This is a genomic window from Pseudomonas atacamensis, from assembly GCF_017167965.1.
In the GTDB taxonomy this organism is placed as follows: domain Bacteria; phylum Pseudomonadota; class Gammaproteobacteria; order Pseudomonadales; family Pseudomonadaceae; genus Aquipseudomonas; species Aquipseudomonas atacamensis.
This window is the reverse complement of the sequence record NZ_CP070503.1, coordinates 1,217,844-1,332,205: the sequence shown is the minus strand read 5'-3', so window position 1 is coordinate 1,332,205 and position 114,362 is coordinate 1,217,844. Positions and strand designations below refer to the sequence as shown.

The window sequence follows — 114,362 nt, the reverse complement described above, 5'->3', positions numbered from 1 at the left end:
CCGCATCGCTGGCCAGAGCCGCCGCGGCTATCAGCGCGACGACGGAGCATTGCTTGATCATGTTGGTTACCCGTTGCGTCAATGAAAAGCAGACCTAGCGGCTGCTGACCGTCAGGTTCTTCTTCTCGCTGCCTTCGATCAGGAAGAAGCGGTACCCACGGCCCTTCTCCTTGTCGAAAGCGAACGTCTTGCCCGCCAGCACATGGTGTTTGGTGGTCACACCGCAGTCGGTTTCGTCGCTCAACGAGCAGTCTCTGAACTCGTCGACAATCACCACGGTGTTGCCGTCATTGCGCAGTTCGTAGCGGCTGTCGGTTTCATTGATCGTCGTGGCAAACCGTGCGTCCTTGGGCCGTACGAAGAACACCGTGCCGAAACCGGTCATCACGTTGACCCCGGCCGTCAGTGCCTTTTTGTAGTCTTCCCGTTCTTCCTGGCTGACAGCGAACTCGTCTTCCATTTCCGGCACCACCGGCACGAATCGCACGCGGAAGTAACGCTCGCGATCGCGTTCACCCATGTACAGCAAGCGGGTGCCCTGCATGCCCTCGGCCGGGACGATCAGCCGCGCCGGGCTGGCCATCAGGCCGTTGCGCGAAGCGCCGTCGGCAGCGTTCTCAACCGGGATTTCCTTCGGCGTGCCGTCGGCATCGTAGACAATCTCCAGAACGTTTACCTTGACGAACGCGGTGGCATCGCCGCTGTTGAACACCCGTTTCAGATAGGTACTCTTGTCGCCATCCATATAGTCGTACACCGTACCGACATTGATCTGCGGCCCGGCCTGCGCCGTCAGGCAAAACACGCTGAGCACGCCCAGCAAAAAACCACGGTTCATCACTTCAACTCCATGAAAAAAAGGAACAAGGCGCCGGCGCGCACGTTCATACGTCGGCTTCCCGGATAACGCTGATATTGCCGCTGCGCGTGTCGCCCGAATGTGGACCTGGTCATCGGTTCAGCCCGCCTTCTGCGCGGTGACACCGACGTCGGCCACGGTGTCTGGCGTGCAGCGCAGATCGCCTATCATCAGGACGTTGTTTTCACTGCGGTACTGGTTGGCATCGAGGCGGAACTGACACAGCAAGCGATTATCGCGACGGATTTCGAGGGTCGGCGAACCGGCGTTCATCTCCATTGAAAAGAACCCGTCGACCTCGGTGACGCCACGGCTGGCATGGTTGATCACATGATGGCCCTTGAGCGGCCGCCCTGCTTCATCGATCAGGCGACCGAGCACCGTCAGGGTTTTCATCACACGGATCTTGCGGTACTCCACCCCGCCCTTGTTCAGGTGATAGCGAGTGCGCGCCGGCTCGATGGTCGCTGCGGGCACGTTATTGCCCTCGAAGTCGAAGCTCACGGAGCTGTTCTGATAGGCCGTGATCGGGATGAAATTGCGCCCCGGCTTCAAGGCAGCGCTGCTCCCGCTATAGTCGTCGGCACGCAGGACGATGTCGTCGATGTCCGATTCGACATCGACGATCATCCCGGCGCCGCGCACTTCGCTGTGATTGGTCATGAGCATCTGCTCGCCACCGACCACCAGCGTGCTGTCGAGGTTGAGGCCGCCGGTGAAATTGCCGTTGTAGGACGAGCGTTGAATAAAGCCATCGCCGTTGACCGCATCGGTGCGGAAATTGGCCAGGCTCGACATGCCCAGGCCGTAGGTATCGGTGAGCGCCGTGACCGAGACGCTTTGCAGCACGTGATCCTTGAAATCCTTGCGCCAGCCGAGCGAGGCGTTGTTGTCGCGTTTGCCATCACGGGCGGTGCGTGAGCCGATGCTGCCGGTGAGCTGTTGACCGGGCGCGCCGAGCGCCAGATTGATGCTCAGATCGATCCCGCGGTTGCGCGCATCGCCGCTGCTGAAACTGCCCGGACGATCAAAGACCGACAGGCGCCAGCTGGCATCACTGCCCAGCAGCACAGTGCGCTGGGTCCAGCCCAGATCCAGGCCCATGCCTTCGACATTGCCTTCGCTGTGCGACACCCGGGCATTGACCGAACTCTTGCTGCTCACCCGATGATTGAGCGCCAGCGATGAATTACTGGTCTGGCCGACGAACACGTTACGCGGACGAACGCGTGTGCCGTCGGGCAGCGTTTCGTAGGTGTTGGTGGTGTCGAGCCAGCTGCGGTTGTGGCTGATCACCAGACTGCCCGCGCCGTAGTTGTAAAGGCTTTGCAGATCCAGACCGGTGCCGTAATCCTCGGTCTTGTAGACATTGGCATACAGGCTGAGGTGGTTGGCCAGCGTCCAGTCGATGGATGTGCCGTACTGCAGCTTTTCGCGAATCTGCCGCGCCGAGGCGCCGAGAATCACCCGCGGATGCAACAGATAGTTGAGCGATGCACCGGCGGTCGGGCTGCCACTGCTTTGCTTGTCCCAGTTACTCAACAGTTTGCTTTCTTCGCCGGCAAATACGTTGTAGCGCCAGCGCTCGTCGAGGTTGCGCCAGTTGCTCGGCTTGTAGACCAGTTCCTGCGTGGTCGAGGTGATCTGGCCGTCCTCGATCAGGCGAACCTCCACTTCGTAAATGCCACCCGGCAGCGGCCGCGTATCGAGCGACTGCAGGCCGGCGGGCACCGATTGCGTGTTGATCAGCAAACCGTTGCGCCAGATTTCCACCGCCCCCTGACGATTGGCGGTCACGTAGATCGGATACACGCTCGGCATCGGCGTGTTGATCGCCAGGCTGTCGGAGCTGCCATACATGAGGCCTACAGCGGTGTCGGGGCTGGTGCCGAACGTGCGCGGCTGACGCATCAGCCCTTCGGAATTGGGGGTGAAATAGCCCAGGCGAAAGAAACTGCCTTGAAGTTCGCGCTGGGTGTGCAGCTCATGCACGGCGTGATACAGCTTGGTATCAGGACCGCCGAGCCGGGCCATTTGCAGGTTGAGGGTCTGGCTCCAGTTGCCCAGACTGGAACTGGCTTCCAGGCCGAAGCGCCCACCCAGATCCTGATCCTGACCGCCATTGAGATTGAGTTGATTGCGCACCATCAGGCCACGACTGCCGCCATCGGGTTGCTCGTAATAACGCTTGGCCTGAACATCGCGCTCGGCATTTTCAGTGAGGATCGAAACCAGCGAACTTTGCAGGTTGTAGTGCACCGCCAGAAACTGATCGGGACATGAACCGCGGCACGCGCCCAGAGGCACACCGGGTTTGAGATAGCTCGCCCACTTTTCCCGCTCGGCCGGGCCAAAGCGGTTTTCGCTGGTATCGGTGAATTCGAGAAGCGTGATGCGGTCATCTCGCGACAGCACCACCATGGCTTCGCCCAGCGGCTGCTGATCGACTTCGACCCGCACCGCCAGCGGTACATCAAAGAAATGCTCCTCGAAATCCGCCGGCAAGCCTTTGGCCTGCGCCAGCAAACTGCGTGGCGTGGTACCGGTGGCGTCGGAAGCCATGACTGCGCTGGCACAGAACAACAGCGCAAGCGCAGCCGCGATGGGTGTCATCGGGAACATGAACTCGTACTCTGATTTTCAGACAATGAAAGTCCGTCGGGGCAAACACGGATGTTTGCCCCGTCGGTCAAACCCACGGCGAAGGTGGGCGTCTAGCAGGCGATCATGCGATCAGCGCGAACCGACCGGAGGTACCGCATCGAAAACCATTGCAATAGTTCCGGTGTAATCACCCGGCGCGTATGTGGAGCTGGCACGCGGAGCGATTTTCAGCAATGCGCGGTAGGTACTGTCGGATTCATCTTCACCCACAACCATTTGTGGCACTTGGGTAAGAACCTTGCCGTTGAATTCAACGTCCAGGGCAATCTGATCGACACCCGATTGCAGCATAGGGATGCCATTGAGGCTGGCGTGAACGGAGCCGTCAGTGTTACGTACGTCAAAGTAACCTTTGACCTCGGTCATTTTGCCGGTGGCAGGGTTGTAGCTCATGTCCTGGTCCTTGTTGACCAGATCAGGGTCGACCGGCACCACATAGAAGCTGGTGGTTGGCACTGTGGCGACAAGACTGATGGTATGCGACGCTTCATTCGCCGCGAAGGCCGTGGAGGACATTGCCAGAAGAGCCAGTGGAGCAGCGATTGCGATTTTCTTGAACATCGTTCAGTACCTGTTTGCTTTATATAAGGGGGTGTCATTGAAAGTTCATAAACCTTTTGCTCGTCGACCGCTGAAGCAACTTGAACTTTCAATGCCCGGCATCATCGACTGTTGCCTCTGGAATGTAAGCAGGCAACTTCCGACAAACTCGTAGTTAAACAACCCCACACCCCGCCAGAAAAAAGAACAAAAAACAGATACTTGCAACATTCGCTGTAAGTTGCGCCCTACACACAGTTACAGGCAAAAAACCATACAGCAACTTAGCCGCTTTAACGCGGCAACTTGCAAGAAATTAGAATATATACTCAAGCACAACTAGAGCGATAACTTTAACTTTAAGGTCACGCCTTTTTATTTTTTGATCGGGAAGAGTTTTGTGGCTTTTTTCACGCTGACCGCTCGTCCGTCGAGCGTCGCCAGAGGCTAAAAACGTCTTGCACAGCGCTTAAGATATATCTTAAGTTGTATCTAAATACGACGAGAGAGAAGCGAAATGAGAGACCATCATTCCCCCCACCGCGAGCATGGCGATGGCCGCGACGGCTTCGAGAAGCGCCCCGGTCGCGAACGCGGCGGCCGCGGCCCGCGAGTCTTCGCCCCCGGCGACTTGAAATTGCTGTTGCTGGCGCTGATCGCCGAGCAGCCCTGCCACGGTTACGACCTGATCCGCCAGATCGAAGGCATGTTCGACGGCGCCTACAGCCCCAGCCCCGGGGTGATCTACCCGACCCTGACCTTTCTGGAAGAGAGCGATCTGATCGCCGGTGATGCCGAGGCCGGCAAAAAGCGTTACAGCGTCACCGACGCCGGTCGTTTGTCTTTAAGTGAACAAGCGGTGGCGCTCGACGGCGTCCGCATGCGCATCGACGTCAGCAAGCGCTCGCTGCGCGGCCATGATCGCCCGCCGGAAATCCACGAAGCGGTGCACAACCTGCGTCATGCCCTGCAACTGCACCACGGGCGCTGGAGCGCCGAGGAAATCCTGCGCGTGCGCGACCTGCTCAACGACACCGCCAAAGCCATCGTCGACGGCCCTGCCGTTCAACCTGCCACGGAGAAAGCCGAATGACTGCAGTCGATACTCAAACCATTCACCGCGTGATGCACGAAATCAAACGGCGCAAGCTTGAAGTGCTGCGCGTCACCGACCTGACCCCGCGCATGCGCCGCATCACCCTCGGCGGGCCGGAACTGGCCGGGTTCATCAGCCTGGGCACGGACGATCACGTCAAACTGCTGTTCCCGCAGAACGCCGAACAAGCGGCGGCGCTGGAGACGATGCAACTGGGCGCCGGCAAGGACAACGGGCCGATGCCCGAGATGCGCGACTACACGCCGCGTCGTTACGACCTGGAAAAAATGGAGCTGGACATCGATTTCGTCCTCCACGGCGACGGCCCTGCCTCGACCTGGGCGGAGCAGGCGCAACCGGGGCAGTTCCTGCATATCGGCGGGCCGCGCGGTTCGATGATCGTGCCGGACATCTTTGACAGCTACCTGCTGATCGGCGACGAAACCGCCCTCCCCGCCATCGCCCGCCGCCTCGAAGGTCTGGCCGCAAATCGCCGGGCACTCGTGGTGATCGAAGTGGAAAACGGTGCCGAGCAGCAAGTGCTGCAAAGCGCGGCGCAGGTCAATGTGATCTGGGTGCTGCGTGAAGGTGGCAAGGACAACCTGCTGACGACGGTCAAACAACTGCAGGTGCCCAAGGGCAATCTTTACGCGTGGGTGGCCACCGAGACCAAGGTCTCGCGGCAGATCCGCCGGGTGCTGATCGATGAGCATGGGCTCGATGAACAGTTCATCAAGGCTGTCGGCTACTGGCGCGCGGAAGGCTCTGACGAGGAGTGATTTTCCTCTGACCACAATTCCCCTGTGGGAGCGAGCTTGCTCGCGAAAGCGGTGTGTCAGTCAACATCCATGCAAACTGATACACCGCATTCGCGAGCAAGCTCGCTCCCACACTGGATCTCAACTTCGTGCGGACAATCTGCGGTCGAGACCGATAATCAGCAGGCCCACCAACACAAACCCCACCAATATCCCCCCGGCATTCGCCAGCACCTGTGGATATCCCAACACCGCCACATCAATGAACGGATACGCATAGGCGCCGAGCAGATGCCCGCGCAGCAAGGCGTAGATGAAATACACCAGCGGATAGATCAGCCACAGCGGCAAGTGCCAGAGGCGCAACGTGCCTTTGGGGACGCAGCACCACCAATAGCCGAGAAACAGCAATGGCATGACGTCGTGGAGCAATTCGTCGGCAACAAACTGCCAGCCTTCGGGGTGCCACAAGTGCCGCAACAGGATGCTGTAGGCCAGACCGACCACGGCGATGCTCACCGCGATCCCGCTGCTGACCCACGGTTGCAGAAACCAGCGCCGCGCGGCGGATTCGCGCTCGGTGACCGCGCAGGTCAGCACCGCCGCCACCAGGGTGTTGGTCAATATGGTGAAGTAGCTGAAGAAACTCACCAGCCCGCCCAGCAGGCTGGCGCCGATGCTCAATCGTGCGAAGAGAATCAAGTACAGCTGAATTGCCAGCCCTGCCCAGCCCAGCACGGCCAGGCCGGTGATCAGGCGTCGGCGCCTCGCGCTGTCCATCTCAGAGCGGTCGCTTGGTGCGCATCAGCTTCACGTACAGGCGTTCGACCTTCTCCCGCGCCCACGGGGTTTTACGCAGGAAGGTCAGGCTCGACTTGATGCTCGGATCGCTCTTGAAACAACGGATGTCGATACGCTCGGCCAGACCCGACCACTCGTAGTGAGTCACCAGTGCGTTGAGGATCTGTTCGAGGGTCACGCCGTGCAGCGGATCGGGGGATTGTTCGTTCATGCCGGGCCTTTGGGCGAAGTGATATGCAGAAGCCGCGCACCTTAGCCGAGGGGCAGAGCGGGTGGAAGGCCTGTCTTCAAATGTAGGCCAACCCGGGAAGATCGCAGGCTGTGGCCCGACTCACAATGCGCCCGTTTGCCGCACTGTTACCGAATCCGAAACGCTGCATGTCTGCAAAAGCCCTTTCTCAATTTGTTACAGATCATTATCCTGCCGCCCTTCCGCTGAAACGCTTCACTGCCTGCGACAATCTGAAGCGCTCGGCCTGCACTCGAAAAAACATCAAAAAAAGACTTCTTCATGCCTGACTTTTCCTTCTCCCGAGACAGCGCTATCTCTGCCCTGCGCACCCTTGGCGGCTGCACCGCCCTTGGCTTGGCGACCTGTGCCCACGCGGCGCCGGCCTTCGACAGTGAATCACCGTACATGCTCGGTGACTGGAACGGCACGCGCACAGAACTTGCGGAAAAAGGCTACGACTTCAAACTCGATTACACCGGCGAAATGGGCAGCAATCTGCACGGCGGTTACGATCACGACCGCACTGCCCGCTACAGCGACCAGTTCGGCCTCGGCACCCATCTGGATCTGCAGAAGATCCTCGGTTGGAACGACGCCGAATTTCAGCTGACCATCACCAAACGCAGCGGCAACAACATCAGCAACGACCGCATCAACGACCCGCGCGTCGGCGGCTTCACTTCCGCCCAGGAAGTCTGGGGCCGTGGCCAGACCACGCGCCTGACGCAGATGTGGTACCAGCAGAAATTCTTCGATCAGAAACTCGACATCAAGGTCGGCCGCTTCGGCGAAGGCGAAGACTTCAACAGCTTCCCTTGTGACTTCCAGAACCTCGCGTTCTGCGGCTCGCAGGTCGGCAACTGGGTCGGCGGCATCTGGTACAACTGGCCGGTCAGCCAATGGGCGCTGCGGGTCAAATATCACCTGACGCCCGAGCTGTACGCGCAGGTCGGCGCCTACGAGCAGAACCCGTCAAACCTCGATCGCGGCAACGGTTTCAAACTCAGCGGCAGCGGCACCCAGGGCGCGATCCTGCCGGTCGAACTGGTGTGGACGCCGAAGCTCAACGGCCTGCCGGGCGAATACCGCGCCGGTTACTACTACAGCAATGCCAAGGCCTCCGACGTCTATAAAGACCAGAACGGCCAACCGGCAGCGCTGAGCGGCGAAGCCTACCGCAGCGCGTCGAGCAAGCACGGTGTATGGCTGGGCGTGCAGCAGCAGGTGACCAGCATCGCCAGCGACCACTCGCGCGGTTTGAGCCTGTTCGCCAACGCGACGATGCATGACAAGAAAACCAACGCCATCGACAACTACGTGCAGGCCGGCCTGACCTACAAAGGTCCGTTCGATGCCCGCGCCAAGGACGACATCGGTTTTGCCCTCGCTCGTGTGCACGTCAACCCGGCCTATCGCAAGAACGCCGAAATGACCAACCGCGCCAACGCCGTCTACGACTACGACAATCCGGCGTTCCTGCCACCGCAGGACACCGAATACAGCGCCGAGCTGTATTACGGCGTGCACGTGACCAACTGGCTGACCGTACGCCCGAACCTGCAATACATCCGCCACCCCGGTGGCGTGAACGACGTCGACGACGCCCTGATCGGCGGGATCAAGATCCAGTCGTCGTTCTAAAGATCACAGTTAGCCCCTGTGGGAGCGAGCCTGCTCGCGAAGGCGGCCTGTCAGTCGCTGCAGTGTTGCCTGATACACCGCTTTCGCGAGCAGGCCCTCTCCCACAGGAATGCATTTCGTTAGCCGAACAAGTTTTTATCTGAACCATGCCTGCGCCAAATCGTCATCTAAAGTGACTACAGCGCGGGACTACATAAACGTCACGGAGAATCACACTATGAGCACCGAAAGTGCTTCGAGTCGGGGCCGTCTGCTACCGGGCCTGCTCGGCATCCTGCTTCTACTGATGGGCCTGGCCATGCTGGCCGGGGGAGTCAAGCTGAGCATGCTCGGCGGCTCGCTTTACTATCTGCTGGCCGGTATCGGCATCGCCCTGAGCGGCATCCTGCTGCTGATGCGTCGCCGCGCGGCGCTGGGCCTGTACGCCATCGTGCTGTTTGCCAGCACGGTGTGGGCATTGTGGGAAGTCGGTCTGGACTGGTGGCAACTGGTGCCGCGTCTGGCGCTGTGGTTTGTCCTCGGTTTCGTAATGCTGCTGCCGTGGTTCCGTCGTCCGCTGCTGCTCAACGGCCCGGCGAAAATCGGCACTGGCGGCCTGACCGTCGCTGTGATCCTGGCCGGCGTTACCGCTCTGGCCAGCCTCTTCACCCACCCGGGCGAAACCTTCGGTGAACTGGGCCGCGACAGCGCGGACATGACCAGCACCGCACCGGCCATGCCGGATGGCGACTGGCAAGCGTACGGTCGCACCGAGTTCGGTGACCGCTACTCGCCGCTCAAGCAGATCACCCCGGAAAACGTCGGCAAGTTGCAGGAAGCCTGGCGCATCCAGACCGGCGACCTGCCAACTGCCGATGACCCGGTCGAGCTGACCAACGAAAACACCCCGCTCAAAGCCAACGGCATGGTCTACGCCTGCACCGCGCACAGCAAAGTGCTGGCGCTGGACCCGGACACCGGCAAGGAAATCTGGCGCTTCGATCCACAGATCAAGAGCCCGGTCGGCTTCAAGGGCTTCGCCCACATGACTTGCCGTGGCGTTTCGTATTACGACGAAGCCGCCTATGCCAAGTCTGAAAACGCCGGTTCCGCGGTCATCTCCGAAGCCGGCCAGGCCGTTGCTCAGGCCTGCCCGCGTCGTCTGTTCCTGCCAACCGCTGATGCGCGCCTGATTGCGTTGAACGCCGACACCGGCAAGATCTGCGAAGGCTTCGGCAACAACGGCGTGGTTGACCTGACCCAAGGCATCGGCCCGTTCACCGCTGGTGGCTACTACTCCACCTCGCCAGCGGCGATTACCCGTGATCTGGTGATCATGGGCGGTCACGTCACCGACAACGAATCGACCAACGAGCCATCGGGCGTGATCCGCGCCTTCGACGTGCGCGACGGTCACCTGGTGTGGAACTGGGACAGCGACAAGCCGGACGCCACCGAGCCTCTGGCCCCGGGCGAAACCTACAGCCGCAACTCGGCGAACATGTGGTCGCTGGCCAGCGTCGATGAAAAACTCGGCATGGTCTACCTGCCACTGGGCAACCAGACCCCGGACCAATGGGGCGGCAACCGCACCCCGGGCGCTGAGAAATTCAGCGCCGGCCTCGTTGCCCTGGACCTGGCCACCGGTAAAGTGCGCTGGAACTACCAGTTCACCCACCATGACCTGTGGGACATGGACGTGGGCAGCCAGCCAACCCTGCTCGACATGAAAACCGCCGACGGCGTGAAACCTGCGCTGATCGCTCCGACCAAACAGGGCAGCCTGTACGTCCTCGACCGTCGTGACGGCACGCCGATCATTCCGATCAAGGAAATCCCGGTACCGCAAGGCGCCGTGAAAGGCGACCACACCGCACCGACCCAGGCCCGTTCGGACCTCAACATGCTGGCCCCGGAACTGACCGAAAAAGCCATGTGGGGCGCCAGCCCGTTCGACCAGATGCTGTGCCGTATCCAATTCAAGGAACTGCGTTACGAAGGCCAGTACACCCCGCCATCGGAACAGGGCAGCCTGATCTACCCGGGTAACGTCGGCGTGTTCAACTGGGGCGGCGTCTCGGTCGACCCGGTTCGCCAGCTGCTGTTCACCAGCCCGAACTACATGGCCTTCGTCTCGAAAATGGTGCCACGCGAGCAAGTCGAAGCCGGCAGCAAGCGCGAGAGCGAAACCTCGGGCGTGCAGCCAAACACCGGCGCGCCATACGCGGTGATCATGCACCCGTTCATGTCGCCACTGGGCGTACCGTGCCAGGCCCCGGCCTGGGGCTACGTCGCCGGTATCGACCTGACCACCGGCAAAGTCGTGTGGAAACGCAAGAACGGCACCAGCCGCGACAGCTCGCCAATCCCGATCGGCTTCACCCTCGGCGTACCGAGCATGGGCGGTTCGATGGTTACTGCCGGCGGCGTCGGCTTCCTCAGCGGCACCCTCGACCAGTACCTGCGCGCCTATGACGTGAATACCGGTAAAGAACTGTGGAAATCGCGCCTGCCAGCAGGCGGCCAAGCGACTCCGATGACCTACACCGGCAAGGACGGCAAGCAATACGTGCTGCTCGTTGTTGGCGGTCACGGCTCGCTGGGCACCAAGATGGGTGACTACATCATTGCGTACAAGCTGCCGGAATAAGATTTAACGGCGGTAAAACAAAGGCGCCACCTTGTGAAGGGTGGCGCCTTTTTACATAGAGGAGCGCCCAAAATACTCCATCCACGGCAGAGCATATGGCACCAATGAAGGCTATCCTCTTTTGCTCGCGGCTATTTGAGCTTTGATTGACTGTTGTACATCCGCCAACGATGCAAACAGACCGCCAGGTTTCCCACCGGAGTAGACAATCTGGAAACGGTAGCCTGAGTTGGCAGGATCATGTTCCAAGATGGTCCAGCCTCGATAGGTTGTCGTAATAGGGTAACTCATAGTTTATCTCCTTGATTTTGCGCACTTCCCTAGTGTGAGAAATCGCCCTACCAATGTCGTACAACGTTATAAAAACCGTCAACTGTCAGAGTAGACAGGTATTCAATACGCATTCGAGATAAAGACTAATCCGAAGCGGAATATTAACGACTCAGGAAACAGTGCCCCTTCCGCATTAAAACCCAAAGAGCATAAACCCGATCAAAACCCAGCAAAAACGGGCTAAAAAACTGTCAACTATGACAGTAGCGACCCATTTCAAAAAAAGATGAGGATGCAGTCGCATTAATAGTACTTGTTGCCAGAAAAGTAACTGCGCACCTCCTGAGCCCTGGTTCCGGAAGCCGCATTAAATATTCAAGGAGATCAACCATGAACAATATAAGAAACAGGGGCGCTGCGCTCTTGGTAACCATTATGGCGCTGACTGCTTCAATTGTTAAAGCCGACGTACTTACAGACAAGGCAAACAATTGCAATAAAGCGCTGAGTGAGCTGAAGACTATCGGAGTGACGCCTGGCGAATATAGTTGCGAAGCAAATACGAAGAAGGACATGTACTGGCGAGCCTATGCACCAGGGGAGTTATTTAGAAAAATTCTTGATATTTGCGAAGCAAATGGACCGGTCACATCAGTTCCCTATGAATCATCTGAAGTTGTTGCGTGTAACTATTACTCTCCAGCGGGCTTTAGAAAATAACTGCACTACGACTTATTTGGACAAGCAATCCCATAGCTGGTGATGCCGGCCGGTTAGTGCCAAATAATTTGCTTAAAATGGCGAATCTCCTGTGGGAGCTAGCCTGCTAGCGATTGCGGCCTGACATTCAACATCTGTGTTTACTGAAAGTGCCCCATCGCTAGCAGGCTAGCTCCCACAGGTTGAAAAGTGTTTGCTCTTTGGGAAAGGTGCTTGTCCTACAGACATTGAAAGTGGCGCGGAGTTTTCCGACAAGTCGCGTCGGTTGTGCCTCGGAAATCGGCTGGATAGGCTCTGGGGTCGCTGCAAATTCAGCGAACGGGCGTCGCGGCCCGAGCGGTTCATTCGATTTGATGCATAATCGCCGGCCCAAGCGCTTGCCGCTTGGTTTGATGGTGGCTGTGCGCGGGATACCCTCGGGTATGCCGGGTTTTCCGAATGGCTCGGTCCGCGAACCTGCGTACAGCTGCCTCCTTGCATTGCGTCGCGGCGAGCAAGCAAGGCAGCTCCATTTCTCATTCGGCGCGCCACCATGTTCAAACCAACACCCAATCCCCCCGAAACCGAAAGCACTTCCCCCTACCAATCCCCCGACTCAAAAAAAACGCCACGACGCCGCCGACCGTGCGCAGGACCACTACCTGAAACCACCCGCCAACGCCGACAAGGCCCACAAACCCAGCACCATGTTCCAGGTCACTCCAGACCAAAACAACGAAAGCCTGCTTGCCCACGCCTGCGAATCCCTGGCCTCGGCCAATGTCATGACCAGCGACATCGCGGCATACGTCGACAGCCCACAGCGACATACCATCCTTGCGATCCAGCCACCATTTAATAGTTAAAGCTAACCAGCACTAGCGTTTTTCGCTATTTATGCAAAGACATTGTTAGATTCCAATAGGCTTCCCATGCCGAGCTGAAGAATCTCGCCACCGGCCCAGAGGCCACCAAGGTCAAAAACTATCCAGCCCCAAACACACAACCAGAAACACACCCGCCCCATTGAAACCACCCCACCCCTGCCCCATCTAACACCCCATACCCCATTGCGCAGGTGCCCCATGACCGACCAGCAAGATCGCCCGGACAACCACGACGATTACGAAACCGACCACATCGAACACACCTCCTCCGGCACCGGCCTGGCGCTGCCCGGGCAAAACCTGCCGGACAAGGTCTACATCATCCCGATCCACAACCGTCCGTTCTTCCCGGCCCAGGTCCTGCCGGTCATCGTCAATGAAGAGCCGTGGGCCGAAACCCTCGAACTGGTCAGCAAGTCCGAACACCACTCCCTGGCCCTGTTCTTCATGGACACGCCCCAGGAAGACCCGCGCCATTTCGACACCGGCGCCCTCCCCGAATACGGCACGCTGGTCAAGGTTCACCACGCCAGCCGCGAAAACGGCAAACTGCAATTCGTCGCCCAGGGCCTGAGCCGCGTGCGCATCAAGACCTGGCTCAAACACCATCGCCCGCCGTACCTGGTCGAAGTCGAATACCCGCACCAGCCCACCGAGCCGACCGACGAGGTCAAGGCTTACGGCATGGCACTGATCAATGCGATCAAGGAGCTGTTGCCGCTCAACCCGCTGTACAGCGAAGAACTGAAGAACTACCTCAACCGCTTCAGCCCCAACGACCCGTCGCCGCTGACCGACTTCGCCGCCGCCCTGACCTCCGCCGCCGGCCCTGAGCTGCAAGAAGTGCTCGACTGCGTGCCGATGCTCAAGCGCATGGAGAAAGTCCTGCCGATGCTGCGCAAGGAAGTCGAAGTCGCGCGCCTGCAAAAAGAGATTTCCGCTGAAGTTAACCGCAAGATCGGCGAGCATCAGCGTGAGTTTTTCCTCAAGGAACAGCTCAAGGTCATCCAGCAGGAACTCGGCCTGACCAAGGACGACCGAAGCGCCGACCTCGAACAGTTCCAGCAGCGCCTCGAAGGCAAAACCCTGCCGGCGCAGGTGCAGAAACGCCTCGAGGAAGAGACCCACAAACTGTCGATCCTCGAAACCGGCTCGCCGGAGTACGCGGTCACGCGCAATTATCTGGACTGGGCAACATCGGTACCGTGGGGCGTGTACGGCGAGGACAAACTCGACCTCAAGCACGCACGCAAAATCCTCGACAAGCATCACGCCGGTCTGGACGACATCAAGGATCGCATCCTCGAATTCCTCGCTGTTGGTGCGTACAAAGGCGAGATCAGCGGCTCGATCGTGTTGCTGGTCGGCCCGCCAGGCGTGGGTAAGACCAGCGTTGGCAAATCCATCGCCGAATCCCTCGGCCGGCCGTTCTACCGCTTCAGCGTCGGCGGCATGCGCGACGAAGCCGAGATCAAGGGCCACCGCCGCACCTACATCGGCGCGCAGCCGGGCAAACTGGTGCAGGCGTTGAAAGACGTCGAAGTGATGAACCCGGTGATCATGCTCGACGAGATCGACAAAATGGGCCAGAGCTACCAGGGCGACCCGGCCTCGGCGCTGCTGGAAACCCTCGATCCTGAGCAGAACGTTGAATTCCTCGACCACTACCTCGACCTGCGCATGGATCTGTCGAAGGTGCTGTTCGTCTGCACCGCCAACACCCTCGACTCGATCCCCGGCCCGTTGCTGGACCGGATGGAAGTGATTCGCCTGTCCGGCTACATCACCGAAGAAAAAGTCGCCATCGCCAAGCGTCACCTGTGGCCGAAACTGCTGGAAAAGGCCGGCGTATCAAAAGGCAGCCTGAGCATCAGCGACACCGCGCTCAAAGCCCTGATCGACGGCTATGCCCGTGAAGCCGGCGTGCGGCAGCTGGAAAAGCAGATGGGCAAACTGGTGCGCAAAGCGGTGATGAAGCTGATCGACGATCCGAAAGCGGTGATCAAACTCGGCCCGAAAGACCTCGAAGCCTCGCTGGGCCATCCTGTATTCCGCAATGAACAAGTGCTGTCCGGCACCGGCGTGATTACCGGCCTGGCCTGGACCAGCATGGGCGGCGCGACCTTGCCGATCGAAGCCACGCGGATTCATACACTCAACCGCGGCTTCAAGCTCACCGGGCAACTGGGCGATGTGATGAAGGAATCGGCAGAGATCGCCTACAGCTACGTCAGCTCGCACCTCAAGCAGTTTGGTGGAGACGCGAAGTTCTTCGACGAAGCCTTCGTCCACCTGCACGTACCGGAAGGCGCGACGCCAAAGGACGGCCCGAGCGCCGGCGTAACCATGGCCAGCGCCCTGCTATCCCTCGCGCGTAATCAGCCACCGAAAAAAGGCGTGGCGATGACCGGCGAACTGACCCTGACCGGCCATGTACTGCCGATCGGCGGCGTGCGCGAGAAAGTGATCGCAGCGCGCCGGCAGAAGATTTTCGAACTGATTCTGCCGGAGCCGAACCGGGGTAACTTTGAGGAACTGCCGGATTATCTGAAGGAAGGGATTACCGTGCACTTTGCGAAGAAGTTTGCGGATGTGGCGAAGGTGCTCTTCTGACAATCATGTAGTGCCTGCTATGTCGCTTTCGTGAGCAGGCTCGCTCCCACAGTGGTAAGCGGTGTCGACAGTTTTTGTATTCACCCCATCACCCTGTGGGAGCGAGCCTGCTCGCGAAGGCGGCAACTCTGGCGACGCCAATCCCCCGAACGTCACACTTCGTCTCATCTTCAGTTATGCTCGCCGTTCGTCGTAACCGCCGGAGCTGCTGACCTTATGTCCCCCACTCGCCTGTTTCTCCCCCTCGCCCTTTCCTTGCTGGCGGCCTGCGCCACGCAACCGAAACACAACGTGACCGTGGAAAAACAAAGCGAATGCCCCGTGCGGCTCAACGTCGGGCAAAACCTGATCATCAGCCTGCCAAGCAACCCGACCACCGGCTACCGCTGGGCGATTCAGGATTCGGCTGGCGGCGTGTTGCGCGCGCTCAGCCCGGAGGTTTACAGCAATCCGGAAGATGCCGGCGTGGTGGGCGCAGCGGGGGTTTCGACCTGGCGCTTCCAGGCCTTCGCGGCCGGCACCGGGCGCTTGCGCCTGACCTCGCAACAACCGTGGGCTCCGGAAGTGCTGCCAGTGGAAACCTTTGACTGCGCCATTTCCGTGGAATGATCGGGTTCGCGAATCCTTCTTCTCATTCGCGATAACCGCGCAGGACCCCATGATCTATTCGTATAAAAAACTGTCATTTCTGTCAGTTACCAGTCCTTCCCACTCACGTTTAGAGTGGACGCAGAGCAGCTCCCCATGAGCTGTCGCGTATTCAAGGAACGGCCATGAGCACTCAAGACAAGGATTCCAAACCCCAAGCCAACGCCTTCACCTGCCAGATTGAAGGCGCTGATGCGTTCAGCTTTCCTTTAGTCAATGCATTCCGCACCGAGCGAATTACCATCACGGGCGCCGACTATCTCCCATTTGATCAGGATATTTACAAGATTGAGTTCACTTTCGATAACGACATCGTGACTGCCGAATACAACCTCGGCCATGCCAAGGTAAAGGTCGACACCGAGACGGGGAAGGCCAACATACGATATACGCCGATCAGCATGACCCTGAAGCTGACCGTTGACCATTTCTCCAAGTCCGTCTCCGGCGTATATGCCATCGATACGGTCCAGGACTACGGCGGTGTGATAACCCCTGGAATCAAGCTGAACGGGAATTTCGCAGTCAATTATATCGACAGCTGAGACAGCCTTGGCCCGCCGAGCTGCGCAGAGCGTGACTCACAACTACAGATCGCCTCGTGCGCGGCGACTCAAAGTCGCCGAATCACCCGTCTTTAACCGCACCGAAGCGGCTTATCAGCAATTCAAGCATCCAGGCCCCACTTTGGCTAAAATGCCGGCCTTTTCCACCGACACCGCCGGACGCCGCCGTGAGCAAAGAACCCGATCGCCTATTCGCCCAGCCTTTGGCCCAGGTGCCTGACTTCGCCTTCAATGAAGACGTGGTGCGGGTGTTCCCGGACATGATCAAGCGCTCGGTGCCGGGTTACCCGACCATCGTCGAAAACCTCGGCGTGCTCGCGGCGCAGTTCGCCCAGCCGAACAGCGTGCTCTACGACCTCGGCTCGTCGCTCGGCGCAGTCACTCAAGCCCTGCGCCGTCATGTGCGCACCGACGGTTGCCGGGTTATTGCTGTGGATAACTCGGCGGCGATGGTCGAGCGTTGCCGGGAATACCTCAACGGTCAGGATTCGATGTTTCAGGAATTGCTGCCAGTCGAGGTGATCGAGGGCGATATCCTCGCGCTGGAGTTTCAACCGGCCTCGGTGGTGGCGCTGAACTTCACCCTGCAATTCATAGCCCCGGACCAGCGCACCGCGTTGCTCTCGCGCATTCGCCAATCGTTGCTGCCCGGCGGCGCGCTGATTCTCTCGGAGAAGCTGCGCTTCAACGATGCCGAAGAGCACGCGCTGCTCACCGATCTGCACGTGGCGTTCAAACGCGCCAACGGCTACAGCGAACTGGAAATCGCCCAGAAGCGCAGCGCCATCGAAAACGTCATGAAGCCCGACAGCCTCGAAGAACACCGCGAACGCCTGCTGGCCGCCGGGTTCTCGAAAGTCGTGCCGTGGTTCCAGTGTCTTAACTTTGCCTCGTTGATTGCCTTGCCATGATTGATCTGTCCCCCCTCGCCCGCCGTCTGGCCGGTACACCGCTGGCCGAATGGGCCAGCACGCTGCAAGCGCAACTCGACAAGAAAATGGAGAAGGGCCACGGCGATCTGGAGCGCTGGCAAAGTGCGCTGGACGCCTTGCCGAAAATCCAGCCAAGCGAAGTCGACCTGCTCAACGGCCTGAAACTCGACACCGATTGCGACGACGACACCCGCGCGCAGATGCGCACCGCGCTGATGGGGCTGTCGCCGTGGCGCAAAGGGCCGTTCGATCTGTTCGGTGTGCATGTCGACACCGAATGGCGCTCGGACTGGAAGTGGTCGCGCGTCTCCCCGCACCTCGACCTGAAGGGCAAACGCATCCTCGATGTCGGCTGCGGCAACGGCTACTACATGTGGCGCATGCTAGGCGCCGGTGCCGACAGCGTGATCGGGGTCGACCCGAACTGGCTGTTCTTCTGCCAGTTCCAGGCGGTGCAGCGTTACTTGTCCGAGCCGAATGCCTGGCACCTGCCGTTCCCGTTCGAAGACCTGCCGCCGAATCTGGAAGGCTTCGACACGGTGTTTTCCATGGGCGTGTTCTACCACCGTCGCTCGCCGATCGAGCATTTGCTGGCGCTGAAGGATTGCCTGGTCAAGGGTGGGGAACTGGTGCTGGAAACCCTGGTGGTCAAAGGCGACAAGCACCAAGTGCTGGTGCCGGAAGATCGCTACGCGCAGATGCGCAACGTGTGGTTTTTGCCGTCGGTGCCGGCGCTGGAATTGTGGCTGCGCAGAGCCGGATTCAGCGATATTCGTTGTGTGGATGTCAGTACCACGACGGTGGAAGAACAACGCGGGACGGAGTGGATGAAGTATCAGTCGCTGAGTGATTTTCTGGATCCTGAGGATCACAGCAAAACCATTGAAGGGCTGCCGGCACCGATGCGTGCGGTTATCGTCGCCAGGAAGTAAGCGTATTTTCCCATGACCGCAGTGGGCCTACCCCTCACCCCAGCCCTCTCCCCAGGGAGAAGGAGCTGATTGTTGAGCTTTTCAAAACTTGCGTCCGACTCGGTATTTCAGGTCGGCGGATTTGGTCCATCCAACTCGGTCGGTCCCCTCTCCCTCTGGGAGAGGGTTAGGGTGAGGGGCTTTTGGTGCGTCTGGCGCGGAAAAACTCGGTCAGCACCGCACCACATTCTTCAGCCAACACCCCGCCCTCATACAACACCCGGTGATTCAAAAAGCCCTGGGTAAAAAACTGTCCCTGACTCTGCACAATCCCGGCCTTGGGTTCCAGCGCGCCGTACACCACCCGCGCCACCCGCGAATGCACGATCAGCCCGGCGCACATGCTGCACGGTTCCAGCGTCACATACAGCGTGCTGCCCGGCAGGCGATAGTTATCCACTGCCTGCGCAGCGGCGCGGATCGCGACCATTTCGGCGTGGGCACTCGGGTCGCTGGTGCTGATCGGGCAATTGAAGCCGCGACCGATGGCCACGCCATCCTGCACCAGCACCGCGCCCACCGGCACCTCGCCGAGGGCGGCGCCCTGTGCGGCGAGGGCCAGGGCTTCGCGCATGAAGTCGCGGTCGCGGCTGCGGTCGATGATCGCCGCCGGGCGGATCTGGCGCATCACTTCACCTCAATCGCGGCCATCAGGCCGGTTTCCATGTGGTCGATGACATGGCAGTGGAACATCCACACCCCCGGGTTATCCGCCACCAGCGCCACTTGCGCACGCTCGTTCTTGCCCAGCAGATAGGTGTCGGTGAAATACGGAATGACTTTGTGCCGGTTCGACGCGATCACCTTGAAGCTCATGCCGTGCAGGTGGATCGGGTGCTGGTACTGGGTCATGTTCTTCAATTCGAAAATATAGCTCTGACCCAGTTTCAGGCTGGCAATCGGTCGGTCAGCACAGGTCTTGTCGGTGATGTCCCAAGCCTTGCCGTTGATCTGCCACAGGCTCGGCGGTTTGCCGTTTTCGGTGTTCACCGAGACCGAGCCGACCCATTCGAAATTGAAGTTGAGTTTCTCCGCATTGGCCAGATCCGGCTCGGCCACCGGGTTGGCCGGCAGGGCTTTCGGCCAGTCCGTCGGCGCGTCGGTGTTGGCGACTGAACGTAGCGTGCCCAGACGCACCGGGCCGTTACGCAGCGACAACTCTTCACCCGCCGCCGGGGCCTTGATCGCCAGGCAAATGCGCATGCCGGGGCCGAGCCAGTATTCCTTGCCCAATGGTCGTGGCTCGACAGGGTTGCCATCCAGCGCGTAGATCTTCGCTTCGACCCCAGGAATATTGATGCGATAGGTCAGGGTGTTATCGAGATTGAGCAAACGCACCCGGGTGATCTGCCCGGCCGGCAGATCAATCACCGGCAGCGGCACACCATTGATCGTCGACAGGCGCCCGGCGGTACCGCCACGGGCCGCTTCGCGGGGGATGCTGAACTCGACGAACTGGCCTTGCTCGTCGATGTGCCAGTTCTTCAGGCTCAGGGTTTTCTCATACTTGAACCCGGTCGGCTCGCGTTCTTCGATGATCAGCGGCCCGACCAGCCCGCGCCCCAGTTCCTCGCTGCTGCTGACATGCGGGTGATACCAGTAGCTGCCGGCGTCGGGCACGCGGAATTTGTAGTCGAAGTATTCGCCCGGCAATACCGGCAGTTGCGACACATAAGGCACGCCGTCCATTTCCAGCGGCAGGCGGATGCCGTGCCAGTGGATGGTGGTCGCCACCGGCAGGTGATTGATGAAACGCACCCGCAGCCATTCACCCTGGCGTACACGCAACTCGGTGCCCGGCGCCGACGGGCCGAACGCCCAGGCTTCGGTCTTGTGCCCCGGCACCAGCTCGACGTCGAGCGGCGCGGCGATCAGTTCATAGTCGTGGCCGGCCTCGGCGTCGGCCATCTTGCCCAGCCAGTAACGCGACGCGCCTCCCGCGCCCACGCCAACGACAACAAGACCGGCCAGGCCACCGAGGATTTGGCGACGGGTAAAGGACATGAACTCAACTACCTCACGTATCAGCGACGGACCCCGAGGGATCCGCAAAAAGGCGAATACGATACACCCGCAGTTGAGAAACAGTAAGGGCGACCTGCGGCCGCACGTCTTGTCGGCCTTATGCGCGCAGCCCGGTAATCAGGTGCAGCACGCCGCCCTCAAGGCACATGACGCCCGACACACCGGCCATACTCAACGCCTGACGGTCGACACAGGCCGCGTCGTGCAGCGTCACGCGCACCCGGGTCAGCGCCAGCGGTTGCTGCGACTTAAGGTTATCCACACCGCCCAGCGCGGCGACGATCTCGGCGTTCAAGCCGGCAACCGCATCGGCGGTAATGTTTGCCTCATCCGGTACCAGATCCGGCGTCAGAGCTTTCCAGAATGCCTGCTGCAATTTGTCGAACATGTTCAATTCTCCATAACCGGTGAGGCATCGACTTTCGCCCCTTGAAACTGCTGCAAGGCTGCGCGCACGTCCGCGGCGCTTTCCAGGTTCGAAACCTGTTCGGCGATGATTCGACAGTCGGCCAGATTCACCTCCCGCACCGCCGACTTGATCGCCGGAATCAACGGCACGCTCACCGACAATTCATCCACACCCAGCCCCAGCAGCAACGGAACCGCAAGGCGTTCAGACGCCATGGCGCCGCAGACGCCGACCCATTTGCCGTGGGCATGGGCCGCCTTAACCGTCATGGCAATCAGGCGCAGCACCGAAGGGTGAAAGCTGTCCGCCTGGCTGGCCAGACGCGGATGATCGCGATCCATGGCCAGCGTGTATTGGGTGAGATCGTTGGTGCCGATGGAAAAGAAATCCACGTGCGGCGCCAGCACATCGGCCATCAGCGCAGCGGCGGGCACTTCGATCATGATTCCCAGCTTTGGCAGATGCGCCAGGCCCAGCGCCCGCGCTTCTTGCTCAAGAATCTGCCGCGCCAGACGTAGTTCGGCCAAATTCGTGACCATCGGCAACATGATGTGCAAACGCGTCAGCTCACAGCAGGCGAGGATTGCGCGGAACTGCTCGCGCAACAGTTGCGGTCGTTCAAGACACAGGCGAATGCCGCGCAAGCCGAGGAAAGGATTGGTTTCGCTGTCCATCGGCACATAAGCCAGCGGTTTGTCGCCACCGACATCGAGGGTGCGCACCACCAGATTGTGTGCCGGCCCGATGGTGCGCGCGATGGCGCTGTAGGTGGCCACTTGTTCATCGTGGCTCGGCGCTTGCTGGCGACCCAGGTAGAGAAATTCCGAACGCAGCAGGCCAACGCCACTTGCGCCCAGCTCCATGGCCTGGGCGGTTTCGCCCTGCGAGGCAACGTTGGCGGTGACTTCGATGTGCTGACCGTCACGGGTACAAGCCGCCTCGCTGGCCTGCGCCAGTTCCTGCTGATGACGCTGGCGCTGGCGCTCATGCCGCGTGCGCAATTGATCGATGGACTCGGCGTCCGGGTGCAACTGCAATTCGCCTTTGTCGGCATCGAGCAGCACCCGCGTGCCGTTGCCGAGCCCGAGCATTTGCAATGGCATACCACAGATCGCCGGCAAACCGCAGGCTCGCGCGAGGATCGCGACATGGCTGGTGGCGCCACCGCCAACGGTGGCAAACCCGAGCACCTTGCGCGTATCGAGTCCGGCGGTCTGTGAAGGGGTCAGCTGATCGGCGATCAGAATGGTGTCGTCCGGCAACTCCAGCGTCTGCTCGTGAACACCGAGGATCAGCTTCAGTACGCGCTGGCCGACATCATCCAGATCCGCCGCGCGCTCAGCCAGCAAGGCATTGCCCAGCGAGCGAAACATCGCCGCCGTTGCATCGGTGCTGGTCTTCCAGGCAAACGCCGCGCTTTTGCCCGCGTCAATCAGCGCCCTGGCCTGATCCAGCAGACTCGGGTCGGCCAGCAGTTCCTGATGCGCCTTGAAGATCTCCGCTTGCGCCTGGCCGCTGGCGGTGTCGCGCAGATGTTGCAGGGCCATGTCGGCTTCGATCAGGGCCTGGCTCAACGCCTCCCGTTCGCTTGGCGGCTCGGCGCCGAACTCGTTGATCAGAAGCGACGCTTCGACGATCTGCATGACTTGCCCCAACGCCGAACCGGGCGAGGCGCAGACACCGCGCAGGATGTTCGGCATTTCTGCTGCATCGGCTTCGACCGGTGCGGGCGCTGTCACCGCTTCGCCGCAGCCTTCGCTCAGCAAGCGTGTCAGCGCTGCGACCGCTGCTTCGGCATCTTCACCTTCGGCGCTGACCTGCACGCTGTCGCCATGGGCCGTCTGCAACGCCATGATTGCCACCAGGGATTTGCCGTTGGCTTGCGCTTGCAGCTTGTGCAGATGGATGGTCGCTGAAAATGCTTTGGCCGCTTGGGCGAATACTGCCGCCGGCCGAGCGTGCAGACCATTGGAATTGGGCAGGTTGATCGGCTGCGAGAACACCGCATCGCCCGGCATCGGCGCTGGATGTTCGCCGACGGCTGCGCCGACCACGACGTCCAGCACTGGCTGGCCCACCTCGACCAACCCGGTTGAGCCAACGAGTGAAGCGAACGGCTCGCCGCTGACCACCAGCATCAAGGTCAACAAACTGCGCGCGTGCAGGGCAATGTAGTCAGCATCGAAGTCGATCAGCGCCTGCCCGGCTTCGACCCGCTGCCCCGTTTCAACGCGGCGGGTGAATCCTTCGCCGGCGAGATTCACCGTGTCCAGGCCGATATGCATCAACACCTGAACACCCGCGTCACTGGTGATGGTGAGCGCGTGCCCGCTGGCCTGCACATCGCTGACCACACCGGCCATCGGTGCGCAGAGCGTTGACGAAGTCGGGTCGATGCACAAACCGTCGCCGATGATCCGCCCGGCAAACACCGGATCGGGCACCTGGTCCAGCGCCATCAGCACGCCGGATAAAGGAGCCAGCAGCTGCAATTGTTGGGGTGTGGCCATGACATCACCTGAGCTTGTATTCATTGAATGAGCGGTCGCAGCCGCCTTGCTTATTTCCACCAGTATTCAACCTGCAAGCCGACATTGGCGCCGTGCCGCGCGTTGCCGAAGGCGCCCGTGTCGGAGAGTGCCGAGCCTTTGGCCAACAGGTTGGCAGCACGCTTGGCTGCCTGGTTCCAGCTGGCATAGGTGTAATACAGACGTACTTCGGGCCGCGCCCAGAATTCCGGGCCTTTCGGTGACCAGGTCGGCGCGAAGGTGAACTTGCTCAGCTTGCGCGTGCCGTCCGCCGCCTCGACCTGATCGTGCCCCAGTTCGGTCACCAGTTTGAACTGCTCGCTCAGTGCATAGGCCGGGCGCACACCGAGGGACAGCCAGTTCTGGTCGGCGCCGCCCTGACGAATATCTTTCTGGTACACCGCCTGGAATTGTCCGCCAAAACGTGGCGTCAGTTGCCAGTCGAAGAACTCGACGATGCGATAGCTCTTGTTGCGGTCATCGAGCCTGACGTTACCGGTATAGCCCAATCCGGTGCCCGGCCCTTCGCCGTATTGCAGCGCCAGTTTGTTCTTGCCACCGAAAAAGTCCTGCTGCACATGCTGGGTGGTGATCGCCCAGCCACGGTGGGCATCGCGGCTGTCGGGCTTGTCGATGTAACTCAGGCCGAACTCCAGTTCACCGCCCGGGTTACTGTTGAAACCGCCGACGTTGAAGTCGTGGCGGTTGATGTAATCCTTTTGGTAAAGGTTGTCCTTGCGCGAAAAGGCGTAGCTGTATTTCAGGCCGCCGAGCAACACGTCTTCAATGCCTGCACCGGTGGCGCTCTGGTTCCAGTAATAGAAATCGGAAATATGGATGTCGTTACGTTTGTAGTAACGCCGCCCTGCCCACAGCGAGCCGCCGTTGAGCGCGGGCATCGCCGACCATTGCGCATACGCCTGCGGCAAACGAATCGAGCCGTTGTCTTCCTTGAACGTCAGGCTGCGGTCATAGCGGTTATACAGCGAGGCCATGCCGTCGACGCTCAGCACCGAGCCGTCGTCGAGGGTGTACAGATCCTGGCGCAGCTCAAGCTCACCGTACTGCTCGCACTCGTTACCGAGGCGATATTTGGTCTGCGCACCGGGCAACTGGAAACACGACTGGCTGCCGCTGTTGACCGAAGTACCGACACCGCTGCGCAGATAGCCGCCGAACTCCAGCGCCTGTGAGGACGTGGGCATTGCCAGAAAAATCCCCGCGACTGCCAGACTGTAATTTATGGTTGCTCTCATATATGCCACCCGTTGTTTTTATTGTGTGGTTGCAGGAATTCAGCGCGCACAAATCCCCCGCGCAGCGTTCTGCGTGTTTTTTCAAAGGTTGTTATTCAGTTAAAAAATCAGGGGTCGGTCAGGTGCAGCACGAAGGATTCGTAAGGTCGCAACTGCAGCAAACGCTTGCGTTGCGGGCAGTCCGGGTAGTTGCTGATCAGCAGGCGCTGCTCCTGGGCTTCGTCGATCAGCGCCGGTAGCTCGACCTCACAGGCAGTGCCATAGAAGTTGTTCACCACTAACAAGCGTTCTCCCGACCCCTCGCGCAGGTACGCCCAGACCTGTGGATGCTCCGGCAGTAGTTGGCGATAGACGCCGTCGGAGATCAACGCTTCAGTGCGGCGCAAAGCGATCAGGCGCCGATAGTGATGCAGCACCGATTCCGGGTCGTGCAGTTGATGCGCGACGTTGATCTGTGCGGCATTGGCCGGCACACCGATCCATGGTTCGCTGCGAGTGAAGCCGGCGTTGTGCCCGGCGTGCCAGTGCATCGGCGTGCGCCCGTTATCGCGGGACTTCTGCATGATCGCCGCCATGTTGTCGAGGTCGCTGGTGCCGGATTCACGCTTGAGGCGAAAGATATTCAGGGTTTCGACGTCACGGTATTGCTCGATGCTCTCGAACCCCGGATTGGTCATTCCCAATTCTTCGCCCTGATAGACGAAGGGCGTGCCCTGCAGAAAGTGCAGCGCGGTAGCAAGCATCTTCGCCGACAGCTCGCGGTATTCGCCGTCATTGCCGAAGCGCGAGACCACGCGCGGCTGATCGTGATTACACCAGAACAGCGCATTCCAGCCACCGCCCGCCTGCATGCCGGTCTGCCAGTCGGAGAGAATCTGCTTGAGCTGGAGGAAGTCGAAATCGGCGCGGACCCACTTCTGCAGGTTCGGGTAATCGACTTTCAAGTGATGAAAGTTGAAGGTCATCGACAATTCTTTCGACTGCGGATTGGAGTAGCGGATGCAGTGTTCGAGGCGGGTCGAGGACATCTCGCCGACGTTGATCAGCTCATGCCCTTCGAAGACCTCACGGTGCATTTCCTGCAAGTACGTATGCACGTTCGGCCCATCGGTGTAGAAGCGCCGACCATCGCTGTCGTCCTCGGGGAAGTCCGCCGGTTTCGAGATCAAATTGATCACGTCCAGACGAAAGCCACCGACACCCTTGTCGCGCCAGAAACGCATCATCTTGAACACTTCGTCGCGGACCTTGGGGTTGTCCCAATTGAGGTCGGCCTGGGTGTGGTCGAACAGGTGCAGATAGTACTGGCCGGTCTGCGCTTCGTACTCCCAGGCCGAACCGCCGAACTTGGATTCCCAGTTGTTCGGCTGGTCGCGCCAGATGTAGAAGTCACGGTAAGGGTTGTCGAGGCTGCTGCGGGCCTGCTGGAACCAGACGTGCTCGATCGAGGTGTGGTTGACCACGATGTCGAGCATCAGCTTGATCCCTCGTTTGCCCGCTTCGGCGATCAGCAGTTCACAGTCGGCCATGCTGCCGTAGCTCGGATCGACCGCGTAGTAGTCGCTGATGTCGTAGCCGTTGTCGCGCTGCGGCGAGCGCAGGAATGGCGTGATCCACAGGTAATCGACTCCCAGCCATTGCAGATAATCGAGCTTGGCGACGATGCCGAGCAGATCGCCAGTGGCGTTGCCCGCATGGCTGTGAAAGCTCTTCGGGTAGATCTGGTAGATCACCGAACGTTGCCAGTCTTGCATGGCGGATTTCCTCTTGAATTTTGGAGCCGTGTAGTAGCTGCCGAAGGCGGCGATCTTTTGATTTTGAAAGGCAAGATCAAAAGATCGCAGCCTCCGGCAGCTCCTACAGTTGAGTTTCAGGCAACCCGGTAACCCGGACGGACGATCTTCATGCTCAGCACGCAGGTCAGGGCAAACGGCACGAGCATGGCGATCAGCATCCCGATGACGAACATCGGGATGAACTGCGGAACGATCGAGATGAAACCGGGCAAGCCACCGACGCCGATGGCCGAAGCCTGGATCTTGTTCAGCGAGAGGAACATGCAACCCAGCGCCGAACCGGCCAGCGCGGCGTAAAACGGGAATTTGTAGCGCAGGTTGACGCCGAACATCGCCGGCTCGGTGATGCCGAAATATGCAGAAATCGCCGAGGTCGAGGCCATGCTCTTGTCCCGCGCATTGCGCGTCATCCAGAACACCGCCAGGGCCGCACTGCCCTGCGCCAGATTGGACATGACAATCATCGGCCAGATGAAGGTGCCGCCCTGGCTCGAAATCAATTGCAGGTCCACGGCGAGGAACATGTGGTGCATGCCGGTGATCACCAGCGGCGCATACAACAGGCCGAAAATCAGACCGCCCACCAGCGGCGCCAGATCGAACAGCATCACCAGCCCTTCGGTGATGTAGATGCCGATATGCCGGGTCACCGGGCCGATGATCGCCAACGCCAGCACGCCAGTGACAACGATGGTGGTGATCGGTACCACCAGCAACTGCACCGCGTTGGGCACGCGTGCGCGCAGCCATTTTTCGATCACGCTCATTACGTACGCCGCCAGCAGGATCGGCAGGATCTGCCCTTGGTAACCGACCTTTTCCACCTGGAACAGGCCGAGGATGTCGAAGTACGGCAGTTGCTGCCCGTCCAGCCCGGCCACGGCCTTGCCGTAATTCCAGGCGTTGAGCAGATCCGGGTGCACCAGCATCAGTCCGAGGACGATGCCGAGGATTTCGCTGCCGCCGAAACGCTTGGCCGCCGACCAGCCGACCAGCGCCGGAAGGAACACGAACGAGGTGTTGGCCATCAGATTGATCAGGCTCCACAACCCGTCGAGGTTGGGATAGGCATCGAGCAGGGTCTGGCCCTCGATGAACATGCCCTTGGCGCCGAGCAGGTTGTTGATGCCCATCAACAGGCCGGCAATGATCAGCGCCGGCAGGATCGGCATGAACACATCGGAAAACACCCGCACCAGCCGCTGCATGGCGTTGATCTTCTCGGCGCTTTTCTGTTTAACGTCGGCGATGGTCGATGCCGCAAGGCCAGTCTGCTGGCGCAGTTCGGCATAAACCTTTTCAACATCACCCGGGCCGATGACCACTTGATACAACCCGCCGGTGAAGAACGAACCCTTGACCAGATCGATGCCATTGAGCGCGGCCACATTCACCAGCGCGGGGTTCTTCAGCGCCAGGCGCAAACGCGTGACGCAATGCGCCGCCTGCTCGATGTTGTCAGGGCCACCGAGGCTTTCCAGCAGCTCCTTGGCGATGTTCGGATAGTCATGGCTCATGCTTGTTCTTCCGTCGTGGATTGTTGTTATTGGCAGCACGCCGAACGAAAAATACTCGTCTGTACGAGTTAATGCAACAACTCGTCTGTACGAGTTTGCATCCGTGGATGAACGTCAGAAAAACGCGGATTCTTCCTACTCTGACCTAAGATGTTTTCCTTCGTCCGCATGGACAAACCCCTACCCTGCCCTTAAGGTTCGGGGTTTTGAGCACCGTCGGCACAGAGTCCAGCCATGAGCAAGTACAACCAGATCTACAGCGATTTGCTTGCCAGTATCACCACCCAGCGCCTGGAGCGCGGCGCCCGGCTGCCTTCCGAAACCGAACTGATGGACACCTATCAGGCCAGCCGTGGCACGGTGCGCAAGGCCATCGACCAGTTGCAGGAGCGCGGTTTCGCTCAGAAGATTCACGGCAAAGGCGCGTTCGTGCTGTCGACCAACCCGATCGAATTCCAGCTCGGCGGCATCGTCAGTTTTCAGGAGACCCACCCGCGACTGGGCAACGATGTCAGCACCGAAGTGGTCGAGATGTGTCAGGTGCCGCTTGAAGGTGCATTGCTTGAACATATCAATGCCGAACCCGGCAGCCCGATCACCCGGATCAAGCGGGTACGGCGCATCGACGGCAAACGCGTCATCCTCGACATCAACCACTTCGTCAGCGAGGTGATTCCCGACCTGTCCGCTGACATTGCCGAACATTCGATCTACGCCCATATCGAACAGACCCTGCAACTGCAGATCGCCTACGCCCAGCGCACCATCGAAGCCGTACCGTCCAGCAAGGACGACCAACAACACCTGGACCTCGACGGCCAGAGCCATGTCATCGTGGTCAGCAACCAGACCTTCCTGCAGGACGGCCGCCAGTTCGAATACACCGAATCGCGGCATACGCTGGACAAGTTCTATTTTTCGGATGTGGCGCGGCGCTGACGTTCGCCAACAGGCGAGCCCATTTCAAAATATGTGATTCGCTGACAAGCCGCGATGACCTCCGGTAGTATGCCGCCGTGGCTATGGAACACCTTCCTTCTATCCTCCATGAACTAGGGGTTCCGCTCTCCACACCGCGCCTGCTTATTGCAGGCGTTTTCGTATCGATTGCACAGGTGAGCTTCAGCTCACTGGAAACGGCGACCAAGGAAGAAATCATGATGAATCAGGAGCTGTTCCTGCGGCGCCGTACAAAACTGCACGTTCCTGCGGGCTCTGGCGGAGCCACACGCGCGCAGGTCGCATCAGCTGTCAAAGAAGTTACAGCGTTTCGATGCGTTCTCTCCGAGCCGCTGATCGAGCGAATCAGCATGCTCTCTGCGGTCGAACTCAAGAACTGGCTGCGTGAAGTCATTCGAGTCCTGCGGCGGCGCAGCGGTGCTCATGTACATCACCGACCGTTTTATCCTGACTTCCCCAATCAAGTCCTCGAAGCGACAGAGGCGGAGTTGTATCTCAACGCCGTCATTCACTACCACACACTTCGGCGCCTGCCACCCAGCGAACAGGTTCGGCCAGCCATGCTTGAAGGCAACTTCATCCATTGGGTCATCGAACCGGGAAGTGTCAGCGAGTTCGAGGCATTGCTCGAGCCGCTGGTCTCATCACGCACCTCGCTGTCCGAAGAGGAAGCTGCGGATGTCGGCTGGTTTATCCGAACGTACAAAAACGATGTGTTCCGTCTACTGCCCGAGACCATCCCGTTTCGCGAGATTCGCGCGCTGGTTGGCGGCGCACTGATCCTGCATATCGACGACGATGCGCAGGTTGAGGCCTTCCTTGAGCAAAATGTCGAAACGGCAACGGACGTGCTGCGCGTGGCGATCGCACTGCATGGTGGAGACGTGTCGCTGGCAACAGCGCAGACGCGCTTTGGCAAAATGAAACGCTCGATGCGGCGCAAGCTGTTGCGCCTGCTCGACCGCACGCCCAACGCTACGGAAGATGTGATGCGCCAGGCCGAACGCTGGAAACGCCTGGCCGAAGTCCTGCATCCAGGCGATTACGCTGAGAAGTATCCGCGAGCATTTGCGGCCATCACCGCAGCGCGACGCAATGATCCGCCGGCATCGTTCGGGTCGCGGGTGGAAACCATGCTTGCCCAACGCCAGATCGCCGCGCTTACGCCGGTGCTGCAGGATCGTCCCGGAGAATTCGCGCGCCGTCTGGACGTGATGTTACGGCGTGCCACAGAACCGGACGCGGTGCTCGACGCCTTTGCGGCTGTCGCGGCGCAAGTGTCCTCACCTGTGCTGCTGCAATTGCTGGCCCAGGTAAATGCCCCGCGCCCCCTGCCCTTGCGGGCGTTCACACCTAAAGGAGCACTGGCGAAAGTCTTCGGTACTGCTGATCGTCGAGAGTCGATCGCACCGCAGGTATTGGCACGTGCCGCACAGATTTGCGAGAACGCCCTGATCGCGCGTTTCACGTTGCTGCCACCACTGGGGCGTTGTTTCATCGATCCGGCGTTGCGCGAATACCGGGTGCCACTGGCACAGCGCGCCGCAGCGAAGTCGCTGCGAACACTGGTACGCGGCAGTCGGTTGCCAATGCCGGACACGCGATTCATTCGCCTGTTCCTGTGGTGGAAGAATGGTCGTGACCGCACGGACATCGACTTGTCCGCCGCCTTCTTCGACACCGACTTCGTCTTCAAGGAAGCGATCGCCTATTACAACCTCAAAGGTTATGGCGGTTACCACAGCGGCGACATCGTCGACGCGCCCAACGGCGCCTCCGAATTCATCGACCTCGACCTTGATGTTCTCGTCAAAAAGGGCGTCCGCTACGTCGTCACGTCCCTCAATTCGTTTACCTGGCAGCCATATTGCGACCTTCCTGAATGCTTCGCGGGCTGGATGGCCCGTGCCGACACTGCATCGGGGGAAGTGTTTGAGCCTCGCTCCGTCGTCGACCGCATTGATATCGCCTCCGACACGAGTATCTGCCTGCCATTCGTGATGGACCTGGAGGAGCGACGCATGATCTGGGCCGATCTGGGGCTGACTTCATCGCCCCGCTGGAACAACGTCGACAACAACCTCAGCGGAGTTTCGTTGATGCTGCGCGCCCTGGTGCATACACCAAGGCCGGATCTGCACACGCTTTTCGATTTACATGTGCGGGCACGAGGCGAACGAGTGGCCTCTGCAGAGCAGGCGCAGAGGGTGTTCGCACCTGAACAAGGTCTGACTCCGTTCGATACTGATCTGATTCGGTCTGAATATCTTTGATATCTGCGAAAGCATTGGCTCACTTTCAAAAGGACATCACGCAATAGCCGAGTAACACCCTCCCCTTGAGCACATGGGTCATCTTCAGCCTTTGTGTCTCAAGGATGAACACCTGCATGACCGCTCCCGAACGTCGTCTGCTGCCAAACGCAGCGGACAAAACCGCCCTCAAAGCCATCGCCACTACCATTGTGCAGAACTGCCCAAGTCTGCTCGATGCGGCCAGGCAACTTGCGATCGAACTGCTGACCGACAAAGGGCTGTCCGGCCTCGATCCCGACCAGGTTTATTTCCATCGATTCAAAACGGCGCAAAGCAGCACGCTGACCTTTACCGGTTGGGAACACTTGCTGGAAAAGCCTTATGAAACGCTCACCCTCACGCAGTTAGTGATCCATCGCTTTCGTGCGACCGATCAAGGCAACGCAGATTTGCTGGGTCTTTACTGCGGCTTCTACTCGGATGGCCCGGACGCGGAGAATTTCAATCAGGACAACGAAGTGCGACTGCTTGGCAGCGATGTGCTGAAGGCATTCTGGGCCGTTGATTTCCGCACGCGTTACAGCGATCAATTGGCCAAATTCTGGCAAACCTCGTCGGAAGATTTCCGCGCCATGGCCAAGTGCAGTTTCCTCAGTCAGGCGGTGCAGGCGCTGCAACAGGGGGACGTTGACGGCAATGATTTTCAACGCATCGTCACCTCGCTGATCGGCCCCGTGACCTGGCCGGTAACCCTGCAAATGCTCCGATCGACGTACCCGGTCGGCGCGCAAGTGCGCACGCTGGATCTGGACGGTCACGTCGCCACTAACGTGCTGCGTCTGGTCGAAGACAGTGGCCGGCAGACCCTTTACCTGCCGGGACAAGCCCAGGCCTTTCGGCTGATGGACACTGCGGCGGATCTGCACTGGTGGTTGCTCGAACAGATGAATTCAGAGCAGAAACGCCCTTTGTTTCTCAAGCACTTCTCGCTGGCTGACAGCAATCACATCACTGAGAACCTCACTGATCTGATGAACCGTTTGGTGAGCACCTGGGGTCACAGCGATCATCGGATGATCAACCGCAGCAACGTTGCGATCAGCGGTGATGCCTTCACGTGGTTAAGCGATTCGACTCGCGCGGGCATGGCTGCCGAGGCCCATCTGGTGCTCACGTCCAACAGTGATCTGCGCAAGAAACTCTGGACCGGCTATCTGAGCGCCGGGCTGAAAGTATTCGGTCCGATGGCGGCCGTGGGCTGGCCTGTGGCTTTGCCCTTGATCGGCGCCGGCGTCGCGAACATGGGGCTGAACATCGATCAGGCGATCAACGGCATTACGGCGACCGAACGTAGAGCCGGGGTGATCGGTGCGGTGCTCAGCGCGATCGAAACCGTATTCAATGTGCCGTTCCTGATCGGCACCGGCGCGCAACTGGAAGTTGGACCACAGGTCGAGTATGCCGAGGCTGAAGAGATGCGTGGTCTGGTCGAGCTTGCCTCGGCTGACACGCGATTATTGCCACCTGTGGATCCGCCACCCGTCACAGCGGCTGAAGAAGCGAGCAGCGAGTTGGCAAACGAGATACCCAGCGGGGCGACATTCGTCGACGTCACTGAGCCCTTGAATACGCCTGCTACACGGCAAGGTTCGACATTTCCACAAGTACCTGCCAGCTATCGATGCAACGAGTTACTTGCGCAACATTCCGTAGAGGCGACGCCGGGGAAATACGAAGGCATTTACCGCCTCGACAACGAGCCCGGTCATGCCATCGAAATGGATGGCGATGCCTATTACGTGCGCTACTTCGCCGACTCGCAGGACAGCGGCAACTGGGCAATCATCGATCCCGAGCGCCCCAACCAGTTCGCTTATTCGTTGCCGGTCCGCCTGGGAAGCGCTGGCAAGTGGGAGCGCATGCCTGCGCTGCGGCTGCGCGGAGGCGGCCAATGCGTGGGCAAGGCGTGTGCGCCGGAGACAGATTTTAGCCCTTCTGAGGCAACACCATCGGTGGATCTGCCACGCGTCGAACCGCTTCCAGGCGTTCCGTGCCCGCTGCGCCTGGTTACGGCGCTCAAAGATATTTCAGAGACGGAAAAACCCGGAATGAGGAGATGGGCAATGAACTTGCCCAACGCTTCTGCCGAATCAACAAGCGCTGGACGCCGTTATTTACTGGCTACCGACCGTTACCAGGCGCATTTCAGCGAACAACGAACAGCACTGCTGAACAACGCAGGAGAATTCTTTCGAGAGCTGAAATGGACAAATCTGCCGGGACGGCCGCTCATTCCGCAAATCGATCCCTTGATGCAAACCGAAGAGCTGATAGAGCTGATGTTTGCCAATACCGATGGACTGGCGATCGGTGAAACCCTCGATCGCATCGCCAGCATGCGCTTCATGATCGAGAACATGCCAACGTTCGCGCGGCATATCAGAACGCTCTACGTGCGTGGATTGCTGAGTGATTTCGCCCAGGAGGACCTCAACCATTTCTACCTCTCTGGAGACATGTCAGAGGACCTCACTACCTATTTGTCCAGCCTGGGTACCGACCCTGAGAACCGGTTCAACATGCTCGAATTGATCAGGTCTGCCCAAGCCAATGGCGTCCGCGTCCATGGACTGGACGCAGCACAAACCTGCACGCTGAAAGTCCCACTCACTTCGATCGAAGAGCAGATGATCAAGACCCGCCTGGCAACGCAGATCATGGAGCGTGACAAGCTCCTCAACAGACCCGGCAAATGGGTGGCTCTGGTCGATGCCACGAACACCAATACCTTCAGGGACCTGCCAGGCATAAGCGAACTCAGGGGCGGTATCGGTTTGCGCATCGAAGAAGTCTGGCCCGACGAGGCAGCCGACGTCAGGATTGACCCGGGAGTAGAAGTCGCTCGCGGTCCGTTTCACAACGGGGCGACAACAAGCAACGCCTTCGACCCTCTGTTCGCTGACCTGCGATTGCAGGTCAAGGCCCCCGTGCCGCCATGGAATGACGCTACGCTGGAAAAGCTTCTGCCTCGCAATGGCATGTTCGTGATACGGAAAACAGAACCCGGCACATACACACTCGTGCGGCGCAACAGCGCCAGCAACATCGTGCAAACAAGGGTGCATTGCACCGCAGATGGCCGGTTTTATATCTGGGACCAGTCGATGCGCCGCATCACCGGCATGATATTCCGCGACATCGCCGCAGTAGCCGAGCGCCTGATCGAGCTCGGCATGACCCTGCAAAGTCGTTTACCCACCTGACCTGTTTGGAGGGGCCTGAAACGAAAAAACCCTTGGCTTCACGCCAAGGGTTTTTCGTTATTCGAACCGCAGCAGGATCACTCCCACTCAATCGTCGCCGGCGGCTTGCTCGACACGTCGTAAGTAACGCGCGAGATGCCTTCGATTTCGTTGATGATGCGGCCGGATACGGTTTCCAGCAGTTCGTAAGGCAGGTGCGCCCAACGCGCGGTCATGAAGTCGATGGTTTCCACGGCACGCAGGGCCACGACCCAGGCGTAACGGCGGCCGTCACCGACCACGCCGACCGATTTGACTGGCTGGAATACTACGAACGCCTGGCTGACCTTGTGGTACCAGTCGGCCTTGCGCAGTTCTTCGATGAAGATGTGGTCGGCGCGACGCAGCAGGTCGGCGTATTCCTTTTTCACTTCACCGAGGATGCGCACGCCCAAGCCCGGGCCCGGGAACGGGTGACGGTAGACCATGTCGTACGGCAGGCCGAGTTCCAGGCCCAGACGACGGACTTCGTCCTTGAACAGTTCGCGCAGGGGCTCGACCAGTTTCAGGTTCATTTCTTCCGGCAGGCCGCCCACGTTGTGGTGCGACTTGATCACGTGGGCCTTGCCGCTTTTCGCGCCAGCCGACTCGATCACGTCCGGGTAGATGGTGCCCTGAGCGAGGTATTTGATGTTGTCCAGCTTGCAGGATTCGGCATCGAACACGTCGATGAAAGTGCGGCCGATGATCTTGCGCTTCTTCTCCGGGTCGGCTTCGCCGGCCAGGTTGTTGAGGAACTGCTCCTCAGCGTTGGCGCGGATTACCTTGACGCCCATGTTCTCGGCGAACATGGCCATCACTTGCTCGCCTTCGTGCAGACGCAGCAGGCCGTTGTCGACGAAAACGCAGGTCAGCTGATCGCCGATGGCCTTGTGCAGCAGCGCGGCAACCACCGAGGAGTCAACGCCACCGGACAGACCCAGCAGCACGTTGTCGGTGCCGACCTGGGCGCGGATGTTGGCGATGGCGTCTTCAGCGATCTTCGACGGCGTCCACAGGGCTTCACAGCCGCAGATGTCGAGCACGAAGCGCGACAGGATGCGACCGCCCTGTTTGGTGTGGGTCACTTCCGGGTGGAACTGCACGCCGTAGTAAGCGCGGTCGTCGTTGAACATACCGGCGATCGGGCAGCTCGGGGTGCTGGCGAGGATGTGGAAGTCTTCCGGCATCTTGGTGACTTTGTCACCGTGGCTCATCCACACGTCGAGGCCGAACAGGCCGTCGGCGTCGATGTGGTCTTCGATGCCGTCGAGCAGGCGGCTCTTGCCGACCACGTCAACGCGGGCGTAACCGAACTCACGCAGTTCGGAACCTTCCACCTTGCCGCCCAGTTGCTCGGCCATGGTCTGCATGCCGTAGCAGATGCCGAATACCGGAACGCCCAGGTCGAACACTGCCTGCGGGCAGCGCGGGCTGTTGGCTTCGTGCACGGACTCGGGGCCGCCGGCGAGGATGACGCCTTTAGGGGCGAATTCGCGGATCGCATCTTCGTCCATGTCGAACGGGTGCAGTTCGCAGTACACGCCGATCTCGCGCACGCGGCGGGCAATCAGCTGGGTGTATTGCGAACCGAAGTCGAGGATCAGGATGCGGTGAGCGTGAATGTCGAGGGCCATGAAAGAAACTCTGAAAAGCAGTTGCAAGCTTCAAGCTGCAAGCTGCAAGTAATCGGAAGCCGAGCGGCACTGCTCTGACGCAGCACCGCTTGCAGCTTGTAACTTGTGGCTTAGAGCTGTCGGCGTCAGCCGACCCGGTAGTTCGGCGCTTCCTTGGTGATCTGCACGTCGTGAACGTGGGACTCGGCCATGCCGGCACCGGTGATCCGCACGAACTCGGGCTTGGTACGCATTTCTTCGATGTTGGCGCTGCCGGTGTAACCCATCGAGGAACGCAGGCCGCCCATCAACTGGTGAATGATCGCGCTCAGGGTGCCTTTGTACGGCACACGGCCTTCGATGCCTTCCGGGACCAGTTTCTCGGCGCCTGCCGAGGAGTCCTGGAAGTAACGGTCGGACGAGCCTTGAGCCTGGGACATGGCGCCCAGCGAACCCATGCCGCGATAAGCCTTGTACGAACGACCCTGGAACAGTTCGATCTCGCCCGGGGCCTCTTCGGTACCGGCGAACATCGAGCCCATCATCACGCAGGACGCACCGGCCACGATGGCCTTGGACAGGTCACCGGAGAAACGGATACCACCGTCGGCGATCAACGGCACGCCAGTGCCTTCAAGGGCGGCGGCGACGTTGGCGATGGCGCTGATTTGCGGCACGCCGACACCGGCGACGATACGGGTGGTGCAGATCGAGCCAGGGCCGATACCGACCTTGACTGCGTCCGCGCCCGCTTCGGCCAGGGCCTTGGCGGCAGCGCCGGTGGCGATGTTGCCGCCGATCACCTGCACTTCAGGGAAGTTCTCTTTGACCCAGCGTACGCGGTCGATCACGCCTTTGGAGTGACCGTGTGCGGTGTCGACCACCACCACGTCCACGCCGGCGTTGACCAGTGCTGTCACGCGATCACCGGTGTCTTTACCGGTGCCGACCGCAGCGCCGACGCGCAGACGACCTTGATCGTCCTTGCTGGCCAGCGGATAGGCTTTTGCTTTTTCGATGTCGTTGACGGTCATCATGCCTTTGAGGGCGAATTTGTCGTCGACGATCAGCACGCGCTCGATGCGGTGCTTGTGCAGCAGTTCACGGACGTCGTTCTTGTCGGCGCCTTCCTTGACCGTGACCAGACGCTCTTTAGGCGTCATCACTTCGCGGACAGTGGCTTCCAGACGGTTTTCGAAACGTACGTCGCGGGAGGTGACGATGCCGACCAGGTCGCCATCGTGCAGTACCGGAACGCCGGAAATGTTGTGCAGACGGGTCAGTTCGAACAGATCACGCACCGTGGCATCGGCCTCGATGGTGATGGGATCCTTGACCACACCGGCTTCGAACTTCTTGACCTTGCGCACTTCGGCAGCTTGCTGCTCGATGGTCATGTTCTTGTGGATAATGCCGATGCCACCTTCCTGAGCCATGGCGATTGCCAGACGGGCTTCAGTAACGGTGTCCATGGCGGCAGAAACCAGAGGAATATTCAGTTCGATGCCACGGGTAAGACGGGTCTTGAGACTGACTTCGTTGGGAAGCACCTCGGAATAACCGGGCACTAGGAGAATGTCGTCGAATGTCAGAGCTTCTTGGCTGATACGCAGCATCGCGGGGGCTCCCGAGCGGGAAAATGGAAGCGCGCCATTATAGTCAGACACCCCCTGCTGTTCAATGTAAAACTCAGCCTAATTGATAGATGGAAAAGCCCGGCCCTACAGCTCCACCTTGACCCAAGAGACAGGTTGATCGAGCCAATCGGCGAACTCGTCGATAAAGCTCTGCTTGAACCCCGCCTCCAGCCAATTGTTGAAAATGAAGCCGAGGTTGGAAAACGCGCATTCCTGCAAAAACAGGAAGCCGTTGATGTCGTCCTCGTGCCCGCACTCCGGGCAGGTGAAATTGTCGGTGCGGCCTGGAAACCAGTCTTCAAGACTTTCGAACAGCGCCTCACCCACTTCGCGGCGGCACTCGGCGCAACCAGCCTCCTCGAGAAAACCTTTGGCCGGGGTGTAGATGCAGCGCTTGGTGACGATCTCCAGGCCGTTGATCGGTTCGCCGAACGGCAGCGCTTCGGGGTACAGCACCACAGCGCGAGCACCGTCGGCGATGGCGTGCGCCATACGGTTGCCGGTGCGGCCGCAGGTGGTCAGCTGTTCTTCGATGATGTTCTTGCGCACCAGCCAGCGCACGATCGCCCGCGCCCGGGGCTCGTGCACCGGCAGGGTGGAGATTTTCGGGACGATGATGCTTTGCGAGTTCATGGGAAATCCTGCGGTGTGACTTCTGACGCCTTCGCGAGCAAGCTCGCTCCCACAGAGATTGCATGCCAATGTGGGAGCGAGCTTGCTCGCGAAGAGGCCCTGAAGGCCGGCAGCTTAATCCCTGAAGAAATCCGGTCAAGTGCTGAAATAGCGCACGATCAACGCGATGCCGCTGGCCAGCACCAGCCAAGTCACCAGCCGCACAAACGCCTCGCGCGACAATCTCATGGTCAGCCGCCGTCCGATCCACAAGCCCAGCGCCATGGCCGGCAACAGACACAGCGCCAGCATCAACAAGGGTAGCTCGGCATACACACCGGCGATGACAAACAGACTCAAGCGCACCACGGTGCTGCAACTGATCAAGGCACTTTGCGTGGCCCGCGCCGCGTCCTTGGGCAGGCGGCTGTTCAGATAGATCGCGTAAAGAAAGCCGCCACTGCCAAACAACGCGCCGAACAACCCGCCCACTGTGCCCATCGGCACCGCCCACGCTGCCGACAACTGCGCCGGCCGCACCTTCACCCACAGGCTGTAAACCGCATAGGCGCTGATAAACAGCCCCATCAAAAGCAGTAACAGATCGGATTTCAGATTCAGCAGGAAGATCACCCCCAACGTGCAGCCGATCGCCATGCACGGCAGCAGCCTGAGCAATTCCGGCTTGGCGACGTCGCGCCGCGAGGGCAGCAGATTGCCGAATGCCGCGACGAAATCGAGCAGCACCAGCAGCGGCACGATTTTCGACAGTGGCATGAACAGGATCAGCATCGGCCCCGCGACCAGCGCCGTGCCGAAACCGGCGATGCCGAATACGATGTAGGCCAAGGCGATGGCCACCCCGATGGCCGCCCAACCGCCCGCGCCCCACGACCACGCCCCCAACAGCTCCATCATGCTCATCGTCCGCATCCTTTATAAGACGCGCTGACTGTAGCCAGTAGCGGGCAGCACGACCAGATATCAAATTGATCCCATGTGGGAGCGAGCCTGCTCGCGAAGGCGGAGTGTCATTCCCCGTTGTTGTCCGCTGACACAATGCTTTCGCGAGCAGGCTCGCTCCCACAGGGTTTTGTGCGGTGTCATGGTGATTGGCGGGCAAATGCCTTTAAACTGCGCCCCATGATTAAAGATCCCTTTGCAAGACTTGGCCTGGACCGTGAAGTCCTGACCGTCAGCCAGCTCAACGGCCGCGCGCGGGTGTTGCTTGAAGACGTGTTCAGCAACATCTGGGTCGAAGGCGAAATTTCCAACCTCGCACGTCCGGCGTCCGGCCACGTCTACTTCACCCTCAAGGACAGCGGCGCGCAGGTGCGTTGCGCGTTGTTCCGGCAGAACGCGGCCCGCGTGCGCCAAGCGTTGAAGGACGGTCTGGCGGTCAAGGTGCGCGGCAAGGTTTCGCTGTTCGAAGGTCGTGGCGACTATCAGCTGATCCTCGACACCGTGGAACCGGCCGGTGACGGCGCGCTGCGTCTGGCCTTCGATGCGCTGAAGGAAAAGCTCAGCGCCGAAGGCCTGTTCAGTGCCGAACGCAAAGTGCCGCTGCCCGCGCATCCGCAGCGCATCGGCATCATCAGCTCGCCGACCGGCGCGGTGATTCGCGACATCATCAGCGTGTTCCGCCGCCGTGCGCCGCAGGTGCAACTGACCCTGATTCCGACCGCCGTGCAGGGCCGCGAGGCCACCGCGCAAATCGTCCGCGCGCTGAAAATGGCCGATGCCCGCGGCTTCGACGCGCTGATCCTCGCCCGTGGCGGCGGCTCGCTGGAAGACCTCTGGTGCTTCAACGAGGAAGCGGTGGCGCGCGCGGTCGATGCCTGTGTCACGCCGATCGTCAGCGCCGTCGGCCATGAAACCGATGTTTCGATCAGCGATTTTGTCGCCGATGTCCGCGCACCAACACCCTCGGCCGCCGCCGAACTGCTCGCCCCGGATTCCAACCATCTGATCCGTCAGGTCGAGAGCCTGCACCGGCGTCTGGTGATGCGCATGCGTGATCGCTTGATGCGTGATCGCCTGCGTCTCGAAGGCATGGCCCGACGGTTGCGCCATCCCGGCGAACGTCTGCGCCAGCAGGCGCAGCGTCTGGATGATCTGGACATGCGCATGCGCCGCGCTTTCGAGCGCAGCCTCAATACCCGCCGCGAACGCCTGATCCGCCTGGAAACCCGTCTCGCCGGGCAACATCCGGGGCGCCAACTGGCGATGCTTCGTCAGCGCCTCGACAGCCTCGCCGAACGTTTGCCCCGGGCCATGCGCGATGCTCTGAAACAGCGTCGGCAGCAATTGCACAGTCAGATGCAGACCCTGCATGTGGTCAGCCCGCTGGCGACTCTCGGCCGTGGTTACAGCATTCTGCTCGACGAGCGTGGCCACGCGATCCGCAATGCTGCGCAGACCCACACCGGCCAGCGCCTGAAAGCCAAGCTCGGCGAAGGCGAACTGCAAGTGCGCGTCGAGGACAATCACCTGACGCCCGTCACCCTCTCTTTACTGGACTGATCCATGCCGCGTTTTCTCGCTCCGCTGCTGTTGCTCTGCCTGACCTTCAACGCCCACGCCGACAGTTACATCACCCGGATGCTGAACAAACCGGTGCCGGGCGGCGTCGCCGTGGTGGATCTGGGCACTGCCGCGCAGGCGCCGAAAGCCACTTATCTGGGCAAACCGGTGCTGGTGGTCAAGGAGCAGAACAACTGGCTGGCGATCGTCGGCGTGCCGCTGACGGTCAAGCCCGGCGCGCAGCAGATCAGCAGTGGCGGGCGCAATCTGCCCTTCACCGTGGGCAGCAAGAAATACCCCGAACAGCACATCACCCTGAAGAACAAACAGCAGGTCAATCCGAACGCCGACAATCTCAAGCGCATTGAAGGCGAACTGGCGGAACAGATCGCGGCTTACCGCAGTTTCAGCCCGAACACGCCGAGCAATCTGCTGCTGGACAAACCGGTCAACGGGCCGCTGTCGAGCAAGTTCGGTGTGCGTCGTTTCTTCAATGGCGAAGAACGTAATCCTCATGCCGGTCTCGATTTCGCAGTGCCCGCGGGCACGCCGATCAAGACTCCGGCGGCGGGCAAGGTGATTCTGATCGGCAATTACTTCTTCAACGGCAACACGGTGTTTGTTGACCACGGCCAAGGCTTTATCAGCATGTTCTGCCATATGTCGAAGATCGACGTGAAGAACGGCCAGCAACTGGCCCGTGGCGCAGTGGTCGGCAAAGTCGGCGCGACTGGCCGGGCAACCGGGCCGCATATGCACTGGAATGTCAGCCTGAATGATGCGCGGGTGGATCCGGCGATTTTCATTGGGGCTTTCCAACCTTGAATATGTGTTGAGGCGACCGGCCTCTTCGCGAGCAGGCTCGCTCCCACAGGGGATCTTTGTTGTGAATAAGATCCAGTGTGGGAGCGAGCCTGCTCGCGAAGGCCGCCTATAAAACACCGCCATACTCAATGAATCTCCAAAAACTCAATTGCGCCCCAATCTAGCCTTACGCAAACATCAACAACTTCCACCGCCTAAAGCGCAATAAATTCCTGCAAAATCCCGCTTTCCGGGTATTCCTCTCAATTTTTTCCGACTGCTTGCCATCCTTTCCCCTCGCGGTTAGGGTTGAAGCCATGAAAACCTCTCACACCCTCATTCAGCTTCGCCAGCACCGCAGCCTGTGCCTCGTCAGCGCACGACTGCCAGGCTGAATCGCTGCGCCTCGTCCCACGCTTTTCCAAGAACATTCGTTCAACCGGCAGGCCGCCTCTTTTCGGCCCAGACAACAAGGAATTTCCCGATGAGCATGCTCAAAGACCCGTCTTCGAAATACCGCGCGTTTCCCGTCATCAACCTGCCGGATCGCACCTGGCCGTCGAAGACCATCGACGCCGCGCCGATCTGGTGCAGCTCCGACCTGCGTGACGGCAACCAGTCGCTGATCGAGCCAATGGACGCGGCGAAGAAGCTGCGCTTCTGGAAAACCCTGGTGCAGGTCGGTGTGAAGGAAATCGAAGCGTCGTTCCCCGCCGCGTCGCAAACCGACTTCGACTTCGTGCGTACCCTGATCGAAGAAGGCCACATCCCGGACGACACCACCATTCAGGTACTGACCCAGGGCCGTGAAGACCTGATCGAGCGCACTTTCGAATCGCTGCGCGGGGCGAAGAAAGCCATCGTTCACCTGTACAACGCCACCTCGCCTTCTTTCCGTCGCATCGTCTTCAACCAGGACAAGGACGGCATCAAGGCCATCGCGGTCAACGCTGCCAAGCTGTTCGTCAAATACGCAGCCATGCAGCCGGAAACCGAGTGGACCTTCGAATACTCGCCGGAAACCTTCAGCGCTACCGAGCTGGAATTCGCCAAGGAAGTCTGCGACGCCGTGATCGAGGTGTGGAACCCGACGCCTGAGCACAAGATGATCCTCAACCTGCCGGCCACGGTTGAATGCGCAACGCCGAACGTTTACGCCGACCAGATCGAGTGGTTCGGCCGCAACATCAACCGTCGTGACAGCGTGATCATCAGCCTGCACACCCACAACGACCGTGGCACCGGCGTCGCGGCCACCGAGCTGGGCCTGATGGCCGGCGCCGATCGCGTCGAAGGCTGCCTGTTCGGCAACGGCGAACGCACCGGTAACGTCGACCTCGTCACCGTCGCGCTGAACATGTACACCCAGGGCGTCGACCCTGAGCTGGACTTCTCCGACATCGACGGCGTGCGCAAAGTTGTCGAAGAGTGCAACCAGATCCAGGTGCACCCGCGTCATCCGTACGTTGGCGACCTGGTGCACACCGCATTCTCCGGCTCGCACCAGGATGCAATCCGCAAGGGCTTCGCCCAGCAGAAACCGGACACCTTGTGGGAGGTGCCGTACCTGCCGATCGACCCGGCCGACATCGGTCGCAGCTACGAGGCGGTGATCCGCGTCAACAGCCAGTCGGGCAAGGGCGGCATCGCTTACTTGCTGGAGCAGGAATACGGCATCAGCCTGCCACGCCGCATGCAGATCGAGTTCAGCCAGGTCGTGCAGCGTGAAACCGATCGCCTGGGCCTGGAGATGACTGCCAAGCAGATTCACTCGCTGTTGATCAGCGAATACCTGCAGGCCAACACCCCGTACGCGCTGGTCAGCCATCGTTTGCAGGAAGAGAACGGCAACAGCGCCGTCGAAGTGGAAGTGGCGAGCAAAGGTCAGGGCGAAACCAACCTGCACTGGCGCGGCAAGGGCAACGGCGCGCTGGAAGCACTGGTCGCCGGCCTGCCGATTCCGGTGGAAATCATGGACTACAACGAACACGCGATCGGCGCGGGCACCAATGCCAAAGCAGCGGCCTACATCGAACTGCGGGTGAACGGTGAACGTGCGGTGCACGGCGTGGGTATCGATGAAAACATCACCACCGCCAGCTTCAAGGCATTGTTCAGCGCGCTGAACCGCTCGCTGAGCCAGCCAGAGGCAAAAGCAGCGTAATCGACCGCTGAAATGCGAAAGGCCCCGGAGTGCAAACTCCGGGGCCTTTTTTTTGTAGATCAAAGGATGCGATCGTTCCCATGCTCCGCGTGGGAATGCCTCAAGGGACGCTCCGCGTCCAGTGACGCGGAGCGTCACGGACTGCATTCCCACGCAGAGCGTGGGAATGATCGGCTGCGTTAGGTGAACTCGAAAGTGTCGGCATCCAGGTTCGCCGGAAAGCGCTCGCGATACGCCGACAACGGCGCCGCTTCCACAATCACCTTGAACACGCCATCCGCCTCCCCCGCCGCCAGCAACGTCTCGCCCTGGAAATCCAGCACCTGACTGTCGCCGGTATAGGCGAAGCCTTTGCCATCGCTGCCCACCCGATTTACCGCTGCCACGTAGCAGAGATTTTCAATCGCTCGTGCCGGCAGCAGGCGGTTCCAGTGCAGACGCCGTGCGCCCGGCCAATTGGCGGTGTACAGCAGCAGATCGGTGTCCTGCGCGTCCCTGCTCCACACCGGGAAGCGCAGGTCGTAGCAGATCAGCGGACGAATCCGCCACCCCTTGAGCTCGAACTGCACCTGCCGCTCGCCGGGCGTGTAATGGTTGTGCTCGCCGGCCATGCGGAACAGGTGCCGCTTGTCGTAATGCAGCACTTCGCCGTCTGGCCGCGCCCAGAGCAAGCGGTTGCGATGGCTGCCGTCAGCCGCCTGAATGATCACGCTGCCAGTGATGACCGCATCGAACTTCGCTGCCTGCGCCCGCAGCCATTTGCTGGTCGGGCCGTTTTCGGCTTCGGCGAGGGTTTCCGATTCCATCGAGAATCCGGTGGTGAACATCTCCGGCAGGATGATCAGATCGGCGCCCCTGGCCTGCTCCAGCAGCAGCTCGAAATGCTCGAGGTTGGCCTGGCGGTCGTGCCAGGCCAGGCTGGTCTGGATCAACGCCAGAGTCAGGTCTGGCAATGCACTCAGATCACGCATAGTTTCGCCGCCGCTTCACGCAGCGTCTCCTCGCGTTTGGCAAAGCACAGGCGTATCAGGCGCTGGCCTTGCGGTGGATGCTGGTAAAACACCGACACCGGAATGCTCGCGACACCGTGCTCGCGAGTCATCCACATGGCCATTTCGACATCATTCAGATCAGGACGGATCTGCGAATAATCGACCAATTGGAAATAAGTGCCGGTGACTCGGGTAAAACTGAAGCGCGACGGCGCGAGCAGATCGCAGAACAGATCGCGCTTGGCCTGATAGAAACCCGGCAGCTCTTCAACGTGCTCCGGGTGCTCGGCCATGTAATCGGCCAGCGCATATTGCAGCGGCGTGACGCCACAGAAACTGACGTACTGATGCACCTTGCGCAATTCGGCTGTCAGCGCTGGCGGGGCGACGACGTAGCCGGTTTTCCAGCCGGTGACGTGGTACGTCTTGCCGAACGAACTGACCACGAACGCGCGTTGATACAGCTCTTCATGGGCCAGCACGCTGACATGCGGCACGCCGTCGAAGACCAGGTGTTCGTAGACTTCGTCGCTGATCAGATAGATGTCGCGATCACGGATCAACGCCGCCAGTTGATCGAGCTCGGCGCGGCTGATCAATGCGCCGCTGGGGTTGTGCGGGGTGTTGATGACGATCATTTTCGTCCGCGGGCTCAGGGCCGCAGCGAGTTGATCGAAATCGATGGAGAAATCGACCGGATTCAGCTGCACATGCACGCAACGACCACCCGCCAGCTCCGTTGCCGGCGCGTAACTGTCGTAGCACGGATCGAAGACGATGACTTCATCGCCGCTGTGGATAACGGCCTGAATCGCGCAGAAGATCGCCTGGGTCGCGCCGGGCGTTACCGTCACTTCATGATCGGCATCGACAGTCACGCCGTAGCTGCGGGCGATCTTGGCCGCGATCTGCTGACGCAATGCCGGCAAACCGGTCATCGGCGAATACTGGTTATGGCCACTGGCGATATGCCGCCCGACCGCATCACGCAACGACTGCGGGCCGTCGAAATCCGGGAAACCCTGGGACAGGTTGATCGCGCCGGTCTGCGCCGCGAGCTGAGACATCTGCGTGAAAATAGTGATGCCGACATTCGGCAGCTTGCTGGTGATCATCGGAGGCCCCTTGCAGGTGAGCTGCAAGTTTCAAGCGTCAAGCTGCAAGCTGCAAGCAAAAACCCGCGCCCACAAAAAAGGGCTTCATACGAAGCCCTCTCTGCTTTACCGCTTTTACTTGCAGCTTGCAGCTTGAAACTCGCAGCTGCTTCTACTTCTTGTCGCGGCGCTTCTTGCTGGCTTTCTTGTTGTGCGACATCAAGCGACGCTTCTTGTTGACCTGGCGGTCGGTCAGCGTGTTCTTGTTGCCTTCGTACGGGTTCTCGCCGCCCTTGAACTCGATACGGATCGGCGTACCGACCAGCTTGAGCACACGACGGTAAGTGTTTTCCAGATAACGCACGTACGACTTCGGCACTTTCTCGATCTGGTTACCGTGGATCACGATGATCGGCGGGTTCGCACCACCGAGGTGAGCGTAACGCAGCTTGATCCGGCGGTTGTTGACCATTGGCGGCGCGTGCTCGCCCACCGCATCTTCCAGAATCTGGGTGAGTCGGTTGGTCGGCCAGCGGGTCACAGCGGACTTGAACGAGTTCTGCACCGAAGCGTAGAGGTTGCCCACGCCCGTGCCGTGCAGGGCCGAGATGAAGTGAATGTCGGCGTAGTCGACGAAGAACAGCCGGCGTTGCAGCTCGACTTTGACGAAGTCGCGCTCGCTCGGCGTCATGCCGTCCCACTTGTTGATCGCGATGACCAGCGCACGACCGGATTCGATCGCGAAGCCCAGCAGGTTCAGGTCGTGATCGACCACACCCTCGCGGGCGTCCATGACGAAGATCACCACGTTGGCGTCTTTGATCGCCTGCAGGGTTTTGACCACGGAGAATTTTTCGACTTCTTCGTGGATCTTGCCGCGCTTGCGCACACCGGCGGTGTCGATCAGCGTGTACTTCTCTTCATTGCGCTCGAACGGAATGTAGATGCTGTCGCGGGTGGTGCCCGGCTGGTCATACACGATGACGCGGTCTTCACCGAGCATGCGGTTGACCAAGGTCGACTTGCCGACGTTCGGACGACCGATGATGGCGATCTTGATCCCGTCTTTTTCGCTCGGACCAGGAATGCGCTTGGCTTCCTCGCCTTCGGCAACGACTTCTTCCTCTTCGCCTTCAGCCGGCTCGTCATCATCGCGCGGGAATTCGCTCAGAGCGGCTTCCAGCAGTTGCGTGATGCCACGGCCGTGGGCGCCGGCGATAGGGATCGCGTGGCCCATGCCCAGCGGAGCGAATTCGGCGCGGGCCATTTCCGGGTCGATGTTGTCGACCTTGTTGGCCACCACGTGGGAACGCTTGTTACGTTTGCGCAAATGCTCGGCGATCATCTGGTCGGCAGCGGTAAAACCGGCCTTGGCATCTACCAGAAACAGCACCACATCGGCTTCTTCGATGGCCAGCAGCGACTGCTCGGCCATTTTTTCGTCCATACCATGTTCGTCACCGGAGATACCGCCGGTGTCGATCAGAATGTAGGAACGCCCTTGCCACTTGGCCTCACCGTACTGGCGATCACGGGTCAGACCGGACAGGTCGCCGACGATGGCGTCACGAGTCCTGGTCAGGCGGTTGAACAAGGTGGACTTGCCGACGTTCGGTCGGCCCACCAGGGCGATTACGGGAACCATGCGGCTCTCCACTTCGTTATTTCAGAAAATACAAAAGCCGCTGCGAGGCAGCGGCTGGTGCTCGGGGCAACACCCGGGGGCGCTGCAAACCCTGCTGATGCAGGGCCGCTTGGGGATGAACCCCAAGCATAGTTGTTACTTGATGGTCAGGGCTTCCAGTTTGCCGCTGTTGCCATACACATAAATCGTGTCGCCCACCACCAGCGGACGGGCACGCAGGCCGTCGCTGTCGATGCGCTCACGGCCGACGAAACGACCGTCGACCTGACTCAGCAGATGCAGATAACCTTCCAGGTCACCCACAGCTACGTAGCTGGAGAACACTTCCGGTGCCGACAGTTGACGGCGAGCCAGCGAGTCGTTGCTCCACAGTGCGGTGGTGGAACGCTCGTCGACGCCTTCAACGGTGCCAGAGGACAGGCTCACGTAGACGCTGCCGAAACCCTGAGCGATACCGGCGTAGCTCGACGCATCGCGCTGCCACAGTTGACGACCGCTTTCCAGGTCCAGTGCCGCAACGCGACCCTGATAACTGGCCACATACAGCGTGCCGCCGGACAGCAGCAGACCGCCGTCGATGTCGACCACGCGCTCCAGTTCCGAACGACCCTGTGGAATGGCAATGCGTTGTTCCCACACCGGCACGCCGTTGGAGATGTCCAGCGCGACCACTTTACCGGTCGACAGGCCAGCCACCGCCAAGCGGTTGGTGACCAGCGGAGCACTGGTGCCACGCAGGGTCAGGACCGCGGGGGTGCTGTCATACACCCAACGCTGATTGCCGGTGGCAGCATCCAGACCGATCAGACGATCGTCCTGGGTCTGCACGACCACTACGTCGCCGTTGTTGGCCGGCGGCGCGAGGACTTCACTGTTGACGCGGGCACGCCACTTCTCTTCACCATTGCTAGTGTCCAGAGCGACGACTTCGCCACGCAGGGTACCGATCAGTACCAGACCGTAACCCACGCCAACGGCGCCGGAGACAGGCAGTTCCAGATCCTGATCCCACTTCACGTCGCCGTTGCTGCGATCCAGCGCCATCACCACACCGGTCACATCAGCGGCGTAGATGGTGTCACCGTCGATCGCCGGCACCAGCATGTTGTAGGTTTCGCCCTGACCGTCACCGATCGAGCGGCTCCACTGCTTCTGCAGAACGACTTCTTCTTTGAAGTCGGTCAGTTCGGCCGGTGGCAATTCTTTCTTGCTGTTGCTGCTGCAACCCGCGGCCAGAAGGGCCAGAGCCAGCAATGCTGCATGCTTCCAACGGATCACGTCACGCATCCCCTTTGGCCAGGTCGTCGAGCTTGATTTGAAGGCCACCGACCGCCGCTTCATCCGACAGGGCCGCCTTGGCTTTTTGATACGCCTTGTTCGCGTCATCGGTACGGCCCAAGCGCACCAGCAGGTCGCCCTTGAGTTCTTCGCGAGTGGCCAGGAACGCTTTGTCGGCATCGCCGTCGAGCAGTTTCAGGGCGTCTTCGGCCTTGTCCTGCGCGCCCAGCACCTGCGCCAGACGCTGACGGGCGATTTCGCCCAGCGCCGGGTTGGCCGGTTTGTCGACGATGGCTTTGAGTTCGGTTGCCGCGTCGTCCAGCTTGCCGCTGTCGACCGCTACTTTGGCGACGAACAGGCTGCCGTACTGCGCGTAGGCCGAACCGCCGTATTCGCTGTTGAGCTTGCCGGCCAAATCCGCCACGCGGGCGGCATCAGGCTTGCCGTCAGGCGTCAGCGTGGTTTCCAGCAATTGCTGATAGAGCACCGAGGCGCCTTGCGACTGGTTGCTCTGGTATTTGTGCCAGGCCTGCCAGCCGAACACGATGACCAGCGCCAACAGGCCGCCGGTGACCAGAGGTTTGCCGTTGCGTGTCCACCAGTCCTTCAAATCCGCCAACTGTTCGTCTTCGGTACTCGACACCCCAATACTCCTTAATCGCTAAATCGGCTGTTAAGACAGCTTCAACCCTGCACGACGCAGGTGGCCAGGTGAGCGGCGAGCGCATCCCAGGCAATGCTTTGTTGTTCGCCCTGGCCACGCAGGGGTTTGAAACCTACCACTTGCTGGGCCATTTCGTCGTCACCGAGGATCAATGCGTACAGCGCACCGCTCTTGTCGGCCTTCTTGAACTGGCTTTTGAAACTGCCGGCGCCGGCATTGACTTGCAGGCGCAGGTTTGGAAGTTCATTGCGAACCCGTTCGGCCAGGGCCAGACCGGCCAGCTCGGCTTCTTCACCGAAGGCGCAGAGGTAGACGTCGACCTGACGGGCAATTTCCTGCGGGATCTGCTCAAGGGTTTCGAGCATCAATACCAGACGCTCGATGCCCATGGCGAAACCGACGCCCGGGGTTGGCTTGCCGCCCATCTGCTCGACCAGCCCGTCGTAACGGCCGCCCGCGCACACGGTGCCCTGGGCGCCGAGCTTGTCGGTGACCCATTCGAAAACGGTTTTGCTGTAGTAATCGAGGCCACGCACAAGTTTCGGGTTGAGCACGTAAGGAATGCCGACGGCATCCAGACGCGCCTTCAGGCCTTCGAAGTGAGCGCGGGACTCGTCGTCGAGGTAATCGGCCATTTTCGGCGCATCGACCAGCACGGCCTGGGTGTCGGCATTTTTCGTGTCGAGCACGCGCAGCGGATTGGTTTTCAGACGACGCTGGCTGTCTTCGTCGAGCTTGTCGTGGTGCGCCGAGAGGTACTCGACCAGCGCTTCACGATAGCGACCACGAGATTCGCTGGTGCCGAGGCTGTTGAGTTCGAGCTTGACCGCATCACGGATGCCCAGCTCGCCCCACAGGCGCCAGGTCATGATGATCAGCTCGGCGTCGATGTCCGGACCGTCGAGGTTGAACACTTCCAGACCGATCTGGTGGAATTGGCGATAACGGCCTTTCTGCGGACGCTCGTGGCGGAACATCGGGCCGATGTACCAGAGTTTCTGCACCTGACCACCGCCGGTGATGCCGTGTTCGAGCACGGCGCGCACGCAGGCCGCAGTGCCTTCCGGACGCAGGGTCAGGGAATCACCGTTGCGGTCTTCGAAGGTGTACATCTCTTTTTCGACGATATCGGTGACTTCGCCGATCGAGCGCTTGAACAGCTCGGTGAACTCGACGATCGGCATGCGGATCTGCTTGTAACCGTAGTTATCCAGAAGACGCGCCACAGTGCCTTCGAAATAACGCCACAGCGGGGTCTGTTCGGGCAGGATGTCGTTCATGCCACGAATGGCTTGCAGAGACTTGCTCACAAAATTTCCTTAATTCGTTCGATCAGCCGCGCGCGATAACGGCAGCGTCAGCTTCGACCTTTTCGGCCGCTTTCTGGCGGATCAGCTTTTCCAGCTCGTCCACCAGATTGTCATTCGTCAGCTTCTGCGACGGCTTGCCGTCGATGTAAATCAGGTTGGGCGTGCCGCCGGTCAAGCCGATATGGGCTTCCTTGGCTTCGCCGGGGCCGTTGACCACGCAACCGATGACCGCGACATCCAGCGGCACCAGCAGGTCTTCAAGGCGCCCTTCCAGCTCGTTCATGGTCTTGACCACATCGAAGTTCTGCCGCGAGCAGCTCGGGCAGGCGATGAAGTTGATGCCACGGGAACGCAGATGCAAAGACTTGAGAATGTCGTAACCGACCTTCACTTCCTCGACCGGGTCGGCCGCCAGCGAGATGCGGATAGTATCGCCAATCCCTTCGGCGAGCAGCATACCTAGGCCCACGGCGGATTTCACTGTGCCCGAGCGCAAACCGCCAGCTTCAGTGATGCCGAGGTGCAGCGGCTGGACGATTTCTTTCGCCAGCAAACGGTAGGCTTCGACGGCCATGAACACGTCGGAGGCTTTCACGCTGACCTTGAAGTCCTGGAAATTCAGGCGTTCGAGGTGTTCAACGTGGCGCAGCGCGGATTCGACCAATGCGGCCGGGGTCGGCTCGCCGTATTTCTTCTGCAGGTCTTTTTCCAGGGAACCGGCATTGACGCCGATGCGGATCGGAATACCGCGATCACGGGCCGCATCGACCACGGCACGCACACGATCTTCACGACCGATGTTGCCCGGATTGATACGCAGGCAATCCACACCCAGTTCGGCCACGCGCAAGGCGATTTTGTAGTCGAAGTGGATGTCAGCCACCAACGGCACTTTGACCAGTTGCTTGATCTTGCCGAACGCCTCGGCGGCGTCCATGTCCGGCACCGAGACGCGAACGATGTCGACGCCGGCGGCTTCCAGACGATTGATCTGCGCCACGGTCGCGGCGACATCATTGGTATCGCTGTTGGTCATGCTCTGCACAGCGATCGGCGCGTCGCCGCCCACCGGTACGTTGCCGACCCAGATCTTGCGCGATTCGCGACGTTTGATTGGAGATTCGCCGTGCATGACTTATTGACCCAACTTCAGGCGAGCAGTCTCGCCACTGGTGAACGGAGCGATATCGACCGGTTGGCCGTTGTAGCTGACCTGTGCTGCGCGGGCAACGCCCAGACGCACATTGAGCGGCGGTTTGCCGGAAACGGTCACGCTGTCGCCTTTATGCTTCAGACCACTGAAAATCACTTTGCCACGGCCATCGGTCACCTGTGCCCAGCAATCGCCGGTGAACTGCAATTGCACCTGGCCTTCGCCGGCAACCGGCGCAGCTGCTTCAGCGCTTGGCGCTTGAGCAACCGGCGCGGTCGGGACAGGTGTCGCTGGGACATTCGGCGCTGGAGTGGTCGGAGCCGCGACCACTGGCGCAGGCGTCGGTGCCGGAGCGCTTGGCGCAACTGCCGGGGCAGCCGGCTCGGTTGCTGGCGCTGCGGACTCGGCACCGGTGGATTCAGCACTGGTTTCCGACTGCGGCAAGGCCAGCGATGTCGAATTGTCAGCCTGATTTTCGGCGACAGCCTGGTCTTCGGGCTCGTCAATCGGGTGGATCTGCGTGGTGCCGTCAGCGCCTTCGACTTCGACGTGTTCCGGTGCGAGGCTGGTCAGATCGCGGGTGCGCTGCGAGGTCTGATCCTGCCACCAGACGAAACCGCCGCCGATGACCGCGATCAGCAGCAACAGGCTGACGATACGCAAAATGGTGTGGGAAACCCGCACCGGCTCTTCGATACGACCGAGGGCGTGAACGTTGCTGCCCTGGGAGTCGGTGCCAGTGGACTGGTCGAATTGCTGAACCAGAACGGTCTGGTCCATGCCGAGCAATTTGGCATAGGCGCGAATGTAACCGCGAGCGAAGGTATGCCCCGGCAGCTTGTCGAAAGCGCCGGCTTCAAGATTGCTCAGGGATGTCACGGTGAGGTTGAGCTTGAGGGCCACTTCGGCCAGCGACCAGCCATTGCTTTCGCGGGCCTGGCGCAGGGTCTCACCGGGATTTACGCGATTCGCTGCTACAACTTCGGGATGCGCCGCTTTCATCATTGCTCCGACAGGTATTGCTGATATTCCGGCGTACCGGGATAGAGTCGTTTTAATTGCAGACCGTAACTGGCTGCCTTGTCGCGATCTTCAAACACTTTTGCCAGCCGAACGCCGAGCAATAGACTACGTGCATTTTGTTCGGTGAGCTGGCTGAAACGGTCGTAATAGTCACGCGCGGGCACATAATGCCTGTCTTCGAAGGACAACTCAGCCATTTCCAGCAATGCGCGTGGTTGTTGGCGATTCAGGCGCAGGGCTTTTTCCAGCTGTTGCTGGGCCAGATCACGCTGGCCAAGCTTGGCGGCGGTCATGCCGAGGTTTTCGAAGACCCGCGAGCGCTCAGGATACAGGGTATCGGCGGCCGCTTGTTCAAAACGCTCGTAGGCTTCCTTGTAGCGCTGTTCTTCGTAAAGAAAACTGCCGTAGTTGTTGAGGATGCGCGCATCGGCGGGACGTGAGGACAGGGCCTTGCGAAAGTGCTCGTCGGCCAGTGCCGGCTCCATTTCCGCCTGGAACACCAGACCGAGGGCCGCATTGGCATCGGGGTCGGAACCGTCCAGCTCCAGCGCTTTCTTCAGTGGCACCTTGGCGCGCTCGGTCATGCCTTGCTGCAGATAGCCCAGCCCCAGCTGCACGTAGGCAGCCCGCGCTTCATCGCGGCCCTTGCTGGTCTTCATCGGGTTGTAGTCACCCGACAGGACACAACCAGCACACAGGCTGGCCAACAGCAACAGCAGCGCAAAGCGCAGGGACATAGAGATCCTCTCTTAGTTAGTGTTCGCGGCGTTCTGTGCCAGATCGCTGTCGGCGCTCAACTCGCGCACGGCGATGTAACGTTCGCTGCGACGGGTGCGATCCAGCACCTGCCCTACCAATTGACCACATGCGGCATCGATGTCTTCACCACGGGTGGTGCGCACGGTGACGTTGAAACCGGCCTGATGCAACTGATCCTGGAAGCGGCGGATGGCATTGTTGCTCGGCCGCTCGTACCCGGAGTGCGGGAACGGGTTGAACGGGATCAGGTTGATCTTGCACGGGATATCTTTAAGCAACTCGATCATTTCCACCGCGTGCTCAAGCTTGTCGTTGACGTCCTTGAGCAAGGTGTACTCGATGGTCAGCACACGTTTCTCGCCAAGGGCGGACATGTAGCGCTGGCACGACTCGAGCAGCATCTTAAGCGGATATTTCTTGTTGATCGGCACCAATTGGTTACGCAATGCGTCATTTGGTGCGTGCAGGGACAACGCCAGGGACACGTCGATGTGCTTGGCCAGCTCATCGATCATCGGCACCACACCCGAGGTGGACAGGGTCACGCGGCGCTTGGAGATCCCGTAGCCGAGGTCATCCATCATCAGATGCATGGCGGCGACGACGTTGTCGAAGTTCAGCAACGGCTCGCCCATGCCCATCATCACCACGTTGGTGATGGCGCGGTCGACGGTGGCCGGGACGCTGCCGAAAGATTTGTTGGCAATCCACACCTGACCGATGACTTCGGCGGCGGTGAGGTTGCTGTTGAAGCCTTGCTTGCCGGTGGAGCAGAAACTGCAATCCAGGGCACAGCCTGCCTGGGACGAAACGCACAAGGTGCCGCGCTTGCCCTGGGGAATGTACACGGTCTCGACGCAGCTGCCGGACGCCACGCGCACCACCCATTTACGGGTGCCGTCGCTGGAGATGTCCTCGCTGACCACTTCCGGACCACGCACTTCAGCAATGGCCTTGAGCTTGTCGCGCAAGGCTTTGCTGACGTTCGTCATGGCGTCGAAATCATCGACGCCAAAGTGGTGAATCCATTTCATTACCTGACCGGCACGGAAACGCTTCTCCCCGATTGAGTCGAAGAATTTTTCCATTTCCGGCTGGGTCAGACCCAGCAGGTTTGTTTTAACAGTCGATGTAGTCATGGATTCACCTTCACTCTGCAAGCAATGCTTAGCGAGTGGTTACTTCAGTAGCTGCGAAGAAGTAAGCGATTTCGCGAGCGGCAGCAGCTTCGGAGTCCGAACCGTGAACGGCGTTGGCGTCGATCGATTCAGCGAAGTCAGCACGGATGGTGCCGGCAGCAGCTTCTTTAGGGTTGGTAGCGCCCATCAGCTCACGGTTGCGAGCGATAGCGTTTTCGCCTTCCAGAACCTGAACGACAACCGGGCCGGAAGTCATGAATGCAACCAGGTCACCGAAGAAACCGCGCTCGCTGTGCTCAGCGTAGAAGCCTTCGGCTTCGGCTTTGGACAGTTGCTTCAGTTTCGAAGCTACAACGCGCAGGCCAGCGTCTTCGAAGCGAGTGGTGATCTTGCCGATCACGTTTTTAGCAACGGCGTCAGGCTTGATGATGGAGAAAGTACGTTGAACAGCCATGATGTAACTCCAGAAACGGTAATTTGCGAAAAATTAAACCCGCGAATTATACGCGGGTTCTTGGGTATTGCCTAACCTGCGAGACGATCAGTCCAATTCTGCGGCCCAGAGCTCCTGAACCGCTTCGAGCACCTTCTCGCCGACCCGGCCGGAAGTAGCATCGAAGTCAGGCAGTTCAAGAATCATCTGCTGCAAACGGACAAAACCTACAGAGTACGGGTCGAGTCCCTCGTGGGCCTCGGCCAGCTCTTCTGCAATGCGTTGAACATCATTCCAACCGTAGCTCATGACAGTCTTACCAGTCAGTGCGGCGCTTCAGCCGCATGGTTAAGCGAATATTTCGGAATCTCGACGGTGAGGTCTTCCTCACCGACGATGGCCTGGCAAGCCAGACGCGATTGCGCCTCAAGGCCCCAGGCACGGTCGAGGAAGTCTTCTTCCAGCTCGTCGGCCTCTTCCAGCGAGTCGAAACCCTCGCGGATGATGCAATGGCACGTAGTGCAGGCGCAGACGCCGCCGCATGCGCTTTCCATCTCGATATGGTGTTCGTGGGCCAGTTCGAGAATCGATGTGCCGGGCGCAGCCTCGACCACCATGCCTTCAGGGCAGAACTTCTCGTGGGGCAGAAAAATGACCTGCGGCATCAGATATCCTCGATTTCATTCAGGTTGCGCCCCGACAGAGCGGCTTTCACCGTCAGATCCATGCGGCGGGCAGCAAAAGCATCGGTCACTTGCGACAGACGTTTGGTCTGCTGCTCGATGGCGTAACCATCGGTACCTTTCATCAGTTCGGCCAGTTCCTGCATTTGCAGTTCGATGACCATGCGCTCTTCGGCGTCGAGCAAACGCTCGCCATCGGCCTCCAGCGCGCCCTGCACCGCTTCGAGCAGGCGTTGGGCATCGACTTGCTGCTCACGCAGAACGCGGGCGACCTTGTCGTCATTGGCGTGCTGGAACGAATCCTTGAGCATCTTGGCGATTTCGCCATCGGTCAGACCATAGGAAGGCTTGACCTGAATGCTCGCTTCAACGCCCGAACCCAACTCACGGGCAGACACGCTGAGCAGACCGTCGGCATCGACCTGGAAGGTCACGCGAATTTTCGCCGCACCGGCCACCATCGCCGGAATGCCGCGCAATTCGAAGCGAGCCAGAGAGCGGCAATCGCTGATCAGCTCGCGCTCACCCTGCAACACGTGGATCGCCATGGCCGACTGGCCGTCTTTATAGGTGGTGAAATCCTGAGCGCGGGCGACGGGAATGGTGGTGTTGCGCGGAATCACCTTCTCCATCAGACCGCCCATGGTTTCCAGCCCCAGGGAAAGCGGAATCACGTCGAGCAGCAGCAGTTCGCCGCCATCGCGCATGTTGCCAGCCAGGGTGTCAGCCTGGATCGCGGCCCCGATGGCCACCACTTGATCCGGGTCGATTTCCGTCAAAGGCTGACGACCGAAGGCTTCGGCAACGGCTTCGCGAACGCGCGGCACACGGGTCGAACCGCCGACCATGACCACGGCGTGGACGTCTTCCAGTTCAATACCGGAATCGCGAACGGCGCGGCGGCAGGCTTTCAGGCTGCGTGCGACCATTGGCTCGATCAGCGCATCGAAGGCTTCGCGGGTCAACTGGGCTTTCCAGTCGCCGTAAGCCACTTCAACGCTGGCGGCGTCGGTCAGAGCTTCTTTGGCCGCACAGGCAGTTTGCAGCAGATTGCGCTGCGCGCCCGGATCGAGATCGGCGGACAGGCCAGCGCTCTCAATGATCCAGCCGGCAATCGCGTGATCGAAGTCATCGCCGCCCAGCGCGCTGTCGCCGCCAGTGGCCAGAACTTCAAAGACGCCGCCGGTCAGACGCAGAATGGAGATATCGAAAGTACCGCCGCCCAGATCGTAGATCGCCACCAGACCTTCGGCGTGCTGATCCAGACCGTACGCCACAGCGGCAGCAGTCGGCTCGTTGAGCAGACGCAACACGTTCAGACCGGCGAGTTTGGCCGCATCCTTGGTGGCTTGGCGCTGCGCATCGTCGAAGTAGGCAGGAACGGTGATTACCGCGCCAACCAGTTCGCCACCCAAGGTCGCTTCAGCGCGTTGACGCAGGACCTTGAGGATATCGGCAGAGACTTCAACCGGGCTTTTCGGGCCTTGCACGGTATCGATGAACGGCATGTGCGATTCGCCGCCGACAAAGCGATAGGGCAACTGCTCGCCCAATTGCTTGACGTCGGACAGACCACGACCCATCAAGCGCTTGACCGAGAGCACGGTGTTCAGGGGATCGGAGGCTGCTGCTAGCTTGGCGGACTCACCGACTTCGACGCGGTCGGCGTGATAACGCACGGCGGACGGCAGGATGACCTGCCCGTTGGCGTCGGCCAGCGGTTCGGAAAGACCACTGCGCAGCGCAGCGACCAGCGAATTGGTAGTACCCAAGTCGATGCCCACAGCCAGGCGACGCTGGTGCGGTTGAGGACTTTGGCCGGGTTCGGCGATCTGCAGTAGAGCCATGGTGATCAGGTCTTGTCTGTCTGTCAGCGTGCAATCAGGGCAGCACTGGGTTAATCGTCGAGGCGCTCTTCCAGCTGGCGCACTTCGTAGGTGAGCTTGTCGAGGAACTGCATGCGCCGCATCAGGCGTTCGGCCTGCTCGCGTTGCGCTGCATCATCCCAACAGGCTGCGAAGCTTTCGTTGAGCTGCTCCTGAGCCGCCTTCAAGCGACGCTTGAACACGGCAACACCGTCGAGGTCGGCACTGTCCTGCAGATCTTCGAGCTCTTCGCGCCATTGCATCTGCTGCAGAAGGAATTCGGGATCGTGGACAGTGACTTCCATCGGCACTTCATGCCCGCTGATTTTCAGCAGGTAGCGTGCGCGCTGGGCCGGGCTCTTGAGCGTCTGGTAGGCGTCGTTGAGCCGCGCCGATTGCTCGAGCGCCGAGCGCTGCTCGCGTTCGGATGCATCGGCAAAGCGGTCAGGATGGACGCCGCGCGCCAACTCACGGTAGCGCGTGGCCAACTGCTCGAGATCCAGGCGGAAGCTCGGTTGCAGCTCGAATAAAGCGAAATGACAAGGAATACCCACGACCAGCCTCAGATGTTGAAGCTTTCGCCGCAGCCACATTCACCGCGCACGTTGGGGTTGTTGAACTTGAAGCCTTCGTTCAACCCTTCCTTGACGAAGTCGAGCTCGGTGCCGTCCAGGTAGGCCAGGCTTTTCGGGTCGATGATCACTTTTTCGCCGTGACTCTCGAACACCTGATCTTCCGCCACTACCTCGTCGACAAACTCCAGCACGTAGGCAAGGCCGGAACAGCCTGTGGTGCGAACACCCAGACGAATCCCTTCACCTTTGCCGCGCCCGTCGAGGGAGCGCCGCACGTGTCGAGCAGCCGCTTCTGTCATGCTGATAGCCATCGTTGACTCCTTACTCGTCGCCGAATCTTGAAATTCAGATCAAGCCTTTCTTCTGCTTGTAGTCGCGAACAGCCGCTTTGATAGCGTCTTCAGCGAGCACGGAGCAGTGGATTTTCACTGGCGGCAGGGCCAGTTCTTCGGCCAGCTGAGTGTTCTTGATGGTTTCGGCTTCGTCCAGGGTCTTGCCCTTCATCCACTCGGTAGCGAGGGAGCTGGAGGCGATTGCCGAACCGCAACCGTAGGTCTTGAACTTGGCGTCTTCGATAACGCCCTGATCGTTGACCTTGATCTGCAGACGCATCACGTCGCCGCACGCCGGAGCGCCGACCATGCCGGTGCCGACATCAGGATCTTCCGCGTTCATCTTGCCGACGTTGCGCGGGTTTTCGTAGTGGTCGATGACCTTTTCGCTGTAAGCCATGATTCTCAATCCTCACTCATCAGGGCCGCTCTTGAGACCCTGCAACTGCGCTGCGTTAACGCCGCGTCGCTACAGGATCTGTATCCGGCGGCTTCTATAGTTAGTGTGCCGCCCACTCGATTTTCGAGATATCGACGCCGTCTTTGTACATGTCCCACAGCGGCGACAGAGCGCGCAGCTTGGTAACGGCCTCGCAGACTTTCTGCGCGGCGTAGTCGATTTCTTCTTCGGTGGTGAAACGGCCGAAGGTAAAGCGGATCGAGCTGTGTGCCAGTTCGTCGTTGCGGCCCAGGGCGCGCAGTACGTAGGAAGGCTCCAGCGACGCCGAGGTGCAGGCCGAACCGGACGATACCGCCAGATCCTTGAGCGCCATGATCAGCGACTCGCCTTCAACGTAGTTGAAGCTCAGGTTCAGGTTGTGCGGAACGCGGGCGGTCAGGCTGCCGTTGACGTACAGCTCTTCCAGGTGCTCGACCTGCTTGTAGAAGCGATCGCTCAAGGCTTTGATGCGCACGTTTTCAGCGGCCATGTCTTCCTTGGCTACGCGGAACGCTTCGCCCATGCCGACGATCTGGTGGGTCGCCAGGGTGCCGGAACGCATGCCGCGCTCGTGACCGCCGCCGTGCATGGTCGCTTCGATGCGCACACGCGGCTTGCGGCTGACGTACAGCGCGCCGATGCCTTTAGGGCCATAAGTCTTGTGGGCGGAGAACGACATCATGTCGACTTTCAGCTTCTGCAGATCGATTTCGACCTTGCCGGTGGACTGAGCAGCATCGACATGGAACAGCACGCCTTTGGCGCGCAGCATTTCGCCGATGGCAGCGATGTCGTTGATGGTGCCGATTTCGTTGTTGACGTGCATCACCGACACCAGAATGGTGTCTTCGCGCAGTGCCGCGTCAATCATTGCCGGGGTGATCAGACCGTCTTCGGTCGGCTCGAGGTAGGTCACTTCGAAACCTTCACGCTCCAGCTGGCGCATGGTGTCGAGGACAGCCTTGTGCTCGATCTTGCTGGTGATCAGGTGCTTGCCCTTGGAGGCGTAAAAATGTGCCGCGCCCTTGATCGCCAGGTTGTCGGATTCAGTAGCACCGGAGGTCCAGACGATTTCGCGGGGGTCGGCGTTGACCAGATCGGCCACCTGACGACGAGCGTTTTCGACGGACTCTTCAGCCTTCCAGCCGAACACGTGGGAGCGGGACGCCGGGTTACCGAAGTTTCCGTCGACCAGCAGGCATTCACTCATTTTCTGCGCAACGCGCGGATCAACCGGGGTGGTTGCAGAGTAATCAAGGTAAATCGGCAATTTCATGGACTATCTCCTAAATCAGGGCTGGCGTGCCGCGGGTAGCTCTTCGGCTGTCATTCGACGGCGGACGCTTCAATCTTGTCCAGGCGTGGCGCCTTGCTGCTGCAACGGCGCTGGTCCTGACGCTGGGCCACTTCTTGTACCTCACGGCGAGTCACAAGGTCGGCCAAGCTGATACCGCTCAGAAATTCGTGAATCTGCAGGCTCAAGTCGCACCACAGATGATGGGTCAGGCAGGTATCGCCGGAATGGCAATCGCCCTGGCCCTGGCACTTGGTGGCATCGACCGATTCGTTCACCGCATCGATCACCTGGGCGACCTGGATGCCCTGCATGTCGCGGGACAACTGGTAGCCACCACCCGGACCGCGAACGCTGGAAACCAGGTTGCTGCGGCGCAGCTTGGCGAACAGCTGTTCGAGGTAGGACAGGGAGATGCCTTGGCGCTCGGAGATATCGGCCAGAGACACCGGCCCGTGCTGCGCGTGCAACGCCAGGTCAAGCATGGCGGTCACGGCGTATCGGCCTTTTGTAGTCAGTCGCATGGACAGTTACCACGGAGTTCGGAATGGGCGGGAGTATGCAATTCCCGAGCATTTAAGTCAACTATAAGACCTAGTGCTTTAGTCGGGTTTACCCGCAAAAGAGCGCGCGAATGATAGCAGGGTCTGCAGCCCAATGGCACACCAGCTGCTGGACGCCTTTGTAGGAGCTGCCGAAGGCTGCGATCTTTTGATCTTAAGAAGGCAAAATCAAAAGATCGCAGCCTTCGGCAGCTCCTACAGAGGCTTTAGCCGGCTTTCGATTCGTCCTTGCCCTTGACGCAAGCGAAGTCTTCTTCGCGCAGCTCAGGCAGATCTTTCGCACAGTAATTGCTGCCCAGATCCTTCAGCGCGCCGCACATGCCTTCCAGGCGCCCGTCCACTGCTTGCAGATGATCGAGCAATTGGCCGATGGCCCGGGCCACCGGGTCGGGCATGTCTTCGCTGACACCGTAGGCGTCGAAACCGATCTTTTCCGCCATGGCTTTGCGCTTGGCGTCCTGCTCTTCGTCAGTTTTGACGATGATCCGCCCCGGAATTCCCACCACTGTGGCGCCCGGCGGCACTTCCTTGGTGACCACAGCGTTGGAGCCGACTTTGGCGCCGGCACCCACCGTGAACGGGCCAAGCACCTTGGCGCCAGCACCAACCACCACGCCGTCACCCAGTGTCGGGTGGCGCTTGCCTTTGTTCCAGCTGGTGCCGCCGAGGGTCACGCCTTGATAGATGGTGACGTCGTCGCCGATCTCGGCGGTTTCACCAATGACGATGCCCATGCCGTGGTCGATGAAGAACCGCCGACCGACCTTGGCACCCGGATGAATCTCGATCCCGGTCAGCCAGCGACCGAAGTTCGACACCAGCCGCGCCAGCCATTTAAGTTCGTTGCGCCAGAGCATGCCGGCCAGACGATGAATCCAGATCGCATGCATGCCGGGGTAGCAGGTCAGGACTTCAAAAGCGTTACGCGCCGCCGGGTCTCGATGGAATACGCTCTGGATATCTTCACGCAAACGCTCAAACATCATTTAATCCTTCCGCTTTAGAAGCTCGCCACGGGCCGCTTTCTGGGTTTCCGTGAGGATGCCACGCAAAATATTCATTTCCGCCCGGCTGACCGAGCTGCGTCCGTACAACCGGCGCAGGCGCGCCATCAAGTGGCGTGGCTTTTCCGGGTCGAGGAATTCGATGGCAACCAGTGTCTGCTCCAGGTGCTCATAGAATCGCTCCAGCTCATCCATGGTCGCCAGCTCGGCGCTTTTCACCGAGGCCACTTCTTCTTTCTCGACCTTGCTCGGCTGACCCTGTGCGGCCAGCCAGGCCATGCGCACTTCATAACTCAATACCTGCACCGCCGCCCCGAGATTCAGCGAACTGAAGGTCGGGTCGGAAGGGATGTGCACGTGAAAATGACATCGCTGCAGCTCTTCGTTGGTCAGGCCGGAATCTTCACGGCCGAACACCAAAGCAATCTCGGCGCCCTGCCCGGCTTCCTCGACCACCTTGTTGCCGCATTCGCGCGGATCGAGCAGGGGCCAGGGAATGCGCCGGTCGCGGGCGCTGGTGCCGAGCACCAGATTGCAGCCGACCAGAGCATCTTCCAAGGTGGCGACGACTTGCGCGTTTTCAAGGATGTCACCGGCACCGGAGGCGCGGGCGTCGGCCTCGTGGTGCGGGAAGACCCGCGGTTCGACCAGCACCAGTCGCGACAGACCCATGTTTTTCATGGCGCGCGCGGCCCCGCCGATGTTACCGGGGTGGCTGGTATTGACCAGGACGACACGAATGTTCTGCAGCAAGGGAGGCGCTCTCGGACACAGGAAAGGGGGGCAAATCTTACAGAACAGCCTACCGTTAAGCTATGAAAGCGAACAGCGTCCTTCACCTGAAGAAAAGTTCTGATAGAATGCGCGGCTTTCTTTAACAACCTTAGGTGACACATCCATGCAGCCCATGCTGAATATCGCGCTGCGCGCCGCCCGCAGCGCCAGTGAACTGATCTTCCGCTCCATCGAGCGCCTGGATACCATCAAGGTCGACGAAAAAGACGCCAAGGATTACGTATCCGAGGTCGATCGCGCCGCTGAACAGAAAATCATCGATGCCCTGCGCAAGGCTTACCCGAATCACTCGATTCAGGGTGAAGAAACCGGCCTGCACGCTGGCACCGGCATCGAAGGCGAAGAGTACCTGTGGATCATCGATCCGCTGGACGGCACCACCAACTTCCTCCGTGGCATTCCGCACTTTGCAGTGAGTATTGCCTGCAAATATCGTGGTCGCCTGGAACACGCAGTGGTTCTGGACCCGGTCCGCCAGGAAGAATTCACCGCCAGCCGTGGTCGCGGCGCTCAACTGAACGGTCGTCGTCTGCGCGTAAGCGGTCGCACCAGCCTCGATGGCGCTCTGCTCGGCACTGGCTTCCCGTTCCGTGACGATCAGATGGACAACCTCGACAACTACCTGGGCATGTTCCGCGCCCTGGTTGGCCAGACTGCCGGCATCCGCCGCGCCGGTTCGGCGAGCCTGGACCTGGCTTACGTAGCTGCCGGTCGTTTCGATGCGTTCTGGGAATCGGGCCTGTCCGAGTGGGACATGGCTGCAGGCGCCCTGCTGATTCAAGAAGCCGGCGGCCTGGTGAGCGATTTCACCGGCGGTCACGACTTCCTGGAAAAAGGCCACATCGTTGCCGGCAACACCAAATGCTTCAAGGCAGTGCTGACGGCGATCCAGCCGCACCTGCCGGCCTCGCTGAAGCGCTAAGCTTTACGCGAAACCAAAAAGCACCCTTCGGGGTGCTTTTTTATGCCTGCAATTCCAAACAGCACAATTCCCTGTGGGAGCGAGCCTGCTCGCGAATGGGCGTGTCAACAAAGGAAATATCAACTGTTGGACCGCATTCGCGAGCAGGCTCGTTCCCACAGGTGAGAATCGCGCGCTGCCCTGAATCGCGGGTATAAAAAAAGCACCCCGCAGGGTGCTTCTTTTCACAACAGTAGCGCTTTACTGACCTGGCTCATTCTGCGACAGGATCAGCTTGCCTTCCTTGTCGACCGGAATCTGGTTGCCCGGATCGCGATCCATCCGCACTTTGCCTTCCTTGCCATCAAGCGAGTAACGCACGTCGTAACCGACGACCTTGTCGCTGATGTCATTGACCGTGTTGCAGCGGGTTTGCGTAGTGGTGTAGGTGTCACGCTCCTGCATGCCCTCCTGCACCTTGTTGCCCGCGTAACCGCCACCGACCGCACCGGCCACCGTGGCAATCTTCTTGCCGGTACCGCCGCCAATCTGGTTGCCCAGCAAACCACCGGCCAGCGCGCCGACCACGGTACCGGCGATCTGGTGTTGATCTTTTACCGGTGCCTGACGGGTCACCGTTACATCCTTGCATACTTCACGTGGAGTCTTGATCTGTGTCTTGACCGGCTCAACGGCTAATACTTGCGCATACTCAGGGCCGCTTTTAACCAGGCTGTAGGTGGCAACAGCACCCCCGGCTGTGACACCGACAGCACCCAATACCGCACCAACCAGCAACGACTTGTTCACATGAACCTCCTGACCATCACATGCGGGACGCGCCCGCGCTTCTCCCAGCCTTGGAGCACAAAAAAAGGCGCGAGTTCAACTCGCGCCTTTTGTTGGCTGACAGCCGGGAAATCGCTGACCTTTATGGACGGTCGTCGACTTCCTTGTCGGTGTTGGCCGGAGGAATCAGATCCTCGGTGGTCAGGTTCAGCCAGATCAGCACCACGTTGGCGATATAGATCGACGAGTAGGTACCCGCCAGTACACCGATGAACAGCGCGATGGAGAAGCCGAACAGGTTGTCGCCGCCGAAGAACAGCAGCGCCGCGATCGCCAGCAGAGTGGAGATCGACGTCGCCATGGTGCGCAGCAGGGTCTGGGTGGTCGAGATGTTGATGTTCTCGATCAGCGTCGCCTTGCGCAGCACACGGAAGTTCTCACGTACCCGGTCGAAAACCACGATGGTGTCGTTCAGCGAGTAACCGATGATCGCCAGCACCGCCGCCAGCACCGTCAGATCGAAGGTGATCTGGAAGTACGAGAGGATACCCACGGTCACGATCACGTCGTGGATCAGCGAGACAATGGCGCCGACCGCAAACTTCCACTGAAAGCGGAACGCCAGGTAGATCAGGATGCCGCCGAGCGCCAGCAGCATGCCGAGGCCGCCCTGGTCGCGCAGTTCTTCACCGACCTGCGGGCCGACGAACTCGACTCGCTTGACCGTCGCCGGGTTGTCGCCGCCGACTTTCTGCAATGCGTCTGCGACCTGATGGCCCAGCTGCGGGTCTTCACCCGGCATGCGCACCAGCAGGTCGGTCGTCGCACCGAAGTTCTGCACCACGGCTTCGTGATAACCGGAAGTCGCCAGTTGCTCGCGCACCTTGGTGACGTCGGCCGGACGCTCGTAGGTCAGCTCGATGAGCGTACCGCCGGTGAAGTCCAGGCCCCAGTTCATGCCCTTGGTGGCGACACTGAACAAGGCAATGACGGTAAGCAGCAATGTGACGCCGAACGCGAAGTTGCGAACGCCCATGAAGTTGATTGTACGTAACATGGCAGCCCCTTAAATCCACAACTTCTTGAAGTCACGTCCGCCAAAGATCAGGTTGACCATTGCGCGGGTCACCATGATGGCCGTGAACATCGAGGTAAAGATCCCGAGGGACATGGTCACTGCGAAACCCTTCACCGGGCCGGTGCCCATGGCGAAGAGAATGCCGCCGACCAGCAAGGTGGTCAGGTTGGCGTCGAGAATCGCGGTGAATGCCCGGCCGAAGCCTTCGTTGATTGCCCGCTGCACAGTCATGCCGGCGGCGATCTCTTCACGAATCCGCGAGAAGATCAGTACGTTGGCGTCGACCGCCATACCCATGGTCAGGACGATACCGGCGATACCCGGCAGGGTCAGCGTGGCGCCCAGCAACGACATCAACGCCAGCAGCAGCACCATGTTCACCGCCAGCGCGACGGTGGCGATGACGCCGAAGAAGCGGTAGATGGCGATGATGAACAGCGATACGAACAGCATGCCCCACAGGGAAGCGTCGATACCTTTGGTGATGTTGTCAGCACCCAGGCTCGGACCGATTGTGCGCTCTTCAGCGAAGTACATCGGTGCAGCCAGACCACCGGCACGCAGCAGCAGTGCCAGCTCGGACGACTCGCCCTGACCGTTCAGGCCAGTGATGCGGAATTGCGCACCCAGCGGCGACTGAATGGTCGCCAGGCTGATGATCTTCTTCTCTTCCTTGAACGTCTGCACCGCAACGTCTTTCTCGACGCCATCAACCACTTGTTTGGTGTAAGTGGTGACCGGACGCTGTTCGATGAAGATCACCGCCATGCTGCGGCCGACGTTGGAACGGGTCGCGCGGCTCATCAGCTCGCCACCGTGGCCATCCAGACGGATGTTCACTTCAGGCGTGCCGTGCTCGCCGAAACCGGCCTTGGCGTCGGTGACCTGGTCACCGGTGATGATCAGACCACGCTCGATCTGTGCTGGCGGACGGTTGCCCTCGCGGAATTCGAACGATTCGGAAGTGGCTTTCGAAGCGCCCGGCTCGGCGGCCAGACGGAACTCGAGGTTGGCCGTCTTGCCGAGAATACGCTTGGCTTCGGCAGTGTCCTGCACGCCCGGCAGCTCAACCACGATGCGGTTGGCGCCCTGACGCTGCACGATCGGTTCGGCAACACCCAGCTCGTTGACGCGGTTACGTACCGTGGTCAGGTTCTGCTTGATGGAGTATTCACGGATTTCCGCCAGCTTGGCCGGGGTCATCGCCAGACGCAGCACCGGTTGACCGTTGAGGTCGGCCGGAACAATGTCGAAATCGTTGAAGTTCTTGCGGATCAGCGCACGGGCCTGTTCGCGGGAGTCTTCATCGCTGAAGCCCAACTGAATGGCACCGCCCAGTTGCGGCAGGCTGCGATAGCGCAGCTTCTCTTTGCGCAGCAGGCTCTTGACGTCGCCTTCGTAGACTTTCAGGCGCGCATCGAGGGCTTTGTCCATGTCCACTTCGAGCAGGAAGTGCACACCACCGGACAAGTCCAGACCCAGCTTCATCGGGTGCGCACCGAGATTGCGCAGCCATTGCGGGGTGGTCTGTGCCAGGTTCAGCGCGACGACGTAGTCATCACCCAATGCCTTGCGTACAACGTCCTTGGCCGGCAACTGATCTTCAGCCTTGCTCAGACGGATCAGACCGCCCTTGCCGCCCGCCGTCAGCGTTGCCGCCTTGACGTTGATGCCGGACTCTTTCAGCGCTGTGCTGACGCGAGCCAGATCGGCGTCATTGACCTGCAGAGCCGTGCTGGCGCCGCTGATCTGAATCGCCGGGTCATCGGGGTAAAGATTGGGAGCGGAATAAATCAGACCGATCGCCAGCACCGCCAGGATCAGAATGTATTTCCACAGAGGGTATTTGTTCAGCATCACGCCGCCCGTTATGAACGCGGGGCGCCTTGCGCGCCCCGTCGATTGAGTAGAAGTTGTTGCTCTTAGATCGCTTTCAGCGTGCCTTTTGGCAGCGTGGCGGCGATGGCGCCTTTCTGGAACTTCATTTCCACGGTGTCGGACACTTCCAGAACCACGAAGTCATCGGCAACCTTGGTGATCTTGCCGGCGATGCCGCCAGTGGTCACGACTTCGTCGCCCTTCTGCAGGCTGCTCAGCAGGTTCTTCTGCTCTTTGGCGCGCTTGGCCTGTGGACGCCAGATCATCAGGTAGAAGATGACCAGGAAGCCGACCAGGAAAATCCACTCGAAGCCGCCGCCCATTGGGCTTGCAGCAGCCGGTGCAGCTGCGTCAGCCATGGCGTTAGAGATAAAAAAGCTCATTTAGCACTCCAGTTGCAAATGTTGAATCTTGGGGTCAGAAAACTCAGTCCAAAGGCGGAACGGGAAGTCCGCGTTTGGCGTAGAAGGCATCGACAAAGGCGGCCAATGTACCCTGTTGAATAGCCTCGCGCAAACCAGCCATCAGCACCTGATAATGGCGCAAGTTATGGATGGTATTGAGCATGCTGCCGAGCATTTCGCCGCACTTGTCCAGGTGATGCAGATAAGCGCGCGAGAAGTTCTGGCAGGTGTAGCAATCGCAGGTCGGATCCAGCGGCGATTCATCATGGCGATGGAACGCGTTACGGATCTTCAGCACACCGGTATCGATGAACAGATGCCCATTGCGGGCATTACGGGTTGGCATCACGCAATCGAACATGTCCACCCCGCGGCGCACACCCTCAACCAGATCTTCCGGTTTGCCAACGCCCATAAGGTAACGAGGTTTGTCAGCGGGCATCTGCCCCGGCAGATAATCCAGCACCTTGATCATTTCGTGCTTCGGTTCGCCCACCGACAGACCGCCGATGGCGAGGCCGTCGAAGCCGATCTTGTCGAGGCCTTCGAGCGAGCGCATGCGCAGGTTTTCATGCATGCCGCCCTGAACGATGCCGAACAGCGCTGCGGTGTTGTCACCGTGGGCATTCTTCGAACGCTGGGCCCAACGCAACGACAGCTCCATCGACACCCGCGCGACGTCTTCGTCAGCCGGATACGGCGTGCATTCGTCGAAGATCATCACAATGTCGGAACCGAGATCGCGCTGCACCTGCATCGATTCTTCCGGACCCATGAACACTTTGGCGCCGTCGACCGGAGAAGCGAAGGTCACGCCCTCCTCCTTGATCTTGCGCATCGCGCCGAGGCTGAACACCTGGAAGCCGCCGGAGTCGGTGAGGATCGGGCCTTTCCACTGCATGAAATCGTGCAGGTCGCCGTGTTCCTTGATCACTTGAGTGCCGGGACGCAGCCACAGGTGAAAGGTGTTGCCCAGAATGATTTCCGCGCCCGTGGCGACGATGTCGCGCGGCAGCATGCCCTTGACCGTGCCGTAGGTGCCGACCGGCATGAACGCCGGGGTCTCGACGGTGCCACGGGGGAAGGTCAGGCGACCACGACGAGCCTTGCCATCGGTGGCCAGCAGCTCAAAGGACATTCGACATTCGCGACTCATTCTGTTTCCTCTGGGCCTGTCTGTTCAGGGGCAGTTGGAGCGGGATTGCGGGTGATGAACATCGCATCCCCGTAACTGAAAAAGCGGTAACCGTTTTCCACGGCGGCCTTGTAGGCGGCCATGGTTTCGGGATAACCGGCAAACGCGGAAACCAGCATCAACAGCGTGGATTCCGGCAAATGGAAATTGGTCACCAGAGCATCGACCACATGAAACGGCCGGCCCGGATAGATAAAGATGTCGGTGTCGCCACTGAACGGCTTGAGCACACCATCGCGCGCCGCACTTTCCAGCGAACGCACGCTGGTGGTGCCGACCGCAATCACCCGACCGCCCCGCGCACGGCACGCAGCGACCGCATCGACTACATCCTGGCCGACTTCCAGCCACTCGCTGTGCATGTGGTGATCTTCGATCTTCTCGACACGCACCGGCTGAAACGTCCCCGCGCCCACGTGCAACGTCACGAACGCAGTCTCGACGCCCTTGGCAGCAATCGCCTGCATCAGCGGCTCATCGAAATGCAGCCCCGCCGTCGGCGCCGCCACCGCGCCCAGACGCTGGGCGTACACGGTCTGATAACGCTCGCGATCCGAGCCTTCATCCGGGCGGTCTATATAAGGAGGCAACGGCATGTGCCCGACGCGGTCGAGCAGCGGCAAGACTTCCTCAGCAAAACCCAGCTCGAACAGCGCATCATGACGCGCCAGCATCTCGGCTTCGCCACCGCCGTCGATAAGGATCTTCGAACCCGGTTTCGGCGACTTGCTGGAGCGCACATGGGCCAGCACGCGGTGCGCATCGAGCACGCGCTCGATGAGAATTTCCAGCTTGCCGCCGGACGCTTTCTGCCCGAACAGCCGCGCCGGAATCACCCGGGTATTGTTGAACACCATCAAATCGCCCGGGCGCAAATGCTCAAGCAAATCAGTGAATTGACGGTGTGCCAAGGCGCCGCTCGGCCCATCAAGGGTCAGCAGGCGACTACCGCGACGCTCGGCCAACGGATGGCGGGCGATCAGCGAATCAGGAAGCTCGAAAGTAAAGTCAGCAACGCGCATGATGGGGTTCGTCTAGCAGGGCCGGAAAGTCTAGCGGAAATATCAAAAATTGACCATGAAACGTGATTGACCAACGGTAATCACCTCTCTATACTTCGCCGCCATTGAGCCCTGATGGCGGAATTGGTAGACGCGGCGGATTCAAAATCCGTTTTCGAAAGGAGTGGGAGTTCGAGTCTCCCTCGGGGCACCAACACAGAGAAAAAGGTCTTGCGAAAGCAGGGCCTTTTTTTTCGTCTGGTGGAAAGTGGAGGGTTGTTTTTGTCTTTTTTCCAAAACAATCAGGGCAACCAGCTTTTCACTCTTGCGGCGCCGGGGCCAACGCGCCACCGGCTAGCCTAATGCCCAACCGTCTAGGGCAACAAGCCCATCAAAAAACCTCAATCGAACCTGCAGTAATTGCTCTGACTCCATGTCCTGACGCTGGGGAACTGGCCGGATCGGTTACGTGCCGCAGGTTTTGCCAAACGCCCTGTCATAATCGCCTGATCCCGGCTAGTTCGAGCTCAAAGCCTACTTTCGATTTCCTCCCAGATGTACGCGTAGTTGTACTTCAACCAACGAACCAGCACTTTATCGAACTGGCGACGAAACCAGTTTCGCTCCCTAGCTTCCAGCCTTTCCTCAATCGATTCTCTGAGTATGTCGGGGTCGAAACCCGTCCATATCGGAGGCACAGGTGCAACGAGATTGGTAAAGCACACCGGCGCGACCTCGGAATAAAGAATTGAGTAAAGGATTTCAGGGTCTACACCTCTCACCTTATTCGCCAAATAATCATATTCCACGGGAAAATCATTGAATGGCTCGGAAAGAGCGGCTCTAACTTTTGTCAGTTGTGGCTCGGTCAGAAGATGTCCCAATGTGTGAGCTCCTCTAACTCTTCGTCCAATGAACTTGCCACTGCTTCGCCTGCAACACCGCCGGCGATTGTTCCTGCCAAGACAACTGCTATCGCACAAATAGGAGCGCCTGGGCCGCAGAGTGCGCTAACGCCCATCCCCGCGAGAACACCGCCGACCGCCCCCGAACCAACAATGATGCCTTGGCGAGCAGCTTCTTTGGGTTTGTTGTCAGCATTCAGAATTTGATAGGTTGCCAGAGCCGCCGTCACGAGAACACCAAGCTTGCCCATGACCAGCATTTTTTTGGTGCCGGCCGTGAATCTCGCATTATCACGACCGGAGGATTCCAAGATGGCGTAGTGAACTTTGTTCTTCTCTACATCCGAAAGACTGTCATACCCCTTCTGAAAAAAGTTTTCAGAGTAGATATCCAATAGTGTTTTCAGTCCTTTCCCGTCTTTCTTTTTCCTCTGAGCGATCGCCAATCCTTGCGCTGACGTGAATTTACGATGCTCCATCATGATTTTGTTACGCATCTCATGACTAAACTTCACACCTTCTTGCGCCGTAATTCTTCCCGCTTTCACGTCGTCTCTAACTTGTTGAGACATACGCTTGATATTCTTGGTATAGCTCGCCCTGATCTTTTCATCAGAGATGGCATCCAGTGAAAATCTCAGCGCACTGCCCTCCATCAGCTCTAGCGCCCTGTCGAGTGGCGAGTCCTGAAGGGCGTGCTCGCGCTGGACTACGTAGCTGCCTGTCACAATGTACGGTTCGGTCATAGGACGGTCCTTATCCCAATATTTTGCTCAAAAGGCTTTCAGTAAGAGACGAGCCTTCTGCAGGCTGTTCTTCCTCGAATTTGAGCATCAAGCACTTCTTGCCCGATGGATTTGCGAATTTGACCGCATTGTCGTTGTTGAATACGCCCAGGAGTGATGAACCATCATCAAAGTGGGCGATACAGGAAAGTCCCTCATAACTTTCCTCGGCAGGAATTCTGAAGCCAATCCATCCGGCTTGTCCGATTAGAGGTTCGGGTGGAACAAAGTCGCACGGGGTGTGCGTATCGCCAATGATGATTGTGCTCGACCCACCTATTACGATGCTGCCGTGCGTACCGCCGGTATTGATCGTGGCAGCATTTTTACCATTTATGAAAACTGTCGAGGAAAGCCCCGAAGAGAGCGCACTGCCGCAGGTACATGAATCACCTTGGCGAGCTGCGGGCAAACCATCGAAGAAAACGTCAGGCGAACCTGTCGCGATGGGGTTGGTTCCGTGCCCTGGAACAGGACAGCTGGAGGGATCGCTTTTACGAGCGGCTGGGTTAGCCATGAATGACTCCTGTCAAAAAAATCCTTTTTGAGAGGTAAACCTATCACGAAATTCAGCCTGGACGGCCGCATCCGATCATTCAAAAAAGTGCTCGATCACCAGACCGCGCTACCTGTTGCTTCGGTTAACGCGGTTGGTACTTCGCTGGCGTTTCCTACCTTGCCGTCAACTCAGGTTTCAGAATGGGACGCGGCTCCTCCCTACTCCTTGACTGCAAACATCCGCTCAGCAATCTCCCGCCCCCGCTCCAACCCTTCCTCCGTCAACCATATCGATTTGTTCCGGTTCACCGGATTACTGATCAAACCCTGTTCGTGCAAGCGGTTCATGATCTCGAAGTCATAGCCCTTCCACGCATTGCCGGCGTCGGAGCTATAGGCTGCCAGGAGAGCAAGGACGGCGTCGTCGATCAGTTTCATGTCGTATTCCATGATGGTCACTCCGCTGATGTTCAGTGTTTGTAATCAAAGCGTCGTATCAAAGTGGATTTCAATGCTGCGCGAGCTTGTAGGTTTTAGATGCCCGATTGCTGGTTGCCTCGCATGCGATCCCCGCCCGTATAATCACGCCCGCACGGCAAACCTCCTCTGGCCTTTCGCGCATTGGTTTCAAACCTTCCACTTCACTGACAGACATCCCCATGGAAACCTCACTGGAAACCGTCGCCCTCTTCTCCCTCAAACTTGCCTACGAAGAAGAGGGCCTGAGCCCCATCCTGCGCGATGACATGGTCATGGGCGATTATCAGAAAGATGTTTTCGAGCTACTGGTGAAACGCGGCGATGTCGAGGCCATTCAGTTCAAGATGAACGAATGCCTGAACCTGGCGCTGGATGCTTTGGGCGGGGTCGAGAAGCCGTTGGGGCGGGAGTTGCGCAAGTTGTCGGCGGAGTTGGCTCAGGCGCGGTCGGTGGAGCAGCTGGGTCAGCCGCTGCTCGCGCTGAAGGGGTATCTGCGCGACATTCTTTGAGTGGTGCGCTACAGCCATGCCGCTATCTCGTCCGATCAGCGACGAGCTTTCAGCACTCTAATATCCGTTGGGAAGCCGTCAGCGCCAACCAGTTGTTTCCAGCCCATGTATTGAAATTCGCCATTGGGATCGATGTAGTCGCCCTTCTCTGGTTGCCCTCCGCCAACTATCGCCACACGCTTCACTTCGCCACAGCCGCCATCCGACGGGCGAACGGTGTAGATCACATACGGCTTCACGTATTGCGTGGCGCGGAAGTATTGGCCGCAGATTTCGTCGACGGTAATCAGCATGGTTTTCAGGCGGGCTTCGCAGTCGGTGTCTTCGTGCAGTTTCAGGAAGGAGATGTCGCCGACGTCGCTGTAGCCGAGAGAACGGGCGCGTTGGTAGGCGGGGGAGTTCTGGTGTGCAATTCTGCCTTCCTCCACACCGCGTTGCATTTGCGCGGCGAACTCGGCTTTGCCTTGGGCCAGGGTTGCCTCGGCGTGGGCGGCGACGTTTTCGCAGTGGGCGTACTCGCTGGAGTCGAGGTGTTGCGGTAGCAGGTTGAGGCGGCGCTCGTTCATGGAGGCGAGGCTGTCTTGCAGGCCCGACGTGGCTGCATAGGCAGCGGAGACGCGACCGCTCTGGACGTCGGCGATTGTCTCCTGCATCCGCTGGCAATTGGCGAGGTAGTAATTCCAGCTGGCTTGCGGGTGTTCTTTCGCGAAGCAGAAGGCTGGGGTAATGGAGATGGCAAGGGTGAGAGCGCCGAGTAGTTGCAGCAAACGGGTTGTGGAAAACATGGGTAGTCCATTACAGAGAAGGCATGGCGGGACGCTACTATTTTGCTATCGTGCCGTCCACTCTCTACAGGCGAGCAAGTTGCCGCCTCTGTCTCGTAGCCAGGAAAGAAATCCGATGGATGCTGTGTTGTGTTTGGTAGTCATGGCGGCAATGTGGTTCTGGGTGGTGCGACAGCGCGGGCATTGGAATCTGTTGTTGGCAAACCTCGCCGGAGCGGGCAGCGCTGTGGTGGCGGGCATTGTCTTCACGCTGCTTTACGACGGGCTGTTCGGCACCACCATGGCAGCGCCGGGACTGCATAATAGCCTGGTGGTGTTCATGACCAGCGCGGGCGTTCTGGCGGGTGTGTGGTTGTGGATCGCCAAACGTCGTCAGCCGGCGCATCCGGTTGCACGTCAACTGCTTGCGGGGGGCTGTGGCTTTGCCGCTGGGATGATCACGTTGATTTTTCTGGCGGCGAATTATTTTCCGCAGCCGTAGCCGGACGGCGCGTCTATTTTGCTATCTTGCCGCGCATCGTCGGGGCTTGCTGATCGTCTCGCGTCGCGCTTGGATTGTTGAAAGGTAAGGAAAGGATCAAATGGAGTTTTTGCGTTTTCTGGCATTCGTCGCTGTCTGGGGTTTCATGTGGCGCTGGGTGGTGAAAAACCGCGGCAGCTGGAATATTTTCTACGGCAACATCGTTGGCGCGGCGGGTGGGTTCATTGTCGGGCTGGTGATGTTGTCGATCACCTTTTCGCTGTTTCCTTCGTCGTTCGATCACGAGGCGCAGGCGCAAAACACGCCAGTCGTCGAGTCGACCTCTGTACTGCCTGAAGCCGAGGCAGTCACGCCCGCCACCGAGCTGAAAGATGCGCCGGTTTTTGCTGCCATCGAAGCGGATGACAAGCCTTCCCCGCCGGACTCCGCACTGTTGCCGAATAACGTCAGCCGAGCGCCGAAATCAATGGCGGTACAAACGGTGCTGAATCAGAGCGACTACGAGGGTCGCATGGCCCTGGCCGCGCTGAACAAGAAGTTGCGCGGCGACGCACAGGCCGACAAGTCGATGATCGCGTATGTCATGTGCAGCCCGTTTGTCACCAGCACCCTGCGTTATCCCGCTTCGGCGCGTTTTGCCGACAGCAAAGCGCTGGTCAGCCATCGCTACAAGGATCAGGTCTACAGCTTCAGCAACAGCGTCACTGCGCGCAACATGAATGGCGACGATGTCACCTACCGTTTCGATTGCTCCGTGCAGGAATTGCCACGGGTTGATGCGACGGCTGGGGAATGGCGTTTGCTGGCGCTGAAACTGCAAAAAGCCGACTCTTAAGGCTGATTTAAGGGATCAAGGCGCCGGCTGCGCTATCATCGCCGGCCTGTGCGCCTTGAACTTTATCCTCAATGTTTCCAACACCCGATAACCTGATCTCGCTGCCTCCTGTACTGGCCGGCCCGCTGCTGCGGCGGCTGGAGCCGACGCGCGTGGTGCTGTGGCTGGTGGGCTCGCGTGAACTGTCGCTGACCTTGCGCCTGCAGGGTGTAGGAGATATTCCGCTCGACTCGGAGAAATGCACGGTCATTGCCGTAGGCCGTCATGCGTTCGTGCATCTGATAGACGTTCAGCTTGAAGGCGCCCTGCCCTGCGACACGTTTATCGATTACGACCTGCTGATCGATGACGCCATCGGTATGGCTGAGTGGGCGCCTCACCTGCTCTACCCCGGCGCTACCTGCGCGAACCTCGTCGTGCGCTCGCGAATCGATCAATTACTCCACGGTTCCTGCCGCAAGCCGCATCATCCGGCAACCGATGGTTTGCTCTGCGTCGATCAATTGCTGGCCGACGAAGCCGATGCGCAACGGCGCCCGGCGTTGCTGATGATGAGCGGTGATCAGGTCTATGCCGACGACGTCGCCGGTCCTATGCTGCGGGCGATTCACGCCTTGATCGAGCGTCTGGGTCTGTTCGATGAGCACCTTGACGGTGCCGTGGTCAGCGACAGCGCCAAGCTCTATGAGCACCCGGCCAGCTACTACCACCGTGCGGATTTGTTACCGGCGCTGGAGAGCAACGAGACCTTGCGCGAGCGATTTTTCGGTGGCGCGCGTAAGCCGATTTTCACCAGCAGCAGTGCCGACAATCACTTGGTGACGTTCGCCGAAGTCATGGCCATGTACATGCTGGTGTGGTCGCCGACGCCGTGGTCGTTGATCAATCCGAGCGCGCCGACGCTGACGCCTGAACGCCGCAAGCGCTACAACCTCGAGCAGACGCGCATCGATGCTTTCAAGGCGGGCCTGGGCAACGTCGCGCGGGCGCTGGCCCATCTGCCGAGCCTGATGATTTTCGATGATCACGACATCACCGATGACTGGAATCTTTCTGCGCAATGGGAGGAAACCGCCTACGGCCATCCGTTCTCCAAACGCATCATTGGCAATGCGCTGATTGCCTATTTGTTGTGTCAGGGCTGGGGCAACAATCCGGATGCCTTCAAGGGCGTGTTGGAGCAGACCGCGCAACTGAGCGCCAGTGGCGACGACGGCTATCTGGACATGCCGGTGCAGGACGATCTGATTGATCAGTTGCTGCGTTTTCAGCAGTGGCATTTCGTATTGCCGAGCACTCCGGCACTGGTGGTGATCGACACGCGCACCCGGCGCTGGCGCAGCGAGATGGCGCTCAAGCAACCATCGGGCCTGCTCGACTGGGAAGCCTTGAGCGAACTGCAACAGGAACTGCTCGATCACCCTTCGGCAATCGTCGTGTCGCCGGCACCGATCTTCGGTGTGAAGCTGATTGAAACCGTGCAGAAAGTGTTCAGCTGGTGCGGTTATCCGCTGCTGGTCGACGCGGAAAACTGGATGGCCCATCGCGGCGCGGCGCAGGTGATCCTGAACATTTTCCGACACTCGCGCACACCGGGGAACTACGTGGTGCTGTCCGGCGATGTGCATTATTCCTTCGTCTACGAAGTCCTGATCCGCCACCGCAAGGCCGGCCCACGGATCTGGCAGATCACCAGCAGCGGCATCAAGAACGAATTCCCACCAACGCTGCTGGAATGGTTCGACCGCCTCAACCGCTGGCTCTACTCACCGCGCTCGCCGCTGAACTGGTTCACCAAACGCCGCCTGATGCGCATCGTCCCGTATACGCCGGAACATGCCGAGGCCGGGGAACGGTTGTGGAATTCGGCGGGGATCGGACAGGTGTTTTTCAATGAACAGGGGCAGCCGAGCGAGATTGTTCAGCACAACTCGAATGGGGCGGAAAAGACGAGGATGCTGGCGCCGGAGTTGGGGGACGGGCTGCATTGAGGCCAGACTCTGAGCATTGGTGGAGTACCTGCAATGGGCACTCCACCTGCTGACAATTACCGCTGATAAGGATTACAAGCCTCTCGGAAACGTCTCCGAAGTGCTTGAGTGATACTGGGCGCAATAACAGTCGACCTCACTGTGTACCGACCACTCGCAGGGCTACATCATGCAAACCACCACCTGCAGCAAAGCCACAGCCCACTTGGCCTTATCGATGGACCAAGTAACTAATGACCGCGAACCGTTGCTGATTACCAAGCGCAGTGCCGAACCGGTTGTAATGATAGGTCTGGCTGATTATGAGTCACTTTTGCGGACGGCCAACTCACTACCCTTACCAGACACAGCGCAGCAGTGATTAGAACGATGGGGCTGACGACAACGCGCGTCCAACCCCTCTGACAATCATCCCCACCTCGCGCTCATCAATCGTCAGCGGCGGCAGCAACCTGATGGTCTTGCCACGAGTCACGTTGATCAACAAGCCGTGATCCCGTGCGGCGATCAGCGTCAGGTCGCGCACCGGTTGTTTCAGCTCGATGCCGATCATCAGGCCCTGCCCCCGGATTGCCAGCACGTTCGGGTTGTCTGCCAATTCGGCGCGCAAGCGTTCCAGCAGCCGTGCGCCCTGCACCCGCGCATTCTCCAGCAAACCTTGTTCTTCGATGATGTCCAGCACCGTGCAGCCGACCCGGCAGGCCAGTGGATTGCCACCGAAGGTGCTGCCGTGGCTGCCCGGGGTGAACAAATCCGCCGCGCGGCCACGGGCCAGGCAGGCGCCGATCGGCACGCCATTGCCGAGGCCTTTGGCCAGGGTCATGACGTCGGGCACGATGCCTTCGTGCTGAAAGGCAAACCACTGCCCGGTACGGCCGATCCCGGTCTGGATTTCATCGAGCATCAGCAGCCACGCGTGGCGATTGCACAGGTCGCGCAGGGCCTTGAGATAACCCGGCGGTGCGACTTGTACGCCGCTTTCGCCCTGGATCGGTTCGACCAGAATCGCCACGATGCGCGCGCCGTGTTTGCGCTGTATTTGCTCCAGCGCCGGGAGATCGCCGAACGGCACTTTGACGAAGTCCCCTGGCAGTTCGTTGAATCCCAGGCGCACTGCCGGGCCATCGCTGGCGGACAAGGTGCCAAGGGTGCGGCCATGAAACGCGTTGACCATGACCACCACCAGCGGCTGCTCGATGCCTTTGCGCCAGCCGTACAGACGCGCCAGTTTCAGTGCCGTCTCGTTCGCTTCGGCGCCGGAGTTGTTGAAGAACGCGCGCTCCATCCCCGACAACGCCGTCAGGCGTGTGGCCAGTTGTTGCTGCCAGTCGATGCTGTACAGGTTTGAGGTGTGCAGCAGCAGCCCCGCTTGCTCGCTGATCGCCGCGACGATGCGCGGATGCGAGTGGCCGACATTGGTCACTGCCACACCGGCAACGGCATCCAGATATTCGCGCCCCGCCTGATCCCACAGGCGCGTGCCGAGGCCCTTGGTGAAACTCAGGGCCAGGGGTTGGTAGGTGTTCATCAGGGCGGCGGTCATGACGTGAAACTCCATTGCAGGTCGGTGTTTTTGCAGTATGGTTAGCCACCTGAGCTGGATAAACTCGGAAAAACTTCAATCATTTAAAAGCCGAGCTTGATAATGGATTTGTTTCAGTCGATGGGCGTGTACGTCAAAGTGGTCGAAACCGGGAGCATGACGGCCGCCGCTGCGAAGTGCGAAATGTCGACGACGATGGTGGGCAATCATCTGCGTGCGCTGGAGCAACGGCTCGGCGTGCAACTGCTGCAACGCACCACGCGCCGCCAGCGCCTGACCGAATTCGGCAGCGTCTATTATCAACGCTGCCTGGAAGTGCTCGGCCTGGTGGCCGACTCCGAACGCCTTGCAGAACAAGCGTCGGACGAGCCGCGCGGCTTGCTGCGTATCACTGCGCCACTGACCTTCGGCGTCGAACGACTGACCCCGGCCCTCAGCGAATACTCCCTGCTCTATCCGCAAGTGAAGCTCGACGTGGTGCTGACCAACAGCCGTCCGGATCTGCTGGAGAACGGCCTCGATGTCGCATTCCGCCTGGGCAATTTCGACCAATCCAACCTGATCGCCCGGCCCTTGATCGACTACACCCTGACGGTCTGCGCTTCCCCTGATTACATCGCGCGGCGCGGCATGCCGCACACGCCACAGGATTTGCAGCAACACGATTGCCTGTCCTTCGCCTACCCGGCTGGCGATGACTGGCAATCGGTGGAAAAACGCTGGCGTCTGAGCGGTCCGGAAGGCGAAGTCCTCGTCGACGTCAGCGGACCGATGCTGATCAACAGCTCCGCCGGTTTGCACCAGGCAGCGCGCAACGGCATGGGCATCATGATGCTGCCCGACGCGCTGGTGGAACAGGATCTGCGCGACGGCAAACTGGTCAGGGTAATGACGGACTACCAACCGCCAAGCAGGCCGATGCATCTGTTGTATGCGCAGGATCGCTATCGATTGCCGAAGCTGAGACGGTTTGTTGAGTTTGCGATGCGTACGTGGGGGAAACCCGCTGACGCCATGCTCGGAAAATAACGCACGCCGGGAAAAATCCCGACCACCAGACCGTTGCTCCGTGACAACGCCGCCCCGCTCCCCTAAATTAGTCGGCCTGAAAAAGACCTCGTGCTTTCTCGCCTCAACTCAAGTTAAAAAGTAGTGAAATTTCAATGTCCGATTTCAACACCGCTGAATCCGTAGTCACCCAGTCGTCCAAAGCGGAATACGAAAACTCCATCAATCTTTCACAACACCTGCCACAAGCCAAAATCATCAGCGAGATGGTCCTGGACGCGTTCCAGTCGACCCGCGAAAGCGACCAGATCCGCGAATTGCGTGCGGCGATCCGTCAGGCGCATGACAGCTTTGATGACGACAAGGCGTACGAGCTGATGGGCGAACTCAAGCGCCTGAAAGACGCCGAGGCAGCCGATATTGCCGCGCTGGAAGACCTGAGCAGCAAGTTCTCGATCGGGCGCATTCTGTCCAGCTTCAAGGACGATCCGGCATTCCAAGAAATCGTTTATGGTCTGGCGCTGAAAGTGCTGAATCAGACCCATCAGGCGATCAGCAATCCGAGCGGCGGCAAGAGCAAAGCTGCGAAGAAGAAAGAAGTGGAAATCTTCACCATCAGCAAGGACGGCGCCAGCGTGACTCTGCCAATGCGCACGCCGCGTTCGCGCCTGAATGTTGATCGTGAGGCACTGGAATTCCTCGGTTTCACCTTCGTCGGTGAAGGCGATGAAGCCGAGCTGGAGAGCGAAACCTTCGTCGATAACGCCGGTACGGAACAGGCGGTGAACCGCAAGAACATCATCACCGCGCTGCAGCAGCAGACTGCGTTTGATGGGTACAGCATCGCGGCGCAGTAATCTGCCAAGCGCTTGCCAAAAAGCCCCGCGCTGAGTGATCAGGCGGGGCTTTTTGTTTGAGGCGGGGATAACCTCAAGCCGAAGGATGCAACGCCGCAATCATGTCCACTTCAATCGCCGCATTCTTCGGCAACTGATAGACGCCGATGGTCGTGCGCGTATGCCGTCCGGCATCGCCCAGCACATGGCTGAACACATCCGAAGCGCCGTTGGCCACTTCGCTCAGGTCGACAAAATCAGCGGTCGACTTCACATACACCGTGACCCGCAACAACGCGCGAATCTTGTCCAGCGAACCGACCGCATCGACGATCAGCGCCAGGCAACGCATGGCGCTGATGCTCGCCGCGGCTTGCGCATCCTTGAGGTTCAATTCCAGCCCCACGCGACCGGGATACAGGATCTTGCCATTGACCCGCGGCACCATGCCGCTGATGTACAGCTCATCGTGATGACGGATCAGCGGCGCGTAATTGCCACCGGCGGTGTTCTCGCCATAGATGTCGTAGTTGAGTTCTTCGGCCAGGGCGATAAAGCGCTCATCGCAGGTCATCCGTTCGGTCATTGCGCCCAGCCTTTTTGAGTTAAGCCAATTATCTAGCGAGTTGAAGGCCGCAACAGGATCGCGGACAAACCGCTGACATATTTGGATCCAAATCTAGGTCTTTTACCTGCTCTGCGCAACCACCCTTTACAGCGGCCGATTTCACAGTACTTCAGCTTTCAACCACACCAAAAATCAGTAGGACGGGCACTTCGCTACGATTGTCTCGTTCCGGCAGCGAACCTAAAGTTTGAGGGAACCGAATCAAGCAATTCAGCCCTCTGCCGGGCAACTTTAGCTACTTATCTGCAGTTATATAAAAATCTCACTATAACTATGAATAATTTCGTATGAGAGCGAGCTGTGGATAAGAATACTAACCCCTCAATCCCGGAGCAGGAGTTTCCCCACCGGAACTAGCAGGGCGATCAGAAGTACTGGAAACGGCAGACACCGCATTGGCGCGCACGAAGCGCGGCAAGCACGCCAAATCCCTGATGATATTGGGCCTGCGCGGTGTCGGAAAAACAGTGCTTCTGAATCAGATCAAAGATCGAGCTTTGGCATTGGGTTATCTCGCCGAAATGCAGGAGGCCCATGACGGTGCGGAGTTGAAACAGCTCCTGATTCCGGTGTTACGCCGAGTGCTGTTGCGTTTGGACCGAGTGCAGAACACGGTCGAGACGGTCAAAAGAGGGATACGCATACTTCGTAGCTTTATCGGCAATATCACTATCGCGGCGGGTGGGGCCGAAGTTACGCTGGGCGGAGACTCCGAAGCTGGCTATGCCGACAGTGGCAATCTGGAAGATGATCTTCGTGACGTTCTGATAGCAACAGCGGAGGCCGCGAGGGACGCAGGCATACCAGTCGCCATTCTGATTGACGAATTACAGTATCTTTCAAAAGATGAGCTTGGCGCGCTTATTCGCGGCATCCACGCAGTCAATCAGGCAGCTCTCCCTCTGATTCTTTTTGGCGCGGGTCTTCCGCAGCTGGCGGGGCAAGCAGGCGATGCCAAAAGCTATGCGGAGCGACTATTCGAATTTCCTCGTCTGGGCGCTCTCTTGGAGATAGATGCCTGGAAAGCCTTACGTGATCCTGTTGAAGAAGAAGGCGCCAGTATCTCTGACGATGCATTGCGTGAGATTTTTGAAAAAACCCACGGCTATCCCTATTTTTTGCAGGAGTGGGGCTATACCGCTTGGAACATTGCCAAAGCACAGACCATAACCGAGGCCGATGCGCAGGCAGCGACAGAGGAAAGCATCCGTAAACTTGACGAGTCTTTTTTCAGGGTCCGCTTTGATCGGACCACGCCGGCTGAAAGGGACTACATGCGTTGCCTTGCCGAGCTGGGAGAAGGACCGCAACGCTCTGCTGAGGTTGCTAAAGCGCTGGGGCGAAACGCTACGAGCCTGGGCCCCGTACGCGATAGCCTGATCAAAAAGGGCATGATCTACAGTCCGGAATACGCACTGATAGCATTTACCGTTCCGCTGTTCGATGAATTCATGAGGCGTGTGACTGCCTCACCACTTGCTTAAACGTCGCATTAGCTCACACACCCATCAAGCCGCCGCCACAAGCTGTCGGGCCAAGGGAGCAGGCAAATCGACACACTCCAGGCCAACCAACAAAAAACCCCGCACATCTCTCAATGTGCGGGGTTTTTTCTGAAGCTTGCAAACCTTACGGCGCGTACGTCAGCAACAGCTCTGTCGGCACCTTGAAGTCCAGGGACATCATGACGCTCAACGCAGTGATGGTGAAGATCGAGAACACGAAAAGCTTGCGTGCCCAGACGGTGTCATCGACTGCCTTGTAGCCGGTCCAGGCCATGTACAGCCAGTACATGCCCATGGCGGCGGCGACGGCGAGGTAGCTCATGCCGGCGTAGCCGCTGAAGGTCAGCATCAAGGTCGCCACGAGGAACGCCAGGATGTAGAGCAGGATGTGCTTCTTCGCCACTTGAATGCCGCGTTTCACTGGCAGCACCGGAATCGATGCGGCCAGGTAATCGTTGAAACGGAAAATCGCGATGGCGTAGGAATGCGGCATCTGCCACAGGCTGAACATCACCAGCAGGGTCAGTGCGGCCATGTCGAAGCTGTTGGTCACGGCAACGTAACCGATCACTGGCGGCATGGCGCCCGACAGACTGCCCACCAGCGTGCCGTGAACCGACTTGCGCTTGAGGTACAGGCTGTAGAAGCCGACGTAGATGATGAAGCCGATTACTGCGAACAAGGCAGCCAACGGGTTGGCCACCTTGTACAACAAGGCAACGCCGAGAACACCCAGAATGGTCGCGTAAACCAGGGCCAGTTTCAGGGAGATGAGGCCCTGGACCAGCACACGGTTCTTGGTGCGTTCCATCTTCAGGTCGATGTCGCGGTCGATGCAGTTGTTGAACACGCAACCGGAGGCCACGACCAGGGAAGTACCGATCATGGCGGCCAGAAACACCGCCAGATCGACATGCCCTTTCGAGGCCAGGAAGAACCCGCCTGCCACAGAAAGCACGTTACCGAAAATGATCCCCGGTTTGGTGATTTGGATAAAGTGCTTGAGCGACATCGGGTCTACCTCACTTCGCCATCATGTACGTGTGGATGCTGAACATGATCCACAGCGACAGGCCAACCAGCAGCACGATCACGATCGCCGTAAAGACGAATGCGATCACGTTGTTACGCTGTGCAATGGAACGGTCCAAGTGCAGGAAGTAATACAGGTGAACGATCACCTGGATCACTGCGAACAGCAGAACGATTGCCAGCGTCGTCGACTTCGGCAGGGTCGGGTACATCACCAGACCGAACGGAATGACGGTCAGGATTACCGACAGGATGAAGCCGATGGCGTACGACTTGACGCTGCCGTGGCCAGCATCGTGGCTGTCATGGGAGTGTGCGTTAGCCATTACAGAGTCCCCATCAGGTAAACAACGGTGAAGACGCAGATCCAGACCACGTCCAGGAAGTGCCAGAACAGGCTCAGGCAGCTCAGACGGGTCTTGTTGGTCGACGTCAGGCCATGCTTGTTGACCTGATACATCATGATGCCCATCCAGATCAGACCGGCCGAAACGTGCAGACCGTGGGTACCGACCAGGGTGAAGAACGCCGACAGGAAGCCCGAACGGCTAGGACCGAAGCCCTCGGAGATCAGCAGGTGGAACTCGTTGATCTCCATGGCGATGAAGCCCGCGCCGAGCAGGAAGGTCATGAACAACCAGCCCAGGACCGCCTGCTTCTTGCCCTTGTACAACGCCAGCATGGCGAAGCCGTAGGTGATCGAACTGAACAACAGCAGAGCGGTTTCGCCCAGCACGTATGGCAGTTCGAAGATGTCGTGGCCCGACGGGCCACCGGCAACGTTGTTTACCAGTACTGCGTACACCGCGAAGATCGACGCAAACAGAATGCAGTCGGTCATCAGGTAGAGCCAGAAACCGTATACGGTCATCTCGCCCGAGTCGTGGTGATGGTCATCGTGCCCATGGTCACCATGGGCGTGTCCAACATTGGTCACTAAGTTCGACATGGTTTAAGCCTGTTCCAACGAGGTTTCAACACGGGTGGCATTGGCCGGGATTTTCCCTGCCGCGACCAGACGCTTGTGCTGCTCGGCTTCGATACGCTCGATCGTTTCAACCGGAACCATATAGCCCTGGTCGTCACGTGCAGCGTGGATCACGAAGTAAACGACGGTGCCCACCAGGCTCGCGATCGCCAGCCACCAGATGTGCCAGATCATCGCGAAACCGAAGACGGTCAACAGCGCGCCCATCACCACGCCAGTGGCGGTGTTGTTCGGCATGTGGATCGGCTCGTACTTGGCCGGACGCTGGTACGCAGTACCGTTTTCCTTGGCTTCGGTGAACGGGTCGATGCAGTCAGCCTTAGGCAGCACAGCGAAGTTGTAGAACGGTGGTGGCGACGAGGTCGACCATTCCAGGGTGTGTGCATTCCACGGGTCACCGTGATCGCAAACGTTCTCTGGCTTGTTGCGGTCACGCACACTGACGTACAGCTGGATCAGTTGGCAGGCGATACCGACAGCGATCATCACCGCACCGAACATGGCAACGTACAGGTACGGTACCCACTCAGGGTTGGTGGTGGCGTTCAGACGACGGGTCATGCCCATGAAGCCCAGTGCATAGAGCGGCATGAACGCGACGAAGAAGCCCGAGATCCAGAACCAGAACGCTGCTTTACCCCAGCCTTCGTGCAGCTTGAAGCCGAACGCTTTCGGGAAGTAGAACGCGAAGCCAGCGATGTAACCGAATACCGCACCGCCGATGATCACGTTGTGGAAGTGCGCGATCACGAACAGGCTGTTGTGCAGCACGAAGTCAGCACCCGGGATGGCCAGCAGTACGCCGGTCATGCCGCCGATGGCGAAGGTCACCATGAAGCCCAGAGTCCACATGACCTGGCTGGTGAAGCGCAGACGGCCCTGGTAGATGGTGAACAGCCAGTTGAACAGCTTCACACCCGTCGGGATGGAAATCAGCATCGTCGCCAGACCGAAGAAGGCGTTGACGCTTGCACCCGAACCCATGGTGAAGAAGTGGTGCAGCCAGACCATGAAGCCCAGTACCGAGATCGCGCCCGAGGCGTAGATCATCGAGTGGTGGCCGAACAGTTTCTTGCCGGTGAAGGCCGAGATCACTTCCGAGAAGATGCCGAAGGCCGGCAGGATCAGGATGTAAACCTCAGGGTGGCCCCACGCCCAGAACAGGTTGACGTACATCATCGGATTGCCACCAAGTTCATTGGTGAAAATGTGGAAATCCATGTAACGGTCAAGGGTCAGCAGTGCCAGGGTAGCGGTCAGGATCGGGAACGAAGCCACGATCAGAACGTTTGCCCAGGTGCAGGTCCAGGTGAAGATCGGCATGTCCATCAGTTTCATGCCAGGGGTACGCATTTTCAGTACGGTCGCGAGGAAGTTGACCCCGGTTAACGTCGTACCCAATCCGGATAGCTGTAGCGCCCAGATGTAGTAATCCATACCCACGCCAGGGCTGTATTGCAGACCCGACAGCGGCGGATACGCAACCCAACCGGTCTTGGCGAATTCACCGATACCCAGCGACAGGTTGATCAGCACAACGCCGGACACCAGCAGCCAGAAGCTCAGGGAGTTCAGGAACGGGAACGCAACGTCACGCGCGCCGATCTGCAGCGGCACTGCAAGGTTCATCAGGCCGGTGAAGAATGGCATCGCCATGAAGATGATCATGATCACACCGTGAGCGGTGAAGATCTGGTCATAGTGTTCAGGTGGCAGGTAGCCAGGCGAACCCTCGGTGGCCATGGCCAGCTGGGTACGCATCATGATCGCATCGGCAAAGCCGCGCAGCAGCATGACCATGGCGACGATGATGTACATCACGCCGATTTTCTTGTGGTCGACCGAAGTCAGCCACTCGGTCCACAGGTACGTCCACTTCTTGAAGTAAGTGATCGCAGCGAACAGCGCCAGACCACCGAGGGCGATCATGGCGATGGTCACCATCACGATCGGCTCGTGGAATGGGACTGCTTCCCAACTTAATTTACCAAACATCGTTTACTCCTCTGCCCCGGCAGCTGAATGCGAACCCGCGTCAATATCCGTGGCCGCCACTTCTTTCTCTTTCTTCTCGTGCTTCAGCGGCTTGCCCGGCTTCATACCTTCGTACTTGTCGACGATGATCTGGAACTGGTTCGGCGTGACCGACGAGTAGAGTTCGACTGGGTTGTTCTGGCTCGGTTTGGCCAGGGCCGCGTATTCAGCCTGATCAAGCTGTTTAGGCGACTTCTTGACTTCACTTACCCAGGCGTCGAAATCTTCCTGAGTGGTGGAGATAGCCTTGAATTTCATACCGGTGAAACCGGCACCGCTGTAGTTGGCGGAGATACCGTCCATTTCAGCGTTGCGGTCAGCGATCAGGTGCAGCTTGGTCTGCATGCCCGCCATCGCGTAGATCTGGCCGCCCAGGCCCGGGATGAAGAACGAGTTCATCACGGCATCGGAGGTGATCTTGAAGTTGATTGGCGTGTGCGCCGGGAACACGATCTTGTTGACCGTGGCAATGCCTTGTTCCGGGTAGATGAACAGCCACTTCCAGTCCAGCGCGACGACTTCGATGGTCACCGGCTTGACGTCAGACTCGATCGGACGATACGGGTCCAGCTCGTGAGTCGAGATGTAAGTGATGTAGCCCAGGGCGATGATGATCAGCACCGGGATGGTCCATACGGCCACTTCGATCTTGGTCGAGTGCGACCACTTCGGCGTGTAGACCGCGTTCTTGTTCGAAGCGCGGTACTTCCAGGCAAACAGGAAGGTCATGACGATGACCGGCACGACGACCAACAGCATCAACAGCGTGGCGGTGATGATCAGGTTGCGCTGTTCCAGGCCGACCTGGCCCGTTGGATTGAGCAAGGTCATGTTGCAGCCTCCCAGCAACAACGTGCCGAGCAGCGGCACTAGGCCTAGTAATCTGGGGTACCTGTTTTTACTCATCTCACGACCTCTAAAGCAGCTTGCGCAATGCAGTTGGGTTTTGATCGCCAACACTTCACCCTGCCAAGGGTTGGCATTTTCTTTGGATTGAATAAGGGCCGCCCGTCGCGCGTCTCACGCTCGACAAAACCTTGGGACAGCGTTCAGTTCTTATTCGAATTCGTGGTCAAAGGCCTTGTTACAGACCAATTCCATTTGGTGCGGAAAATTGGAAAGGCACCGACACCAGGGTGTCTCGAAAACCTCGCGGCTCGCTCGACACCCGACCTCCTGATCAGTTCCTTGATAAAGGCTGAACAGCGTCGGGAATTCAGTGCGGGCGATTGTAGATAGGTAGCGCCCTATACACCATGTCTTATCCCGAAATAATTTTTATCACTCAGAGCAACAATCCATCGCCATTTTTGCAAAAGTTGCGCAAGTTATCGAAAGCGTTTCTCAATAAAAGAGGCAAAATCTGCCAGCGTAACCGCCTCAAATCAGACAGCTCTGCACCCGATCTACAAACGCTGGAGCGGCGCAAAGCCTGATGTTCCAAGGGCTTCGCCCATCTGCCGGCGCCTGTTAAAACTGCCTGCTCTGGTACGTCCGTGCTCAAGCCCGAAAACACTAAAACTGGCCAATGTTTTTATGTAACAGGCGGCCAATCCGCCGCATCCCGAGTCCCTGCGACAGCCCCTGTGTGACAACATGTCGCACATTTGCCGCACGCTTCATTGCCGTTCGTCACGGTGTTTTCACAAACGCTCTGAAATGCAAAACGCCCCGATTTTCAGCAGCGAAAATCGGGGCGTTTTGTTTATCGGCAGCTCTGCCGAGAAGTTGACTCAGTGCAGCGCTTTTCGATTACGCGAAGTCAGCAGAGGCACCAGAATGACCACCAGCACGAAGGCCACCAGCGCCCATTGCGCCAGCGACAGACCGAGGATCGGCGGATACGGCGTCGAGCAGAAACCGTCGACCTGGAAGCCCAGCGGGAAGATCTTCGCCAGCGGCAGATCATCGACAATCGGCTGCAGCACATCGACGCCACAGCTCACCGCCGGATAGAACTGCGTATAGACGTGATGCCCGGCCACACCGGCCCCGGCGATCGCACAGATCACCACCAGCGTCTCGAACACGGTGATGCTGCGACGGCTGCGCATGCCCGCACCGATAAAGGCGAACAGTGCAATCAGCAACAATGCATAGCGCTGCAGAATGCACAGTGGGCAAGGTGCTTCGCCGAGCACGACCTGCATGTAAAGTGCGCCGCCGATCAACGCCAGGCAGATGATCCCCAGCAACACCAGATAGCGCCGCTCACGCCCCAACCGCATCGTTTCCTCGCTCATTGCCTTTCCTTTGTAAGTCCATGGTCCAGCCGGCCGGCGGCTGAAATTGTCGCAAGTCTACACCGGGGCAATAAACGATAGAGCGGTTAAGGAATGATTAACCAACATGGCTTTTGCGGCGCGCAGAAGATTCGCGAGCAGGCTCGCTCCCACAATGGATGTGCGTCGAACGCAAATCCGGTGGGAGCGAGCCTGCTCGCGAACGAGACAAGGCGGTCTCGGATCACTCCAGAGCAGCAGCCGGGCCGAAGAACTCGTAACGGCTCTGTTTCTCCGGCACGCCCAACGCTTTCAGATGCCGTTTGATCGCGCCCATGAACCCCTTCGGTCCCAAGAAGTAAGCATCGACATCACGCTGCGCCGGCAGCCACTGGCCGAGCAGTTCTTCGCTGAGCAGGCCAACCTTGTCCGCCGCCGGGCTGACCCCATCTTCTTCGGCGTAGCAATAGAAGCGCTTGAGTTGCGGATGACGCGCCGCCAGCCCATCGACCCAGTCACGGAATGCGTGGACGCTGCCGTTACGCGCGCAGTGGATAAAGTGCACCGGACGTTCGGTGGCCAGCGCTGCTTCCAGCATCGCCAGCGTCGGGGTGATGCCGACGCCGCCACTGATCAGCACCAGTGGTTTGTCGCTGGCCGCCAGGGTGAATTCGCCCGACGGCGGGAACAGTTGGATGCTCGCGCCGACGTGCAGTTGATCATGCAGGTAGTTGGACGCGCGACCATTCGGTTCACGCTTGACGCTGATGCGGTACTGACCATTGTTGGCCAGTGCCGACAGCGAATAGTTACGACGGATTTCTTCGCCGTCGAGGATCAGCTTCATGCCGATGTACTGACCCGGTTCGGCCGCAAGAATCGGCCCTTTGTCCGCCGGTTCGAAGTAGAACGAGGTGATTTCCGCGCTCTCCTGCACCTTCGCTGCGACGATGAATTCCCGCGCACCGCGCCAGCCGCCGACAGCGTGTTCCTTCTGGTCATAGATCGCGGTTTCGGCGCCGATCAGGATGTCGGCCAGTTGCCCGTACGCAGCGCCCCAGGCACTCATCACCTCAGGCGTGGCGATCTCTTCGCCGAGCACTTCGGAAATGGCGCGCAGCAGGCAGGTGCCGACGATCGGGTAATGCTCCGGCAGAATCTGCAGGGCGACGTGTTTGTTGATGATCTTCGCCACCAGATCGCCCAACTGGTCGAGCTGATCGATGTGCCGGGCGTACATCAGCACGCCGTTGGCCAAGGCACGCGGCTGATCGCCACTGGCCTGATGCGCCTGGTTGAAAAGTGGGCGCACTTGCGGGTATTCGGAGAGCATCATGCGGTAGAAATGCGTGATCAACGCCTCGCCGCCGCTTTCCAGCAGAGGCACGGTGGATTTGATGATGGCACGATCCTGGACGCTAAGCATAAGGTGACTCCTGCGCTTTCTTGAAAGATTGCATTAGGGATATCAGCTTTCGTGCCAACTAATTAATCCTTTGGATTCAACAGCTTGAAAACCTCATAGTCATTTAGACACAAATGAACGTATAGTCATCGCGACTACACCTTGTCTCTTTGACTACATAACCATGACCGCCAAATCCTTGCTTACCGCCCTGCTGCCTCTGGTCGCCGACCTCTCCCGCGAACTGCCCGAAGGTGAGCGCTATCGGCGTTTGCTCGAGGCCATGCGCGCCTTGTTGCCCTGCGATGCCGCCGCGTTGTTGCGTCTGGATGGCGAATCATTGGTGCCGCTGGCGGTGGACGGTCTAAGCACCGACACCCTCGGCCGGCGCTTTAAGGTCAGCGAGCATCCGCGTTTCGAGATTCTGCTCGCAGGCATCGGGCCGACGCGCTTCGCCGCCGACAGCGACCTGCCCGATCCTTATGACGGATTGGTCGATGGCCTCGACGATCACCTCGAAGTTCACGACTGCCTCGGCTGTCCTTTATTCGTCGATGAAAAACTCTGGGGCCTGATCACCCTCGACGCACTGGACCCGGAGCGTTTCGAGCCGATCGAACTCGACGCCCTGCAAGCCTTCGCCAGCCTCGCCTCGGCCACGGTCAATGCGGCCGAACGCATCGAACGTCTGGCCACCCGCGCCGAAGACGAGCATCAGCGCGCCGAGGTTTACCGTCAGGCCAGCGGTCAGCAGAACCGCGAAATGATCGGCCAGAGCAAGGCGCATAAACGTTTGGTGGAAGAAATCAATCTGGTCGGCGGCAGTGATCTGACTGTTCTGATCACCGGCGAAACCGGGGTCGGCAAAGAGCTGGTAGCCCAAGCGATCCACGCCGCCTCCGCGCGCGCCGACAAACCGATCATCAGCCTCAACTGCGCCGCCCTCCCCGACACGCTGGTGGAAAGCGAACTGTTCGGCCACGTGCGCGGCGCCTTCACCGGCGCCACCAGCGACCGGCGCGGCAAGTTCGAACTGGCCAATGGCGGCACGCTGTTTCTTGATGAAGTCGGCGAGCTGTCGCTGACGGTCCAGGCCAAGTTGCTGCGCGTATTGCAGAGCGGTCAATTGCAGCGCCTGGGCTCGGACAAAGAGCACCAGGTCGACGTGCGTCTGATTGCCGCGACCAATCGTGATCTGGCCGAAGAAGTGCGCAGCGGTCGCTACCGTGCCGACTTCTATCACCGCTTGAGCGTGTACCCGCTGCGGGTGCCGGCCCTGCGCGATCGCGGGCGCGACGTGTTGCTGCTCAGTGGCTTCTTTCTCGAGCAGAACCGCTCGCGCATGGGCCTCAATAGCCTGCGTTTGAACAGTGATGCTCAGGAAGCGCTGCTCGCCTACACCTGGCCGGGCAATGTGCGCGAACTGGAGCACCTGATCGGCCGCAGTGCGCTGAAAGCGCTGGGTAACTGCAAAGTGCGGCCGAAGATTCTGAGTCTGAGCGCGGCGGACCTGGATTTGCCCCGTGAGGTTGTGGATAACGTGGTTGCGCCTGCCAGTGCCGACTTGGCCAATGTGATGCCGATGATCGGTGGTGATTTGCGCAGTGCCACCGATGAGTTTCAGCGGCGCCTGATCAGTGCAGCGCTGGAGCGTCATCAGGATAACTGGGCGAGTGCGGCGCGGGAGTTGGGGGTGGATCGGGCGAATCTCGGGCGGATGGCCAAACGACTAGGCATGAAGAGCTAAAAGCACACCCTCACCCTAGCCCTCTCCCAGAGGGAGAGGGGACTGATTGGGGGATATTGAAGAATTCCACTGACGTGAAAGATTTCTTCCGAATCCATAATCGACTCGGTCGTTCAGGTCGGTGTAAAACGCCACACACCTCCGTCGGCCCCCTCTCCCTCTGGGAGAGGGCTGGGGTGAGGGGCAGTGATAGAGAGAACAGCGATCAACTCAAGCCGACTACCCGACAACTAACCTAAAGCCCACCCCTTTAACGCCGATAACACGGCATCAAAGGTTTCTGGCGATTTCCACTCTTGCCCCACAGAAGGTTCTTATGTCCTCCACCAAAGCCCGCGCAGATTCACTTTCGCTTCTGCTGTTTACCTTGCGCAGCGGCAAGCTGATGGCGATCAACCTGCTGAAAGTCAGTGAAATCATCCCCTGCCCGCCGCTGACCAAGCTGCCGGAGTCGCACCCGCACGTCAAAGGCATCGCCTCGCTGCGCGGTGCATCGCTGTCGGTGATCGATCTCAGCCGCGCGATCGGCGAGCGGCCTCTGGAAGATCCCAACGGTGGCTGCCTGATCGTCACCGATGTCAGCCGTTCCAAGCAGGGTCTGCATGTGCAGGCGGTGAGCAAGATCGTCCATTGCCTGACCACCGACATCAAGCCGCCACCGTTCGGCTCTGGCGGCTCGCGTGCCTACATCACCGGCGTGACCTCAGTGGACGGCACGCTGGTGCAGGTGCTGGATATCGAAAAAGTCATCCACAGCATCGCCCCGGCGCAGATCGAAATGGCGCCGACCGACCTGACCATGGAAGACGCCGAAGTGCTCGGCAACGCGCGCATTCTGGTGGTCGATGACAGCCAGGTGGCGCTGCAGCAATCGGTGCACACCCTGCGCAACCTCGGCCTGCAATGCCACACCGCGCGCAGTGCCAAGGAAGCCATCGACTGCCTGCTCGACCTGCAAGGCACCGCGCAGCAGATCAATCTGATCGTCTCCGACATCGAAATGTCGGAAATGGACGGCTATGCCTTTACCCGCACCCTGCGTGAAACCCCGGACTTTGCCCACTTGTACGTCTTGCTGCACACCTCCCTCGACAGCGCGATGAACAGTGAAAAGGCCCGACTGGCCGGTGCCAATGCGGTGCTGACCAAGTTCTCCTCGCCGGAGCTGACCCAACGTCTGATCGAAGCGGCCAAGCACGTCGCGGCCAACGGGCACTGAGTCTTGGCCGAGACGTTTTGCTTTCTGCTGCGGCGCGACTTGAGTGAAGCGGTGCCGGATGCGCAGTGGCCGGACGGGATTGAGCTGTCCGTCTACCGCGAGGAGCTGGCGCCGGCGTTGCATCAGTTGATGCAGCTTGGACATCTGGAAGGTGGCGGTCGAGTGCCGTCACTGCACGACTGGCGTCAGCGCTTTGCCAGCGACCCTGAATACGATCCAGCATTGTGTTTCGTGGCCTGCGATGCCGAGGGCGTGGTGGGCGTGGCGCAGTGCTGGACCAGTGCGTATATCAAGAATCTGGTGGTGCACCCGCGAATGCAGGGCCGGGGGCTTGGACGCGCGTTGTTGCTGCATGCCTTCAGCGTCTTTCAACAGCGGCGCGAGGGGTTTGTCGATTTGCGGGTTCTGGAGGACAACCTGCGGGCGCGGCGGTTGTATGAAAGTGTCGGGATGTATGTGGTCCGCCGGGAATTGGTGCCGGACTGATCAAAGTCAAAAGATCGCAGCCTCCGGCAGCTCCTACAGGAAACCGCATATCCATGTAGGAGCTGCCGAAGGCTGCGATCTTTTAGCGGTGCCCCAGGCAACAAAACTCTTCAGGCAGACTCAAACCTTGGCCATAACCAAGGATGCCCAACCATGAAAGCCTTCACCCTGGCCCTGCTCAGCCTCACCGCCCTGGCCTCCCAGGCCCACGCCTCCAGCCCCGACGCCTGGGCCGCTTACGACAAGACCGTGCTCGCCAGTTGCACCAAGGCCAGCGGTCTGAAAAACGTCAAACCTGTCGGCACGCCCGCGCAATTCGACGACCGCGTCGGTTACACCGCCGTTCTGCTGCAAGGCCAATACCCGCAAAAACACATGAAAGGCCAGCAAGGCAGCGAGCTGTGCCTGTACAACAAACAGTCGAAAACCGCGTTCGTCACCGAGTGGGATTCGATTCGCCCGGCCACGAACACCCACTGAGTGGCGCAGTCCTTGCTTCGATCCGGTTCTGTGCGATGGTTTTCCGCCGTCGTTTCACACCCTGATTGAAGACAGATCGCTCAATGAATACGACGTTTTCCTGCATAGGCTGCGGCAAATGCTGCACCGACCACCATGTCCCGCTGACGCTCGCCGAAGCCCGCATGTGGGCGGCCGATGGCGGTCAGGTGATCGTGCTGGTCGAGGCATTTCTCGGCAATGGCCTGGGCCTGCCGGCGCAGCAGCGCGAACATGCCGAGCGCCGTTCGGCGGTGGTCCGCAGTGGCACTACTGATGCTCATGTGGCGATCACCTTTGCCGCCTACAACGTCGGCCCCTGCCGGAATCTTGACGACGACAAGCGCTGCCGGATCTACGAGCGGCGCCCGCTGGTGTGCCGGATTTACCCGGCGGAAATCAATCCGCACATTCCGCTCAATCCAGCTGCCAAGGATTGCCCGCCAGAGTCCTGGGAGCAGGGGCCGGAGCTGATCGTGGGCGGTGAGTTGGTTGATCGGGAACTGGTTGAGCTGATCCAGCGTTCGCGTCAGGCGGATCGGGATGACATCAAACTCAAGGATGCGATATGCGCAACGTTGGGGATTCGCACCACGGCGCTCAAGGGCGACGGGTTCACCGCGTACTTGCCGAACATGGATGCGTTTGCAGCGGTGATCGACCAGGTGAGCGCGCAACCACTGGCGGCGCGAACCAGTGAATGGCTGTTTCATTTGTCCGGCGATGATGTCGCCGGGCAAGTGCTGGCTGCGGGCGGGCAAGTGGTGACGGAACCGGCGCAGACTTATGCGTTTATTTCATTGCGCGCGGCTTGATCTGATATTTGTGCTGTAGCGGATGTCGCTTTCGCGAGCAGGCTCGCTCCCACAGGTTTGGGTTCTACACAGATCCAATGTGGGAGCGAGCCTGCTCGCGAAGAGGCCAGCACAAGCTCCATTACTTTCCGATGTCAGCGCTTTCCCATCGACCGACGCGTCCCCGGCGGCGCCATGCCCGGGGTTTTGGTGTGGCCATTCTTCGCGCCATTCTTGTACCAAGGCTGATTCGAGCCTTTCGCCGAAGCCAGCTCGCCCGGCTTGAACGGGAACTTGAACGCCGGGATCTCGGCCTTGGTTTCGCTGGCGTCAGCCACTTCAGCCGGGACGTCGCTCACAGCGTCGTCAACCGGCGGTTGGGTCGGGGAAGTCATAAAAGCTCCGGGAACAAAAAGTCGGCCCGATCAGTGAGCCGCAAAGGCGCGCAGTATACCTGTGCGCTCTGGCTCGGCATCTGAAGATTTGCACCGTGCGCTGAATGGCTGCCTGGCACTGACACTGCGTGATGATATTTCAGTTCATGCGTTGTTGAACGTCACCCAACAATTGCGACGTGCTCTCCAGCAATTGCTCAAGAAGCGCGTCATCTTCATCCATATAGCCTTCGTATTCGGCGAGATTGCGCCGCTCATGGCACAGCGCAAACAATCGCACCTGAACCTTGCTGCTTTGCGTGGTATGGATCAGGCACTGGAATACCAGATAGCGCTTGTCTGATCGATAGCCACTCAGGCGAAGAGCTGTCAGCGCCAGCGCGTGAGCGGCGTTGTAGGCCAAATCGAACCGGCTGGAAAACGACAGTGTGCAAGTGTGCGCATCCTTGAGCCTGTCCAAAGCCGAGCGCATCAGACCTTCACACTCCTTGCGGTCAGGTGGCTCCGCTTTCAGTACACCGCTACGTAGAAGATTCTCCAGACTCTCGTTGCTGCCCATCCTTGGACTCCAAAGGGTTTGCCCCTGACAGATCGATTTTTTCCTGCTGCATCACTCGCATGACAAAACTGTTCTGTGCCGCCAGCTTCCTGGCCCAGTCTTGCGGGGTGTATAGCGTCGGGTTGATGGGACGCCCCAATTGCTCCTCCAACGGCATGAGTCGCTCCATCAACTCACTGTAGTGCAGGCTTTCGCCAATCAGCATGAGATCTATGTCACTGAGTGTGTTCGCCGAGTTTTTGGCGATGGAGCCATACACGAACGCCCACGTGATCTGTTCGGCAAACGGTTCTAATGCCTGACGAAGAGGCTCGGCAAAACCGAATGTCTTGCGCGTGATGCCCAGAAGCTCCGCGTAGATAGGACATGCGGGGTTGGCCTGGTAATGGGTCTGGTTACCCACTCGAGTCATGCTGAGAATCCCGGCTCGTTGCAATCGATCGAGTTCACGCATCAGGCCGCCTTTGCCAACCTGTGCCCAGCGCACAATTTCGTTGGCGTAGAACGTCTGGTCAGGCTTGCCGAACAACAATCCCAACACTTTTTGCTGGGTGGCGGTGAACAGGGCTTCGCTTAAAGAAAGGTTTTCCACTGGCGCAAACCAAAGAGTCCCAAAACAGGAACGATAGGTCCCTTTTAGGGACTTATCAACTCAACGGTAATCGCAGCCACTGCAATTAACGTCGGAAACTGACAATCCTGACAGCCAGCCGTCACCCTGCCGACCGCCTGACCGGTTTATAACTGGTCAATCTGCCCAAACTCCAGACTTCGGCGCCGCGCATGTCCATCCAGAAAAACAAAATCCTGCTGGCCACTCTCCTGATTCTGCTGGCAGCAGCCGGCCTGTGGTTCGCGCTCAAGCCAGCGCCGACCAAACTGGCCGGTCCGACCGCCATCCCGGTACGCGTCGTAACGGTCAGCGCCAAAGACGTGCCGCGCTATACCAGCGGCATCGGCTCGGTGCTGTCGCTGCACAGCGTGGTGGTGCGTCCGCAGATCGACGGGATCCTGACGAAAATTCTGGTCAAGGAAGGTCAGCTGGTCAAAGCAGGCGACCTGCTCGCCACCATCGACGACCGCTCGATCCGCGCCAGCCTCGACCAGGCCCGGGCGCAGTTGGGCGAGAGTCAGGCGCAGTTGCAGGTCGCGCTGGTCAATCTCAAGCGCTACAAACTGCTCAGCGTCGACGACGGCGTATCGAAACAGACCTTCGACCAGCAACAGGCCTTGGTCAATCAGCTCAAGGCCACGGCACAAGGCAATCAGGCCTCGATCGATGCGGCGCAGGTGCAACTGTCCTACACGCAGATTCGCTCTCCGGTTACTGGGCGCGTCGGTATTCGTACGGTCGATGAAGGCAACTTCCTGCGCATGACCGACACCCAAGGCCTGTTCACCGTCACGCAGATCGACCCGATCGCCGTCGAGTTCTCCCTGCCGCAGCAGATGCTGCCGACCCTGCAGAGTCTGATCAGCGATCCGCAACGCGCCCCGGTCAAGGCGTACATCGGAGCCGATACTGATGGCGAAACCGGCAATCTGCTCGGCGAAGGTCAGCTGACCCTGATCGACAATCAGATCAACGCCAACACCGGCACCATCCGCGCCAAGGCCGAATTCGCCAATGCCAGCCAGAAGCTCTGGCCGGGTTTGCTGGTGACGGTAAAAATTCAGACGGCTGTGGATAAAGATGCGCTGGTGGTTCCGCCCACCGTCGTACAGCGTGGCCTCGAACAACACTTTGTTTACCGCGTGAAGGACGACAAGGTCGAGGCGGTGCCGGTGCAAATGGTTTATCAGGGCAGCGGCCAGGACATCATCAAAGGTGTCAACGCTGGTGACGTGCTGGTGACCGACGGCCAGTCGCGACTCAAACCGGGCTCGAGCGTGCAAGTCATGAGCGAGCCAGCGCAAGTGGTGCAGGCGGAGCCCAAGCCATGAACTCGCACAAGGGCATCTCGACCTGGTGCATCGATCACCCGGTGGCGACGATTTTGCTGACGTTCGCTCTGGTACTGGTCGGCGTAATTGCCTTCCCGCGTTTGCCAATTGCGCCACTGCCGGAAGCGGAATTTCCGACGATCCAGGTCTCGGCACAGTTGCCCGGCGCCAGTCCCGACACCATGGCTTCCTCCGTGGCCACGCCGCTGGAGGTGCAATTCAGCGCTATCCCCGGCATGACCCAGATGACCTCCAGCAGCGCGCTGGGCTCAACTCTGCTGACCCTGCAATTTACCCTCGATAAAAGCATCGACACCGCCGCCCAGGAGGTACAGGCGGCGATCAACACCGCCGCCGGCAAGTTGCCAAAAGACATGCCGACGCTGCCAACGTGGAAGAAGGTCAACCCGGCCGACAGCCCGGTGCTGATCCTCAGTGTCAGCTCGACACAGATGCCCGGCACCGAACTCAGCGACCTGGTGGAAACTCTGCTCTCGCGTCAGATCAGTCAGGTCGACGGCGTCGGCCAGATCAACATCACCGGTCAGCAACGCCCGGCGATTCGCGTACAAGCCTCGGCGGACAAACTCGCGGCCATCGGCCTGACGCTGGCCGACATTCGGCTGGCGATCCAGCAGACCAGTCTTAATCTGGCCAAAGGTGCGCTGTACGGCGAATCGAGTATCTCGACGCTGTCGACCAACGACCAGTTGTTTCACCCCGAGGATTACAGCCAACTCATCGTTTCCTACAAGGATGGCGCCCCGGTTCACCTGCGCGATGTCGCCAAAGTCGTCAACGGTGCGGAAGATGCCTACGTGCAGGCGTGGGCCGGTGATCGCCCCGGCGTGAATCTGGTGATTTTCCGTCAGCCCGGCGCCAACATTGTTGAAACCGTCGACCGCATTCAGGCCGCCCTGCCCGGCCTCGAAGCCATGCTGCCGGCCTCGGTGCAGGTGAAAACCCTGATCGACCGCACGCAGACCATTCGCGCCTCGCTGCATGAAGTCGAGATCACCTTGCTGATCGCGATCCTGCTGGTGGTCGCGGTGATGGCGCTGTTCCTGCGGCAATTGTCGGCGACGCTGATTGTTTCGGCGGTGCTCGGCGTCTCGCTGATCGCCAGTTTCGCCCTGATGTACATCCTCGGTTTCAGCCTGAACAACCTGACGCTGGTGGCGATCGTCGTCGCGGTCGGCTTCGTCGTGGACGATGCGATCGTGGTGGTGGAAAACATCCATCGCCATCTCGAGGCCGGCGATGACATGCGCGAGGCGGCGATCAAGGGGGCCGGCGAGATTGGCTTCACCGTCGTTTCGATCAGTTTCTCACTGGTGGCGGCGTTCATTCCGCTGCTGTTCATGGGCGGTGTGGTCGGGCGCCTTTTCAATGAATTCGCCCTGACAGCGACTTCGACGATCATGATTTCCGTGGTGGTGTCGCTGACCCTGGCGCCAACCCTTGCCGCGCTGTTTATGCGTAAGCCGGTACATCACGCCAACGCCCAACCCGGTTTCAGCGAACGCCTGCTCGGCTGGTACGAAAAGGGCCTGCGCCGCGCCCTCGATCATCAGAAATTGATGATCGGCGTATTCGGTCTCTCGCTGGCGTTGGCGGTCGCCGGCTACATTTTCATTCCCAAGGGGTTCTTCCCGGTGCAGGACACCGGTTTTGTCCTCGGCACCACTGAAGCCGCTGCGGATATTTCCTACGGCGACATGGTGAAAAAACACTTGGCGATGGCCGAAATCGTCGCCGCCGATCCGGCGGTGCAGGCGTTTTCCCATTCGGTCGGGGTTTCCGGCAGCAATCAGACCATCGCCAACGGGCGCTTCTGGATCGCCCTGAAAAAACGTGGCGACCGCGATGTCAGCGCCAGCCAGTTCATTGATCGCATCCGCCCGCAACTGATGAAAGTCCCCGGCATCGTCCTGTATCTGCGCGCCGGTCAGGACATCAACCTCAGCTCCGGCCCCAGCCGTGCGCAGTACCAATACGTACTCAAGAGCAACGACGGCGCGACCCTCGCCACCTGGACCCAGCGCCTGACCGAGAAACTGCGCAGCAACCCGGCGTTTCGCGACATTTCCAACGATCTGCAACTGGGCGGCAGCATCACCCACATCAGCATCGACCGCAGCGCCGCCGCGCGTTTCGGCCTGACCGCCAGCGATGTCGACGAGGCGCTGTACGATGCATTCGGCCAACGGCAGATCAATGAATTCCAGACCCAGGTCAACCAGTACAACGTGATTCTCGAGCTGGACACCAAGCAGCGCGGCAAGGCCGAAAGCCTCAACTATTTTTACCTGCGCTCGCCACTGAGCGGCGAGATGGTGCCGCTGTCGGCGCTGGCAAGGTTTGACGCGCCAACCATCGGCCCGCTGTCGATTGCTCACGACGGCATGTTCCCCGCCGCCAATATGTCATTCAACCTCGCCCCCGGCGTGGCATTGGGCGATGCGGTGATTCAGCTCAACCAGGCCAAGGCCGAGATCGGCATGCCCACCGCGATCAGCGGCAACTTCCAGGGCGCGGCGCAGGCGTTCCAGAGTTCGCTGGCCAGCCAGCCGTGGCTGATTCTGGCGGCGCTGGTGGCGGTGTACATCATTCTCGGTGTGCTTTATGAAAGCTTCGTGCATCCGCTGACGATCATTTCGACCTTGCCGGCGGCAGGTCTGGGCGCGGTGATCATGCTGTGGATCTGCGGCCAGGACTTTTCGATCATGGCGTTGATCGGGCTGGTGCTGCTGATCGGTATCGTCAAAAAGAACGGCATCCTGATGATCGACTTCGCGCTTGAAGCGCAGCGCCAGCGCGGTCTGCCGCCGCAGGAGGCGATTTTCGAAGCGTGCATCACCCGGTTCCGGCCGATCATCATGACCACCCTCGCCGCCCTGCTCGGTGCGTTGCCGCTGATGCTCGGCTACGGCACCGGCGCCGAATTGCGCCAGCCGTTGGGCATTGCCGTGGTCGGTGGTTTGCTGGTCAGCCAGATGCTGACGCTGTTCACCACGCCGGTCATATACTTATGGCTCGAGCGGCTGTTTCACCGGCACTCACACCCACCAGCCCCAACGCCCGCAACGGCACTGGCGACCACAGACTGAGGCAGGGTCATGCGCGTTCTGATTATCGAAGACGAAGAAAAAACCGCGGATTATCTGCACCGTGGCCTGACCGAACAGGGCTACACCGTCGACCTTGCCCGCGACGGTGTCGAAGGCCTGCATCTGGCGCTGGAATGCGACTACGCCGTGATCGTCCTCGACGTCATGCTGCCGGGGCTCGATGGCTTCGGCGTACTGCGCGCATTACGTGCGCGCAAGCAGACCCCGGTGATCATGCTCACCGCCCGCGAGCGCGTCGAAGACCGCATCAAGGGCCTGCGCGACGGCGCCGACGATTACCTCGGCAAACCGTTTTCCTTTCTCGAACTGGTCGCCCGGCTGCAAGCGCTGACCCGCCGCAGCGGCGGCCATGAGCCGGTGCAAGTGACCATCGCCGACCTGTGGATCGACCTGATCAGCCGCAAAGCCACCCGCGCCGGCACGCGCCTGGATCTGACCGCGAAAGAGTTTTCCCTGCTCAGCGTGCTCGCCCGTCGCCAAGGCGAAATCCTTTCGAAGACCGCAATCGCGGAAATGGTCTGGGACATCAATTTCGACAGTGACGCCAACGTCGTCGAAGTCGCGATCAAACGCCTGCGCGCCAAGCTCGACGGCCCGTTCAACGAAAAACTGCTGCACACCATTCGCGGTATGGGTTATGTGCTGGAGAGCCGTGGTGTCCAGTAACTCGATTGCCTTGCGCCTGAGCGGCATGTTCACGCTGGTGGCGCTGGTGGTGTTTCTGTTGATTGGCGGCGCGCTGTATCAGCAGGTCGACAAAGGTCTGGATTTGTTGCCCGAAGCCGAGCTGGACGCGCGTTACAGCGTGCTCGAATCCACCGTCGGCCGTTACGGCACGCCGGAGCATTGGGTGAAGATCAACAACAAGCTCAAACTGCTCGGTGAGGAAGACAAGCGCATCAGCTTCTGGATCAGCAGCGGTGATCCGCGCTACGAATACGGCAACCTTACGCCGCAGATTCGTGCCGCCATCAATGGCCCGTTGGGCATGCACGATCTGCAACTGCCCGATCAGCCCTACCCGCTGAAAGTGCTGGTCAGTCAGTTCCCCGCCAAGGACCAGCGTCCGCCGTTGCGCTTCATGATCGGCATCGACACCGAGACGCTGCATCAGACCCAGCATCACTTGCTCATCGCCCTGATCAGTCTGGCGATTGTCGGGGTGCTGCTGGCCTCTGCATTGGGCTATTGGGTCGCAAGAATCGGTCTGAAGCCGTTGATCAAACTGTCGCAGGAAGCCCAGCGTCTGGCACCACCGCTGCGCGCCGGACGCTTGCGCCTGTCGCCGCTGCCGCCGGAACTGGAACAGTTTGTCGAGTCGTTCAACTCGACCCTGGAACGGGTCGAACTGGCCTATTCACGGCTGGAATCGTTCAACGCCGACGTCGCCCATGAACTGCGCTCGCCGCTGACCAACCTGATCGGCCAGACCCAGGTCGCACTGACTCGCGGGCGCTCCGCCGAACACTATTTCGAAGTGCTGCAATCGAACCTCGAAGAGCTGGAGCGGCTGCGTTCGATCATCAACGACATGCTGTTTCTGGCCAGCGCCGATCAGGGCAACAAGGCGACCAAACTGACCTCGACGTCACTGGCTGATGAGGTGGCGACGACGCTGGACTATCTGGATTTCATCCTTGAAGACGCGCAGGTTGAAGTGCAGGTCAGCGGCGATGCGCAAGTGCAGATCGAGGTCGCGCATCTGCGCCGGGCGCTGATCAATTTGCTCAGCAACGCGGTGCAGCACACCGAAGCGGGTCAAGTGATCGAAGTGCGCATCGAGGCTGAAGAACATCAGGTGAGCATTGGCGTAGCCAATCCCGGGACGCCGATTGCCAGCGAGCATCTGCCGAGGTTGTTCGAGCGGTTTTATCGGGTTGATGCCTCGCGTAGCAACAGCGGCAATAACCACGGCCTGGGGCTGGCCATCGTCAAGGCGATTGCGCTGATGCATGGCGGGGATGTGTTTGTGCGCAGTGATCGGGGCATGAACACCTTCGGCATCAACCTCCCGGTCTGATTTTTTGTCGAGCGATCGTTCCCACGCTCCGCGTGGGAATGCAGCCCGGGACGCTCTGCGTCCCTTCCAAACCGAACGCGGAGCGTCCGTGGAGACATTCCCACGCGGAGCGTGGGAACGATCAACTCGACGGGATGATCTTTGCTTTTGCTGTAACAGTCATTTATGAAAATCACGCTGTTTCCCAAACCCCGGCAACCTTATCTTTGCCCGCACCAAACAGCACTCGCCAAGCGAGAAGGTTTTCAAGATGTCCAACAGTATGGGTATTGCCAGCGCATTCGTTTTGTCCTCATTGATCCTGTCGCCGATGGCGATGGCTGAAGAATCGCAAGCGTTCGTGGCGCACAATGTCGCTCGCGCGCAGGCATTCCATCAGCATCAGGCCGAAGTGATGGCCAAGGCTCAAGACGCGACGCAATCCCCGCAAGCCGCAACTTCCCAGGCTCAAGCGCTCGAGAAAGACAGCTGAGTCTCACCGCGAAAGGTTTCCCTCGACGCGGTTGTTTGGCTCTTCCCGTTCAACCGTCGTCACTCCAGGCCGCTGCCATTCAGCGGCCTTTTTTCGTTGTGGTCTGAAAGCCGTCTGCTGCGTCTGTAACAACAAGAAACATCAAGCCGCTCAAGAAACAGAGCGGCCCGCTGACCCAAGGAGCCCCACCGCACGTGTTTTACCCTGTCCGCCTCACCCCGCTGTTCATTGCAATTGCCGCAACGATTGCCCCCGCTGTCCACGCCGATGAGCGTGCCCAACAGGGCTTCGTCGCAGGCTCGAGCCTCAACCTCAACGCCCGCAACTACTACATGAATCGCAACCGCTTGCAGAAGGCGGACGACAATATCGAGTGGGGTCAGGGTTTTCTCGGCGTATTCCAGTCTGGCTACACCGAAGGCACGGTCGGCTTCGGCGTCGATGCCCATGCCATGCTCGGCTTGAAACTCGATGGCGGAGGCGGGACCGACGGTTCGAGCATCCTGCCGGTCAGCGATGGCAACGGCAAAGCGCCGGGCTCGTTCTCCACCGCAGGCGGGACTTTGAAGATGCGCGCCTTCGATACCGAGTTGAAGGCCGGTGATCTGTTCCTCTCCAACCCGGTCATCGCCGGCGGCGACACGCGGATGCTGCCGCAGACCTTTCGTGGCATCAGCCTGAGTAACCACAGCTTCGACGGCTGGCTGATCGAAGGTGGCCAGGCCAGTTTCACCAAACCGTATAACCAGAGTGGTCATACCCGCATCGGGACGTCATACGGCACCCTCGCCGACGGCGACGAAAGCCAGCACCTGAACTGGGCCGGTGTGGCCTGGAGCGGCGTTGAGGGCCTGACCAGCAGCCTTTACGCGTCCGAGCTCAAGGACATTTGGAACCAGTACTACTACGACCTCGACTACACCTGGCAACTGAACGATCTGGTCAGCCTCAACCCGGGCGTGCACTTCTATCACACGCAAGACACCGGCGATGCGCTGCTCGGCGATATCGACAACAACACCTGGAGCACGCATCTCACCGTCGGCATCGGCAACCACAGCGTCACTGCCGCCTATCAGCGGGTCAACGGCAATACGCCGTTCGACTACATCAGCCAGGGCGACAGCGTGTACCTGGACAACTCGCAGCAGTATTCGGACTTCAACGGCCCGAACGAACGTTCCTGGAAGCTCAAGTACGCCTACGACTTCACCGGTGCCGGCATGCCCGGCCTGACTTCGGCGCTGTCTTATTCACGCGGCACGGTGGATCTGACCAAAGCCGACCCGGACAGCGCAGGCTACTCCAGCTGGTACAGCGCCGATGGCCGCAACGCCAAGCATTGGGAACGCGACATCGATTTACAGTACGTCGTACAAAGCGGCCACGCCAAGGACCTCGCGGTGCGCCTGCAATGGGCGACCAACCGTGGCGGCAACGGCTACGGCGCGATTGATTCGGATACAGATGAATACCGCGTGATCATCGACTACCCGGTCAACGTCTTCTAAGATCGGCGCTGCGTTTTTCAGATCCTGTGATCTACCCTGTGGGAGCGAGCCTGCTCGCGAAAGCGGTGTGTCATTCAACACAGATGTTGACTGACAATCAGCTTTCGCGAGCAGGCTCGCTCCCACAGGTTCGTCCGGCGTCAGCCCAACTAAGCTTATGAAACCACTTCAACCGGCTCCCCATCATGATCACCAGCCGCACGCCTTCCATCACAGGCCTTACCGGTCGCCCCGAGCGCCTGCTGATCCTCGGCAGCCTGCTGACCGTGATTGCGATGGTGTGCATCGTCACCTTCCTGCTGATCCGCGAGTACGCCAGTGCGCAGGAAGTCGCCACGCGCCGCGCCACGACCATCGCGCAATTGATCGATGCCGATGTGCTGCGCACCGTCGAGCTGTACGACCTGACGCTGCAAGGGCTGATCGCCGCCGCCCAGCGTGACGACCTGCAGAACGTCTCGCCGCAGATCCGTCATCTGGCGCTGTTCGATCGCTCTGCCACCGCGCGCTTCAAGGGCGACATCCTGCTGCTCGACAAGCATGGCGAGGTGATCGCCGACTCCTCGCGCATCGAAGCGAAACCGGGCAATTTCGCCGACCGCGATTATTTTCTCGCCCACGCCTTCAACCGCGACATTGGCATGTTCATCAGCCGACCGTTCAAGACCCGTTGCGATTGTGAAGAAGCCGATCAGTGGCGCATCAGCTTCAGCCGACGCATCTCCTCGCAGACCGGTGAATTCCTCGGCGTGGCGGTGGCGTCGCTGAAACTCGACTATTTCGACGACCTGTTCAAAAGCCTCGACATCGGCACCGACAGTACGTTGAACATCATCAACAGCGATGGCGTGCTGCTTGCGCAGAAGCCGTATCTGCAGAGCGATTCGGTCGGCAAGAGTTTCGGCAACCGGCCCAACGTCGTGCGGATTCTCAACGATCGCGATGGCAGCGGCAGTTTCACCAGCACTTCGAGCATGGATGACCAGCGGCGGCTCTATACCTACTCGCGGGTCGGCAATCTGCCGTTGACCGTGATGGTCGCGCTGTCCAGCGAGGAAGTGTTCGGCACCTGGCGGCGCACGGCGATCCTGATCAGCGGCGCCACCGGCGTGTTGTGCCTGGGGCTGTTGTGGCTAACGTGGCTGCTCGCCCGGGAACTGCGTTTGCGCCATCGCGCCGAACGCGAACTGGCGCAACTGGCTGCCACCGATGACCTGACCGGAGTAGCCAACCGGCGCATGCTCGATCAGACTCTGCGCCACGAATGGTTCCGCGCCCAGCGCTCGGGCCAGCCGCTGTCGGTGATGATGATCGATGCCGACCACTTCAAGGCCTTCAATGATCGCCATGGCCATCAGGCTGGGGATCAGGTCTTGCGTGAACTGGCCAAGGTAATCACCGCGAACGTGCGACGCCCGGCGGATCTGGTCGCGCGGTATGGTGGTGAAGAGTTTTCGGTGATTCTCGCCGAGACCGACAGCGCCGGGGCGCAGCAGATCGCCCAGCAGATTCGCCAGGCTGTGGAAAACTTGCCATGGGTCGAAGGCGCTGAGCGGGCGATGACCGTGAGTATCGGCATTGCTACGTGGACATCGGCGAGCGAGATGACACTGGAGCAATTACTGTTTGCGGCGGACAAGGCGCTGTATCAAGCCAAGGAAGGCGGGCGCAATCGCGTTGTAGTGTCAGTCTGATGTTTCCAGGGTGATGGCGCCGCCGCCTTCGCGAGCAGGCTCGCTCCCACAGTTGGAATGCATTTCAAAGGTGGGAGCGAGCCTGCTCGCGAAGAAGCCTGATCAGGCACTAGAGAAACCACAGGCATAAAAAAAGGCCATCCGAGGATGGCCTTCAAAAAACTAGAGAGGTTTTTTACTTACACCGCCGCAACCGGGCGCATGTAAGAGATTGGTGCGGTGCTGGCGTCTTCGAACGTCACCACTTCCCAAGCGTCTGTCTGCTCAATCAATTTGCGCAGCAGCTGGTTGTTCAGTGCATGACCGGACTTGAAGCCTTTGAACTCACCAATCAGGCTGTTGCCCAGCAGGTACAGGTCGCCAATCGCATCGAGGATCTTGTGTTTGACGAATTCGTCTTCATAACGAAGACCGTCTTCGTTCAACACGCCATCAGCGTCGACCACGATCGCGTTTTCCACGCTGCCGCCGAGTGCGAGGTTGTGCTTGCGCAGGTACTCGATGTCACTCATGAAACCAAAGGTACGGGCGCGGCTGACTTCTTTTACGAACGAAGTGCTGGAAAAATCCACGCTTGCACTCTGGGTGCGGTCCCGGAATACCGGGTGATCGAAATCGATCTCGAAGCTCACCTTGAAACCTTCGAAAGGGACGAAAGTGGCGCGCTTGTCGCCGTCTTCCACTGTCACTTCACGCAGGATGCGGATGAATTTCTTGGCGGCGTCCTGTTCTTCCAGGCCTGCCGATTGAATCAGGAATACGAAGGGTCCAGCGCTGCCATCCATGATCGGGACTTCGGACGCGGAGAGCTCGACGTAGGCGTTATCGATGCCCAGGCCAGCCATGGCCGAGAGCAAGTGCTCTACCGTGTCCACTTTGACGTCGCCATTGATCAGCGTCGTCGACATAGTGGTTTCACCGACGTTTTCCGCGCGGGCAGGAATCTGCACCACAGGGTCGAGGTCAGCGCGACAAAACACAATGCCAGTGTCGACAGGCGCAGGCTTGAGGGTCAGATAGACCTTCTCACCGGAGTGCAGGCCTACACCTGTGGCACGGATAATATTTTTCAGTGTGCGTTGTTTAATCATGGCTTGGGCCGCTTCAGCGCAAATTGCGAACTGGTATCAACAAAGGCTGGCGATGATAGCAGACCATGCCTTTGCTGAACACCAATCACCTTCATAGCCCTGATACATTCCATCAATCGGCCTGACGACGCAGGAATGCCGGAATGTCCAGGTAATCCAGGTCATCCTGCGGATTCATCTTCGCGGCAGCCGCAGCACCGGCCTGAGCCTGGTTGCGCATGACGGTCGGACGGTCCAGATCACGGTAGTTCACCGCTGGCTGCTCCTGACGGGCCGGAGCCGGTTGTTGCACCTGCGCCGAAGCCATCGAGGTGTGCACGGTGTTGTCGATAACCTTCACAGGCTTCTCGATTTTCGCGCCCAGACCGGTGGCAACCACGGTTACGTGCAGCTCGTCGCGCATGTCCGGATCGATAACGGTACCGACCTTGACCATCGCGTGCTCGGAAGCGAAGGCTTCGATGATCGAACCCACGTCGGAGTACTCACCCAGGGACAGGTCAGGACCGGCGGTGATGTTCACCAGAATGCCGCGCGCGCCTTGCAGGTTGACGTCTTCCAGCAACGGGTTGCGGATTGCCGCTTCGGTGGCTTCACGTGCACGGTTCGGACCGCTGGCGCAGCCAGTGCCCATCATCGCCATGCCCATTTCGCTCATCACGGTGCGCACGTCGGCGAAGTCGACGTTGATCATGCCCGGACGCTTGATGATGTCGGAGATACCGCGAACGGCACCGGCCAATACATCGTCAGCCTTGGCGAAAGCCGACAAGAGGCTTGCGTCTTTGCCGAGGATGGTCAGCAGTTTTTCGTTCGGAATGGTGATCAGCGAGTCGACGCTTTCCGAAAGCATGCGGATGCCTTCGTCGGCGATCTGCATACGCTTGCGGCCTTCGAACGGGAACGGACGGGTCACGACCGCAACGGTCAGAATGCCCATTTCCTTGGCCACTTCAGCGATGATCGGCGCTGCACCGGTACCGGTACCGCCGCCCATGCCGGTGGTGATGAACACCATATTGGTGCCAGCCAGCACTTCAGCGATGCGCTCGCGGTCTTCCAGAGCGGCTTGACGGCCGACCTCAGGATTGGCGCCGGCGCCCAGGCCTTTGGTCACGCCGGTGCCCAGTTGCAGGATGGTCCGCGCGCCGATGTTTTTCAGCGCTTGAGCATCGGTGTTGGCGCAGATGAACTCAACGCCTTCGATGTTGCTCTTGACCATGTGATTGACAGCGTTGCCGCCGCCACCGCCGACACCGATAACTTTGATTACCGGGCTTGCGGGGATGTTGTCTACGAGTTCGAACATTTTCCCTCTCCTTACATTCTCTAGTTTTTTCGCCTACTGCTGTTTGTAGCGGTGTATCTACTGCAGTTGCTTGCCGCTTGAAGCTTGTCGCTCCAGGCTGCTTTTAAAAGTTGCCCTGAACCCACTTTTTCAGTCGGTCCAGCAGCGGCGCCTGAGGCTCTTCGCTGCTGTAGCTGTCGCGGCTGCCGATGCCGGAGAACGAAACTCCGTCGGACTGCTTCTGCAGGCCGTACATCAACAAACCAACGCCAGTGGAATAAATCGGGTTGCGCACCACGTCATCCAGACCTTTCACGCCATGCGGCACACCGAGGCGCACCGGCATGTGGAAGATCTCTTCGGCCAGTTCAGTGGCGCCTTCCATTTTCGACGTACCACCGGTGAGCACGATGCCCGCCGGGATCAGGTCTTCGTAGCCGCTGCGACGCAGCTCGGCCTGGATCAGGGTGAACAGTTCGTCGTAACGCGGCTCGACCACTTCGGCCAGGGCCTGACGCGACAGTTCGCGCGGTGGACGGTCGCCAACGCTCGGCACCTTGATGGTTTCGCCGGCACCGGCCAGTTTGGCCAGGGCGCAGGCGTAACGGATCTTGATCTCTTCGGCGTACTGGGTCGGGGTGCGCAACGCCATGGCGATGTCGTTGGTCACCTGATCACCGGCAATCGGGATCACGGCGGTGTGACGGATGGCGCCTTCGGTGAAGATCGCGATGTCGGTGGTGCCGCCGCCGATGTCGACCAGGCACACGCCCAGTTCTTTTTCGTCGTCGGTCAGCACCGAGTAGGCCGAGGCCAGTTGCTCAAGAATGATGTCGTCGATTTCCAGACCGCAGCGACGCACGCATTTTTCAATGTTCTGTGCAGCGTTGACAGCGCAGGTGACCACGTGAACCTTGGCTTCCAGACGCACGCCGGACATGCCCAGCGGCTCGCGCACGCCTTCCTGGTTATCGATCACGTAATCCTGCGGCAGGGTGTGCAGCACGCGCTGGTCAGCCGGGATCGCCACGGCCTGGGCGGCGTCGAGTACACGCTCAAGGTCCGCCGAGCTGACTTCGCGATCACGGATCGCAACGATGCCGTGGGAATTCAGGCTGCGGATGTGATTGCCGGCCACGCCGACGAACGCGGAGTGAATGCGGCAGCCGGCCATCAGTTGGGCTTCTTCGATCGCGCGCTGGATCGACTGCACGGTGGATTCGATGTTGACCACCACGCCCTTCTTCAGACCGCGGGACGGATGCGTGCCGATCCCGACGATTTCCAGCTGGCCGTCGTCCGCGACCTCGCCTACCAGCGCCACCACTTTGGAGGTGCCGATATCCAGACCGACGATCATTTTGCCGCTTTGCACGTTTGCCATGGGTCCTGCCTCTTCTTAATTCTTTGCGACAGCGGGTTGGGCTGTCGTCGGCGCTACGGGTTCCCGCCAGCCAACAGCGAGGCCGTTGGCGTAGCGCAGATCGATGCGCGCAATGTTCGTAATCTGCTCTTTCAGCGTCTTGTCATAGATGGCGATGAAGCGGCGCATCTTTTCCACCAGGTTGCCGCGTCCCAGCAGCAACTCGATGCCGGGGCCGGAACTGCCGGCACCGGTGGTCAGGAACCAGCTGCCGCGTTCACGCAATTCCAGGCGTGCAATCGAAAAACCCAGCGGCCGCAGCATCTGGCTCAGCACCTGATACTGCTGCATCACCTGCTGCTGAGCCCGTTGTGGGCCGAACAGCTGCGGCAGGTGTTCATAATTCGCCAGTTCCTTGGGCGTGAACGCCTGGCCCTGGTTGTTGAGCAACGACTCGTCGCCCCAACGCGCCACCGGCAATTGCTCTTCGAGGCGGATCACGACCTGATCCGGCCACACCCGACGCACTTCGGCGTGGGCGATCCAGGGCATCTGCTCGAGCTCGGTACGCATACCGGCGAGGTCGATGGTGAAGAAGCTCGACGCCACGAACGGCGCGATCCGCTGCTGCACCGCCTGCTGGCTGATGTAGCTGAGGTCGCCCTGCACCGCGATCTTGCTGATCGGCCGGTCGGCGTACGGCAGCAAACGCTGCGCGCCTTCGTACGTACCAAAGCCCAGCGCCACCAGCAGCACCGGCCAGCACAGACTTTTCAGAAAGCTGAAATTGGCTTTCGGCAGGCGCGCGGACATCGGCTCTTTCGCCACCATTCGGCTGGCACCCCGCGGCACCGGCTTGCGGCCGGGTGCGGGTGGCTGATGTCTGAGATGAGCGCCTTGCATGGTCTTAACCTCGCGCCTCTGTTACGCCTGCGTCTTCAACGCTGGCGGCCAGAATGGCCAGAACCAGTTGCTGGAAATCCAGACCGGCAGCCCGCGCCGCCATCGGCACCAGGCTGTGATCGGTCATGCCCGGTGCGGTATTGACTTCAAGGAACCAGAACTGCCCGTCGGCGTCCTGCATCACGTCCGCCCGGCCCCAACCGGCGATACCCAGCGCCTCACAGGCCTTGGCCGTGAGTTCCATGAGTTCCTGTTCCTTGGCCGCGTCGAGCCCGCACGGAATGCGGTACTGGGTATCGTTGGCGATGTACTTGGCGTCGTAGTCGTAGAACGTGTGCGGTGTACCCAGGGCGATAGGAGGCAACACCTGGTCACGCAGGGTGGCGATGGTGAACTCCGGACCTTGAATCCATTGCTCGACCAACACTTGCGAATCGTAGGTACTGGCCGCTTTCCATGCGTCGATCAACTGGGACGCAGAATTCACTTTGGCCATCCCGATACTTGAACCTTCATGCGCCGGTTTGACGATCAAAGGCAGGCCCAGTTCCGTCGCTGCGGAAATACAATCGGCTTCGCTGCACAGTACGGCGTGACGCGGCGTCGGAATCCCGAGGCTGTGCCAGACCTGCTTGGTGCGCAGCTTGTCCATCGCCAGTGCGGAAGCAAGAATGCCGCTGCCGGTGTAAGGGATGCCGGCGCACTCGAGCAGGCCCTGCATGCTGCCGTCTTCACCGCCGCGACCGTGGAGAATGATGAACGCGCGGTCGATCTTTTCGCTGAGCAGACGCTGCAGGAAGTCTTCGCCCACATCGATGCCGAACGCGTCGACGCCAGCGCTTTGCAGCGCCTCGAGCACGGCGTTGCCGGATTTCAGCGAAACCTCACGCTCGGCACTCAGGCCGCCGAAGAGCACGGCGACGCGGCCGAAGTCTTTCGGCGCGATGGTGGAGAACAGCTTGGCGTAGGCAGCAGTCATTTCAACTTCCCCTCGACCGGCGCCGCCACGGCGCCGGCGAACAATTCACTTTTCAACAGCTTCGGCGCTAGACCGCCGATATCACCAGCGCCCTGGCACAGCAGAATGTCGCCGGCGCGCAGCAGCGGCTTGACCAGCGGCGCCAGGTCAACGCCCCGCTCGATGTAGATCGGGTCGAGCTGACCGCGCTGGCGGATGCTGTTGCACAGCTTGCGGCTGTCGGCGCCCGGGATCGGCTCTTCGCCGGCCGGATAGACTTCCATCAGCAGCAGCACGTTGGCGTCGGCCAGTACATTGACGAAGTCGTCGTACAGATCACGGGTGCGGCTGTAGCGATGCGGCTGGTAGACCATCACCAGACGACGCTCCGGCCAGCCACCGCGCACGGCTTTGATCACGGCAGCGACTTCGGTCGGGTGGTGCCCGTAGTCGTCGACCAGCATCACGTTGCCGCCGTCCACCGGCAGTTCGCCGTAGACCTGGAAGCGTCGGCCAACACCCTGGAAGCCTGACAGGCCCTGAACGATGGCTTCATCGCTGACGCCTTCGTCGGTGGCGATGCAGATGGTCGCCAGCGAGTTGAGCACGTTGTGATTGCCGGGCATGTTCACCGACACGTCCAGCGGCTCGCGATCCGGGCGCAGCACGGTAAAGAAGGTCTGCATGCCCTGCTGGCGCACATTGATTGCGCGTACGTCGGCGTCTTCGCTGAAGCCGTAGGTCACGGTCGGACGTTTCACCAGCGGCAGGATTTCGCGCACCACCGGATCGTCCAGGCACATCACCGCCAAACCGTAGAACGGCAGGTTGTGCAGGAACTCGACGAAGGTTTTCTTCAGTTTGTTGAAGTCACCGTCGTAGGTCGCCATGTGGTCGGCGTCGATGTTGGTGACCACGGCCACCAGCGGCTGCAGATGCAGGAAGCTCGCATCGCTTTCGTCGGCTTCGGCGATCAGGTAACGGCTGGTGCCGAGCTGGGCATTGGTGCCCGCCGCATTCAGGCGACCACCAATGACGAATGTCGGGTCCAGACCACCGGCCGCGAACACCGAAGCGATCAGGCTGGTGGTGGTGGTTTTGCCATGGGTACCGGCGACGGCGATACCGTGGCGATAGCGCATCAGCTCGGCGAGCATTTCCGCACGCGGCACTACGGGAATGCGGCGCTCAAGGGCAGTCGCCACTTCCGGGTTGGACGTGTTCACTGCGCTCGACACCACCAGCACGTCGGCGGTAGCGGCGTTCTCGGCACGGTGACCGATGAAGATCTGCGCGCCGAAGGTTTCCAGGCGCTCGGTGACCGGCGAGGCTTTCAGGTCG

General features: G+C 59.7%; 104 protein-coding genes, 1 tRNA gene and 3 pseudogenes (2 of these 108 cut by a window edge). 41 read left to right on the top strand and 67 right to left on the bottom strand.

What is annotated here, in order from left to right; translation table 11 throughout:
- The 4 genes from JWU58_RS06210 to JWU58_RS06195 form a co-directional block, all read right to left on the bottom strand.
- Window positions 1–61: the 5' portion of a CS1 type fimbrial major subunit gene (locus tag JWU58_RS06210; RefSeq protein ID WP_206421621.1), read on the bottom strand. 440 nt of this gene lie to the left of the window's left edge; only the first 61 of its 501 coding nucleotides appear in the window; the start codon lies at window positions 59–61; the stop codon falls past the left edge of the window.
- A gap of 33 nt (window positions 62–94) precedes the next feature.
- A complete protein-coding gene (locus JWU58_RS06205; RefSeq protein WP_206421620.1) occupies window positions 95–838 on the bottom strand; it encodes a molecular chaperone in 744 nt (247 codons plus the stop codon).
- Between the two features lie 120 nt (window positions 839–958).
- Window positions 959–3,481: a TcfC E-set like domain-containing protein gene (locus JWU58_RS06200; protein ID WP_206421619.1), complete on the bottom strand. Its 2,523-nt coding sequence runs from the start codon at window positions 3,479–3,481 to the stop codon at window positions 959–961.
- Between the two features lie 111 nt (window positions 3,482–3,592).
- Window positions 3,593–4,084 (bottom strand): CS1 type fimbrial major subunit, encoded by a 492-nt coding sequence (locus JWU58_RS06195; protein ID WP_125917664.1) that lies wholly within the window; start codon window positions 4,082–4,084, stop codon window positions 3,593–3,595.
- 496 nt (window positions 4,085–4,580) lie between these two features.
- On the opposite strand from JWU58_RS06195, the gene JWU58_RS06190 reads away from it, so the two are divergent.
- The 3 genes and pseudogenes from JWU58_RS06190 to JWU58_RS27225 form a co-directional block, all read left to right on the top strand.
- Window positions 4,581–5,156: a PadR family transcriptional regulator gene (locus JWU58_RS06190; RefSeq protein ID WP_016773362.1), complete on the top strand. Its 576-nt coding sequence runs from the start codon at window positions 4,581–4,583 to the stop codon at window positions 5,154–5,156.
- A complete protein-coding gene (locus JWU58_RS06185) occupies window positions 5,153–5,938 on the top strand; it encodes a siderophore-interacting protein (RefSeq protein ID WP_206421618.1) in 786 nt (261 codons plus the stop codon). The genes JWU58_RS06190 and JWU58_RS06185 overlap by 4 nt, the downstream gene beginning before the upstream one ends.
- Window positions 5,939–5,962: 24 nt before the next feature.
- Window positions 5,963–6,049 (top strand): annotated as a pseudogene (locus JWU58_RS27225) (metal ABC transporter ATP-binding protein); the annotation flags it as partial.
- Window positions 6,050–6,058: 9 nt separating this feature from the next.
- Here JWU58_RS27225 and JWU58_RS06180 read toward each other — a convergent pair.
- The gene (locus tag JWU58_RS06180) at window positions 6,059–6,697 is read right to left on the bottom strand and encodes a Pr6Pr family membrane protein (protein ID WP_206421617.1); all 639 of its coding nucleotides are present in this window, start codon (window positions 6,695–6,697) and stop codon (window positions 6,059–6,061) included.
- 1 nt (window position 6,698) lies between these two features.
- Window positions 6,699–6,929: a VF530 family protein gene (locus JWU58_RS06175; RefSeq protein ID WP_016773359.1), complete on the bottom strand. Its 231-nt coding sequence runs from the start codon at window positions 6,927–6,929 to the stop codon at window positions 6,699–6,701.
- A 125-nt stretch (window positions 6,930–7,054) separates the two neighbouring features.
- On the opposite strand from JWU58_RS06175, the gene JWU58_RS06170 reads away from it, so the two are divergent.
- The 10 genes and pseudogenes from JWU58_RS06170 (at window position 7,055) to cmoB (ending at window position 18,770) form a co-directional block, all read left to right on the top strand.
- Window positions 7,055–7,237 carry a hypothetical protein gene (locus JWU58_RS06170; RefSeq protein WP_160768406.1) on the top strand — a complete coding sequence of 61 codons (183 nt, stop codon included), beginning with the start codon at window positions 7,055–7,057 and terminating at the stop codon, window positions 7,235–7,237.
- The gene (locus tag JWU58_RS06165; protein WP_024014188.1) at window positions 7,230–8,591 is read left to right on the top strand and encodes a carbohydrate porin; all 1,362 of its coding nucleotides are present in this window, start codon (window positions 7,230–7,232) and stop codon (window positions 8,589–8,591) included. The genes JWU58_RS06170 and JWU58_RS06165 overlap by 8 nt, the downstream gene beginning before the upstream one ends.
- 217 nt (window positions 8,592–8,808) lie before the next feature.
- Window positions 8,809–11,220, top strand: coding sequence for a glucose/quinate/shikimate family membrane-bound PQQ-dependent dehydrogenase (locus JWU58_RS06160; RefSeq protein WP_206421616.1), 2,412 nt, complete (start codon window positions 8,809–8,811; stop codon window positions 11,218–11,220).
- Between the two features lie 663 nt (window positions 11,221–11,883).
- Window positions 11,884–12,213, top strand: a complete 330-nt coding sequence (locus tag JWU58_RS06155; protein ID WP_123444242.1) for a hypothetical protein — start codon at window positions 11,884–11,886, stop codon at window positions 12,211–12,213.
- 532 nt (window positions 12,214–12,745) lie between these two features.
- Window positions 12,746–13,040: pseudogene (locus JWU58_RS06150) on the top strand (DUF6124 family protein); the annotation flags it as partial.
- Window positions 13,041–13,277: 237 nt separating this feature from the next.
- A complete protein-coding gene (gene lon / locus JWU58_RS06145) occupies window positions 13,278–15,692 on the top strand; it encodes an endopeptidase La (RefSeq protein ID WP_241196152.1) in 2,415 nt (804 codons plus the stop codon).
- A gap of 216 nt (window positions 15,693–15,908) precedes the next feature.
- Entirely contained in the window at window positions 15,909–16,301 is a 393-nt protein-coding gene (locus tag JWU58_RS06140; protein WP_110603681.1) for a protease inhibitor I42 family protein, read from the top strand.
- Between the two features lie 164 nt (window positions 16,302–16,465).
- The gene (locus tag JWU58_RS06135) at window positions 16,466–16,885 is read left to right on the top strand and encodes a hypothetical protein (RefSeq protein ID WP_206421615.1); all 420 of its coding nucleotides are present in this window, start codon (window positions 16,466–16,468) and stop codon (window positions 16,883–16,885) included.
- Between the two features lie 188 nt (window positions 16,886–17,073).
- Window positions 17,074–17,817: a carboxy-S-adenosyl-L-methionine synthase CmoA gene (gene cmoA, locus JWU58_RS06130; RefSeq protein WP_016773355.1), complete on the top strand. Its 744-nt coding sequence runs from the start codon at window positions 17,074–17,076 to the stop codon at window positions 17,815–17,817.
- A complete protein-coding gene (gene cmoB / locus JWU58_RS06125; protein WP_206421614.1) occupies window positions 17,814–18,770 on the top strand; it encodes a tRNA 5-methoxyuridine(34)/uridine 5-oxyacetic acid(34) synthase CmoB in 957 nt (318 codons plus the stop codon). The genes cmoA and cmoB overlap by 4 nt, the downstream gene beginning before the upstream one ends.
- Before the next feature lie 166 nt (window positions 18,771–18,936).
- Here cmoB and tadA read toward each other — a convergent pair whose 3' ends face one another.
- From tadA to treP, 7 genes are all read right to left on the bottom strand, one after another.
- Window positions 18,937–19,437, bottom strand: a complete 501-nt coding sequence (gene tadA / locus JWU58_RS06120) for a tRNA adenosine(34) deaminase TadA (protein WP_206421613.1) — start codon at window positions 19,435–19,437, stop codon at window positions 18,937–18,939.
- On the bottom strand, window positions 19,437–20,813 hold the full coding sequence (locus tag JWU58_RS06115) for a multicopper oxidase family protein (RefSeq protein ID WP_024014196.1): 1,377 nt from the start codon (window positions 20,811–20,813) through the stop codon (window positions 19,437–19,439). Before JWU58_RS06115 ends, tadA begins: the two co-directional genes overlap by 1 nt.
- A gap of 118 nt (window positions 20,814–20,931) precedes the next feature.
- Window positions 20,932–21,222: a PTS sugar transporter subunit IIB gene (locus tag JWU58_RS06110; RefSeq protein WP_024014197.1), complete on the bottom strand. Its 291-nt coding sequence runs from the start codon at window positions 21,220–21,222 to the stop codon at window positions 20,932–20,934.
- Window positions 21,223–21,224: 2 nt separating this feature from the next.
- Window positions 21,225–23,753, bottom strand: coding sequence for a phosphoenolpyruvate--protein phosphotransferase (gene ptsP / locus JWU58_RS06105; RefSeq protein ID WP_206421612.1), 2,529 nt, complete (start codon window positions 23,751–23,753; stop codon window positions 21,225–21,227).
- Window positions 23,754–23,803: 50 nt separating this feature from the next.
- Window positions 23,804–25,027, bottom strand: a complete 1,224-nt coding sequence (locus JWU58_RS06100; protein WP_206421611.1) for a maltoporin — start codon at window positions 25,025–25,027, stop codon at window positions 23,804–23,806.
- A 107-nt stretch (window positions 25,028–25,134) separates the two neighbouring features.
- A complete protein-coding gene (gene treC / locus JWU58_RS06095; RefSeq protein ID WP_206421610.1) occupies window positions 25,135–26,781 on the bottom strand; it encodes an alpha,alpha-phosphotrehalase in 1,647 nt (548 codons plus the stop codon).
- A gap of 116 nt (window positions 26,782–26,897) precedes the next feature.
- Window positions 26,898–28,340: a PTS system trehalose-specific EIIBC component gene (gene treP / locus JWU58_RS06090; protein WP_206421609.1), complete on the bottom strand. Its 1,443-nt coding sequence runs from the start codon at window positions 28,338–28,340 to the stop codon at window positions 26,898–26,900.
- A 234-nt stretch (window positions 28,341–28,574) separates the two neighbouring features.
- On the opposite strand from treP, the gene treR reads away from it, so the two are divergent.
- The 3 genes from treR to JWU58_RS06075 all read left to right on the top strand — a co-directional run bounded on the left by treR (window position 28,575) and on the right by JWU58_RS06075 (window position 34,818).
- Window positions 28,575–29,279: a trehalose operon repressor gene (treR, locus tag JWU58_RS06085; protein ID WP_130888242.1), complete on the top strand. Its 705-nt coding sequence runs from the start codon at window positions 28,575–28,577 to the stop codon at window positions 29,277–29,279.
- Between the two features lie 83 nt (window positions 29,280–29,362).
- Window positions 29,363–31,573, top strand: coding sequence for a TerD family protein (locus JWU58_RS06080; protein ID WP_241196169.1), 2,211 nt, complete (start codon window positions 29,363–29,365; stop codon window positions 31,571–31,573).
- 116 nt (window positions 31,574–31,689) lie between these two features.
- Window positions 31,690–34,818: a membrane-targeted effector domain-containing toxin gene (locus tag JWU58_RS06075; protein ID WP_206421608.1), complete on the top strand. Its 3,129-nt coding sequence runs from the start codon at window positions 31,690–31,692 to the stop codon at window positions 34,816–34,818.
- Between the two features lie 77 nt (window positions 34,819–34,895).
- On the opposite strand, the gene guaA is transcribed toward JWU58_RS06075, so the two are convergent.
- The 4 genes from guaA to JWU58_RS06055 all read right to left on the bottom strand — a co-directional run bounded on the left by guaA (window position 34,896) and on the right by JWU58_RS06055 (window position 39,625).
- On the bottom strand, window positions 34,896–36,473 hold the full coding sequence (gene guaA / locus JWU58_RS06070; RefSeq protein WP_016773344.1) for a glutamine-hydrolyzing GMP synthase: 1,578 nt from the start codon (window positions 36,471–36,473) through the stop codon (window positions 34,896–34,898).
- A gap of 125 nt (window positions 36,474–36,598) precedes the next feature.
- Window positions 36,599–38,068 carry an IMP dehydrogenase gene (guaB, locus tag JWU58_RS06065; protein WP_016773343.1) on the bottom strand — a complete coding sequence of 490 codons (1,470 nt, stop codon included), beginning with the start codon at window positions 38,066–38,068 and terminating at the stop codon, window positions 36,599–36,601.
- A gap of 105 nt (window positions 38,069–38,173) precedes the next feature.
- Window positions 38,174–38,722: a hypothetical protein gene (locus JWU58_RS06060; protein WP_016773342.1), complete on the bottom strand. Its 549-nt coding sequence runs from the start codon at window positions 38,720–38,722 to the stop codon at window positions 38,174–38,176.
- Window positions 38,723–38,857: 135 nt separating this feature from the next.
- Complete coding sequence (locus tag JWU58_RS06055) at window positions 38,858–39,625, bottom strand: sulfite exporter TauE/SafE family protein (protein WP_206421607.1); 768 nt, start codon at window positions 39,623–39,625, stop codon at window positions 38,858–38,860.
- Between the two features lie 219 nt (window positions 39,626–39,844).
- Here JWU58_RS06055 and xseA point away from each other — a divergent pair, with 219 nt between their 5' ends.
- The 3 genes from xseA to leuA all read left to right on the top strand — a co-directional run bounded on the left by xseA (window position 39,845) and on the right by leuA (window position 44,192).
- Window positions 39,845–41,224 (top strand): exodeoxyribonuclease VII large subunit, encoded by a 1,380-nt coding sequence (gene xseA / locus JWU58_RS06050; RefSeq protein WP_206421606.1) that lies wholly within the window; start codon window positions 39,845–39,847, stop codon window positions 41,222–41,224.
- A 3-nt stretch (window positions 41,225–41,227) separates the two neighbouring features.
- Window positions 41,228–42,049 (top strand): peptidoglycan DD-metalloendopeptidase family protein, encoded by an 822-nt coding sequence (locus JWU58_RS06045; protein WP_130903257.1) that lies wholly within the window; start codon window positions 41,228–41,230, stop codon window positions 42,047–42,049.
- 463 nt (window positions 42,050–42,512) lie between these two features.
- Complete coding sequence (gene leuA, locus JWU58_RS06040; protein ID WP_016773339.1) at window positions 42,513–44,192, top strand: 2-isopropylmalate synthase; 1,680 nt, start codon at window positions 42,513–42,515, stop codon at window positions 44,190–44,192.
- Between the two features lie 179 nt (window positions 44,193–44,371).
- Here leuA and JWU58_RS06035 read toward each other — a convergent pair whose 3' ends face one another.
- The 21 genes from JWU58_RS06035 to trmJ form a co-directional block, all read right to left on the bottom strand.
- On the bottom strand, window positions 44,372–45,163 hold the full coding sequence (locus JWU58_RS06035) for an amidohydrolase (protein ID WP_110603672.1): 792 nt from the start codon (window positions 45,161–45,163) through the stop codon (window positions 44,372–44,374).
- The gene (locus tag JWU58_RS06030) at window positions 45,151–46,299 is read right to left on the bottom strand and encodes a pyridoxal phosphate-dependent aminotransferase (RefSeq protein ID WP_024014209.1); all 1,149 of its coding nucleotides are present in this window, start codon (window positions 46,297–46,299) and stop codon (window positions 45,151–45,153) included. Before JWU58_RS06030 ends, JWU58_RS06035 begins: the two co-directional genes overlap by 13 nt.
- Before the next feature lie 151 nt (window positions 46,300–46,450).
- Window positions 46,451–47,923: a ribosome biogenesis GTPase Der gene (gene der / locus JWU58_RS06025; RefSeq protein ID WP_024014210.1), complete on the bottom strand. Its 1,473-nt coding sequence runs from the start codon at window positions 47,921–47,923 to the stop codon at window positions 46,451–46,453.
- Between the two features lie 135 nt (window positions 47,924–48,058).
- Window positions 48,059–49,210 carry an outer membrane protein assembly factor BamB gene (gene bamB / locus JWU58_RS06020; protein ID WP_016773335.1) on the bottom strand — a complete coding sequence of 384 codons (1,152 nt, stop codon included), beginning with the start codon at window positions 49,208–49,210 and terminating at the stop codon, window positions 48,059–48,061.
- A complete protein-coding gene (locus JWU58_RS06015) occupies window positions 49,203–49,844 on the bottom strand; it encodes a tetratricopeptide repeat protein (RefSeq protein ID WP_056790153.1) in 642 nt (213 codons plus the stop codon). The genes bamB and JWU58_RS06015 overlap by 8 nt, the downstream gene beginning before the upstream one ends.
- A gap of 41 nt (window positions 49,845–49,885) precedes the next feature.
- Window positions 49,886–51,175 (bottom strand): histidine--tRNA ligase, encoded by a 1,290-nt coding sequence (gene hisS / locus JWU58_RS06010; RefSeq protein ID WP_206421605.1) that lies wholly within the window; start codon window positions 51,173–51,175, stop codon window positions 49,886–49,888.
- A gap of 22 nt (window positions 51,176–51,197) precedes the next feature.
- Entirely contained in the window at window positions 51,198–52,307 is a 1,110-nt protein-coding gene (gene ispG, locus JWU58_RS06005) for a flavodoxin-dependent (E)-4-hydroxy-3-methylbut-2-enyl-diphosphate synthase (protein ID WP_016773332.1), read from the bottom strand.
- Window positions 52,308–52,310: 3 nt separating this feature from the next.
- Entirely contained in the window at window positions 52,311–53,330 is a 1,020-nt protein-coding gene (locus JWU58_RS06000) for a RodZ domain-containing protein (RefSeq protein ID WP_122507801.1), read from the bottom strand.
- A complete protein-coding gene (pilW, locus tag JWU58_RS05995) occupies window positions 53,330–54,088 on the bottom strand; it encodes a type IV pilus biogenesis/stability protein PilW (protein ID WP_016773330.1) in 759 nt (252 codons plus the stop codon). The genes JWU58_RS06000 and pilW overlap by 1 nt, the downstream gene beginning before the upstream one ends.
- 12 nt (window positions 54,089–54,100) lie before the next feature.
- Entirely contained in the window at window positions 54,101–55,249 is a 1,149-nt protein-coding gene (gene rlmN / locus JWU58_RS05990; protein ID WP_024014215.1) for a dual-specificity RNA methyltransferase RlmN, read from the bottom strand.
- Window positions 55,250–55,277: 28 nt separating this feature from the next.
- Entirely contained in the window at window positions 55,278–55,703 is a 426-nt protein-coding gene (ndk, locus tag JWU58_RS05985; RefSeq protein WP_024014216.1) for a nucleoside-diphosphate kinase, read from the bottom strand.
- A gap of 87 nt (window positions 55,704–55,790) precedes the next feature.
- Window positions 55,791–55,991, bottom strand: a complete 201-nt coding sequence (gene iscX, locus JWU58_RS05980) for a Fe-S cluster assembly protein IscX (RefSeq protein WP_016773328.1) — start codon at window positions 55,989–55,991, stop codon at window positions 55,791–55,793.
- A 14-nt stretch (window positions 55,992–56,005) separates the two neighbouring features.
- Window positions 56,006–56,347, bottom strand: a complete 342-nt coding sequence (fdx, locus tag JWU58_RS05975) for an ISC system 2Fe-2S type ferredoxin (RefSeq protein ID WP_016773327.1) — start codon at window positions 56,345–56,347, stop codon at window positions 56,006–56,008.
- A complete protein-coding gene (gene hscA, locus JWU58_RS05970) occupies window positions 56,347–58,212 on the bottom strand; it encodes a Fe-S protein assembly chaperone HscA (protein WP_206421604.1) in 1,866 nt (621 codons plus the stop codon). The genes fdx and hscA overlap by 1 nt, the downstream gene beginning before the upstream one ends.
- A gap of 50 nt (window positions 58,213–58,262) precedes the next feature.
- Window positions 58,263–58,784 (bottom strand): co-chaperone HscB, encoded by a 522-nt coding sequence (hscB, locus tag JWU58_RS05965; RefSeq protein WP_016773325.1) that lies wholly within the window; start codon window positions 58,782–58,784, stop codon window positions 58,263–58,265.
- An 8-nt stretch (window positions 58,785–58,792) separates the two neighbouring features.
- The gene (iscA, locus tag JWU58_RS05960; RefSeq protein WP_003227904.1) at window positions 58,793–59,116 is read right to left on the bottom strand and encodes an iron-sulfur cluster assembly protein IscA; all 324 of its coding nucleotides are present in this window, start codon (window positions 59,114–59,116) and stop codon (window positions 58,793–58,795) included.
- A 34-nt stretch (window positions 59,117–59,150) separates the two neighbouring features.
- A complete protein-coding gene (gene iscU / locus JWU58_RS05955) occupies window positions 59,151–59,537 on the bottom strand; it encodes a Fe-S cluster assembly scaffold IscU (RefSeq protein ID WP_003227907.1) in 387 nt (128 codons plus the stop codon).
- A gap of 100 nt (window positions 59,538–59,637) precedes the next feature.
- Window positions 59,638–60,852 (bottom strand): IscS subfamily cysteine desulfurase, encoded by a 1,215-nt coding sequence (locus JWU58_RS05950; RefSeq protein ID WP_016773324.1) that lies wholly within the window; start codon window positions 60,850–60,852, stop codon window positions 59,638–59,640.
- 50 nt (window positions 60,853–60,902) lie between these two features.
- Complete coding sequence (iscR, locus tag JWU58_RS05945) at window positions 60,903–61,394, bottom strand: Fe-S cluster assembly transcriptional regulator IscR (RefSeq protein ID WP_016773323.1); 492 nt, start codon at window positions 61,392–61,394, stop codon at window positions 60,903–60,905.
- A gap of 245 nt (window positions 61,395–61,639) precedes the next feature.
- Entirely contained in the window at window positions 61,640–62,416 is a 777-nt protein-coding gene (gene cysE, locus JWU58_RS05940; RefSeq protein ID WP_024014221.1) for a serine O-acetyltransferase, read from the bottom strand.
- Window positions 62,417–62,419: 3 nt separating this feature from the next.
- Window positions 62,420–63,190 carry a tRNA (cytosine(32)/uridine(32)-2'-O)-methyltransferase TrmJ gene (gene trmJ, locus JWU58_RS05935; RefSeq protein WP_073473313.1) on the bottom strand — a complete coding sequence of 257 codons (771 nt, stop codon included), beginning with the start codon at window positions 63,188–63,190 and terminating at the stop codon, window positions 62,420–62,422.
- A 145-nt stretch (window positions 63,191–63,335) separates the two neighbouring features.
- Here trmJ and suhB point away from each other — a divergent pair, with 145 nt between their 5' ends.
- Window positions 63,336–64,154: a type III secretion system regulator SuhB gene (suhB, locus tag JWU58_RS05930; protein ID WP_016773320.1), complete on the top strand. Its 819-nt coding sequence runs from the start codon at window positions 63,336–63,338 to the stop codon at window positions 64,152–64,154.
- Window positions 64,155–64,394: 240 nt separating this feature from the next.
- Here suhB and JWU58_RS05925 read toward each other — a convergent pair whose 3' ends face one another.
- The 6 genes from JWU58_RS05925 to queA all read right to left on the bottom strand — a co-directional run bounded on the left by JWU58_RS05925 (window position 64,395) and on the right by queA (window position 70,499).
- Window positions 64,395–64,943, bottom strand: coding sequence for a glycine zipper 2TM domain-containing protein (locus JWU58_RS05925; protein WP_007956693.1), 549 nt, complete (start codon window positions 64,941–64,943; stop codon window positions 64,395–64,397).
- A gap of 121 nt (window positions 64,944–65,064) precedes the next feature.
- Window positions 65,065–65,979, bottom strand: coding sequence for a protein translocase subunit SecF (secF, locus tag JWU58_RS05920; protein ID WP_110603668.1), 915 nt, complete (start codon window positions 65,977–65,979; stop codon window positions 65,065–65,067).
- A 9-nt stretch (window positions 65,980–65,988) separates the two neighbouring features.
- Window positions 65,989–67,857 carry a protein translocase subunit SecD gene (secD, locus tag JWU58_RS05915; RefSeq protein WP_016773318.1) on the bottom strand — a complete coding sequence of 623 codons (1,869 nt, stop codon included), beginning with the start codon at window positions 67,855–67,857 and terminating at the stop codon, window positions 65,989–65,991.
- Window positions 67,858–67,922: 65 nt separating this feature from the next.
- On the bottom strand, window positions 67,923–68,261 hold the full coding sequence (gene yajC, locus JWU58_RS05910; protein WP_016773317.1) for a preprotein translocase subunit YajC: 339 nt from the start codon (window positions 68,259–68,261) through the stop codon (window positions 67,923–67,925).
- Between the two features lie 43 nt (window positions 68,262–68,304).
- Window positions 68,305–69,420, bottom strand: a complete 1,116-nt coding sequence (tgt, locus tag JWU58_RS05905; RefSeq protein WP_160768392.1) for a tRNA guanosine(34) transglycosylase Tgt — start codon at window positions 69,418–69,420, stop codon at window positions 68,305–68,307.
- A gap of 14 nt (window positions 69,421–69,434) precedes the next feature.
- The gene (gene queA / locus JWU58_RS05900) at window positions 69,435–70,499 is read right to left on the bottom strand and encodes a tRNA preQ1(34) S-adenosylmethionine ribosyltransferase-isomerase QueA (protein WP_016773315.1); all 1,065 of its coding nucleotides are present in this window, start codon (window positions 70,497–70,499) and stop codon (window positions 69,435–69,437) included.
- Window positions 70,500–70,607: 108 nt separating this feature from the next.
- Here queA and JWU58_RS05895 point away from each other — a divergent pair.
- Window positions 70,608–70,692: transfer RNA gene (locus JWU58_RS05895), tRNA-Leu, on the top strand.
- A 313-nt stretch (window positions 70,693–71,005) separates the two neighbouring features.
- Here JWU58_RS05895 and JWU58_RS05890 read toward each other — a convergent pair.
- The 4 genes from JWU58_RS05890 to JWU58_RS05875 all read right to left on the bottom strand — a co-directional run bounded on the left by JWU58_RS05890 (window position 71,006) and on the right by JWU58_RS05875 (window position 73,104).
- Window positions 71,006–71,362, bottom strand: coding sequence for a DUF7079 family protein (locus JWU58_RS05890; RefSeq protein ID WP_122507813.1), 357 nt, complete (start codon window positions 71,360–71,362; stop codon window positions 71,006–71,008).
- Window positions 71,347–72,129, bottom strand: a complete 783-nt coding sequence (locus JWU58_RS05885; RefSeq protein ID WP_206421603.1) for a hypothetical protein — start codon at window positions 72,127–72,129, stop codon at window positions 71,347–71,349. Before JWU58_RS05885 ends, JWU58_RS05890 begins: the two co-directional genes overlap by 16 nt.
- Window positions 72,130–72,139: 10 nt before the next feature.
- Entirely contained in the window at window positions 72,140–72,685 is a 546-nt protein-coding gene (locus JWU58_RS05880; protein ID WP_206421602.1) for a PAAR domain-containing protein, read from the bottom strand.
- Between the two features lie 200 nt (window positions 72,686–72,885).
- Window positions 72,886–73,104 (bottom strand): DUF6429 family protein, encoded by a 219-nt coding sequence (locus tag JWU58_RS05875; RefSeq protein ID WP_225930902.1) that lies wholly within the window; start codon window positions 73,102–73,104, stop codon window positions 72,886–72,888.
- Window positions 73,105–73,325: 221 nt separating this feature from the next.
- On the opposite strand from JWU58_RS05875, the gene JWU58_RS05870 reads away from it, so the two are divergent.
- On the top strand, window positions 73,326–73,655 hold the full coding sequence (locus tag JWU58_RS05870) for a hypothetical protein (protein ID WP_016773313.1): 330 nt from the start codon (window positions 73,326–73,328) through the stop codon (window positions 73,653–73,655).
- 35 nt (window positions 73,656–73,690) lie between these two features.
- Here the strand turns inward: JWU58_RS05870 and JWU58_RS05865 are convergent, their stop codons facing one another.
- On the bottom strand, window positions 73,691–74,440 hold the full coding sequence (locus JWU58_RS05865; RefSeq protein WP_206421600.1) for a hypothetical protein: 750 nt from the start codon (window positions 74,438–74,440) through the stop codon (window positions 73,691–73,693).
- A 115-nt stretch (window positions 74,441–74,555) separates the two neighbouring features.
- On the opposite strand from JWU58_RS05865, the gene JWU58_RS05860 reads away from it, so the two are divergent.
- The 4 genes from JWU58_RS05860 to JWU58_RS27490 all read left to right on the top strand — a co-directional run bounded on the left by JWU58_RS05860 (window position 74,556) and on the right by JWU58_RS27490 (window position 78,108).
- On the top strand, window positions 74,556–74,921 hold the full coding sequence (locus tag JWU58_RS05860; protein WP_024014225.1) for a hypothetical protein: 366 nt from the start codon (window positions 74,556–74,558) through the stop codon (window positions 74,919–74,921).
- 100 nt (window positions 74,922–75,021) lie between these two features.
- Window positions 75,022–75,756: a hypothetical protein gene (locus JWU58_RS05855; protein ID WP_071173532.1), complete on the top strand. Its 735-nt coding sequence runs from the start codon at window positions 75,022–75,024 to the stop codon at window positions 75,754–75,756.
- 71 nt (window positions 75,757–75,827) lie between these two features.
- On the top strand, window positions 75,828–77,747 hold the full coding sequence (locus JWU58_RS05850; protein ID WP_206421599.1) for an alkaline phosphatase D family protein: 1,920 nt from the start codon (window positions 75,828–75,830) through the stop codon (window positions 77,745–77,747).
- A 169-nt stretch (window positions 77,748–77,916) separates the two neighbouring features.
- Window positions 77,917–78,108: a type II toxin-antitoxin system Phd/YefM family antitoxin gene (locus tag JWU58_RS27490; RefSeq protein WP_206421598.1), complete on the top strand. Its 192-nt coding sequence runs from the start codon at window positions 77,917–77,919 to the stop codon at window positions 78,106–78,108.
- Here the strand turns inward: JWU58_RS27490 and JWU58_RS05840 are convergent, their stop codons facing one another.
- On the bottom strand, window positions 78,109–79,290 hold the full coding sequence (locus JWU58_RS05840; protein ID WP_197892121.1) for an aspartate aminotransferase family protein: 1,182 nt from the start codon (window positions 79,288–79,290) through the stop codon (window positions 78,109–78,111).
- A 102-nt stretch (window positions 79,291–79,392) separates the two neighbouring features.
- On the opposite strand from JWU58_RS05840, the gene JWU58_RS05835 reads away from it, so the two are divergent.
- Together JWU58_RS05835 and JWU58_RS05830 are read left to right on the top strand one after the other, a co-directional pair.
- A complete protein-coding gene (locus tag JWU58_RS05835; RefSeq protein ID WP_016773308.1) occupies window positions 79,393–80,319 on the top strand; it encodes a LysR family transcriptional regulator in 927 nt (308 codons plus the stop codon).
- Between the two features lie 134 nt (window positions 80,320–80,453).
- A complete protein-coding gene (locus JWU58_RS05830; protein ID WP_016773307.1) occupies window positions 80,454–81,155 on the top strand; it encodes a hypothetical protein in 702 nt (233 codons plus the stop codon).
- Window positions 81,156–81,228: 73 nt separating this feature from the next.
- Here JWU58_RS05830 and JWU58_RS05825 read toward each other — a convergent pair whose 3' ends face one another.
- Entirely contained in the window at window positions 81,229–81,720 is a 492-nt protein-coding gene (locus JWU58_RS05825; RefSeq protein ID WP_016773306.1) for a RidA family protein, read from the bottom strand.
- Window positions 81,721–82,124: 404 nt separating this feature from the next.
- On the opposite strand from JWU58_RS05825, the pseudogene JWU58_RS05820 reads away from it, so the two are divergent.
- Window positions 82,125–83,246, top strand: a pseudogene (locus JWU58_RS05820) (AAA family ATPase); the annotation flags it as partial.
- 145 nt (window positions 83,247–83,391) lie between these two features.
- On the opposite strand, the gene cyoE reads toward JWU58_RS05820, so the two are convergent.
- From cyoE to hmpA, 7 genes are all read right to left on the bottom strand, one after another.
- Window positions 83,392–84,279, bottom strand: coding sequence for a heme o synthase (cyoE, locus tag JWU58_RS05815; RefSeq protein ID WP_016773305.1), 888 nt, complete (start codon window positions 84,277–84,279; stop codon window positions 83,392–83,394).
- Window positions 84,280–84,289: 10 nt separating this feature from the next.
- Window positions 84,290–84,625: a cytochrome o ubiquinol oxidase subunit IV gene (cyoD, locus tag JWU58_RS05810; RefSeq protein ID WP_011335842.1), complete on the bottom strand. Its 336-nt coding sequence runs from the start codon at window positions 84,623–84,625 to the stop codon at window positions 84,290–84,292.
- Entirely contained in the window at window positions 84,625–85,248 is a 624-nt protein-coding gene (gene cyoC, locus JWU58_RS05805) for a cytochrome o ubiquinol oxidase subunit III (RefSeq protein ID WP_016773303.1), read from the bottom strand. The genes cyoD and cyoC overlap by 1 nt, the downstream gene beginning before the upstream one ends.
- 3 nt (window positions 85,249–85,251) lie before the next feature.
- Window positions 85,252–87,282 carry a cytochrome o ubiquinol oxidase subunit I gene (gene cyoB / locus JWU58_RS05800; protein ID WP_016773302.1) on the bottom strand — a complete coding sequence of 677 codons (2,031 nt, stop codon included), beginning with the start codon at window positions 87,280–87,282 and terminating at the stop codon, window positions 85,252–85,254.
- Window positions 87,283–87,285: 3 nt separating this feature from the next.
- The gene (gene cyoA, locus JWU58_RS05795; RefSeq protein ID WP_024014231.1) at window positions 87,286–88,227 is read right to left on the bottom strand and encodes a ubiquinol oxidase subunit II; all 942 of its coding nucleotides are present in this window, start codon (window positions 88,225–88,227) and stop codon (window positions 87,286–87,288) included.
- Window positions 88,228–89,054: 827 nt separating this feature from the next.
- The gene (locus JWU58_RS05790; RefSeq protein WP_122507825.1) at window positions 89,055–89,564 is read right to left on the bottom strand and encodes a disulfide bond formation protein B; all 510 of its coding nucleotides are present in this window, start codon (window positions 89,562–89,564) and stop codon (window positions 89,055–89,057) included.
- Between the two features lie 223 nt (window positions 89,565–89,787).
- Window positions 89,788–90,969: an NO-inducible flavohemoprotein gene (hmpA, locus tag JWU58_RS05785; RefSeq protein WP_123444194.1), complete on the bottom strand. Its 1,182-nt coding sequence runs from the start codon at window positions 90,967–90,969 to the stop codon at window positions 89,788–89,790.
- 163 nt (window positions 90,970–91,132) lie between these two features.
- Here hmpA and norR point away from each other — a divergent pair, with 163 nt between their 5' ends.
- The 5 genes from norR (at window position 91,133) to JWU58_RS05760 (ending at window position 95,713) form a co-directional block, all read left to right on the top strand.
- Window positions 91,133–92,695, top strand: a complete 1,563-nt coding sequence (gene norR / locus JWU58_RS05780; protein WP_206421597.1) for a nitric oxide reductase transcriptional regulator NorR — start codon at window positions 91,133–91,135, stop codon at window positions 92,693–92,695.
- A 316-nt stretch (window positions 92,696–93,011) separates the two neighbouring features.
- Window positions 93,012–93,914: a chemotaxis protein CheV gene (locus JWU58_RS05775; RefSeq protein WP_016773296.1), complete on the top strand. Its 903-nt coding sequence runs from the start codon at window positions 93,012–93,014 to the stop codon at window positions 93,912–93,914.
- Between the two features lie 3 nt (window positions 93,915–93,917).
- Window positions 93,918–94,400, top strand: coding sequence for a GNAT family N-acetyltransferase (locus JWU58_RS05770; protein WP_123444191.1), 483 nt, complete (start codon window positions 93,918–93,920; stop codon window positions 94,398–94,400).
- 153 nt (window positions 94,401–94,553) lie between these two features.
- Window positions 94,554–94,880 (top strand): hypothetical protein, encoded by a 327-nt coding sequence (locus JWU58_RS05765; protein WP_123444190.1) that lies wholly within the window; start codon window positions 94,554–94,556, stop codon window positions 94,878–94,880.
- A gap of 83 nt (window positions 94,881–94,963) precedes the next feature.
- Window positions 94,964–95,713 carry a YkgJ family cysteine cluster protein gene (locus JWU58_RS05760; protein WP_206421596.1) on the top strand — a complete coding sequence of 250 codons (750 nt, stop codon included), beginning with the start codon at window positions 94,964–94,966 and terminating at the stop codon, window positions 95,711–95,713.
- Window positions 95,714–95,847: 134 nt separating this feature from the next.
- Here the strand turns inward: JWU58_RS05760 and JWU58_RS05755 are convergent, their stop codons facing one another.
- The 3 genes from JWU58_RS05755 to JWU58_RS05745 form a co-directional block, all read right to left on the bottom strand.
- Entirely contained in the window at window positions 95,848–96,087 is a 240-nt protein-coding gene (locus JWU58_RS05755) for a hypothetical protein (protein ID WP_016773292.1), read from the bottom strand.
- Between the two features lie 139 nt (window positions 96,088–96,226).
- Window positions 96,227–96,646, bottom strand: a complete 420-nt coding sequence (locus JWU58_RS05750) for a hypothetical protein (RefSeq protein WP_122611828.1) — start codon at window positions 96,644–96,646, stop codon at window positions 96,227–96,229.
- A complete protein-coding gene (locus JWU58_RS05745) occupies window positions 96,609–97,238 on the bottom strand; it encodes a nucleotidyltransferase domain-containing protein (RefSeq protein ID WP_122611827.1) in 630 nt (209 codons plus the stop codon). Before JWU58_RS05745 ends, JWU58_RS05750 begins: the two co-directional genes overlap by 38 nt.
- 191 nt (window positions 97,239–97,429) lie before the next feature.
- Here JWU58_RS05745 and JWU58_RS05740 point away from each other — a divergent pair, with 191 nt between their 5' ends.
- From JWU58_RS05740 to JWU58_RS05710, 7 genes are all read left to right on the top strand, one after another.
- The gene (locus tag JWU58_RS05740; protein ID WP_206421595.1) at window positions 97,430–98,590 is read left to right on the top strand and encodes an efflux RND transporter periplasmic adaptor subunit; all 1,161 of its coding nucleotides are present in this window, start codon (window positions 97,430–97,432) and stop codon (window positions 98,588–98,590) included.
- Window positions 98,587–101,700, top strand: coding sequence for a multidrug efflux RND transporter permease subunit (locus JWU58_RS05735; protein ID WP_206421594.1), 3,114 nt, complete (start codon window positions 98,587–98,589; stop codon window positions 101,698–101,700). The genes JWU58_RS05740 and JWU58_RS05735 overlap by 4 nt, the downstream gene beginning before the upstream one ends.
- 9 nt (window positions 101,701–101,709) lie before the next feature.
- On the top strand, window positions 101,710–102,387 hold the full coding sequence (locus JWU58_RS05730; RefSeq protein ID WP_016773287.1) for a heavy metal response regulator transcription factor: 678 nt from the start codon (window positions 101,710–101,712) through the stop codon (window positions 102,385–102,387).
- Window positions 102,377–103,741 (top strand): heavy metal sensor histidine kinase, encoded by a 1,365-nt coding sequence (locus JWU58_RS05725; RefSeq protein ID WP_206421593.1) that lies wholly within the window; start codon window positions 102,377–102,379, stop codon window positions 103,739–103,741. Before JWU58_RS05730 ends, JWU58_RS05725 begins: the two co-directional genes overlap by 11 nt.
- Window positions 103,742–103,991: 250 nt before the next feature.
- Window positions 103,992–104,213 (top strand): hypothetical protein, encoded by a 222-nt coding sequence (locus tag JWU58_RS05720; protein ID WP_206421592.1) that lies wholly within the window; start codon window positions 103,992–103,994, stop codon window positions 104,211–104,213.
- 194 nt (window positions 104,214–104,407) lie between these two features.
- Window positions 104,408–105,724 (top strand): OprD family porin, encoded by a 1,317-nt coding sequence (locus JWU58_RS05715; protein ID WP_206421591.1) that lies wholly within the window; start codon window positions 104,408–104,410, stop codon window positions 105,722–105,724.
- Window positions 105,725–105,909: 185 nt separating this feature from the next.
- Window positions 105,910–107,418 (top strand): sensor domain-containing diguanylate cyclase, encoded by a 1,509-nt coding sequence (locus JWU58_RS05710; protein WP_016773284.1) that lies wholly within the window; start codon window positions 105,910–105,912, stop codon window positions 107,416–107,418.
- A 179-nt stretch (window positions 107,419–107,597) separates the two neighbouring features.
- Here the strand turns inward: JWU58_RS05710 and lpxC are convergent, their stop codons facing one another.
- The 6 genes from lpxC to murC all read right to left on the bottom strand — a co-directional run.
- Window positions 107,598–108,509: a UDP-3-O-acyl-N-acetylglucosamine deacetylase gene (lpxC, locus tag JWU58_RS05705; RefSeq protein ID WP_007916984.1), complete on the bottom strand. Its 912-nt coding sequence runs from the start codon at window positions 108,507–108,509 to the stop codon at window positions 107,598–107,600.
- Between the two features lie 112 nt (window positions 108,510–108,621).
- The gene (gene ftsZ / locus JWU58_RS05700) at window positions 108,622–109,818 is read right to left on the bottom strand and encodes a cell division protein FtsZ (protein WP_016773283.1); all 1,197 of its coding nucleotides are present in this window, start codon (window positions 109,816–109,818) and stop codon (window positions 108,622–108,624) included.
- Between the two features lie 103 nt (window positions 109,819–109,921).
- The gene (gene ftsA, locus JWU58_RS05695) at window positions 109,922–111,181 is read right to left on the bottom strand and encodes a cell division protein FtsA (RefSeq protein WP_016773282.1); all 1,260 of its coding nucleotides are present in this window, start codon (window positions 111,179–111,181) and stop codon (window positions 109,922–109,924) included.
- Window positions 111,182–111,196: 15 nt separating this feature from the next.
- Window positions 111,197–112,063 (bottom strand): cell division protein FtsQ/DivIB, encoded by an 867-nt coding sequence (locus JWU58_RS05690; RefSeq protein WP_206421590.1) that lies wholly within the window; start codon window positions 112,061–112,063, stop codon window positions 111,197–111,199.
- 4 nt (window positions 112,064–112,067) lie between these two features.
- A complete protein-coding gene (locus JWU58_RS05685; RefSeq protein WP_206421589.1) occupies window positions 112,068–113,042 on the bottom strand; it encodes a D-alanine--D-alanine ligase in 975 nt (324 codons plus the stop codon).
- On the bottom strand, window positions 113,039–114,362 hold the 3' portion of the coding sequence (gene murC / locus JWU58_RS05680; protein ID WP_024014243.1) for a UDP-N-acetylmuramate--L-alanine ligase. The gene runs 137 nt beyond the window's last position; 1,324 of the gene's 1,461 nt are visible here — the last part of the coding sequence; its start codon lies off the right edge, out of view; its stop codon occupies window positions 113,039–113,041. Before murC ends, JWU58_RS05685 begins: the two co-directional genes overlap by 4 nt.

What these genes read in the sequence shown, in the direction of transcription:
- JWU58_RS05750 (WP_122611828.1), bottom strand. Translation starts at nt 96,646, where the DNA reads ATGGGCAGCAACGAGAGTCTGGAGAATCTTCTACGTAGCGGTGTACTG.
- suhB (WP_016773320.1), top strand. Translation starts at nt 63,336, where the DNA reads ATGCAGCCCATGCTGAATATCGCGCTGCGCGCCGCCCGCAGCGCCAGT.
- JWU58_RS06205 (WP_206421620.1), bottom strand. Translation starts at nt 838, where the DNA reads ATGAACCGTGGTTTTTTGCTGGGCGTGCTCAGCGTGTTTTGCCTGACG.
- queA (WP_016773315.1), bottom strand. Translation starts at nt 70,499, where the DNA reads ATGCGCGTTGCTGACTTTACTTTCGAGCTTCCTGATTCGCTGATCGCC.
- JWU58_RS06075 (WP_206421608.1), top strand. Translation starts at nt 31,690, where the DNA reads ATGACCGCTCCCGAACGTCGTCTGCTGCCAAACGCAGCGGACAAAACC.
- JWU58_RS06165 (WP_024014188.1), top strand. Translation starts at nt 7,230, where the DNA reads ATGCCTGACTTTTCCTTCTCCCGAGACAGCGCTATCTCTGCCCTGCGC.
- cyoB (WP_016773302.1), bottom strand. Translation starts at nt 87,282, where the DNA reads ATGTTTGGTAAATTAAGTTGGGAAGCAGTCCCATTCCACGAGCCGATC.
- secD (WP_016773318.1), bottom strand. Translation starts at nt 67,857, where the DNA reads ATGCTGAACAAATACCCTCTGTGGAAATACATTCTGATCCTGGCGGTG.
- JWU58_RS06110 (WP_024014197.1), bottom strand. Translation starts at nt 21,222, where the DNA reads ATGTTCGACAAATTGCAGCAGGCATTCTGGAAAGCTCTGACGCCGGAT.
- JWU58_RS05860 (WP_024014225.1), top strand. Translation starts at nt 74,556, where the DNA reads ATGGATGCTGTGTTGTGTTTGGTAGTCATGGCGGCAATGTGGTTCTGG.
- iscA (WP_003227904.1), bottom strand. Translation starts at nt 59,116, where the DNA reads ATGGCTATCAGCATGACAGAAGCGGCTGCTCGACACGTGCGGCGCTCC.
- JWU58_RS05690 (WP_206421590.1), bottom strand. Translation starts at nt 112,063, where the DNA reads ATGCAAGGCGCTCATCTCAGACATCAGCCACCCGCACCCGGCCGCAAG.
- ftsZ (WP_016773283.1), bottom strand. Translation starts at nt 109,818, where the DNA reads ATGTTCGAACTCGTAGACAACATCCCCGCAAGCCCGGTAATCAAAGTT.
- JWU58_RS06200 (WP_206421619.1), bottom strand. Translation starts at nt 3,481, where the DNA reads ATGTTCCCGATGACACCCATCGCGGCTGCGCTTGCGCTGTTGTTCTGT.
- JWU58_RS06135 (WP_206421615.1), top strand. Translation starts at nt 16,466, where the DNA reads ATGAGCACTCAAGACAAGGATTCCAAACCCCAAGCCAACGCCTTCACC.
- pilW (WP_016773330.1), bottom strand. Translation starts at nt 54,088, where the DNA reads ATGTCCCTGCGCTTTGCGCTGCTGTTGCTGTTGGCCAGCCTGTGTGCT.
- norR (WP_206421597.1), top strand. Translation starts at nt 91,133, where the DNA reads ATGACCGCCAAATCCTTGCTTACCGCCCTGCTGCCTCTGGTCGCCGAC.
- iscX (WP_016773328.1), bottom strand. Translation starts at nt 55,991, where the DNA reads ATGAGCTACGGTTGGAATGATGTTCAACGCATTGCAGAAGAGCTGGCC.
- JWU58_RS06160 (WP_206421616.1), top strand. Translation starts at nt 8,809, where the DNA reads ATGAGCACCGAAAGTGCTTCGAGTCGGGGCCGTCTGCTACCGGGCCTG.
- JWU58_RS05730 (WP_016773287.1), top strand. Translation starts at nt 101,710, where the DNA reads ATGCGCGTTCTGATTATCGAAGACGAAGAAAAAACCGCGGATTATCTG.
- leuA (WP_016773339.1), top strand. Translation starts at nt 42,513, where the DNA reads ATGAGCATGCTCAAAGACCCGTCTTCGAAATACCGCGCGTTTCCCGTC.
- lon (WP_241196152.1), top strand. Translation starts at nt 13,278, where the DNA reads ATGACCGACCAGCAAGATCGCCCGGACAACCACGACGATTACGAAACC.
- JWU58_RS05685 (WP_206421589.1), bottom strand. Translation starts at nt 113,042, where the DNA reads ATGACTGCTGCCTACGCCAAGCTGTTCTCCACCATCGCGCCGAAAGAC.
- cyoA (WP_024014231.1), bottom strand. Translation starts at nt 88,227, where the DNA reads ATGAGTAAAAACAGGTACCCCAGATTACTAGGCCTAGTGCCGCTGCTC.
- iscU (WP_003227907.1), bottom strand. Translation starts at nt 59,537, where the DNA reads ATGGCTTACAGCGAAAAGGTCATCGACCACTACGAAAACCCGCGCAAC.
- JWU58_RS06115 (WP_024014196.1), bottom strand. Translation starts at nt 20,813, where the DNA reads ATGTCCTTTACCCGTCGCCAAATCCTCGGTGGCCTGGCCGGTCTTGTT.
- hmpA (WP_123444194.1), bottom strand. Translation starts at nt 90,969, where the DNA reads ATGCTTAGCGTCCAGGATCGTGCCATCATCAAATCCACCGTGCCTCTG.
- cmoB (WP_206421614.1), top strand. Translation starts at nt 17,814, where the DNA reads ATGATTGATCTGTCCCCCCTCGCCCGCCGTCTGGCCGGTACACCGCTG.
- JWU58_RS05710 (WP_016773284.1), top strand. Translation starts at nt 105,910, where the DNA reads ATGATCACCAGCCGCACGCCTTCCATCACAGGCCTTACCGGTCGCCCC.
- JWU58_RS06155 (WP_123444242.1), top strand. Translation starts at nt 11,884, where the DNA reads ATGAACAATATAAGAAACAGGGGCGCTGCGCTCTTGGTAACCATTATG.
- treC (WP_206421610.1), bottom strand. Translation starts at nt 26,781, where the DNA reads ATGCAAGACTGGCAACGTTCGGTGATCTACCAGATCTACCCGAAGAGC.
- JWU58_RS06180 (WP_206421617.1), bottom strand. Translation starts at nt 6,697, where the DNA reads ATGGACAGCGCGAGGCGCCGACGCCTGATCACCGGCCTGGCCGTGCTG.
- rlmN (WP_024014215.1), bottom strand. Translation starts at nt 55,249, where the DNA reads ATGACTACATCGACTGTTAAAACAAACCTGCTGGGTCTGACCCAGCCG.
- cyoD (WP_011335842.1), bottom strand. Translation starts at nt 84,625, where the DNA reads ATGGCTAACGCACACTCCCATGACAGCCACGATGCTGGCCACGGCAGC.
- JWU58_RS06030 (WP_024014209.1), bottom strand. Translation starts at nt 46,299, where the DNA reads ATGATCACCAGCAAGCTGCCGAATGTCGGCATCACTATTTTCACGCAG.
- JWU58_RS05755 (WP_016773292.1), bottom strand. Translation starts at nt 96,087, where the DNA reads ATGACTTCCCCGACCCAACCGCCGGTTGACGACGCTGTGAGCGACGTC.
- JWU58_RS06035 (WP_110603672.1), bottom strand. Translation starts at nt 45,163, where the DNA reads ATGCGTGATCTGAGTGCATTGCCAGACCTGACTCTGGCGTTGATCCAG.
- JWU58_RS05825 (WP_016773306.1), bottom strand. Translation starts at nt 81,720, where the DNA reads ATGACCGAACGGATGACCTGCGATGAGCGCTTTATCGCCCTGGCCGAA.
- JWU58_RS05765 (WP_123444190.1), top strand. Translation starts at nt 94,554, where the DNA reads ATGAAAGCCTTCACCCTGGCCCTGCTCAGCCTCACCGCCCTGGCCTCC.
- der (WP_024014210.1), bottom strand. Translation starts at nt 47,923, where the DNA reads ATGGTTCCCGTAATCGCCCTGGTGGGCCGACCGAACGTCGGCAAGTCC.
- guaA (WP_016773344.1), bottom strand. Translation starts at nt 36,473, where the DNA reads ATGGCCCTCGACATTCACGCTCACCGCATCCTGATCCTCGACTTCGGT.
- ndk (WP_024014216.1), bottom strand. Translation starts at nt 55,703, where the DNA reads ATGGCTGTTCAACGTACTTTCTCCATCATCAAGCCTGACGCCGTTGCT.
- JWU58_RS05835 (WP_016773308.1), top strand. Translation starts at nt 79,393, where the DNA reads ATGGATTTGTTTCAGTCGATGGGCGTGTACGTCAAAGTGGTCGAAACC.
- JWU58_RS05720 (WP_206421592.1), top strand. Translation starts at nt 103,992, where the DNA reads ATGTCCAACAGTATGGGTATTGCCAGCGCATTCGTTTTGTCCTCATTG.
- JWU58_RS06060 (WP_016773342.1), bottom strand. Translation starts at nt 38,722, where the DNA reads ATGAACTCGCAAAGCATCATCGTCCCGAAAATCTCCACCCTGCCGGTG.
- JWU58_RS05830 (WP_016773307.1), top strand. Translation starts at nt 80,454, where the DNA reads ATGTCCGATTTCAACACCGCTGAATCCGTAGTCACCCAGTCGTCCAAA.
- fdx (WP_016773327.1), bottom strand. Translation starts at nt 56,347, where the DNA reads ATGCCGCAGGTCATTTTTCTGCCCCACGAGAAGTTCTGCCCTGAAGGC.
- secF (WP_110603668.1), bottom strand. Translation starts at nt 65,979, where the DNA reads ATGTTACGTACAATCAACTTCATGGGCGTTCGCAACTTCGCGTTCGGC.
- ftsA (WP_016773282.1), bottom strand. Translation starts at nt 111,181, where the DNA reads ATGGCAAACGTGCAAAGCGGCAAAATGATCGTCGGTCTGGATATCGGC.
- JWU58_RS05855 (WP_071173532.1), top strand. Translation starts at nt 75,022, where the DNA reads ATGGAGTTTTTGCGTTTTCTGGCATTCGTCGCTGTCTGGGGTTTCATG.
- iscR (WP_016773323.1), bottom strand. Translation starts at nt 61,394, where the DNA reads ATGCGACTGACTACAAAAGGCCGATACGCCGTGACCGCCATGCTTGAC.
- cyoC (WP_016773303.1), bottom strand. Translation starts at nt 85,248, where the DNA reads ATGTCGAACTTAGTGACCAATGTTGGACACGCCCATGGTGACCATGGG.
- JWU58_RS27490 (WP_206421598.1), top strand. Translation starts at nt 77,917, where the DNA reads ATGCAAACCACCACCTGCAGCAAAGCCACAGCCCACTTGGCCTTATCG.
- JWU58_RS06055 (WP_206421607.1), bottom strand. Translation starts at nt 39,625, where the DNA reads ATGAGCATGATGGAGCTGTTGGGGGCGTGGTCGTGGGGCGCGGGCGGT.
- JWU58_RS06175 (WP_016773359.1), bottom strand. Translation starts at nt 6,929, where the DNA reads ATGAACGAACAATCCCCCGATCCGCTGCACGGCGTGACCCTCGAACAG.
- tadA (WP_206421613.1), bottom strand. Translation starts at nt 19,437, where the DNA reads ATGCGCCAGATCCGCCCGGCGGCGATCATCGACCGCAGCCGCGACCGC.
- guaB (WP_016773343.1), bottom strand. Translation starts at nt 38,068, where the DNA reads ATGCTGCGTATCAGCCAAGAAGCTCTGACATTCGACGACATTCTCCTA.
- bamB (WP_016773335.1), bottom strand. Translation starts at nt 49,210, where the DNA reads ATGCGTGACGTGATCCGTTGGAAGCATGCAGCATTGCTGGCTCTGGCC.
- JWU58_RS05880 (WP_206421602.1), bottom strand. Translation starts at nt 72,685, where the DNA reads ATGGCTAACCCAGCCGCTCGTAAAAGCGATCCCTCCAGCTGTCCTGTT.
- treP (WP_206421609.1), bottom strand. Translation starts at nt 28,340, where the DNA reads ATGAGCCATGACTATCCGAACATCGCCAAGGAGCTGCTGGAAAGCCTC.
- ispG (WP_016773332.1), bottom strand. Translation starts at nt 52,307, where the DNA reads ATGCACGGCGAATCTCCAATCAAACGTCGCGAATCGCGCAAGATCTGG.
- JWU58_RS05865 (WP_206421600.1), bottom strand. Translation starts at nt 74,440, where the DNA reads ATGTTTTCCACAACCCGTTTGCTGCAACTACTCGGCGCTCTCACCCTT.
- cyoE (WP_016773305.1), bottom strand. Translation starts at nt 84,279, where the DNA reads ATGTCGCTCAAGCACTTTATCCAAATCACCAAACCGGGGATCATTTTC.
- JWU58_RS05870 (WP_016773313.1), top strand. Translation starts at nt 73,326, where the DNA reads ATGGAAACCTCACTGGAAACCGTCGCCCTCTTCTCCCTCAAACTTGCC.
- ptsP (WP_206421612.1), bottom strand. Translation starts at nt 23,753, where the DNA reads ATGGCCACACCCCAACAATTGCAGCTGCTGGCTCCTTTATCCGGCGTG.
- JWU58_RS05950 (WP_016773324.1), bottom strand. Translation starts at nt 60,852, where the DNA reads ATGAAATTGCCGATTTACCTTGATTACTCTGCAACCACCCCGGTTGAT.
- JWU58_RS05850 (WP_206421599.1), top strand. Translation starts at nt 75,828, where the DNA reads ATGTTTCCAACACCCGATAACCTGATCTCGCTGCCTCCTGTACTGGCC.
- JWU58_RS06045 (WP_130903257.1), top strand. Translation starts at nt 41,228, where the DNA reads ATGCCGCGTTTTCTCGCTCCGCTGCTGTTGCTCTGCCTGACCTTCAAC.
- JWU58_RS06080 (WP_241196169.1), top strand. Translation starts at nt 29,363, where the DNA reads ATGGAACACCTTCCTTCTATCCTCCATGAACTAGGGGTTCCGCTCTCC.
- lpxC (WP_007916984.1), bottom strand. Translation starts at nt 108,509, where the DNA reads ATGATTAAACAACGCACACTGAAAAATATTATCCGTGCCACAGGTGTA.
- JWU58_RS06100 (WP_206421611.1), bottom strand. Translation starts at nt 25,027, where the DNA reads ATGAGAGCAACCATAAATTACAGTCTGGCAGTCGCGGGGATTTTTCTG.
- JWU58_RS05760 (WP_206421596.1), top strand. Translation starts at nt 94,964, where the DNA reads ATGAATACGACGTTTTCCTGCATAGGCTGCGGCAAATGCTGCACCGAC.
- treR (WP_130888242.1), top strand. Translation starts at nt 28,575, where the DNA reads ATGAGCAAGTACAACCAGATCTACAGCGATTTGCTTGCCAGTATCACC.
- JWU58_RS06170 (WP_160768406.1), top strand. Translation starts at nt 7,055, where the DNA reads ATGCGCCCGTTTGCCGCACTGTTACCGAATCCGAAACGCTGCATGTCT.
- xseA (WP_206421606.1), top strand. Translation starts at nt 39,845, where the DNA reads ATGATTAAAGATCCCTTTGCAAGACTTGGCCTGGACCGTGAAGTCCTG.
- JWU58_RS06185 (WP_206421618.1), top strand. Translation starts at nt 5,153, where the DNA reads ATGACTGCAGTCGATACTCAAACCATTCACCGCGTGATGCACGAAATC.
- cysE (WP_024014221.1), bottom strand. Translation starts at nt 62,416, where the DNA reads ATGTTTGAGCGTTTGCGTGAAGATATCCAGAGCGTATTCCATCGAGAC.
- JWU58_RS05875 (WP_225930902.1), bottom strand. Translation starts at nt 73,104, where the DNA reads ATGAAACTGATCGACGACGCCGTCCTTGCTCTCCTGGCAGCCTATAGC.
- JWU58_RS06190 (WP_016773362.1), top strand. Translation starts at nt 4,581, where the DNA reads ATGAGAGACCATCATTCCCCCCACCGCGAGCATGGCGATGGCCGCGAC.
- hscA (WP_206421604.1), bottom strand. Translation starts at nt 58,212, where the DNA reads ATGGCTCTACTGCAGATCGCCGAACCCGGCCAAAGTCCTCAACCGCAC.
- JWU58_RS05775 (WP_016773296.1), top strand. Translation starts at nt 93,012, where the DNA reads ATGTCCTCCACCAAAGCCCGCGCAGATTCACTTTCGCTTCTGCTGTTT.
- JWU58_RS05790 (WP_122507825.1), bottom strand. Translation starts at nt 89,564, where the DNA reads ATGAGCGAGGAAACGATGCGGTTGGGGCGTGAGCGGCGCTATCTGGTG.
- JWU58_RS06000 (WP_122507801.1), bottom strand. Translation starts at nt 53,330, where the DNA reads ATGAAAGCGGCGCATCCCGAAGTTGTAGCAGCGAATCGCGTAAATCCC.
- JWU58_RS05840 (WP_197892121.1), bottom strand. Translation starts at nt 79,290, where the DNA reads ATGACCGCCGCCCTGATGAACACCTACCAACCCCTGGCCCTGAGTTTC.
- JWU58_RS05740 (WP_206421595.1), top strand. Translation starts at nt 97,430, where the DNA reads ATGTCCATCCAGAAAAACAAAATCCTGCTGGCCACTCTCCTGATTCTG.
- JWU58_RS05885 (WP_206421603.1), bottom strand. Translation starts at nt 72,129, where the DNA reads ATGACCGAACCGTACATTGTGACAGGCAGCTACGTAGTCCAGCGCGAG.
- JWU58_RS06140 (WP_110603681.1), top strand. Translation starts at nt 15,909, where the DNA reads ATGTCCCCCACTCGCCTGTTTCTCCCCCTCGCCCTTTCCTTGCTGGCG.
- yajC (WP_016773317.1), bottom strand. Translation starts at nt 68,261, where the DNA reads ATGAGCTTTTTTATCTCTAACGCCATGGCTGACGCAGCTGCACCGGCT.
- JWU58_RS05735 (WP_206421594.1), top strand. Translation starts at nt 98,587, where the DNA reads ATGAACTCGCACAAGGGCATCTCGACCTGGTGCATCGATCACCCGGTG.
- JWU58_RS06195 (WP_125917664.1), bottom strand. Translation starts at nt 4,084, where the DNA reads ATGTTCAAGAAAATCGCAATCGCTGCTCCACTGGCTCTTCTGGCAATG.
- tgt (WP_160768392.1), bottom strand. Translation starts at nt 69,420, where the DNA reads ATGTCCTTTGAGCTGCTGGCCACCGATGGCAAGGCTCGTCGTGGTCGC.